Raw genomic sequence first — 115,343 nt, 5'->3', positions numbered from 1 at the left:
GCTGTATCGCGACCGGCGGCGGTTGCTGCTCGCCGCGCTCGACGGCAGCCTGAGCGTGCCGCACCAGGTCGAGGGCGGGCCGTGCGGATTGCATCTCGCGCTGCGGCTGCCGGCGCGCTACCGCGACCGCGCGATCGTCGAAGCGGCGCGCGCGCATGGCATCGGCCCGTTTCCGCTGTCGGGTTTTTCGATTCATGCGGAGTCGGTGGCCAACGGGCTCGTGCTCGGCTTCGGCAATACGTCGGCCGATGCGTTCGAGCCGATGTTGCGGACGTTGTCGGCGATCGCGGAGCGGGCCGGCGGGGATTGAACGGTCGCCGGACTTGTGCGGATTGACGAACCGCATACTTTGTTCGGAACGAACGCCGTCGCGGCTTCGCGGCCGCCGCGTCACCCGGCATGCGGGTTTCGATTCGTATGTTCCAACAGGCCGCTTGGACTATAAATGGATGCGTGTACCGGTGCTTGTCGGGTGCCTGCGCGTCTCGCGCAAGGCGGCGCCGCGACTGCCGGGGGAGGTGCACCGTGGTTCGCCAGACGCTTGCTCGCGCCGTGCTTCGCACCGCGCTGATCGGCTGCGTGTTTGCCGGTTTTTTGCTACCGCCGCCAGCCGCCATTGCGGGGACCGTCGCACCGCCCGTTACACGGCCCGCCATGAAGGAAAGGCCGGCCGCCGCGCCTTACGCGATGCCGGTCGATTTTCCGGCGATCGTCGACCGCTACGGCCCGGCGGTCGTGACCATCATGACCGCCGCGCCCGACCAGCAGGCCGGCGGCCCGTCCTTCGCGATCCTCGATCCCGACGATCCGCTCGCCGCGTTCATCCGGCGCGGCGCGCCGGCGCCCGTGCCCGCGCCCGCGCAGGGCGCGCAGGCGCCGGTGCCCGACACGGCACTGCGCGCGGTGTCGGGCTCTGGCTCGGGATTCATCGTCAGTGCCGACGGCCTGATCCTCACGTCCGCGCACGTGGTCGACGATGCGACCGACGTGACGGTGCGGCTCACCGACCGCCGCGAATTCAAGGCGACGGTGCTGATCGTCGATCCGCAAAGCGACGTCGCCGTGTTGCGTGTCAACGCAACGAAGCTGCCGTTCGTGCGCATCGGCGATTCGGCGAAGGTACGTGCGGGCGAACCGGTGATGACGATCGGCGCACCGGACGGGTCGGGCAACACGGTCACGGCCGGCATCGTCAGCGCGACGTCGCATCGGCTACCCGACGGCAGCACGTTTCCGTTCTTCGAAACCGATATCGCGCCGAATCCCGACAACTCGGGCGGCCCCGTGTTCAATCGCGCGGGCGACGTGATCGGCATCGCGGTGCAGGTTTATACGGGCGCCGACCGCTACGCGAGCATGACGTTTGCGATCCCGATCGCGTTCGCGGCAAAGGTGCGGGCGCAGCTACAGACGCAGATGCAGGCGCAACAGGCTCAGGCGCCGGCGCAGGGTGCGCCGTCAGTCAACGCGTTCGGCGTCGATGTGCAGGATGTCGGCATCGGGCTGGCCGCGGCGTTTGGGCTGCCGCGTCCGGCGGGCGCGCTCGTCAACGGTGTCGCGCCCGGTTCGCCGGCCGCCGCGGCCGGCGTGAGGCCCGGCGACGTGATCGTGAAACTGGGCGACAAGGCGATCGGCCGCTCGGCCGAACTGAACGACCTGGCCGCCGCGCTGTCACCCGGCGAGAAGGCGTCGCTGCGGGTGATTCGCAAGCGTGCGCCGGTGATGCTGACGATCACGGGCGCCGACGACGCGGCCGGCAGCGCGGGCACGACAGTCGGTATGGTTGCGCCGAAGGCCGCTGCACGGCCGGGGGCGACGGGGACGGGCGAAGGCGGCGATCGCCTGGGGCTGACGATGCATGCGCTGAGCGACGACGAGCGCCGCTCGACGGGGCTCGCGGTCGGGATGATGGTGGACGCGGTGCACGGCCCGGCAGCGAGGGCGGGCATCCAGCCGGGCGATGTCGTGCTCGAGATCAACGACGCGCTGCTCGAGACGCCGGACGACGTGCAGTCGCTCGAAGCGAACGGCAGCGTGATCGCGCTGCTGATCCAGCGCAACAACGCGCGGAAGTTCGTGTCGGTGCGCGTGCGTTAGGGCGTTGACGCGGCCGGCGTCGTCCGCCTGCCCTCGTCCGGTATCGCCTGCGGATTCAACCCATCGATGCAATGGATTGAATCCGCGGTTCGCGGTGGACGTCGCATGTTGGCCGAAACCCGGCGCATCTCGTCTGTGGCCGCGTTCAGAATACCTCGAACGAGCACCATTCGGGCACAAACCCCTCGAAGATAAAAAAGTCTTCGATATACGTGAGACCAAGCTTTTCCAAAGATCTCATGCATTCGTCGGCTGCATCGCCTCCGAAGAAAGGACCAAGCGATACCAGATTGTCAGATTCGTCAAAATATCTCGCAAGATTGAATTCGGTCATGACCGTTGACAGGTCGACGTTCTTGGCCGCAAGCGCGGCCCGTCGGACAACAATTCCGAAATCCCGGGATACTTTCATCGATGGGAGCTTGCGTAAATGAGTCGCCACGATTGTCGGCGATCTATGTGCCGAGGTCGAGTGTCCGAAACTGGCTGCGGACGGTCTTTCTCGCGTTCCCCGGAAATCCGCTAAGAACTTTTTTGCATTGCGCGCGGCCTTGCGGCGCGTGCGCGGAGGGCATTCGCTTGCAACCGAACCTGCCGATCGATTCCGCTGCGGCGTCGCCTCGACACGCGACGCTGATCCTGCTGTGCGCGTTCTCGGTGCTGCCGCTGAGCCTGTTCCTGCCGTCGCTGCCGGCAATCGCGCGCGACCTGCGCGCCGACTATGCGCTCGTCGCGCTGTCGCTCGGTGGTTACGCGGCGGTGGCGGCATCGCTCGAGTTCGTGATGGGGCCGCTGTCGGACCGGTTCGGACGAAGGCCGGTCATGCTGACGAGCGTCGGCGTGTTCGCGCTCGGCTCGCTCGGCTGCGCAATGGCGACCGATATCCGCGTGTTTCTCGCGTGCCGGCTGATGCAGGCGGCGATCACGTCGGTCTATCCGGTGTCGATGGCGACGATCCGCGACACCGGCGGCGGCAGCCGCGCGGCGAGCCGGATCGGCTATGCGGCGATGGCGGCCGCGTTCGCGCCGATGCTCGGCCCGACGCTCGGCGGCGTACTCGATCAGACGGTGGGCTGGCGCGCGAGCTTCTGGTTGCTCGGCGCGGCCGGCATCGCGCTGTTCGGCTGGTGCGCATTCGATCTCGTCGAAACGCACACGAACCGGTCGTCGAGTCTCGGGCGGCAGCTTCGCGCGTATCCGGCGCTGCTCCGCGCCCGCCGTTTCTGGGCCTATGCGCTTTGCATGGCGTTTTCGACGGGCTCGTTCTACGCGTTCCTGGCCGGCGCGCCGCTCGCCGCGAAAACGCTGTTCGGCATCTCGCCGGCGGAGATCGGTTTCTACATGGGGACGATCACCGCCGGTTTCGTGTGCGGCAGCTTTCTGGCCGCGCGTTTCGCGCGCCACTACGCGCTGGCGACGACGATCCTGTGCGGTCGTGTCGTCGCGTGCGCGGGACCGTTGATCGGCCTCGCGCTGGTGTTCGGCGGCGCGATGCACGCGCTCGCGTGGTTCGGGCCGTGCGTGCTGGTCGGCATCGGCAATGGGCTGACCAATCCCGGCGCGCATGCCGGTGCCGTGTCGGTGCGGCCGGAGCTGGCGGGCAGCGCGTCGGGGCTGGCCGGTGCGATGACGATCGCCGGCGGCGCCGCGCTGTCGTCGCTGACGGGTGCGGTGCTGACCGCCGGCAACGCGGGCTATGCGCCGTTCGCGATGATGCTGCTATCGGCGGCGATTGCGCTGGCGGCCGCCGTCTGCTTGCGCGTGTTCGACGCGCGTGACGCCGCGCAGTGAACGCGGGTGCGGCCCGCTACCGTGCCGCGCGCGATTGGCGGACAATTCATCGAACGCCGGGAGACGACGAACCATCCGCGAGGCGTATTCCCCGACGCGCGAAGGGCGACTGGGCGAGGATGCGATGATCGACTTTTCTGATTTCCAGCGGGAAATTGCCGACGCCGCGAGGGCGACGTTCAAGGCGCTGCGGGCGTTGCACCCGGACGAGCATTTCTACGCATTCGCGCTTTATACGGACAGCGGCGCGATGACGGTGGTGCCGGCGGCCAATTCGGTCGAAGGGCTGAGCCGGGTCCGCGCGCAACAGGCGGTCGCGGACCCGGATCCGTGGTACGTGTGGGGCTTTTCCGAATGGGCGTACGCGGCGGCGGAAGCGTCGCCGTTCAACGTGATCTGCGGCAAGCTGGCCGACGAAGTGCTGAGCCCGACGTTTGTCCGGTCGAGGTTCGCGGAGTTCTCCCGGCAACTCCACGCCGACATGATCGAGGCGTTGCGGCTGCTCGATCGCGACGGCCTGTTCGGCACGGGCGAAGCAAGGGAAGCCATCACGCTGTTCGTGTCGATCAGCGACGACGACGCAGCCGAGGCACTGGAAAACGAATCGGCGAAAGCGCTGAATCCGCCGGCCGTCGCCGACAAATTCCTGCGCCGCTACGACTGAGCAACCGGAATGCCGTTGCGGCCGGCCAGAGCCGCAGCGCGCAACGCGCAACGCACGGCGGGCGCAGCATCCGCCCGCGTGCGTGCCTCTTTGATCCGTTACGGCTTCGCGCCGACGACGAACTCGAATGCCGCGACGCCGTCGACGCCGCCCGTCACGCGGTCGCCCGGCTGCAGCGCGCCGACGCCGGCCGGCGTGCCGGTGAAGATCAGGTCGCCGGCCTTCAGTTCGACCGAACGCGACACGTACGCGATGACGTCGGGCACGGCCCAGATCATGTCGGCCAGATCGCCTTGCTGGCGCGTTTCGCCGTTGACCGCGAGCCAGATGCGGCCGGCGGCCGGGTGGCCGGTGGCCGTCGCCGCGCGCAGCGCGGTCACGGGGCCCGACGCGTCGAAGCCCTTCGCCCAGTCCCACGGACGGCTCAGCTTCTTCGCTTCGGCCTGCAGGTCGCGGCGTGTGAGGTCGACGCCGACGCCATAGCCCCACACGTGCGACAGCGCGTCGGCCGGGTCGATCGACCGGCCGTCCTTGCCGATCGCGACGACCAGCTCGATTTCGTGATGGAGGTCGCTCGTCAGCGGCGGATACGGGACGGTGCCGCTTGCCGGGACGATCGCGTCGGCCGGCTTCGTGAAGAAGAACGGCGGCTCGCGGTCGGGATCGGCGCCCATTTCGCGTGCGTGGTCGGCGTAGTTGCGGCCGACGCAGAACACGCGGCGCACCGGAAAGCGCGCGGACGACTGTTCGACTTCGACGGAAGGACGCTCGGAAGCGTCGATGACATAGGCGGACATCGGATGGCCTCGTTCGGTGGGTAGACGGATGCCGGCACCCGTGCGGCGCACGGGCCGGCATGCGTGCAACGATACCCGACGCGCGTGCGGCCGGATGCGACGCAACTGCGTTTTACCGGGACAAAACTACGCGTCGTCGGCGGCGGGTGCGTCGTCGCCGTCCGGCAACGCGGCGTTTGCGTCGCGGTACGCCTTCGGCGACACACCGACCCGCGCGCGGAAGCGCCGCGCGAAATACCCTTCGTCGCGGAAGCCGACCGAGCGCGCGATGTCCGCGATGCGCCGGCTCGTGTGGGCCAGCAGCGATTGCGCGAGCGCGATCCGGCGCTCGGTCACGAGATCGGTGAAGGTGCTGCCGGTTTCCTTGCGGACCAGGTGCGCGAGGTAGTTCGGCGACAGGAATGCGGCCTCGGCGGTCGCGGCGAGCGTCAGGTCCTCGCGGGTCAGGTTCGCACGCACGTGCCGCAGCACGCGCGCGAGCGCATCGCGCTGGCCCGCGCGCTGGGCGCCGCGCTGCGCGAGCTTGTCGAGCGCGCCCGCGTACTGCGTGCAGACGAGGCCGATCAGTTGCAGCAGGTAGCCGCGCAGCAGCGTGGTCGAGCCGAAGGTGCGCACGCGATCGGTGTCGAGCATGCACAGCGCGAGGCGGCGCGCTTCGTCGTACGTGTCGCCGGTCAGGATGAAGTCGAGATGCTCCTGGAATCGGAACGGCGTCAGCTCGGGAAAGCGGTGCGCGGGCACGTCCTCGAGATCGAGCGGATCGACGTCGAGGTCGGCGCGCAGGAACGCCTGGCTGAAGTTGATGACGATGAAGTGCGCGCCTTCCGGATGCGGGATCAGGTGCTCGCGATGCGGCAGCACGAACGCGAGCGCGCCGCGCGGAAACGGCCGCGTGACGCCGCCGATCCGCTGCTCGGTGTCGCCGCCGAGGTTGAACTGGATCTGGAAATACGCGTGCCGGTGCGGCTCGGTGATCGCCTGGCGCGACGCCTGGTCGCGGATGTAGAAATCGAGCCGGTCGCTGCGTTCGGGCATCCCGTACAGGCGCGGCGGGGCGGTGGATGGCATGAAGGATTCTGCGGTTCGTGACGCGGTTGAGCCGCGATGGTACAGCGAACCGGGCGCGGCGGGGATGGGCGCGGATGTGCTGGGCCGGGCGATCAACCCGCAACCAGCGGTGCGGCGCGGCGGCGCAGCTCGGGCACGATTTCGGCATCGAACCACGGGTGGTGCTTGAACCACGCCTGGTTGCGCGGAGACGGATGCGGCAGCGGCAGCACGTCGGGGCCGTAGTCGCGCCATGCGTGCACGGTGTCGGTCAGCGTTGCCTTGCGCGACTCGCGCAGGAAATGCCGCTGCGCGTACTGGCCGATCAGCAGCGTCAGCCGGACCGACGGCAACTCGGCAACCAGCCGGTCGATCCACAGTTGCGCGCATTCGGGGCGCGGCGGGTTGTCGCCGCTCGCGCCGCGGCCCGGGTAGCAGAAACCCATCGGCACGATCGCGAAGCGCGTCTCGTCGTAGAAGGTATCGGCATCGACGTCGAGCCAGCTGCGCAGCCGCTTGCCGCTCGCGTCGTCCCACGGGATGCCGCTTGCATGGACACGCGCGCCCGGCGCCTGCCCGACGATCAGGATCCGCGCGTCGCGATGCGCGCGCACGACCGGGCGCGGGCCGAGCGGGAGCTCGGCTTCGCATGCGCGGCACGCGCGGATTTCGGTGAGCAGCACGTCGAGCGGCGCGCGCGTTCGTTTCGGCATCGATTCGGATCGGGGACGGAGTGGCAATGCGGTGTCGTCCGTGCGGCGCATGCCGGAAGCCGCCGGGTGGCCCGGATCGGCGTGGCGCGGCTCCGGCGCGCGCCAACTGCGTCACATGGCGCGCATCACGCGCGCGACTGGCCCGCTGCGCCGCCTTCGGCGACCGCAGCATCATACAACGCGGTCTGCGCGATCGCCGCGGCGATCCCCGCGTCGTCGTGCGAACCGTCGAGCATGCCCCAGCGCCGGTATTGGGCCAGGAACCACCGGCCGTCGAGCGGATCGGGCCGGTTCACGGCGCCGCCGTCGTGGAAGCGGATCGGCAGCGGCGGCTCCGCGAACGGCCCCGCGCCGTAGTCGCCGAGCAGGCGTGGCGCGATCAGCCGGGCCGGCACGCCGATCGCGTCGGGCGACGCGAGCCAGTCGGCCGCCTCGACCCGGTGCGCGGCGCTGTCGAGCCACGCGCAGGCATCGACGAGCGTACGGATCAGCGCGCGTGCGGTGGCCGGATACAGCGAGACGAAGTCGCGCCGGGCCGCGAGCACCTTCTCCGGATGATCGGGCCAGATCTCGCTCGTGACGGCGACGGTGCGGCCGGCCTGGCACGCTTCGGCGACCGCATGCCACGGCTCGCCCGCGCAGAAGCCGTCGAGCTCGCCGTTCGCGAGCGCGGCGACCATCTCGGGCGGCGGGATCACGACGCTGCGCACGTCGCGCAGCGGATCGACGCCGTGCGATGCGAGCCAGTGGTTCAGCCACATCGCGTGCGTGCCGGTCGGGAACGTCTGCGCGAGCAGCGGCTTGCGGCCGAGCGTCGCGAGCGCGTCGCGCACGCTGCCGCTCTCGCGGTACGCGTCGGCGAGGCCGCGCGAGAACGAGATGGCCTGGCCGTTGCGGTTCAGCACCATCAGCGCGGCCATGTCCGCCTGCGGGCCGCCGATGCCGAGCTGCAACCCGCAGACGAGCCCGTACAGCGCATGCGCGGCGTCGAGCTCGCCGCTCAGCAGCTTGTCGCGCACGGCGGCCCACGACGGCTGGCGGTTCAGTTCGAGCGTCAGGCCGTGCGGCGCACCGAGGTTCAGGCGCTGCGCGACGATCAGCGGGGCCGCGTCGCTCAGCGCGACGAACCCGAGGCGAAGATGCGCGCGTTCCGGCGCGGCGGGAGGCGAAGTATTCATGGCGGTCATGGCTGGGGTGACGCGTCGAGCAATTGCCGCGCGACGTCGACGATGCGCAGGCCCTGATCCATCGCGCGCTTGCGCAGCGCCGCATACGCATCGTGCTCGGACAGCCTGCGCTGGTCCATCAGCACGCGTTTCGCGCGGTCGATCAGCTTGCGCTCCGCGAGTTCGCGCTCGACGTCGGCGAGCCGGCGGCGCAGCGCATCGTCGTGCGAGAAGCGCGCGAGCGCGACTTCGAGAATCGGCGCGAGGCGCTCGGCCGACAATCCTTCGACGAGATACGCGCTGACGCCCGCGCCGACCGCCGCGCGGATCAGCGCCTGGTCGCCGTCGTGGCTGAACATCAGCACGGGACGCGGCGCGGTCGCGTTCATCACCGCGAGCTGCTCGAGCGTGTCGCGCGACGGCGAATCGGTATCGATGATCACGACGTCGGGGCGCTGCTCCTCGACGGCCGCCGGCAGGCGCGCGGGCGTCGCGACGTCGTTCAGCATCTCGTAGCCGAGGCGCGCGAGCGCGTCGCCGAGCTCGCCGATCGGCTTGTCGGTGTCGGTGACGAGCAGCACGCGCAGGCGGGTGGGCAGGGCGGACGAACTCATGAGGCGAGCGGCAGCGGCGGAAGGTCGGCGCGACGCGCTAACGGCATGTGACGGCCGAGTCGGGACGCGGTTCCGATACCGCGCGTGCGCGACCGGCGGCCGGCGCGAACGCGGCCAATGGATTCGGAAGAGGTGGGCGGCCGGCGCCGCGCGATGCAGCGCATGCTACGCAGCCCGGGCCAGCGCGGCATCCTCGTGCTGCACGGCCGCCTCGCCGATCGCGCCGCCGACGAGGATCACGGCGGGGCTGCCGAGCCGCGCTTCGTCGATGCCGCGCGCAAGGCCGCCGAGCGTGCCGGTCCAGCGGCGCTCGTCGGGCGTGCCGGCCCATTGCACGGCCGCGGCCGGCGTCGACGCCGGCAACGCGGCGAGCAGGCCCGCCGCAATGCTGTCGACGCGGCTCATCCCCATGTAGATCGCGAGCGTGGTGCCGGTCGCCGCGAGCCGCGACCAGTCGGGTTCGCCGTGATCCTGGCGGTGCGCGGTGACGAACGTGACGCCCTGGCAGTGCTCGCGGTGCGTGAGCGAGATGCCGAGGCTCGCGGCGGCCGCGAATCCCGACGAGATGCCGTTGACGATCTCCACGGGAATCGCGGCGGCGCGCAGCGTCGCGAGTTCTTCGCCGGCGCGCCCGAACAGCAGCGCGTCGCCGCCCTTCACGCGCACCACGTGCGCGCCGCGCAGCGCGTAGCGGCGCATCAGCCGCTCGATGAACGCCTGCGGCGTGGAGCGGCAGCCGCCGCGCTTGCCGACGCGGATCACGCGCGCCTGCGGTGCGAGTTCGGCGATGCCGGGCGCGACGAGATCGTCGAGCAGCAGCACGTCGGCGGCGGCCAGTGCTTTGACGGCCTTCAGCGTGAGGAGATCGAGGTCGCCGGGGCCGGCGCCCAGCAAGGTGACTTTGCCTGTCGTCATGTCGTGTTCCAGTGCCGCGTGCGTGCGGCCGTCGATAGCGCGTTGTCTGCGCGGCGGCGGCGGGCGGTAGAAACATACCGGCATCCGGCCGTGCCGCGCACGGGAGGGACGCCGTTGTCCTGACGGGCCCGCCGTGATCGACGGGCATGGTTTTGCGGGAACTGCCCACCGGCGCCGTTGCCGGTGTGATGCATGAACTTCAGCAATATCCGGGCCAACCGGCGCGATGCGCGGCGGGAGCGCGGCGCGACGGCCGCGTGCATGAATGCGCACGCAGCGCGCGGAGAGACGCGATGCCGCGCCGGCGTGCATCGTGCCCCGTCAGCGCGCACCGCGATGTCGCACGGCGACAGTGCTGCAGTGCACCACATCTGTGCTTTGCTGCTTCACGACGCATCGTGCGCCGCGTGCCGGAGCGCGGCGCACGCTGGCCGGCGAGCCTTGCGCGGCGGGGATGCCGGCGCGATTCGGGCCGACATGGCACGGCGTTTGCGTAAGCTGGTTCGGACGGGTCAATGGCGATTCGTCCGCAGTACCGAATACATACGCGCCCGGCAACGGGCTTCATGGGCAACGGCGTCCTACGCATCGGGTCTCGACGAGACCGGGTGCGCAGGACGCCGTTTTTCGTTTGGCGGATGACATGACCGACAAAGCTACCCGTATCGATCTCTTCAGCCTCCGCACCGCGCCGATGCGCGCGTTCCACCTGACGTGGATGGCGTTTTTCGTATGCTTCTTCGCGTGGTTCGCATGCGCGCCGCTGATGCCGCTCATCGCACGCGAATTTCATCTGACGGCGGCACAGGTCGCCAACATCAACATCGCCGCGGTGGCCGCGACGATCGCCGTGCGCCTGCTCGTCGGCCCGCTGTGCGACCGCTTCGGCCCGCGCCGCGTGTATGCCGGCCTGCTGCTGCTCGGCGCGATTCCCGTGTTCGCCGTGCCGTTCGCGCATGACTACCTGACGTTCCTGATCTGCCGGCTCGGCATCGGCGCGATCGGCGCGGGCTTCGTGATCACGCAGTACCACACGTCGGTGATGTTCGCGCCGAACGTGGTCGGCACCGCGAACGCGACGACGGCCGGCTGGGGCAATGCGGGTGCGGGCGCGACGCAGGCGCTGATGCCGCTGCTGGTCGCCGCCGGCCTGATGCTCGGCTTCGGCGAAAGCTCGTCGTGGCGCATCGCGCTGGTCGTGCCGGGCGTCGCGATGCTCGTGATGGCCTGGGCGTACTGGCGCTTCACGCAGGATTGCCCGCAAGGCGATTTCGTCGCACTGCGCAAGGAAGGCGTGACGATCGACAGCGGCAAGAAGGGCGGCTGGGCGAGCTTCGTCGCCGCGTGCGGCAACTATCGCGTGTGGATGCTGTTCGTCACGTACGGCGCGTGCTTCGGCGTCGAGGTGTTCATCCACAACATCGCCGCGCTGTACTACGTCGATCACTTCAGCCTGTCGCTGAAGGACGCGGGCTTCGCGGTCGGCATGTTCGGGCTGCTCGCGCTGTTCGCCCGCGCGCTCGGCGGGTGGCTGTCCGACAAGATCGCCGCGCGGCGCAGCCTCGACGTCCGCGCGGCGCTGCTGTGCGCGCTGATCGTCGGCGAAGGGCTCGGGCTGATCTGGTTCTCGCATGCGCAAAGCGTCGGCATCGCACTCGTCGCGATGCTGGCCTTCGGCCTGTTCACGCACATGGCCTGCGGCGCGACCTACGCGCTGGTGCCGTTCATCGACCGCAAGGCGCTCGGCGGCGTCGCGGGGATCGTCGGCGCGGGCGGCAACGTCGGCGCGGTCGCCGCGAGCTTCCTGCTGAAGGGCGTCGGCGACGTGCAGCACACGCTGAGCCTGCTGGGCCTGGCCGTCACCGCGACCGCGCTGTGCGCGATGGCCGTGCGCTTCACCGAAGAACACAAGGCACGCGAGGCCGAGCTGCGCGACCGCGCGCTGGCCGCGGGCAGCGCCGCGAACTGATCGACCGAAGGAACCGTCATCATGAAACTCATCGTCATCGGCCACGGCATGGTCGGCCACAAGCTGCTCGAATGCGTCGCGGCGGAAGCGGGCACGACGGACGCGCTGCAGGCCACCGTGCTCGGCGAGGAGCCGCGTCCGGCCTACGATCGCGTGCACCTGTCCGAATTCTTCGCGGGCAAGTCGGCGGACGACCTGTCGCTCGTCGAACCCGGCTTCTTCGAGCGTCATCCTCAATTCGACCTGCGCCTGAATGCGCGCGTCGCATCGATCGACCGCGCCGCGCATACGGTCACGCTCGCGTCGGGCGAAACGCTCGCGTACGACAAGCTGGTGCTCGCGACGGGCTCGCGCCCGTTCGTGCCGCCGATGCCGGGGCATGATCGCGCGGGCTGCTTCGTGTACCGGACGATCGAGGATCTCGAAGCGATGCAGGCGTGCGGCACGCACGCGAAGCGCGGCGTCGTGGTCGGCGGCGGGCTGCTCGGCCTCGAATGCGCGAAGGCGCTGCGTGACATGGGGCTCGACACGCACGTCGTCGAATTCGCGCCGCGCCTGATGGCCGTACAGGTCGACGACGGCGGCGGCCGGATGCTGCGCGCGAAGATCGAGGCGCTCGGCGTGACCGTGCATACGGGCAAGAACACGCTCGAGATCGTCGATGGCGAGGAAGGCACGCACCGGATGGCGTTCGCCGACGGCACGCATCTCGATGCCGACATGATCGTGTTCTCGGCCGGCATCCGCGCGCGCGACGAGCTGGCGCGGGCATGCGGGCTCGACATCGGCCCGCGCGGCGGCGTCGCGATCGACGACGCTTGCCGCACGAGCGACGCCGACATCTACGCGATCGGCGAATGCGCGGCGTGGAACGGCATGGTGTACGGCCTCGTCGCGCCCGGCTACGACATGGCGCGCGTGGTCGCGAAGCAGCTGGGCAGCGACACGAACGAGGCACCCGCGTTCGCGGGCGCCGACATGAGCACGAAGCTGAAGCTGATGGGCGTCGACGTCGCGAGCATCGGCGACGCGCACGGCACGACGGCCGGCAGCCGCACCTACCAGTACGCGGACGAGCGCCGGCAGGTCTACAAGAAGCTCGTGGTGTCCGACTGCGGCAAGTTCCTGCACGGCGCGGTGATGGTCGGCGACGCGGCGGAATACGGCACGCTGCTGCAGATGATGCTGAACCGCATCGAGCTGCCCGAGTCGCCCGAATTCCTGATCCTGCCGTCGTCGGACGGCGCGGCGAAGCCGGCGATCGGCGTCGACGCGCTGCCGGACGGCGCCCAGATCTGCTCGTGCAACAACGTGTCGAAGTCGCAGATCTGCACGGCGGTCGCCGACGGCGCGACCAGCCTCGGCGCGCTGAAGTCGTGCACGGGCGCCGGCACGTCGTGCGGCGGCTGCGTGCCGCTCGTCACGCAGATCATGAAGGCCGAGATGAAGAAGCAGGGCCTCGCGGTCAACAACCATATCTGCGAGCACTTCCCGCATTCGCGCCAGGAGCTGTTCCACCTGGTCCGCGTCGAAGGCATCACGACCTTCGACGAACTGCTCGCGAAGCACGGCCGCGGGCTCGGCTGCGACGTGTGCAAGCCGGCGGTCGCGGGCATTCTCGCGTCATGCTTCAACGAGTTCGTGCTGAAGAAGGAGCATGCGGGGCTGCAGGATTCGAACGACTACTACCTCGCGAACATCCAGCGCGACGGCACGTATTCGGTCGTGCCGCGCATGCCGGGCGGCGAGGTCACGCCGGAAGGGCTGATCGCGGTCGGCCAGGTCGCGCAGAAGTACGGGCTCTATACGAAGATCACCGGCGGCCAGCGCGTCGACCTGTTCGGCGCGCGCGTCGAGCAGTTGCCGTCGATCTGGGAAGAGCTGATCGCGGCCGGCTTCGAATCGGGGCATGCGTACGGCAAGGCGCTGCGCACCGTGAAGTCGTGCGTCGGCTCGACGTGGTGCCGCTATGGCGTCGACGATTCGGTCGGCCTCGCGATCGAACTCGAGAACCGCTACAAGGGCCTGCGCGCGCCGCACAAGATCAAGTTCGGCGTGTCGGGCTGCACGCGCGAGTGCGCGGAAGCGCAGGGCAAGGACGTCGGGATCATCGCGACCGAGAAGGGCTGGAACCTGTACGTGTGCGGCAACGGCGGTATGAAGCCGCGCCACGCGGAACTGCTCGCGTCCGACCTCGATCGCGCCACGCTGATGCGCTACATCGACCGCTTCCTGATGTTCTACGTGCGCACGGCCGACCGCCTGCAACGCACGAGCGTGTGGCGCGACAACCTCGAAGGCGGGCTCGACTACCTGGCCGACGTCGTCGTGCACGACAAGCTCGGGATCGCGGCCGAACTCGAAGCCGACATGCAGCACGTGGTCGACACCTACGAGTGCGAATGGAAGAAGGCCGTCACCGATCCCGACACGCGCAAGCGCTTCCGCCACTTCGTGAACAGCGATGCGCCGGACGCGAACATCGCGTTCGTCGAGACGCGCGGCCAGATTCGCCCCGCGACGCCCGACGAGCGCGTGCGCGGCAAGCCCGTGACGATTCCCGTCGTCGCCGCAAGCGCGACGCAGGCCGTGACCGAATCCGCAACCGTCTGACCCTGACCGACACCAGCGTCTTTTCCAAGGAGCCCATCATGAACGATCGTCTTCCGCTGTCCTGGACCCGCGTGTGCCCGCTCGACGACATCGTGCCGAACACCGGCGTGTGCGCACTCGTCAACGGCGAGCAGGTCGCGGTGTTTCACGTCGCGCACGCCGACGGCGGCGTGTTCGCGATCGACAACGTCGATCCCGTGTCGCAGGCGGCCGTGATGTCGCGCGGGCTGATCGGCAGCCTCGGCGAGCGCGTCGTCGTCGCGTCGCCGCTGTACAAGCAGCATTTCGACCTGCGCACCGGCGAATGCCTCGAAGCGCCCGAGCAGTCGGTGAGCGCGTATCCGTCGCGGGTCGAGGACGGCATCGTGTGGGTCGCGGCCTGACCGCCCCGGAGCGCGCATGACCGCCACCCCCGTCAAGAGCGCGTGCCCATACTGCGGCGTCGGCTGCGGGATGGTGCTGCACGTCGAGGATGGCGAAGTCGTCAAGGTGTCCGGCGACTCCGACCATCCGACCAACTTCGGGCGGCTGTGCACGAAGGGTTCGTCGGCGCACGTCGCGCTGCGCCGCTCCGGGCGGCTCGACCGCGCGTTCGTGCGCCGTGCGCGCGAGGACGACCTCGTGCCGCTGCCGGCGCGCGACGCGATCGCCGAGACCGCGCGCCGCCTGCGCGCGGTGCTCGATACGTACGGCCCCGACGCGCTGTCGTTCTATGTGTCGGGGCAGATGTCGATCGAGGCGCAATACCTCGTCAACAAGCTCGCGAAGGGCTTCGTCGGCACCAACAACATCGAATCGAACTCGCGCCTCTGCATGGCGAGCGCGAGCACCGGCTACAAGCAGTCGCTCGGCGCGGACGGCCCGCCCGGGTCGTACCAGGACTTCGATCGCGCGAACCTGTTCTTCGTGATCGGCGCGAACATGGCCGACTGCCATCCGATCCTGTTCCTGCGGATGATGGATCGCGTGAAGGCTGGCGCGAAGCTGATCGTCGTCGATCCGCGCCGCACCGGCACGGCCGACAAGGCCGACCTGTTCCTGCAGATCCGGCCCGGCACGGATCTCGCGCTGACGAACGGGCTGCTGCACCTGCTGCACGCGAACGGCCGCACCGACGCCGCGTTCATCGACGCATACACCGAAGGCTGGGACGCGATGCCCGCGTTCCTCGCCGACTACACGCCCGAGCGCGTCGCGGAAATCACCGGGCTCGCGGAAGCCGACCTGCGCACGGCCGCGCAATGGATCGGCGATGCGCCGGAGTGGATGAGCTGCTGGACGATGGGGCTCAACCAGAGCACGCACGGCGTGTGGAACACCAACGCGATCTGCAACCTGCATCTCGCGACCGGCCGCATCTGCCGCCCCGGCAGCGGGCCGTTCTCGCTGACGGGGCAGCCGAACGCGATGGGCGGGCGCGAGATGGGCTACATGGGCGCCGGCCTGCCGGGCCAGCGCTCGGTGCTGTCCGACGACGACCGGCGCTACGTCGAGAACCTGTGGCGCGTGCCGGCCGGCACGCTGCGCAAGGAGACGGGGCAAGGGACGGTCGATCTGTTCGCGCGGATGGCGGCCGGCGACATCAAGGCGTGCTGGATCGTCTGCACGAACCCGGTCGCGACCGTGCCGAACCGGCAGAACGTGATCGCCGGGCTGCAGGCCGCGGAGCTCGTGATCGCGCAGGACGCGTTCCTCGACACCGAGACCAACCGCTACGCGGACATCCTGCTGCCCGGCGCGCTGTGGGCCGAGGGCGACGGCGTGATGATCAACTCCGAACGCAACATGACGCTGATGCGCGCCGCGGTCGCGCCGCCCGGCGACGCGCTGCCCGACTGGCGCATCGTCGCGGAAGTCGCGCGCGCGATGGGCTTTGGCGATGCGTTCGACTACGCGTCGGCGGCCGACGTGTTCGACGAGATCGTCCGTTTCTCGAATCCGGCGACGGGCTACGACCTGCGCGGCGCGAGCCACGCGGCGCTGCGCGACGGCCCGGTGCAGTGGCCGGTCGCGCCGGGCACCGCGCGCGAGCGGCACCCGATCCGCTACCTGAACGACGGCGTGAGCCAGACGCTGCGCAAGGCGGCCGACGGGAGCGCTGCGCCACATCTCGCGTTCCCGACGCCGTCGGGCAAGGCGCGCTTTTTCGCGCGGCCGCACGTCGATCCGGCCGAACTGCCCGACGACACGTTCCCGATCGTGCTGAACACCGGGCGGCTGCAGCATCAATGGCACACGATGACGAAGACGGGCAAGGTCGCGATGCTGAACAAGCTGAACCCGCGCCCGTTTGTCGAGCTTCACCCGGACGATGCGAGCGCGCTCGGCATTGCCGCGAAGGACAGCGTCGAGATCCGCTCGGCGCGCGGCCGCGCGGTGCTGCCGGCCATCGTGACCGAGCGCGTGCGGCGCGGCAACTGCTTCGCGCCGATGCACTGGAACGACGTGTACGGCGACGACCTGTGCATCAACGCGGTGACGAACGACGCGATCGATGCCGAATCGCAGCAACCCGAACTGAAATATTGCGCGGTCGCGCTGCGGCGCGTCGAGACCGACGCGTTCGCGTCCGCCGACGACGAGACGGCGCAACCCGATGCGTGTGCCGACGAAGCACGGCCCGCTTCGGAGATGGTGCAGGCCGCTGCTTCACAGGAATCCGACATGGCAGACATCGACACTTTCGCGGCCGCGCTCGGCGTGACCGACCTCGAGCCGCCGCCGCTGACCGACACCGAGCGGCTGTATGTGGCCGGCCTCGTCAGCGGGCTGAAGGCGAGCGCCGGCCGCCGCGAGGGCGGCGTGCCCGTGCTGCCGGCCGGCGCGCCGCTCACGCCACCGGTGCGGTTCTGGCTCGACGGGATGCTCGCGGGCCTGTTCAGCCGTTCGCTGCCCGCGAGTTCTCCGGTTGCAGCGGCACCTGCGCTGCCGGCCGATGCCGCTGCAACCGGCGGCGTGCGGATCGTGCGCACGCGCCCGAAGGTCGTGCTGCTGTGGGCATCGCAGACCGGCAACATCGAATCGCTGACCGAGGATTACGCGACGCAGCTGATGAACGCGGGCTTCGAGATCCGCACCGCGTGCATGTCCGACTATCCGGTCGCGTCGCTCGCGGGCGCGCAATACGTGCTGCTGATGACGAGCACGTTCGGCGACGGCGATGCGCCCGACAACGGCAGCGAATTCTGGGACGCGCTGCAGGCCGGCAGTGCCGCGCGCCTCGACGGCGTGCACTTCGCGGTGCTCGCGTTCGGCGATCGCAACTACGACCAGTTCTGCGGCCACGGCCGCCGGCTCGACGCGCGGCTCGCGGAACTCGGCGCGGCGCGGCTGTGCGCGCGCGTCGATTGCGACGTCGAATTCCAGCACGACGCCGACCAGTGGCTCGAACGCGTCGTCGCGCGGATCAAGGAGGCCGATGCCGCGTTGCACGCGGTGCCGTCCGGCGGGATGAGCCCGTCGGGGCTGCTGCCGTCGAAGGCGCATCCGGCGCCGTCGAAGCTCGTCGCGAACCTGCGGCTCAACCGCCCGGGCGCCGCGAAGGACACGCGCTATGTGTCGCTGTCGACCGAAGGCGCGAACCTCGAATACGAAACCGGCGACGCGCTCGGCGTGTGGCCGACCAACTGCCCGGAGCTGGTCGACGAGTTGCTGTCCGTCACCGCGCTGAAGGCCGACGCGCCCGTGTCGGTGGCGGGCGTCGGCGACGTGCGGCTCGGCGATGCGCTCGCGCGCCACTTCGACATCACGCGCCCGCATCCGGACACGCTCGCGTTCATCGCATCGCGCAGCGCGAACGGCGCGCTGAAATCGCTGCTCGGCGACGACCGCAAGGGCGACCTGAAGCAATGGTTGTGGGGGCAACAGCTTGCGGACGTGCTGCACGAGTTTCCGGTCGAGCTGTCGGGCACGGAGCTGGTCGGGATGCTGAAGCGGCTGCAGCCGCGCCTTTATTCGATCGCGTCGAGCCCGAGCGCGCACCGGGGCGAGATCCACCTGACCGTGTCGGCCGTGCGTTATCACAACGGCCGGCGCGCGCGCAAAGGCGTCGCGTCGACGTTCCTCGCCGATCGCGCGGACGACGGCCGCGTGCCCGTGTTCGTGCAGAAGTCCGCGCATTTCCGGCCGCCGGCGAACGGCGACGTACCGATCGTGATGGTCGGCCCGGGCACCGGCGTCGCGCCGTTCCGCGGCTTCCTGCACGAGCGGCAGGCGCGCGGCGCGCGCGGGCGCAACTGGCTGTTCTTCGGCGAGCAGCACGCGCAGACCGACTTCTACTACGGCGACGAGCTGGGCGCGATGCACGACAGCGGCTTCCTGACGCGGCTCGATCTCGCGTTCTCGCGCGACCAGGCCGACAAGATCTACGTGCAGGACCGGATGCGCGAGCAGGGCGCCGAGCTGTTCGCATGGCTGGAGGAAGGCGCGCACTTCTACGTGTGCGGCGACGCGTCGCGGATGGCGAAGGATGTCGATACGGCGCTGAAGGCGGTCGTGGCCGAGCACGGCGGAATGTCGGACGACGACGCGAACGACTACGTCGCGCGGCTCGCGAAGGCGCGGCGCTATATGCGGGACGTGTATTGAACGCAGGCGGGGGGCTTGACGCGACCGTGCCGGCTGGCTGTCCCGGCACGGTGGCCGGCCAGCCGGCGGCGGTCCGGGCTGCCGGGATGGCGGTCGATGACGGACGCGGTGTGACTCGTCGGCCGCCAACAGCTTGCGTCACTGCTGCCGATCCCACGCGCGCGCCTGTTCGGCGCGCACGAACGCTTCCGACGACTGCGGCAGCAGGTTGCGGAATGCGCCGCCGTCGCTTTCGATCACGTCGACCATCTTCGCGATCATTTCCTCCGGGTCGTGCTGTTCGAGCGGGAACGTCAGGCGCTCGGGCGTCACGGTGTGGACGGCCGGATCGTGCCAGCGCCGTATCGTTTCCATCATCCGGTCGTTGAAGCCGGTGCTGTACGGGCCGGGGTTCACGACCGCGACGCGGATGATTCGCGCGACGGTGCATGATGACGGCTCCACCCACGAAACCACGGAGTCTCGTCATGCCGGCATTCCCGCATTTCCCGATTCGAACCCTTGCGATCGCCGCCGTGCTGGCGGCCGCCGCGACCTGCGGCGCACCAGCCGTCGGCCAAACGTCGACCGTGCCTGCCGACACGGCCACCGCGACGCCCGACAACGCGGTATTGCTGACCGTCTTCCTGAAGCACGACCAGTCGCGCCCGCTCGCCGAGCTGAATGCGCAGCTCGCGAAGCAGGGGTTCTACAAGGCTTTTCCGCCGCCGGGTGTCGAGGTGGTGAGCTGGACCGTGACGATGGGGATCGGGCAGATCGTCGTGCTGCGATTGCCGGCGTCACGGCTGCGCGAGGTCAATCGCGTGCTCGAGGATACGGCGTGGGGTGCATATCGGACGGAGTTCTATCCGACTTACGACTACAAGGCGATCGGGTTGGGGGAGCATGAGCGGGCGAAGTGAGGCACGGCGCGGCGCAGTCGATCCTGTCGTTCTGCTTCCAGGTAACGACACGGCTTCGATGACGCGGATTGGAGAGGGAGCTCGGACCCTTTACGGATACGAACTGCATCCTCCTTGACCCGACCGTCCCCCATTACCAAACACCGCTACGGACGTACCGTTTGTCCTCGACCGTGCGGACCGGTCCGGCAGATTTCTCCCAAATGCATCACAAGTCATTCATCAGATGAAAAAACCGTTCCGGTTCCCGGTATGATGCGCACCTTGTGTTTTTCGGCCGCACGATTTTGATGCGATGTTAACGCGCCCCGCGTGCCACAAAACCGCACAATGCGAGTCTGAAAGATTTTGTAATATAAGCCCCGTATACTTGTAAGTTCTGATTCAGGCGCTCCCTGCCTTCACTTTCGGCCGACCGCCCACGCAGAACAACCAGATATGTCGCCGCCGGGCCATCCCGCGCCGCGACTCGCAATGCACCACCACTGAATAACCTATGTCTTCCCGCCACCCTGGGTCGCCGGGCCGTGCCGCGGCGGCGATCGCCCGTGTCTCGGCGCTGGTTCGCAACGAGCGCGTGCTGTCGCCGCTGCTCGCGTTCGGCATCGGCCTGCTGCTGATCGTCGTGTTCCAGCACCTGTCGGAATCCGTCGACTACCGGTCGGTGATCCGCCAGTTGCGCCACATGTCCGCCGCGGAATGGGGCGCGTCGCTGGCCGCGACGGCGCTCAGCTATCTCGCGCTCGTCGCCCGCGACGCGGTCGGCCTGCGTTATGTCGCCGCGAAGGTGCCGCGCGTCGCGCTGTGGATCGGCGCGATCGCCGGTTCCGCGCTCGGCAACGCGACCGGCTTCGGCGCGCTGACGGGTGGCGCGGTCCGCGCGCGCGTGTACGGCGTGTCGGGCGTCACGCCCGCGCAGATCGGCCGGATGACGGTGTTTACCAGCGGCACGCTGGCGCTCGCGATGGTGCTGATGACGGCGGTCGGCATGGTCTGCGTGCCGGAGGCGCTCGCCGCGATGCTGCACGTCGCGCCCGGCGTGCTCACGTGGAGCGGCGCGGCGCTGCTCGTGGTGCTGGCCGCGCTGGTCGCGATGTGCGGCAACACCGCGCGCCCGGTCGTCACGCGCTTCAAATGGCTGTCGTTCGACGTGCCGGCGCGGCGCGATCTCGTCATGCAGGTCGTCTACGCGGTGCTCGACGTCGTCGCGGCGGGCCTGACGCTGTGGGTGCTGCTGCCGGCGGCGCCGGTCGGCTTCCCGACCTTCATCACCGTCTACGCGGCCGCGCTGCTGCTCGGGATGATCGGCCATACGCCGGGCGGGATCGGCGTGTTCGAAGCCGCGATGGTCTTCACGCTCGGCCGCGAAGTGCCCGCGCATGCGATGGTCGCCGCGCTGATCGCGTATCGCGCGATCTATTTCGGCGTGCCGCTCGTGCTGTCGGCCGGCCTGCTGGCCGGTTTCGAGGGCCGCGCGCTGCGGCGCCGGCTCGTGACGCGGCAGGCCGCGCGCGTGTCGCAGCTCGCGCCGCTGTTCCTGAGCCTCGTGACGTTCGCGGTCGGCAGCATGCTGGTGATCTCGAGCGCGACGCCCGCGTTCTGGCACCGGATCGCGATCCTGCGCCACCTCGTGCCGCTGTGGGTGCTCGAAGGCTCGCAGGTGATCTGCAGCGTGCTCGGCGTCGCGCTGCTGTTCGTCGCGCGCGGGCTGCTGCGCCGCCTCGACGGCGCATGGTGGATGACCTTCGCATTGACGCTCGCGAGCCTCGCGCTGTCGCTGGCGAAGGGCCTCGCCTTCGTCGAGGCCGGCGTGCTCGGCACGCTGCTCGTGCTGCTGCTCGTCAGCCGCCGCCGCTTCAACCGCCATTCGTCGCTGCTCGCCGAGCGCTTCACCGTGAGCTGGTTCGTGTCGGTGACGATGGTGCTGATGCTGGCCGTGTGGGTGCTGTTCTTCGCGTTCCGCGACGTGCCGTACACGCGCGAGCTGTGGTCGCATTTCTCGTTCGACGCGCGCGCGCCGCGTGCGCTGCGCGCGACGCTCGCAGCAGGCGTGTTCGTCGCGCTGTTCGCGCTGTGGCAACTGCTGCGCCCGGCGCCAGGCCGTTTCGTGAAGCCCGCGCCGCAGGACCTGTTCGACGCCGAACGGATCATCCGCGCGCAGGAATGCAGCGATGCGGGCCTCGCGCTGATGGGCGACAAGTCGTTCCTGTTCTCGGAATCGCGCCAGGCGTTCCTGATGTACGCGAAGTACGGCCGTACGTGGGCCGCGCTGCACGACCCGGTCGGGCCGCGCGAGGAATGGCCGGCGCTGATCGGCAAGTTCATCGCGCTCGCGCACGCGCACAGCGGCCGCGCGGCGTTCTATCAGGTGCGCGCGAACGCGCTGCCGCTGTATCTCGACGCGGGTCTCACGCTGATGAAGCTCGGCGAGGAAGCGCATATCGCGCTCGACCAGTTCGACCTGAAGGGCTCGAACCGCTCGCACCTGCGCTACGCGCTGCGCCGCGGCGACAAGGACGCGCTGACGGTCGAGGTGATCGCGCCGGGCGACGTGCCGGTCGCGCTGCCGGCGCTGCGCGACATCTCCGACGGCTGGCTCGACAGCCGCGACGCGCGCGAGAAGAGTTTCTCGGTTGCCGCGTTCCACGACGGTTATCTCGCGACGCAGTCGGTGATGCTGGTGCGGCAGGCCGACAAGCCGATCGCGTTCGTCACGTTCATGACGACCGACCTCAACACCGAGGCGACGGTCGGCGTGATGCGCCATCTGCCGGACGCGTCGCCGTACGCGATGGAATATCTGTTTACGCAGCTCGCGCTGCATCTGAAGGAAGCGGGCTTCCGCAAGCTGAGCCTGGGCATCGCGCCGTTCTCGGGGATGGGGGCGGCGAAGATGCCGTCGCCGTGGCACCGGCTCGGACTGATGGTCTGGCGCTTCGGCGGCCGCTTCTACAACTTCCGCGGCTTGCGCGCATTCAAGAGCAAGTTCGAACCGCACTGGGAGCCGCGTTACCTCGCGGCCTCGGGCTCGGTCGGCGTGTTCGTCACGCTTGCGGATCTGTCATTGCTGGCTGGAGGTCGGCGTTCATGATGTCGAAGAAGGGAATCGCGCGGGCGGCAGCCGCCTGCGCGGGAATGATGCTGGCCGGCGCCGCGTGCGCCGCGCAACCGGCCGCCGTGAAGGCCGAAACCGTGTCGGGCGGCCGCTACGGGCCCGTTACCGTGACCAAGCCGAGCGGGCCGCTGCGCGGTTTCGTCGTGCTGTTCTCGCGTGAGGCCGGCTGGAATGCCGCCGATCAGCAGGCCGCCGACGCGCTCGCGAAGGCCGGTGCGATGACGGTCGGCGTCGATTCCGAGCGTTATGCGACGAACCTCGCCGCGAAGCAGGAGACCTGCCACCACCTCGACGGCGACGCCGAGGCGGTCAGCCACCAGCTCGAACGTCTGGCGCAGTCGTCGCGCTATTTCACGCCGATCGTCGCGGGCGTGGGCCGGGGCGGCGCGATCGCGAAGCAGATCCTGGCGATGGCGCCGGAGAACACGATCGCCGGCGTCGTATCGGTCAACCCGGCACCGAAGCTCGATCCGCGCTTCAAGCCGTGCCCGCCCGATCCGACGATCGTGCGCCGTGCGATGCCGGGTTTCGTCGAAACGGCTGCCGCGGGCGACACCACGAAGCTCGTGTCGCTCGTTACGTCGCACCTGCGTGACAGCGGCGGCAGCGGCGACGAACTCGACGTGTCGGACCTGCCGCTCGTCGAGCTGCCGGCCAAGGGCGGCAGCGGCCGGCTCGCGATCGTGATCTCGGGCGACGGCGGCTGGCGCGATCTCGACAAGACGATCGCCGAGGCGCTGCAGCGCGACGGCGTGTCGGTGGTCGGCATCGACAGCCTGCGCTACTTCTGGAGCGAGAAGCCGCCCGCGCAGGTGAGCCGCGATCTCGCGCGCGTGATGCGCACCTACATGACGCGCTGGCATGCGAACCGCGTGGCGCTGGTCGGCTATTCGTTCGGCGCCGACGTGATGCCGTTCGCGTACAACCGGCTGCCGGCCGACCTGCGCGACAAGGTCGCGGTGATGTCGCTGCTCGGCTTCGCGCCGTCCGCCGATTTCCAGATCCGCGTGACAGGCTGGCTAGGCATGCCCGCGAGCGACAACGCGCTGAAGGTCGCGCCGGAAATCGCGAAGGTGCCGCCGCAGCTCGTGCAGTGCTTCTACGGCGCGGAAGAGACGGACACGATGTGCCCGGCGCTCGTGAACACCGGTGCCGACGTGATCAAGACGCAGGGCGATCACCACTTCGGCCGCGACTACATCGCGCTCGAGAAGAAGATCCTCGGCGGGTTCGGCAAGCCGGTGGCGGCGCGCTGAACGCCGGTGCCCGCTTCGCGGTGGGCGCCGGCCGGTTTGCTTCCGGTTCATCGTACGGGCGGCCAGCGTGCCGCCCGTTTCATTTTCCGGCCTGCGTCGCCGTGCCGTGCGGCGGCGTTGCCGTTCTCGCATCGCGCTGATAGAAGCCCGGAAACCGGTCGAGCTGCCGGCGCGCGGCCGCGATGTCCGTGTCGTCGCCGAGCACCGCGCTCGAAAACCCCGTGCGCTCCATCAGCAGCAGCTGGTCGACCAGCACGTCGCCGGTCGCGCGCAGGTCGCCGGCGAAGCCGAAGCGCTTGCGCAGCAGGTACGCCTGGCTGTACGCGCGACCGTCGGTGAACGACGGGAACTGCAGGTCGATGCGTGCGGCCTGCGCGATCCGTGCGGCAAGCGGCGGCAGTTCCTCGTCGTTGCCGATCGTCAGCGTCGAATCGTCGTGTTCCTGCGTATCGCCCGCGTGTTCGGCCGGCGTCAGCAGCCGGATGCGTGCGTTCGTGCTTGCGTTGTCGCTGGCTGGATTCATGCGTGCTCCGCGTGGTGGCGCGCGTCGTTCGCGGCGGCCTTGAACGGTTCCGCGCCGATGCGGCGCACCGTGTCGATGAATCGTTCGCTGCGGCCGTTCGCATCGATCCGCGCGTCGAGATACGCGTTGACGATCGCGTCGACGACATCGACGATCTCGTCCGCCGAGAACGACGGGCCGATCACCTTGCCCGGCCGCGCGGGGCCGCTCGCGGTCGAACCGTCCGACCCGCCGAGCGTCACCTGGTACCACTCCGCGCCGTCCTTGTCGACGCCGAGGATGCCGAGGTGGCCGCTGTGATGGTGGCCGCACGAGTTGATGCAGCCGCTGATGTGCAGGTCGATGTCGCCGACGTCGTGCAGCAGGTCGAGATCCTGGAAGCGCTCGGCGATCGCATCGGCGATCGGGATCGAGCGCGCGTTCGCGAGCGCGCAGAAGTCGCCGCCCGGGCACGCGATCATGTCGGTCAGCAGCCCGACGTTCGCGCTGGCGAGCCCGATCACGCGCGCGTTCTCCCACAGCAGGAACAGGTCGTCGACGTGTACCCACGGCAGCACGACGTTCTGCGTGTGCGTGACGCGTGCCTCGCCGGCCGAGTAGCGGTCGGCGAGATCGGCGAGCGCGTCGAGCTGGTCCGGCGACGCGTCGCCGGGTGCCTGCAGGCGGCGCTTGAACGACAGCGTGACGATGCGCAGCGCCGGATCGCGATGATCGGCGACATTGCGCGCGAGCCAGCGCGCGAATGCGGGATGGCGGCTGGCCTGCGCGGACATGCGCGCATTCGCGTCGGGCAGGTCGAGCGTGCGCGGCTTGAGCCGCGGCGGCACGAACGATGCGGCGACGCGATCGAATTCGGCCTGCGCAATCGTGTGCGGGCCGCCGTCGTGGTCGACGATCTGGCGGAACTCCTCCTCGACGTCGTCGATGTAGCGCTGCCCCTCGGTCTTGACGAGGATCTTGATCCGCGCCTTGTACTTGTTGTCGCGCCGCCCGTAGCGGTTGTACACGCGGACGATCGCCTCGATGTAGTTCATCACGTGCCGCCACGGCAGGAACGCGCGCAGCAGCGTCGCGATCATCGGCGTGCGGCCCATCCCGCCGCCGACGCTCACGCGAAAGCCGAGCTCGCCCGCATCGTCGCGCACGAGCTTCAGTCCGACGTCGTGCCAGTCGGTCGCCGCGCGGTCCTCGGCGGCGCCGGTGATCGCGATCTTGAACTTGCGCGGCAGGAACGCGAATTCCGGGTGCAGCGTCGTCCACTGGCGCATCACTTCGGCGAACGGGCGCGGATCGGCGATCTCGTCAGGCGCGACGCCCGCGCGCTCGTCGCACGAAATATTGCGGATGCAGTTGCCGCTCGTCTGGATGCCGTGCATGTCGACGGTCGCGAGCAGGTCCATCACGTCGGCCGCCTTCGAAAGCGGAATCCAGTTGAACTGCACGTTGGTGCGCGTCGTGAAGTGCGCGCTGCGGGTCGGCAGGCGCAGCGTGCCGAGCAACGCCTGCGCGTCGCATGCGGCGCGGTAGGTGGCGTCGTCGGGCACATCGTAGTCGCGCGCTATCCGCGCGAGCATGCGAAGCTGCGCGCTCGACAGCTCGCCGTACGGCACCGCGACGCGCAGCATCGGCGCGTGGCGCTGCACATACCAGCCGTTCTGCAGGCGCAGCGGCCGGAACGCGTCTTCGCTCAGCGTGCCGTGCTGCCAGCGTTCGAGCTGGTCGCGAAACTGGGCGGCGCGGCTCAGCACGAGCGCCCGGTCGAAATCGGTATATCGATACATGACGTGATACGCGAGAGGAGCCGCGGCGCGGCATGCGCACGGCTCGGAGGGGCGTTGCGACGGATGTCGGGCAACGGAAGACAGCGTAGGGAACGCGGTGCGGCGGGACAAGCAGCAGATCGGGACGAAAAGGGCGCAGCAGATGGCGGGCGCGGCGGGCCGGACATGCGTCGTGCATACCCGTGGCCGGTTGATGTGTCTTATGCGTTGGCGTCGACGACGAGCGCCGGATCGAGCGCACGGATGCGCTGGTCGATGAAGTAGCCGCCGCCTTCCTGATAGCGCAGGAACAGGCGGCCGCACGAGCGGCAGCGGCTGACGTTGCAGCGGTTGTACGGGAAATGGCGCAGCGCGATCGGCGCATCGTCCGACGCGTAGCGCGTACCGGCCGGATGATATTCCGCATAGGTCGGCTCCGCATCGCCGGGCGGCGCGAGCGTGGCTACTTCGGTCAGCTGCGTGTCCTGCAGCGACAGCGGCAGGCTCGTCCATTCGGCGAGCGAGGTTTTCGTGCACGTGCACGGCTGCGTGACGTGTGCCGCTTCGGCCGTCAGTTTCAACAGCGCGTCGTGATCGAGGTAGGGCAGTTGGCTCATGGGAAATCGTGAAAAAGCGGCGAGACCGGCAAGGTAACCCGCGCGCGGATCGGCTGCATGGCCGCGGCCCGTGCGGCGGCAGCACGCATGATACGCATCGCGCGCTTTAACCGCCCTTGCGAACCGAAGGCTGCGCGACCAGCTCGCCGAGCACGCGGATCGCGCGCTCGATGTCGCGGCTCCACGGATGGCCGAAGTTCACGCGCACGCAGCGCTCGAAGCCGTGCGCGGCCGAAAACAGCGGCCCCGGCGCGAAGCTGATCCCGCGCGCGACCGCCTGGCGATGCAGTTCCATCGCGTCGATCGCGTCGGGGAACGCGAGCCACAGGAAATACCCGCCTTCGGGCCGCACCCACTCGACGCCGGTCGGCAGCCAGCGCCGCAGCGCGTCGTCCATCCGGTCGAGCTGCGTGTGCAGCGCGCCGCGCAGCTTGCGCAGATGGCGGTCGTAGCCGCCGTGCTCGAGATAGTTCGCGATGCCGGCCTGCGCGGGAATGCTCGCCGACAGCGTCGTCATCAGCTTGAGCCGCTGCACCTTCTCCGCGAACCGGCCGGCGGCGGCCCAGCCGATCCGGTAGCCGGGTGCGAGTGTCTTCGAGAACGAACTGCAGTGCATCACGAGGCCGTGTTGGTCATACGCGCGCGCGGGCAGCGGATAGTCGGGGCCAAAATGCAGCTCGCCGTAGACGTCGTCCTCGATCAGCGGCACTTCGCGCGCCGCCAGCATGTCGACGAGCGCGCGCTTTTTTTCGGCGGACAGCGTGACGCCGGTCGGATTCTGGAAATTGGTCATGAACCAGCACGCGCGGATGTCGTGCCGCTCGAGCGCGTTCGCGAGCGCATCGAGATCGAGGCCCGTGCGCGGATCGACGGGAATCTCGACCGCGCGCAGGTCGAGCCGCTCGATCGCCTGCAGCGCCGCATAGAAGCCGGGCGCCTCGACGGCGACGACGTCGCCGGGCCGCGTGACGGCCATCAGGCACAGGTTCAGTGCTTCGAGCGCGCCGTTCGTGACGACGATCTCGTCGATCGGCTGCGACACGCCGGTCGCGAGATAGCGCCGCGCGATCTGCTGGCGCAGCGCCTCGTTGCCGGGCGGCAGGTCGACGACCGTGCTCCACGGGCTGACGAGCCGCGTGGCCTGCGCGAGCGACTTCGCGAGGCGCGGCAGCGGAAACAGTTGCGGCGCCGGGAACGCGGAACCGAGCGGCACGATGCCGGGCTGCGTGGCGGCATCGAGTACCGAGAACACGAGGTCGCTGATGTCGACCTTGCGCGATGCGCCGGCACGACTCGCGCGGCGCTTCGCGGCTGGGCCTGCTCCGGGCATGGCGCCCGGCGCGACGTAGTAGCCCGAGCGTTCGCGCGCGCGGATCAGCCCCCACTGTTCGAGCTGGTAGTACGCGCGAAACACCGTCGACTGGCTCACGCCGTGCTGCGCGATGATCTGCCGCAGCGACGGCAGGCGCGTGCCGGCCGCGAGGTTGCCGTTGCGGATATCGTCGGCGATCGTGTGTGCAAGGGTTTCGTAGCGTTTCATCGGCGTGGACGGGGGGCGCCGTCGCCGCGCGCGGGCCGGATTGGCGCCGCGCCGGCGGGCGCGGGTCATTGTCCGATGCGCGGCCCGAAAAGAAAAGCGAGGGTGGCATGCCCCACGTGCCGAGCGACGCGAGCGAGAAGCCGCACGACGGCAGCAGGTAGCTCGGAAGCCATGTGATGAAGAAGCGGATCGCGAAGTTCAGGCCGGTATCGTGCTGACGGTCATTTCCGCGAATGGGGCTGACCGACGCAATCGGCGTCGACGGCCGCGGGCAAGTATGTAACGCATGCAATGCGTCGTCATCGAAATGCGAACCGGTTAGCGTCCGGCAACGCGCTTTCTTCTGATCATTCGTCGCCCGGCTTGCCGCGTTCGTGCGCCCGCAACGATTCCGGATCGACACTGCGCCGGGCATGTCGCATGTCTGCATGCGCAACACCTGCCGTGTGCGGCTATTTCCAATTGCGCGCCCATATTTTTTATGGTCTTGTTGCGGGATATCGCATCGACTCGAAAAAGGATGGTCGAATGCAGCCGAGCGATTCATACGGGGTCCGCTTGATCAGGGGAATCGGCGCGCGTACGCGCGCCCGCGGTGCCGTGCGCGCGCTGTTCATCATCCTGACACTGGGCTTGCTTGCGCCTGGCCCGTCGGCTTTCGCCGACTCTCCTGAAACCGTCAACGACAACGTGCTGCGCGTGCTGGCATGGCCCGGCTATGCGGACCGCGACGTCGTCAGCGCATTCGAGGCGCAGTTTCATGTGCGTGTCGAAGTGACGTTCGTCGATTCCGACGAAGCGCTGTGGGCGCGGATGCACGGCGCGGCGCCGCCGCCATACGACGTGCTGGCTGCGAACACGGCCGAAATCCAGCGCTACGCGCACGAACGTCTGCTCGCGCCGATCGACCTGGCGCGCATCCCGAACCGGCGGCGGCAGTTGCCGAACTTCCGGCAGCTCGCGACGATCGGCGGGCTCGTGCAGGACGGTGCGACCTACGCGATTCCGTTCACGTATTCGTCGATGGGGCTGATCTACGACCGCACGCAGGTTTCGGCCGCGCCGCGCTCGATGCGCGAGCTGTGGAATCCGCGCTACCGCGGCAAGGTGCTCGACTTCAACAGCGCGCAGCACAATTTCTCGTTCGCGGCGCTGGCGCTCGGCTATCCCGATCCGTTCCGCCTGTCGCCCGCGCAGACGCTCGCGGTTGCGCGCAAGCTGATCGACCTGCGCCGCAACCTGCTGACGTACTACACGCTTCCCGAAGAGGCGACCGCGCTGTTCATCCAGCATCGAGCGGCGCTGATGTTCGGCAACTACGGCACGCAGCAGGTCGAGCTGTTGCGGCGCGCCGGCGCGGACGTCGGCTACGTGATCCCGGACGAAGGCGCGCTTGCATGGCTCGACTGCTGGGCCGTCACGCGCGGCGCGCAACATGCCGAGCTCGCGTTCGCGTGGATCAACTACATGCTCGAACCGGCGATCGGCGCGCTGCTGACCGAGCGCCAGGGGCTCGCGAACACGCTCGAGCCGCCACCGGGCCTCGACACCGGGCACCAGCATCTCGTGTGGCTCCAGCCCGTCGAAGACATCGCGCGGCGCGAATCGCTGTGGAGCCGCATCGTGTCGGGCGACCGGCCGGAGCGGTTCGACAAATGATCCGGCTCGGGCTCACGTCGAAGCTGTCGGTGCTGCTCGCGTGCATCGGCGTGATCGCGTCCGGCACGACCGGCTATTACGCGTATCGCGCGAACCGCACGATGCTCGTGCAGGAAGCGCAGCACAGCCTGCTGATGTCGACCCAACTGCTCGGGCAGCGCTTCACGACCGCGCTGTCCGACGTTGCCGCCGATGCGCTCGTGCTCGCGCAGTTGCCGTCGTCCGCGCTCGTCGCGGGCAGCGACAATCCGGACAGCGCGCGACGCACGCGGCTCGAGCAGGTGTATTGCAGCTTCATGAGAAATCATCCGGAATACCTGCAGATTCGCCTGATCGCGGGCGGGAATTTCGGGCTCGAACACATCCGCGTCGTTCGCGACGCGCGCGGCGTCGTCGTGCTGCCGGAAAGCGCGTTCCAGGAGAAAGGACAGTTTTCCTACGTATTCGATACGCTCGCGACGGCGCCCGGCCATATCTACCTGTCGCCGATCGTGATCAACCACGAGACGGGTTCGCACGAGGCCGAAGGGCTGCCGATCCTGCGCGTGGGCACGCCGGTTGTCGACACGTCGGGCCAGACGGTCGGCGCGCTGGTCGTCGACGTCGAGCTGTCGCGCGTGGTCGACCGGCTCGAACGCGATCTGCCGGAAGACTATGCGGTGTATCTCGCGAACGAGTGGGGCGATTTCCTCGTGCATCCCGATCCGACGCAGACGTTCGGCTTCGATCGCGGCCTGCGGGTGCTGATGCAGGACCGCTTTGCCGTCACGCGCGCGCTGTTCGACAGCACGCGCACGAGCGTGACGCTCAACGGCCTCGAGCAGCCCGACGACGCGCCGGGGCAGATGTTCGCGTTCGCGCGCACGCCGTTCGGGCACGACGAGGGCAACCGCTTCGTCGTGCTCGGGATGGCGCGTCCGCTTGCCGACGTGCTGGCGCCGGCCGGCATGCTCGGCGGACGGATTGTCCGGATGGTGCTCGTATCGAGCCTGATGGCGGTGATTCTCGCGATCCTGTTCGCGCGCGCGATCACGCGGCCGCTGCAGGCGCTCGCGCGCGCAGCGACACACGTGTTCGACGATCCGGCCGCCGAACAGCTTCCGGTCCGGCGCGCCGACGAGATCGGCGTGCTCGCGCGCTGTTTCGACAGCATGCGTGTCGAGATCCGCACGCAGGTCGCGATGCTGCGCGCGAAGCAGCAGGAGCTCACGCACCTCGCCGGCCACGATCCGTTGACCGAGCTGCCGAACCGCCTGTTGTTCATGGAGCATCTCGATGCCGCGATCCGGCATGCGGCCGCGGTGCACGAAGGGCTGGCCGTGATGTTCGTCGATCTCGACCGCTTCAAGCAGATCAACGACCAGCACGGGCATTCGGCCGGCGACCGTACGCTCGTCGCGGTCGCGAAGCGGTTGAGCCTCGTGCTGCGCAACGGCGACATGGTCGCGCGGCTCGGCGGCGACGAATTCATCGTGCTGATTGCGGACGTGCGTTCACCGGCGGTGATCGGCGATGTCGCGTCGCGGATCCAGATCGTGATGGCGGAGGAGCTGGAGTTCGGCGACCGGCGCGTGGCCGTCGGTGCGAGCATCGGCGTCAGCGAGTTTCCGGCCGACGGCGCATCGGCCGAGGAACTGCTCGTCAAGGCCGACGCGGCGATGTATGCGGCGAAGGCGTCCGCGCAGTGCGCGTACGTGCGCTATCAGGACCTGGTCGGCGGCGGCGCTGCGCCGGACGAAGCCGGGGCCGGCCGCGTCGCATCGGGCGCCGGCCGGTAAAACACGCGATGCAAGCGCAACGAGCCCGTCACGGACGGGCTCGTTGCATGTGCGGACTGCGCGCGGGGCGCGCAGCGGCAGGCTTAGTGGCCGAAGTAGACCGAGTCGCGCGGGCTTTGCGCCTTGGCGGCCGGTGCGCCGCCCTGGACGGTCGCGGCCGGTTGCGCACCGTAGCCGGTATTGTCGGCGGCGCGCACGCGGGCTTGCGCGGCCTGGATGTCGGCCGGGTAGTGCGGGCTCGACAGGCCCGGCTTGTAGCCGGCTTTTTCGAGCTGGACCAGCTCGTTGCGCAACTGGGCGCGGGTCACGGTGCTTTGGGCGAATGCGCCGAACGAAGCGGACAGGGCGACAGCGGCAACGACTGCGGAAACGAGCGATTTCATGATGACCTCCGATGTTTGTCTTGGCTTTCCGCGTTCGACACCATGTCGTAAGCGGTTGATTACATCGTAGGCGTCGGTCGATTCAGGGTAAACGTGGATTTCAGCGAAAGATCGTTGTCGCGGAGGCAATAATCCCGGGGCAAATGTCTTCTGTCCCCATTCAGTATTGCCGAATTTGCAAGGGCGCGGTGATACGGGCGGACGCCCGGTGGCGGGGGAGGACGGCGGAGGTGGAGATGACGCGGGCGGGCCGCGGTGCGGCCGGATCAGACGCCGTCGTCGTCGATTTCCTTGCGCTCCCGGCGTTCCTCGTTGCCGCGGCGCGCGCGTAGGCGCTGACGCGACAGGACGGCGATCACCTGCTGGGTCGGCGCGCCGGACGGCAGTTCGTTGCGGATGCGATCGGGCACCATCGGCAGGCCCGCGCGCTGCCGGCGCAGCGCCTTTGCGATTGCCCGGCGGCATTCGTCCCCGTGGCAATCCCATTCATCGCGGATTCTCTGGCAATAACGGCATTGTTCCATCGAAACAGTCTAACGCGTCTTGGGGAACCGGGCAGCGCGCGGGGCCGAACGGGTCACGCATGGCGCTACCGTCGCGGACGTATCGACGATGTGAAGTTGAATTGGACTGCGAAGCAATCGGGTGAAATGGGTTGCCTGAAACTACAATTCCCCATCCGTCTTCATACGGATTCCTTTCGGAAGAACGGAGCCTGAACGGCTTACCGGAGAGACCAGATTCCCCAGACGGCGATCAACAGGCCAAGGCCGAGTCCGCAGCCCAGCAACACATAGGTTTCCATCTCGTGCCTTTGAAAACGGGGCAGCGCTGACGTCGGCGTCAGCGTGCGGGCAGCAAAGCCGGTCACGTATCGTCGCGCCGTCGGGCGGAGCGATACGCCGGGTCCGCGAATACTGCGCTTTGCAGCTTTCATAACGCATGCGCGATCGATGGCGGTGGGCCGCCGCCATTTCTTGCCCGCGTGCCGGCTATTCGTGTGCGGCCGGCGGGCGCGCGGCCCCGATTCAGGCCGGCAGGTCGTATCGGCAAGCATGAGCAATGCGGCGGTGTGCTTCAACATGGATTCTCGAGCGCCGGCCGGTGCGCATGCAATCGACGCGGCGGATCGAACGTGCATCCTGCCTGCGCGCTGCCGTGGATGTTCGATTCGACCGCGGCGCAGCGCGGGGCATGGCGCACTGCCGTTTGAGATACTGTCGGGGCGGTTCAATATAATTCATGATGCTTCACTGCCTCATGTGAAATTCACATACACCGGAACAAGGAGACCCGATGACGCTTGCCCAGTTGCAGGCACTGGCCGCCGTAGTCGAACTCGGTTCGCTCACGGCCGCGGCCGACCGGCTCAGCCGCAGTCAATCCGCGATCAGCCATGCATTGACCGAGCTGGAGGACATCACGCAGGTCAAGCTGCTCTGGCGGGACCGGCAGCCGGTGGTGTTGACGGCGGCGGGCGAACGCCTGTGGCCGTACGTCCAGAGCGTGGTGCGGGAGGCGCAGCTGCTGCGCCAGCAATTCAGCCTGTCGCGCGGCAAGCTCGAAGGCAAGCTGGTGGTTGCGTCGCTGCCGAGCGTCTCGCTGGCGTTCGTCGTTCCCGCGCTCGAGGCGTTGAAGGAGATGCACCAGGGCGTGTCGGCGGTGCTGCTCGAAGGCACGGACGGCGAAGTCGAAGGGTGGATCGACGACGGTACGGCCGACATCGGCGTGGTGGCCGGCACGAAGACGTTCGCACACACTCTGCCGCTGCTCGACGAGGATTTTGTCGCGGTGGCGCCGGACGGCATGTTCGGCGGCCGCAAGAGCGTGTCTGCAAAACAGTTGTCCGCGGCACCGTTCATTTTCTCGAAGGCAGGGTGCGGGCCGGTGATCGCGGATTACTTCGCACGCGGCGGCGCGCCGCTCCGGGCGGCGTTCAACGTAGTGGAGATGCGCACCATTCTTTCGATGGCGGAGGCCGGCATGGGCGTATCGATCGTGCCGCGCATCACGCTTACGTACACGCCATTCGGCGGCCGCGTGCTGGAACTGTCGCCGAGGTTGCATCGTTCCGTGCGGTTGTCGTGGAACGTGGCCGGCAACGCGGTCACCGACGAGTTCGTGAGGCTCGTCGACGCACAACGCGCCAAAGCCGCGAAAGCGATCCACGCGCGTGCGAAAAAGGGCAGGTAGCTCGGCCGGCTAGATGAACGACGCTCATGGGCGGCTTGCAGTTTATTCATGCCGAGGATGATCGAGATGCAATACAGTGTTCGAACCTCGTCACCCTGACTGCCCTGCCGCGAAGGAGCCTGCCGTGCCGGCTTTGCCCACCCTTTTTGCGTTCGGACTCGTGTCGCTCGGCATGGTGCTGACGCCCGGACCGAACATGATCTACCTGGTTTCGCGCTCGATCTGCCAGGGCCGCCGCGCAGGGCTCGTGTCGCTCGGCGGCGTCGCGCTGGGGTTCGTTTTCTACATGGTTTGCGCGGCGCTGGGCATCACCGCGCTGGTGATGACCGTGCCGTATGCGTACGACGCGCTGCGCTTTTCCGGTGCGCTGTATCTGTCGTATCTGGCGTGGCAGGCGCTGAAGCCGGGCGGCCGCTCCGCGTTCCAGGTCAGGCAGTTGCCGCGCGACAGCCGCGTCAGGCTCTTCACGATGGGTTTCGTCACGAACCTCGCGAATCCGAAGATCGCGGTGATGTATCTGTCGCTGCTGCCGCAGTTCATTTCACCGGGGCACGGCAGTGTGCTCGCGCAATCGCTGGCGCTCGGCTGCGTGCAGATCGCGGTGAGTGTCAGCGTCAACGCGCTGATCGCCTGCATGGCCGGTTCCATCGCGGGTTTTCTGGCGGGGCGACCGGTTTGGGCGTCGGTTCAGCGCTGGTTGATGGGCTCCGTGCTGGCCGGATTGGCGGTGCGTATCGCGCTGGAATCGCGAAGCTAGAGCGGGCAACCCTGCCTCCCGTCGGAAGCATCCCGCATCGTCACCCGGGGCAATTGCCTTCGGCATCCTTCCCGACCCGCACGGGCGCTGCCTTTTCACTGCGTCGGCTGCGCGTCGAGAGCCAGCACAGGATCGATCCGCCGCACACCATCAATGCGCCTTGCCAGAACTCGACCGACAGCGGCGCGCGCAGCAGCGTCGCGGCGAACGCGGCGGCGAGTACCGGCGTCAGGTACGACGCGCCGACGATGATCGTCACGTTGCCGTGCATGATGCCGGTGTTCCACGCCGCGTAGCCGAACCCCAGCGCCGACGCCGCCAGCACGAGATAGATGACCGCGTGAAGGCTGAACGTCATGCCGCCGCCGCCCTCGATCGCGAACTTGATCCAGAGCGCCGCGGCGACCAGCATGAAGAACGGCGTCACGCCGTTCTTGCCGTCGGCAATGCGCGCCGTCACCGTGCAATAGCCGGTCCAGATCAGCGCGCCGAAGAAGGCAAGGCCGTAGCTCAGCGGATTGTCCGCGACGTTGCGCAGCATGCCGGCCGGATCGAGGCCCTGGTCGCCGCCGAGCACCCGGCAGATGCCGAGCATCGACAGCAGGACGCCGGGCACGACCAGCAGGTTGGCGCGCTGCTTGTTGAACACGATGGCCGCGACCAGCGTCAGGCTCGGCCACAGGTAGTTGACCATCGCGACTTCGATCGCCTGCCGGCCGTTGCTCGCATACCCGATCGACAGCGCCAGGCACAGCTCGTACGAGACGAACAGCAGCCCGCCCCACAGCAGGTAGTTTTTCGGGAACTTGCTCAGGTCGGGGAAGCCGATCGAAAACAGCAGAAGCACGGACGCCACCGTGTAGATCATCGCGGCGCCGCCGGTCGCACCGAGGCTTTCGCTGACCCCGCGGACGAGGGCGACCACCGAGGCCCACAACAGCACCGCGCCGAGCCCGGCGAGCGTTGCCTTGTTCTTGTTGTTGCGCTTCATGCTTCCTGCCTGTTTCAACATTCAAATTCGATTTCGGATGATTCGGTTCCGCTCGCGTGTGCCGTCATCGCGAACGGAAAAATCCGGTTGCGGCCGCCACGCGGAGCGGCAGCCGCAACCGGCGATGCAATGCAGCTATTACGCCGGATACGCATAGTTTAAAGGGGCGGAGCCGGGGAGCGGCCGAGCGGCGGACGTTGGCGGGGGAGCGGCCGGGTGCGTGCGGTCGATTCAGGCGCGTGTGCGGAACGCGGTAGCCGGTCACACGTCGTCGACGCGCCACGTCGCACCGATTGCCGACAATGCGCGTCCGATCGCGTCGAGCATCGCGTCCCGCGTCGGCCCGAGCGTCGTGACGAGGAAGAACCCGTGTTCGTCGGTCAACAGGCCGATCAGCGGCCAGTTGCCGGTTTCATCGCGAATTTCAAGCCGTCGTCTGCCGGGATCGACGTCGATGTCGCCATGCGTTTGCCGCAGTGCATCCGCGATTGCATCGAATGCGTCGGCCGACGGGGTCGTGTGGATGCGGTATTCGAAACTCATCTTCATGGGCCGGTGTGCGAGGCACGCAGTCTAACCCGCGTCATGGCACGCCCATTCCTCGATGGCGATGCAACCGGCGCCCGCCGCAGCGGGCGCCGGCCCGATCACCGCTCGTGCCGCTTCTTGCTCAACTCGATCGTCTCGAACAGCTCGTACTGCGCGGTCGGGTGCTGATCGGCGCCCGGCGCGTGGTAGTAGCGCATCGTGATCGTCGTGTGGCCGCCCGGCTTGCCCGGGTCGTGATCGAACACGGCGATCCCGTAACCGGTGCCCGTATCGCGGCGCGCGGACCAGATCGCATCCTCGAGCGCATCGGCCGGCTGGCGCACGAACGTGTTCGGCGCGGTGCCCGGCACCGGCCGGTTCGGCTTCGTGAACACCTTCGCCCGCGCAAAGCCGGTCGACGGGTTCTCGCCGTACACGTCGAGCGGTGCGCTGGTGCCGCCGCCGCCGAGGATCAGGTGGATCGTGCCGTGGCTCGTGTCGAACTTCGTGCGATCCGGGTCGTTCGAGCCGACCGGACGCGGCTGCAGCGTTTCGACCACTTCGCCGGTCGACGCATCGACGCCCGCGCGGTGATTGCAGCCGCGCACCGGGTAGCTGCGCTCGTAGTCGTGATCGTGGCCGCACAGCACGAGGTCGACGCCGTAACGATCGAACAGCGGCAGCCATGCCTCGCGAATGCCTTTGTCGGAACCGTTGCCCGTCTTCGACGAACTGAGCGCGTCCTGGTGCATCTGCACGACGATCCAGTCGATGTCGTCGTCATGCGCCGCATGGCGCAGCGTGTGTTCGAGCCAGCGCGTCTGCTCGCCGTTGCTGTAGCCGCGCACGTAAAACGACGTGCCGGGCTCGATCGGCGGGCGGCCCGTGCTCGCGGCCGGCACGAGCGGCGCGGGGCCGCCAACGAACGCGGCGGCGTCCTGGTACACGACGTCGTCGGCGTCGAGCGATACGAACAGCACCGAGCTCACGCGGAAGCTGTACCAGCGGCCCGGGAAGCGCGTGCCGTTCTCCGGTAGCGTATAGCGCGCGAGATACGAGTCGAGCCCTTGCGGACCGTTGTTGAACTCGATCTCGTGATTGCCGGGGCAGGGCATCCACGGGCGATTCGCGGCCGACGTCTGGTTGTTGTTGCCGAAGTCGCGCCACACCTCGGGCTGGTGCGCGGGGTTCAGGTTCGCGTAGCAGAGGTCGCCGTTCAGCAGGTGGAACAGCGGCTGGAACTGCTCGACGGCCTGCACCGCGAAGCGGCTCTGCGGCGACGACAGCACCCATGCGCCGTTCGGCGTCGCGAGATCGCCGTAGCTCGTGAAGCGGAACGGCGCGCGCCCGCGCGGCGCGGTCGAAAAATTCGCGGCGAACGGCTGCGCGGCGTTGCTGTCGTTGTCGGCCGTGATCTCGTAGCGGTAGCGCGTATCCGGCTTCAGCCCGTGCACGCGCGCGTGGTACGCGAACACGGTTTCGCCGTTCAGGCCGTCGGTGTACAGGCGCTGGACGCCGTGCACCGTGCGCGGCGGCTCGCCGTCGGCGACGATGCGCGCGCGCGGATTGACGGCCGGTGCGAGCGACGCCCACGAGATCACGACTTCGGACGTCGGGTCGTTGCCCCACGTCAGGTGGACCTGTTCGGGCGTGCCGTCCGGATTCGACGCGGCGGCCCGGGCGGCCGCGAGCCCGCCGGCAGCGGTCGCAAGGCCGGATACGCCGGCGAGTTTCAGGAAGCCGCGACGCGACACCGACGCGGCCGGCTCGTTCGGCTGATCAGGGAGATTGTCCTGGTTCGACATGGTCGTAGTTTTCGTTGATGGGGACGCGAAAGGTGGAGCCGCGCGGCCATGCGCGAGCGCGGCCGGGGCGTGGGCCGGAAACGAGCGGGATCCCGGTGACACGCATTGTCGAGGGGCAGTTTTGCCGCGTTGTGACAGCACGGCAAGCTCGTGTATGGCGGCCGATACGCTGGCCCGCGCATCGCGCGGCAGCCGGCCCGCGCCAAAGCGCGTTCGATCCGCCCGAAATTTATTCGCCGATACCGCGACGGATTTCTGTCGCCCGCTCCGTTTAACGCATGAATGGCCGCTTCCGGTCGATGCCCGTTACTTCGGAGTCTTTCATGAAACTTTCTGTTCCATTGCGGTTTGCCGCCGGATGCGTGGCCGCGCTGGCGGCGGCGGCGGCATTCGCGCAGGCCGTGATCGTCGCACCTTACGCACCGCCGGCGCCGCGCGTCGAAGTGATGCCGGCGCCGCGCGCGGGCTACGTGTGGGACCAGGGCCACTGGCACTGGCGGCAGGGCCGCTACGTCTGGATTCCGGGCCACTGGCAAGTGGTGCGCGTCGGTTACCACTGGGTGCCCGGGCACTGGGCCGCGCGCGGCCCGGCCTGGCGCTGGGTGCCGGGCCACTGGGCCTGATGCGCGCGCCGCCGCGCGGAACATCGTGCCGGTGCGGCGGATCCTTCACGCAATGTCATGAGTCGAAGCCATGCCTTTTCGAACCATCGTGATACTGGCGGCCGCGGCCATCGTGCTGGCCGGCTGCGTCGTGGTGCCGGCGCGTCCGGTGTATTACCGGCCCGCGCCGGTCGTCGTATATTGAGCACGCCGGCCGACGGTCGCGTAACCGGCCGACAGGATCGATATGCTGCGCGACACGGATGTCGATGAAACGGACATGGCCGATGCCGTGTGCGACGCCGCGCGCGATGCGCACGGCACCGCCGAACCGTCGGCGTGGCGCCACGCGGCGATGGCCCGACGCATGCAAGGAGAGCACGACGATGAGCTTCAGCCGGGCGGCAGGGCGGCGCAATCGCGCTGCGCGACGGAGCAGGCGGCGTTGAACGATCGCGGCGACCGCGATCCGGACGCGGAACTCGTCGCGCGCGTCGGCGCGCGCGATTCGTCGGCGGTGCGCGTGCTCGTCGCGCGCAAGCTGCCGCGGCTGCTCGCATTGGCGACGCGCATGCTCGGCGACCGGAACGAAGCCGAGGACGTCGCGCAGGAGACGTTCTTGCGAATCTGGAACCAGGCGCCGCGCTGGCGCGAAGGCGAGGCGCGCTTCGACACGTGGCTGCATCGCGTCGTGCTGAACCTGTGCTACGACCGGTTGCGCGGCCGACGCGACGAGCCCGTCGATACGTTGCCCGACGTGCCGGATCCGCAACCGGAGCCGGCCCTGCATGCGGAACTGCGCTCGCGCGACGCGCGCGTGCGGCAGGCGCTTGCCGCGTTGCCGCCGCGGCAGCGGGAAGCACTCGTGCTCCAGTACTATCAGGAAATGTCGAATGTGGAAGCGGCCAACCTGATGGGCATCACCGTCGATGCGCTGGAAAGCCTGCTCGCCCGCGCGAGGCGCAACCTGCGCGCGCAACTGGCCGGCGACCCACCTAGCGAGGACAAGCGATGACACCCGAACGATTTCGCACCATCGTCGCCGCGTACGGCTCGGACGCGCGGCGCTGGCCGGACGGCGAGCGCGCGGCCGCCGAGGCGTGGGCGCGCGCGAACCCGCGCGACGCGCTGCTGGCACTGGACGATGCCGCCGACCTCGATGCATGGCTTTCGTACGACACGGTCATGCCGCCTGCACCGGCGCTCGTCGAGCGCATCGTCGCGTCGGCACCCGCGCCGCAACGCGCGCGACGGCGCGGCACCGTGTGGTGGTCGGGCGCGGCGTTCGCGGGCGTCGGCCTGGCCGGCGCGCTGGCGGGCGCGGTGGCCGTGTCGATGCTGATGCTCGGCAGCGTGCCGACGTCGCCGCACGAGCCGGACTATCTGACGACGACGTTCGGCGGCCCGAGCGTGGATTGGGGTGGTGAATGAGCGAACGTGGCTGGAAATTCATCCTCGTCGGCTCGGTCGTGCTGAACGTGTTCATGCTCGGCGCGATCGGCGGCGGCGTGTATCAGTGGTTCTCGACGCATCGCGACCAGCTTGCGGCAGGCGCGCCCGCGCAACGCACCGCGTTGCGTTTCGCGGCGGACGAATTGCCCGATGCGCGGCAGCGCGAGTTTGCCGCCGCGCTGAAGGCCGCGCGCAAGAACGGCCGCGATTTCGCGCGGGAAGGGCGCGACGGCCGGATCACCGTGCTGGATCTGCTCGCCGCGCCGCAGCTCGATCGCGCGGCGATCGACGCCGCACTCGACCGCACGCGCGCGGCCGATACCGCGATGCGCGTGCAGGTCGAACGCAGCGTCGTCGATTTCGCGGCGACGCTGACGCCCGAAGAGCGCGTGAAGTTCGTCGACGGGTTGCAGCGCAGCGGCAACTGGCGTCTGCCGCCGAGACTGCAGAAAAAGCCGGACGCGCCGGCGAGCCAGTAAGCATCAGGCAGCGCGACACGCGGTATGCGTGTCGCCGATATTCGCGTTCGCTCATGCGCAATGCGTGCACGAGATGAATCGCACGCGCCGTTGCGTGTCGATGACTTGCGCCGTTGCCGTGCATCACCTCCGCCGACTCTCTCGTTCCTCGTTTCTCCGATCCAAAAAATATTTGCCATCCCCGCGACGGATTTCCCTGCATGCCCGCGTTAAACGTGGGTACGCACCGCAAGAGAGCCCGTCATGGACCACCCGAACGACACCACGCCGGCCGCGATCGCGCTGAACCGCTTCGGTCTCGGCGCGCGGGCCGACGAAGCGCCGCCTGCCGACCCGAAGGCGGCGCTGGTCGCGCAATTCGACCGTTACGACGCGCGGCCCGCCGCGTGGGCCGGCGAACCGGACGCGGTCGCGCTCGCGACGCGCTTCGCGAACGCACGCAACGCGATGACGGGCGACGACGCGGCCGCGAAGCGCGCGATCGCGCAATCGATCCGGCGCGACGGCTACGATGCGTATCGCAGCGCCGTCGCCGCCCGGTTGAACAGCGCGCTGAACACGCCCGCGCCGTTCGTCGAACGTCTCGTGCATTTCTGGGCGAACCATTTCGCGGTGTCGGTCGACAAGGGGCAGGTTGCCGCGTATGCGGGCGCGTTCGAACGCGACGCGATCCGCCCGCACGTGCTCGGCCGCTTCGAGGACATGCTCGTCGCCGTCGAACAGCATCCCGCGATGCAGGTCTTTCTCGACCAGGCGCGCTCGGTCGGCCCGGACAGCCCGGCCGCATTGCGCGCGGAAGCGCGCAATCCGTCGGCGAAGCGCGGGCTCAACGAGAACCTCGCACGCGAAATCATGGAACTGCACACGCTCGGCGTGCGAACCGGCTACACGCAAGCCGACGTGACGGAATTCGCGCGCGCATTGACGGGCTGGAGCATCGCGGGCGGACGAGGGCCGCGGCCGGGCGACGCCGCGCCCGGCGCGTTCGTGTTTCGTCCGAAGCTGCACGAGCCGGGCACGCGCACGGTGATGGGGCGCACCTACGACCAGCCGGGCGAAGCGCAGGCGCGCGCGATCCTGCACGACCTCGCGCGGTCGGATGCAACGGGTCGGCACATCGCGTTCCAGCTTGCCCGTCATTTCGTCGCCGACAATCCGCCACCCGCGCTGACCGACCGGCTGGCGCGCGCGTTCGATGCGAGCGGCGGCGATCTGCCGACCGTCTATCGCGCGCTCGTCGATTCGCCCGATGCGTGGTCGCCGGTCAACCGCAAGTTCAAGACGCCGTGGGAGTGGGCCGTGTCGTCGCTGCGCGGGCTCGGCTGGCGCGAGATGGACGATCGGGGCGATCTGAAGGCCGCGCCGCTGCTCGCGCAGCTCGGCCAGCCGGTGTGGCGGCCGGGCTCGCCGGCAGGCTTCGACGATGTCGCCGCGAGCTGGGCCGCGCCCGACGCGCTCGTGCGCCGCGTCGAGATCGCGCAGCGCCTGGCCGCGCGCACCGGCGACTGGCTCGACCCGCGCACGCTCGGCAACACGCTGCTCGCCGGTTCGATGAGCGCGCCGACCGCGGCCGCGCTGTCGCGCGCGGAAAGCGCGACCACGTCGCTCGCGCTGCTGCTCGTATCGCCCGACTTCCAACGGAGGTGAACATGGCACTGTCCCGCCGACAATTCCTGAGCGTTGCCGCCGCCGGCGCAGGCGCGATCCTCGTCGCGCCGCGGATCGTGTTCGCGAACGTCGAGACCGACCGGCGCTTTGTGTTCGTGATCCAGCGCGGCGCGGCCGACGGCCTGAACATCGTCGTCCCGTATGCCGAACCCGCGTATGCGTCGCTGCGCGGCGCGCTCGCGATCGATACGACGGCCGCAATGCGGCTCGACGGCACGTTCGCGCTGCATCCGTCGCTCGTGCAGACCGCGCAGCTATACCGCGACGGACAGGCGCTGTTCGTCCACGCGATCGCGTCGCCGTATCGCGACCGCTCGCATTTCGACGGGCAGAATGTGCTCGAAACAGGCGGCCGCGCGCCGTATCAGGTGAAGGACGGCTGGCTGAACCGGCTCGCCGCGCTGCTGCCGGCGACGCGCGAAAGCGCGATCGCGTTCGCACCGACCGTGCCGCTCGCGTTGCGCGGCACCGTGCAGGCCGCGTCGTATGCGCCGTCCGGTTTGCCGGCCGCGCCGGACGACCTGCTCGCGCGCGTGTCGGCGCTTTACGAGGCCGACGCGCAGCTCGGCCCGCTATGGCAGTCGGCGATGCAAGCGCGCGGCCTCGCCGGCGACGCGCATGCGCGGCAGGATCCGGCGGGCGTCGGCAAACTTGCCGCGACGTTCCTCGCGCGCGACGACGGCCCGCGGATCGCGATGATCGAAACGGGCGGCTGGGACACGCACAGCGCGCAGAACGCGCGGCTCGCGAATCAGCTGAAAGCGCTCGACACGATGCTCGCCGCGCTGCGCGACGGCCTCGGGCCCGCATGGCAGCAGACCACGGTGCTGGTCGCGACCGAGTTCGGCCGCACGGCCACGGCGAACGGCACGGGCGGCACCGATCACGGGCAGGCGTCGGTTGCGATGCTGGCGGGCGGCGCGGTCGCGGGCGGCCGCGTGATCGCCGACTGGCCGGGGCTGCGGCCGGGCGACCTGTACGAAGGCCGCGACGTGAAGCCGACCGCGTCGCTCGATGCGCTGATCTCGGGCGCGGCCGCCGAAAGCCTGCGGCTCGATTCCCGCCGCACCGCGTCCGCGCTGTTCGCGGAAAGCGGCGCGACGCGGCCGATGACCGGCCTGATTCGCGGCGCCGCGTGACGCGGGGCGTTTACGCGCTCGACCCCGCCAACCGATTACACAAAAAGGGAGAATCGAATATGAAGATCCGATCCGTTTCGCTTGCAGTGCTGGTGAGCGCGAGTGCCGCGCTGATGTCCGCGTGCGTGGTCGAACCCGTGCGGCCGCCGCAGCCGGCGCCGCTAGTCGAAGTGATGCCGCCGCCGCCGGCAACCGGCTATCGCTGGGCGAAGGGGCATTACCGGTGGGCCGGCAATCATTGGGCGTGGGTGCCCGGGCACTGGGTGGCCGTGTACTGATCGGGCGGGGCGTTCCGCGCGGTGCGCGGCGCGGGTGCCGGGAAGCGGGCTCGAATCCGCTCGCTGAACGCCGGTGCGAAACGCAAGCCGACATCGACATCGACGGCACGCCATCTCGCGCAGCGCGCGGAACGCCTACCACCCGATCCGGTGTTTCTCCTCCGTCTCGCGATGCCGCCAGTCGTCGTCCGCGTGCAGGTACTGGCTCGTCGTCGTGAGCGACACGTGACCGAGGTTGTCGCGCACGAGTCGCAGGTCGACGCGGCCGTCGGCCATATGCGAGCCGGCGCTGTGGCGCAGCCAGTGCGCGGACGCCTGTTCGAGCACGCGCGCCTGTTCGTCGCCGGCCGCGCCGTTCGCGCGCAGCCGGTCGGCCGCGTGCCGGAACACCTGCTTCACGATCCGGTGCAGCGCCGCGCGCGTGAGCGGCTTGCGCGCCTGGCCGAGCGGCAGCACGAGCGGCGTGGGCTCGCCGTCGGACGGCAGCGCGGGCAGCCCGTGCGCGCGCCGGTAGCGCGACAGCTCGGCCATCATCTCGTCGGTGGCCGGCACGAGCCGCTGCCGGCCGCCTTTGCCCGTCACGTCGAGCCACCAGCGGTCGTGCCCGTTCGCGTCGCGCCGGCAGAAGAACTGGCCCATCGTCGTGTCGGCCGCTTCGGTGATGCGCAACCCGCCGAGATACAGCAGCGTGAACAGCCAGCGCGCGCGATCCGCATGGAAGCACGCGCGCGCATCGTCGCGCGGCATCGCGACGATCGCGTCCTTGACGGACTGCCACAGCGGTTGCCCGAGATGGCGCGTGACGCGCGGTGCGGGACGACGCTGCCGCTGCCGCGACAACGCGAGCGGATTGCCTGCGAGGTAGCCGGCCTGCACGAGCCACGAGAACATCACGTTCAGGATCACCAGCGCCTGCCGCTGGCTGGCCGCCGACAGCGGCCCGTAGAACGGCCGCCAGCGCGGGTCGTCGCGCGGATGCTTGCGGCCGCCGTTCGCGCACCACACGTCGGCCGGCGCGGGCGCGAGCAGGAACTGCCGGTAGACGACGAGATCCTCGTGCGTGAGCGACGACAGCGGCTTGCCGCACGCGATCACGGCCCACAGCAGCAGGCGCTCGGCTTCCTTGCGGTAGTTCTGGAACGTGGTCGGCGTATCGACGAAGCGCGCGAGCCATGCGCGCACGGCGTCGAGATCGTTGGTCGCGGCGATCTGCGGATGCGCGCTGCCCGAGCGGTTGGTGCCCGCGCGTCCGTCGAGCGCGGCCGGCACGGTCAGCGTATCGATCGGCAGCGGGCGCAGCGCGGCGCCGGACGGAACGGGTGAGGTCATGCGAAGCGGGGGGCGCTGTGCGGGCCGCGCGGGCGTGGCGGGCGCGCACGTGGCCGGGCGGACGAACGCAGCGCGACAAAGCGTATCGGGAGGCGCCGATGGTACACGATCGTCATGCGGTGAATCCGCTGTCGACGGCAATTGCCTGACCGGTGCCGGTTGACGCACCGGTCACGACAGCGACTTTTCCCGCGAAGCTTTCCGTTCTTGTCGCCTGCCGCGCCGGGAAGCTCGGCAGGTCGGGCGGCATGCGCCGGCGCTTCGACGTTGAAGCGGACCAGACTGATCCGGTGGCGGGCCATCGTAACGAACGCATGGCTCCACCGACAGCACGCTGTTGCCTCAGCGGCCAGCCTGCTTGTCCAGCAACCGGAACTTGCCATTCTCGAACAGGTAGCGATATCTGCCGCGCGGTTGCCCGTCGGGCTTGCCGTTCACGACGAGCAGCCGGCTGTCCGAGCGGAAATCCGTCGGCGTGTTGTCGTCCACGATCGCCAGTTCGCGCACGATGTACGGAAACCAGTACACGTTGCCTGTTTTCGCGTCGAGCGCGAATACCCGCATGCAATTGTCGTTGTGTCCGCAATCAAAGGTCCACAGGATGTAATGGCTCGCGAAGGTCACTTCATTGACGGCGGCGCCGTCCTGGATATTCCTGGCGAACTCGCGGTCCTGCGCCGTGCGCAGTTTCGGTTCGGCGATCGGCCCGTCATACATCGGCCCGGCGATGTATTTCATGAAATCGTTGTGTTCTTCCGCCTGCGCGCACCAGCTTGCGGTCAACGCCGCGGCGCAGACGAGCAGGCCTGTCATCGTGGTGGAAAGGCGGTGCTTGCGTTTCGGAATCCCGGATCGTTTATCGGCCATTTTCGAGGGTCCTGTTGTTATGGGTATCGATATCGTAATGTAACCGGCACAAGCCTTACGCAATTGCTGCATTTGCCGCGACTTCAAGCATGCCGTGACGAACGCGGCAAGTGACGATCCCGACAGATCCACCCCGCGTCGCGCACCTCAGCCCAACGACAGCACGCTGTTCGGCAATGTCCGCACCAGTGTTGCCTACCGCGTGACGCCGGTCTGTCGGAAATATTTACGCGCGGATCGCGCCACGGGAATATGCGTGCGACGGTTGCTCGTCCTTACGAAAGCCGTGTATTCTCCCTACAAATTCATGAATTCAAATCCGAGACACAGCCAGGGTTCCAGCGCCGGAACGGCAATGAGAGAACTCGTTTCGTAATTGACGCACGCTACCAATAACCTTAAAAAAGGACGGTTCCCGTGACACCAATTAGAAACGCAGCAACCATTTGCACCGTCGTGGGTGCGCTCCTGGCGACCGCTGCACTTGCCGATACCGCGTCGGCGCAGGCGCCTGCTAGGTCTTCCTCCGCTACGCCGCTGGCTGTCGGGCTCGTTTCGAGTGGCGTAGCCGAAGCGCAGGCAATCGAGGCGATCCGCGAAGGCGATATCCTGACGATCAAGCTGCGGTTCAGGCCGCTCGTCGCGAACAAGGTGGAAGTGCTCTATAGCTCGATCAGCAAGAGCGACTACGAGAACGGCATCTACGTGCTCGCAGGCAACAAGAAGCACTTGCTGCTGACTGACAGCAACAACCAGCCGCTGGCCAGTCCTCGCGTGGTTCTTAGCACATCGAAGGATTCGCCGAGCGCGGGCACGTGGTACGGGAGATTTCCCGCTCCGCCGAAGAGCGTCACCAAGGTGTCGTTGTCGATTCCGGGTGTGGAGGCGCTCGACGGCATCAAGATTACCGATCGCTGACCATGGCCGGAGCGATCACATCAATCCTGGCGCTGATCCTGTCGGCGTCCGCCGTCGGCAGTGCCTTCGCGCAAGCGCCGCCGGCGCATCGCGATATTCGGGATCTCAAGACAACCGTCCTGGACGTGAAGGGATTCTCGTCCGATCTGAACAGCACCGTATCGGATCTGTCGGCCAAGGCATCGGGGCTCGCGGCACGGCACGACGGCCTGTCCGTGCGCGAGGACAAGGCGACGGTACGGGTGTCGATGCTGGGCGACATCCTGTTCGACTTCGACAAGGCCAGCATCCGGTCGTCCGCCGAACCGACACTCGACGACATTCTGCGGCTCGCCGCGTCCGTTCCGTCCGGGGCGATCGTGATCGAGGGGCATACCGATTCGAAAGGGTCCGCCGCGTATAACAAGACGCTGTCTATCCGTCGTGCGAATGCCGTGGCCGACTGGCTCACGTCGCACGGGATGAAGAAGGCGCGTTTGTCGGTCAAGGGGCTGGGGGACAGCCGGCCGGTCGCGCCCAATACGCTCAGGAATGGCGCGGACAATCCGGACGGCCGTGCATTGAATCGCCGAGTCGAGTTCGTGTTGCCGAACGACGCGAAACGCGCGAAGTAGGCGTCCGGCGTGCACGTGCGGGCCGCCGGCGGCGATGCGCGCGGCTGCACCGGAGCACGGTAACGTGTCGGCGCGCGCACGACATCGCACGAATGAGGGGGGCGAATCGCCGGGCGTAAGGTATTTGTGAACTTTGCCGCCGTGCCGGTCGTCTAACCGCCCCCTTCAACGCTTCCAGAGGAACATCAGATGCTTGGCCATTCCAGAACGCTGCTCGGCGCGGCCGTCATTGCCGGCAGCACGCTCGTCGCCGGATGCCAGACCGACGCGGCCGTCACGGCCCAGAACGCGGCCCGCCCGGCCGACGGCCGGCCGGTGACGAAGACCATCTACGTCGCGCCGCAATCCGCGCGCTGCACGGGCGTCGCGCCGATGGAATGCCTGCAGGTGCGCAGCAGCCCGAGCGAGCCGTGGAGCCTGTGGTACGCGGGCATCGAGGGCTTCGCGTACCAGCCCGGTTACCTGTACACGCTCGAAGTCGACGAATACCGCGTCGCGCAGCCGCCGGCCGACGGGTCGTCGATCCGCTGGGTGCTCAAGCGGGTCGTCGAGCGCCGCCAGGCGAACTGACGTCCGCGGCGCTCACGCGGACGATCGCGCTGCCGCACCGGCCGGCGGCGTTGCCGTATCGATCCGCCGGAACACGACGGACGACAGCAGCGTGACGGCGCCCATGCACGCGAACGACAGCATGAACCCGCGCCCCATCGAGCCCCACCAGGCAGCGAACAGGTTCACGAGCCCCCCGCCGATCGATACGCCGAGCCCCATCGCCAGCATCTGCATCATCGTGAACAGGCTGTTGCCGCTGCCGGCGTCGGCATGCGACAGCCCCTTCAGCGTCACGCCGTTCATCGCCGCGAACTGCATCGAGTTCGCGGCGCCGAACACGACCAGCAGCACGATCTCCAGCACCGGCGCGGGCTGCGCCGACACCAGCGCAAACCCCGCGATTGCGCAGCCGACGATCCCCGTATTCACGACCAGAAACGTCGCGTAGCCGAAGCGCTTCACGAGCGGCGCGATCCAGCGTTTCGCGATGACGCCCGCGATCGCGGCCGGCAGCATCATCAGCCCCGACTGCAGCGGCGTATAGCCGAGCTGCACCTGCATCAGCAGCGGCAGCATGAACGGCACCGCGCTCGTGCCGATCCGGCACAGCAGGTTGCCGAGCAGCCCCGAACCGAAGTTCGGCTCGCGGAACAGCCCCAGCCGGAACAGCGGCTGCGCGCGCCGCCGCGCATGCGGCAGGTACGCGAGCGCGCTCGCCAGGCCGAGCACGGCGAGCCCGGCCGACCAGGCGGCGCGATGCGCGGGCATCGGCGGGTCGATCGCGAGCGACAGCGCGATCATCGCGACCGACAGCAGCGCACAGCCGACGAAGTCGAACGGCGGCGGCTGTTTCGCCTGATCGTGCGGCAGGTAGCGCTGCACGGCGATGAAGCCGACCACGCCGACCGGCACGTTGACGATGAACACCCAGTGCCATGAAATCGCCTGCGTGAGCCAGCCGCCGAGCGTCGGCCCGACGATCGGGCCGAGCTGGCCGGCGATCGACACGAACGCGATCGCCGCGACGTACTGTTCGCCCGGCACGCGGCGCAGCACGGCGAGCCGCCCGATCGGCAGCAGCATCGAGCCGCCGATGCCCTGCACGGCGCGCGCGACGACGAGCTGGCCGAGCGTATGCGACGCCGCGCAGCCGATCGATGCGAGCACGAACACGAGAATGGCGACCGAGAACACGCGGCGCGTGCCGAACCGGTCGGCGAGCCAGCCGGACGCCGGCGTGAGCATCGCCATCATCAGCGTGTAGGCGACCACGACGGGCTGCATCGCGAGCGGCGACGCGTGCAGGCTTTGCGCGATCGAAGGCAGGGCAGTGTTGACGATCGTCGTGTCGAGCGACTGCATGAAGAACGCAGCGGCGACGATCCAGAGCAGTACGGAGTGTGTGGGTTCCCGGGACATGGCGAAATGGCGGTGCGAAGGCCGGGCGCGGGCGGCGCCGTTGCACGGTCGCGCGGCGCGTGCCGGTCTTCAAGCGCTCGATGGTACCGATTCCGGCGGCCATCGGGAAGCTGCCTGGAGACATTGATTGTCATCGGCGAAGCCAATGACGGTGCGCGATGCTCGATCCCGCCTGCGTAGCGCACCTGCCACGCGCGATGCGCCGGCATCCCGCATGCGCACCGCGCATCGTCATGCTGCCCGTTTCTGCGAAATCACGAGCAGCGCGTCGTTCTTGTCCTCCAGCACCGCGCGGTATTCGTGCGGCCCGGCCTGCACCGGCACGCGCTCGCCGAGCAGGTCGGCTTCGACACGATCTGGTGCGTGGAGCACACGTCGCCGACCAACTATGCGCACATGCGCGCGCCGGAAACCTTCCTTGCGTACCTGGCCGGCCGCATGACGCGCATCGGCCTCGGCCACGGCGTCGTGTGCCTGCCGCCGGCGATGAATCACCCGATCAAGGTCGCCGAGCGCGTCGCGCTGCTCGACATCCTGTCGGGCGGCCGCGTGCATTCCGGCGTGGTCCGCCGAATACGGATACGTTCCTGAAACATTCCCTCCGATTGCGATCCGCGTAACCATCCGTGCCTGACGGTGACGCTTCTCCCGCCTCGTTTCGCGCCGCATGGCACGCGCTTTGCGGGTGACCCGGTGCCGCTGGCGCAATCGAGTTTCGCCAGAACGACGGGCGCATCGGCGGCATGCAACGACATCGAAACAAACGGGAAATCGGATCGGGTCGCGGGCGCCGCGTGTTGCGGCGCATACGCCGCGCATGTCGTATCGGTCATGCGCACGGCAACGCGTTCCCGGTCCGGCGAACAGCAAGCTTGCTTGCACGGTGCCGTGCCGGGGTTCGTACCGCGCATCGTGACGGCGGCCGCATGTGCCGGGGAGGCGGTGAATGAAGCCGCTCCGTGCGGCGCTACGCGTGCCTGCGCAGGTCCTCCATCGGCGAATAGCCATTCGGCCGTCTTTTCCGTCGTTCCGATCTGCCTTACCTTGCGGACAGCAGTTCGACGTGTCGGGCGAGCGGCGGGAGTTGGCATGGATTCATGCCGGCCGCGGCCGTTCGCCGACGCCAACCACCGTCTTCCGTCCAGCCATGACGATGATAGCAATGCTTGCAATTCACCGTCACGGCGCTATCATTGATAGCAACCTGGATGGAGTGACCTATGGCAAATCTTCTGGTGCGTAACGTGGATGACAGTATCGTTCAGAGCCTGCGAGAGCAGGCTGCGGCAAATGGCAGGAGTGCCGAGGCCGAACATCGAGCCATTCTGGCCGATGCGCTCGGCCGGCCGAAGCGAAGGACATTTGCGCAAGTGCTGATGAGCATGCCCGATGTTGGCGAAGACACGGATTTCCAACGTGTGCAGGATTCCGGCGAGGTCAGGCGTGTTTTTGATTGATACGAACGTCATCAGCGAAATCAGGAAGGGAAAGCGCGCGAACAGCGGGGTGCGCGCGTTCTTCCGTGAAGCCGGAAACGACGGCAGCAGTCTCTACCTGTCCGTCGTGACGGTTTCCGAACTGCGCCGCGGCGTCGAGATGATCCGCCGCCGCGGCGATTCGCAGCAGGCGTCGACACTCGATGTCTGGCTGGCCGCGCTCATGTCCGACTATGCGTCTAACATCCTGCCGATCGACATCGATGTCGGCCAGTTGTGGGGCCACCTGCGTGTCCCGCATCCGGAGCACGCGCTGGACAAGCTGATTGCCGCAACGGCGCTCATCAACGACCTGACGGTCGTCACCCGAAACGTCGGTGATTTCGCGAAGACGGGGGTCCGGCTGGTGAATCCGTTCGACTAGCGTCGCGCGTTCGATCGGAGCGCGGGTTGGCCCTGGGCAGCGCAGAGGATGCGTCGCGTGAGGCGTCGACCAGCGGTGCCGAATCGGCACGACGAGCGCAATGCCACGCGCGACGCGTTACGTCAGGCTGCCTTCAACACGCTGCCGGCGTGCTGCCGCATACGGTATTCACGAGCGTCACGATGTTGCTGCTCGTGAACGGCGACGCGCCTTGCTGCTTCACCGCAGAGTTCGTATAACCCCAACTCGTCACGCCGACCACGGTATTGTGCGAGGCTGCGTTGCCGAAGGCCGTGCCGTTGAGTGTCGGCGGCATGCCAAGATTGACGAGCCACGGGCCGCCGCTCGACCCCCCGGTCATCAGCGATCCGATGATCGTGTTGTTCGAGTTGCTGGCGGACACGAAACCTTGCGATTCGTTACGCTCCATGTAGACGCCGCTATCCAAAGCCACCGGGTAGCCGAGCTGGTCGATCAGCGCGAGTCCTGACGGGGTGTAGCTATAGCCGTTCCAACCATAGCCATACCATCCGGCGCGATTGCCCGCATACGATCCGGCTTGCGGCGACAGCACGATCACGGCCACGTCGTCCTGGCAGATGACACCGGCGACAGCGCATGGATCGGTACCGTCGTAATAGGAAGTCATGACGGTCGCGGATGCTCCGTTCCACGTGCCATAGGGCGCGGTTCCGTTACTGTAGGCCGGAACGAATACCCAGTTCGAGTAGAACTGCCGCTGACCGAAATTCGCGACGCAGTGCGCGGCCGTGACGACCACTCCCGGTTTGATCAGAGAGGCAGAGCACAGATAGGTCGCCGAGCCGATGTTGAAGAACAGCTTGCCGGCTGCGCGGAACGGATAGTAATACTGCGTATTGTCGCCGCTTGCATTCACCTGGCTAGTGGTATACGGCTGATTCGACGATCCGTATTCCTGCGGTTGGACCCCGGACTGACTCAAATCGACTGGCGCGACCAGTTGCACCGGCCTTTGCCTGCCGTCTCCAACGCCGCCTTGCGCATAGCCCGGCACGCCCAGCGCCGGCCTGGCGTTGTACATCAGTGAATCCAGCATGGTAGGCGGCGCAACGAGTGGTCTTGGCAGCGGCATCGGCAGAGCGTGCTTGAAATCGACTGCGGCCACCTGGAGACCGCGCTCGGGTAACGTGATCTGCGTCACGCCTCCCTGCGTTCTGATCTGCTGGGCCAGCGCGCTGGTTGCGATCAACGAACCGAACGCAACAACAGCGATTTTACTGATCAGTTTGCTCATTTGAATCTCCTTTCGAACTTATGAGTTGTTTTTCTGAGATTCGAAATATCTGTCGAACATTGAGGCGCCCCTCAGATAGCACGAAATTATGCCGGGCGAATTAAATAAACTGCGAGGACATTGCGTGAAAATGTTTCCAATGAACTCTCTTTGTTGTTGCTGAGCATTCGATCCGGTGGAATGGGGCTTTGTTTTAATTGATTGGTTAATGTTTTTTGCCGGTCGGAGTGTAACTCGTGCGCCAATTTAATTTCTCGGGGCCATCTTCGGTGTGGTCGGTAAAAATAAACAAAAATGCAGTGGATGTAATGCGATTTTTGTTTGGGTGAAACAAAGGGCAAGTCAAATTTACACCTTATAAATCGACTCAATAATATAACATTATATAATAAGCTTTATTATTTTTTATAATTTAATGCAATCCGGCTGTTTTAAGGGTGATTGTCGGGGGGGTAAATCCGGAGGCATTAATGGAATTAAAACTTGCATCGTTTCAAATCCACACCGCGAGATTCAATCGAGGGAATCGGTTCGAAAACCGCATACGAGTTCAACCGGAACGGTGGCGCTAAGCCGATGTGTCCGGACCGGGCGGCCGCCTTTTTGCCGCTGTCGGTCGCGCGTCCAGTCGATGCCAGCGTGCCGGCGCACCAACCTACCGAACGAACCCCCGGCTGACCCAACCCGCCGCACCGACTCCACGGCCCGTCCCGTCCGTTTCCTCTCCGCCTCTCGTCCCAACAGACGATGTAACGCCACCCCGGTGCGGAAGTCGCGATGCTGCTGTCGATCTTCGGTGCGATCGCGCTGCTGTGTGCTGTCACGTTCCGCTCGTGGCGCGCGGTGCTGTGCATCGTCGTGCCGCTCACGCTCGTGTCGATCCTGTGCAATGCGGTGATGGCGCGTCTCGGGATCGGGCTGAAGGTCGCGACGAACCTGTTCGAGGATCACAAGGCGACGCAACTGATGGTCGGCCGCAGCGAGAAGCTCGGCGGCGACAGCTTGACCGCGCTGTCGACCTATTTCGGCCCGGCCGTGCACATCACGCAGATGACAGGGCAGAGCAACGGGCAGCCGATCCATCCGGTGCTGTTGGACTGCCACGTGCCGATCGACATGAACAGCTTCGAGCTGCGTTACGGCGTGATCGTGAAGAAGGTGGCTGGGCTGACCGACGAACAGAACCTGGAGATTGCGAACGCGTACGTGAAGGAAGCGCAGCGCGTGTTCTACGAGGACGTTGACATCTGGCACAGCAAGACGCGGATCGACAACCCGATGCTGTGCGAAGGCGACGACCCGCTGTACCAGATGCGTGACTGCTATTCGTGGTTCTACCTGGACGTGGTCGACGTGCGGCGCGACGTGCATCGCGCGCGAGACATTCGAAATGCGGATTCGCGAAGGCGACGCGCCGCCGGCGCTGCATCACGTGTTCGAGCCGCGGTAAAAACCGGCGGGCCGACCGAAAATAGGGGGTGCATCGAAACAGGTCCCGTCGGCCGGCAACACCCGCCACATAAGGCGCGCGCGTCGCCCGTGCGTATGCGTCGCACCGAAAGAGCTTGACGGAACGGCCGCTACCGCGTAGTGTCCGTGACCGAAGTCTTCAAGAAGTTCGATTGCTCATCATTGGCCGCACTCCGTGTGCGGCAGTCGTTGGTCTCTCCCTCTTTGATTCTTTCTGTGCCCGTCGCGGGCGCATGTTCAATTATTCGTATTAAGGAAGTATTTGTGGATACCGGTACCGTCAAGTGGTTCAACGAAACCAAGGGCTTTGGTTTCATTTCCCCGGACAACGGCGGCGACGATCTGTTCGCCCATTTCTCGGAAATTCGCGGCACGGGCTTCAAGACCCTGGCCGAAGGCCAGAAGGTTAGCTTCGAAGTGAAGCGCGGCCCGAAGGGTCTGCAAGCGTCGAACATCACGCCGCAGTAAGCCGCATCGGCATCGGCCGCCGATCGGCGGCGGGTGCCGGATGGAGTTTCGCGCGGGGCGCCGCTGTTCCGGTGGCCTGCGCGTTCCGATGCGCACGACCGATGCATCGCGACATTCACGATGCATCGGCCGTGACGCCTCCCCATCGCATGCGTGACCCGCGTGCGACACAACGCCCTCGCGAAGCGAGCGCCGCTTCGCCAGCGCATCACCGCTTTAACGCATCAACCCGAGCAGACCGACGCCATGCCGTAGCAGCCGGCGCGGTCCCGACTACTTGCGCGGCGCTCATCGCGCCGCCGCCACCGACCGCCCGAACGCCGCAACGCGCCGGGCTCCGATCGCAAGACAGGCCCGTGGCCCGTCTGAACGAACCGATACCCGGCAGCCTGCCGGCCGTCGTCCCGTTGCGGGAAACGGCGCCGGGCAGATCGCCGCGGCCGCGGTCAATCACCTTGTCTGGAGGAATTGGTTTGGCAAAAGAAGAACTGCTGGAACTGGACGGAATCGTCGACGAAGTGCTGCCGGACAGCAAATACCGTGTCACGCTGGAAAACGGCGTGGTGGTGGGCGCGTATGCGTCGGGCCGCATGCGCAAGAACCACATCCGCATTCTCGCGGGTGACCGCGTGACGCTGGAACTGTCGATGTACGACCTTACCAAGGGCCGCATCAACTTCCGTCACAAGGACGCGAATTCTCCGCGTCCGCAACGCAACAGCGGGCCGCGCCGCTAAGCGGCCAGGATCGCGCGCGCAGCACCGCGCCGATCGACTCCCGTCCGGCCGTGCGGCCGGACGGCCGGACGAACCGGATGGACGGCACGGGTCGTGCCGTTCGTCGGTCGCCGGCGGCGTCGTCACGCCGCGGCGGCCCAGGTCGCATCCCCGATCGAACCGCCCGGTTCGGATCGTCGTTTCTCCTCCGTACTCGTTGATACGCTGCGCATTGCGCCGGCCGGCCACATCGGCAGCTGGTTGAGCACGCATGCCGCGCACGCACTGTACGTCGCTTTACGCGGATGCCGGCACGGTCGTACACTCGTCGGCAATTCGCGGCCCGCGCACGCTGTATCACCTCTCGTTTGCTTTCAATCGCCTTCAGCGCTCCCGCGACCGTGCCAGCCGGACATTCGTCGCGCGACGCCAGGAGGCGCCATGAGTGCAGACGCAGCCCCCGCATCCCCACCCGTTCAGGACCGCATTCAGCACGTGTTCGTGCTGATGCTCGAGAACCGCTCGTTCGATCACCTGTTCGCGCTGTCGGGCATCGCCGACATCGTCGCCGCGTCGCCGGGCGACAGCAATGCGTACGGCGGCGCCGTCTATCCGTTCGGCGGCGGCGCGCCCGACCGGATGCCGACCGACCCGTGCCACGAATTCACCGACGTGCTCGAACAGCTCTGCGGCGCGGGCGTGCCGTTCGTGAAAGGGCAGGCTTATCCGGGCGTCAATAATTCGGGATTCGTGTCGAACTACGCGACGTCGCATTCCGAAGGCACGCCGCCTCAGCCGGCCGACGCGGGCAAGATCATGCAGGGCGCCGACGTGCGGACGCACGCGCCGTCGCTGTACGCACTCGCGAATGCGTTCGTGCTGTGCGACGCGTGGCATGCGTCGATGCCGGGGCCGACCTGGCCGAACCGCTTCTTCCTGCACGGCGCGTCGACGGCCGGGCTCGATCATTCGCCGACCAGGGAAGAAATGGGAGGGTGGGAGGCGTTCGACGGCTTCCGTTATCCGAAGGGCTCGATCTTCGGCGCGCTCGGCGACGACAACTGGCGCATCTACCAGGATCAGTCGGGCGATCCGCTCGGCCACGTGCCGCAGGTCGCGTCGCTGAAGGGCGTGAGCTTCGTCGACGTCGACGATCTCGCGCACTTCGAGGCCGATCTCGCGGCCGGCTACACGGCACGCTATACGTTCATCGAGCCCGGCTACGGCGACATCGTGCACGGCACCTACCGGAACGGCAGCTCGCAACACCCGATGGACGGGCTGGCCGGCGGCGACCAGCTCGCCGCACGCGTGTACAACGCGATCCGCAATTCGCCGGTGTGGAACAGCAGCCTGTTTGTGATCGTCTACGACGAGCACGGCGGCTTCTACGATTCGGTCAGGCCGGGCGCCGCGCCGCCGCCGAACGACGGCGCGGCCGCGACGCTGAATGCGAGCGGCTTCGGCTTCGACGTGTATGGCGTGCGCGTGCCGGCGATCGTGATTTCGCCGTGGGTCGCGGCCGGGAAGGTCGACCACACGCCGTACGATCATGCTTCGGTCGCCGCGACGCTCGAGCGGCTGTTCGGCCTCGCGCCGCTGACCGATCGCGACCGCCTCGCCAACGACCTGCTGGCGCTCGTGACGACCACCTGCCGCACCGACTGCCCGCAAAGGATTGGATCATGAGCACGACCCCGGACCCGCGTGACGCGCTGCCCGTGCGCGACGGCACGAGCCTGATCGCCTATCTGCACATCCTGAAGAAAGCGCATGCGGCGCTGGTCGGTCACGACAATGCCCATCTGCGCTTCAGCGAGATCGTGACGCGCGGGCAGGCGCGGCAATACATCGAGGAGCTGATGCCGACGCTGCTGCAGGCGCGTGCGGAACACCGGCGGCGCCGGCATGGCGGGAAGCATCGCTGACGGGTATGGCGGCGCACGGTTGGCGCACGCAGTGTGAAGCCGGTGCGTGCGTGAGACAGGCCGCGCGCGTCACGCCGCCTGCCGCGCGCGCTGCACGCTGACTGCGGCTACCGCCGCACCCGTCAACTGAACGGCCGCGCCGGCAAACATCGCGGCGCGCAAGCCACGATGATCGGGCCGATACCGGATCGATTGCGTCACACGTCGCCGTTGGCTTAAGATCGGCAGCAGTTCATCCCACGCCTTCAGCGCCAATGAAAACGAGCATACGCCTGCGGGTCGCCGTCATTACCTCCGCCTTTGCGGTGTTCAACGTCTACATGCACATTCAGCAGTTCATCAGCGGTTGCATGTGGGTCAGGGGCCATCAGCGCTGCAGCTTCGAAAACAGCGCGAATTTCGAAGGCTGGATGGATCTCGACCTGCTGGTCACGTGTTGCTGGGTCGCCGGCGCCGTGATGGGCTGGGTGGCTGTCGCAGAGGCGGCGAGAAAGCCGGATTAACGGGCGACACCCGTGTTCGTGTTCGACGAATCGGCTGCAACATGGCGCTCGATCGAATCGACTCTGTCAATTCGTGACTACGCGTATTCGCTGGCCAGCGGCGAAGCCGCTCTTGATTCAATCGAACCGGAAATGAACTCGCGAGCTGCTGCCGGCGGAAGAGATCACGGCGATCCTCGGCGAGTGTTTCCGTGCGGCGCGAGTGCCGCGTGGTGTGCGATTGTCGCGTCGCTGTTCGTGTGAGATCCGGGGTGCGACGACGGTGGCCGGAACCGCCTTCGTCGAGTAGTTCGGAACGTCATGCGTGAGGCCGGAACGCACGGGTTTCACGCGTCGAACCGGGCTTCCATTCCGGCTTTGATTTCCCCAGTGCCGTGCACTAGATTCGAAGCGTTCATATGTCACCGAGCGCGAGGTGGAGTCATGACTCCGTGGGAGATTCAGGGCACCGAATTGATCAGTTGCAATTGCTCATACGGTTGTCCTTGCCAGTTCAGTGCGTTGCCGACCAACGGAAATTGCGAAGCGATGGGCGCGATTTCGATCGACAGCGGCCACTACGGCGACGTGGTGCTCGACGGCGTCAGGATCGCTGTCGTGTTTCAGTGGCCGGGGGCGGTCCACGAAGGCAAGGGGAAGTGCCAGCCGATCGTCGACGAGCGCGCCAGCCCGGCACAGCGCGAAGCGGTGCTGAAGATCATGACCGGTCAGGATACCGATCCGTTTGCGACGATGTTCTCGGTGTATGCGTCGACGCTCGAGCACGCGTTCGAGCCGATCTTCACGAAGATCGATTTCGACGTCGATGTCGATGCGCGGCGCGGCCGGATTCATGTCGACGGCGTGTTCGACGTTGCGGGCGATCCGATTCTTAACCCGGTGACGGGCGCCGAGCATCGCGCGCGAATCGACCTGCCGAACGGCTTCGAATACGAACTTGCCGAGATCGGTTCGGGCACGGGGCGCTCGCAAGGCAACATCGCGTTGACGCTCGACGGAACCTACGCGCAGTTCGCGCGGCTGCACATGAACAACCACGGGCTGATCCGGCATCGCGTCGCGGCATGACTCCGTTCGACACCTGGCTCGGGCGCGAGCGCGTCGTCACGCTGCTCGGCATGGCCGCGCTCGTCGGCGCGTGCTGGTTCTATCTGTGGACGGGCGCGGGAACCGGCATGTCGGCGCTGGAGATGACGACGGTCGCGCTCTTTCCGCATCGACTGGCGGCCGGCATGGGCAGCATGGATCCGTCGCTGCCGACCGTGATCGCGATGTGGTGGGTGATGATGATCGCGATGATGACGCCCAGCGCGGCGCCGCTCGTGATGCTGTACCGGCGCGTGCTGCGGCATCGCGGCGCGGACGGCCCGGGTGCCGCGTTCACGTCGGTGTCGCTGCTGGCCGGTTATCTGGCCGCATGGCTCGCGTTCTCGATCGGCGCGGCGTTGCTTCAGGCGCTGCTGCAGCCGGCCGGGCTGATCTCCGCAATGATGCTGTGGTCGAAGAGCGCTGTTCTTTCCGCAGTCGTTCTCGCGCTGGCCGGGCTCTATCAATTCTCGCCGCTGAAACGAGCGTGCCTTCGGCAATGCCGCGCGCCGGCCGGTTTTCTTGTCTCACACTGGCGTCCGGGCGTCGTCGGCAGTTTCCTGCTCGGCGCGCGCCACGGCATGTATTGCGTGGGCTGCTGCTGGTTGCTGATGGCGCTGCTGTTCGTCGGCGGCGTGATGAATGTCGTCTGGATTGCCGCGCTGTCGCTGTTCGTGTTCGCGGAAAAAATCCTGCCAGGTGGAGATTTGGTCGGGCGCGTGCTGGGCGTCGTGCTGATCGCCTGGGCCGGCGTGACGTTGATCGTTTGAACGGGGCATCCGAGTTCGCAAGTCATTCGCGATGCGCGACTTCCACACGCAGCGGAAGCGTCTTCGAGGTAACGGGAGATTTTCGATGAAGCGGTGGCATGCGCGAGGTGCCGGGGCGGGAGCAAGCGAGGTGCGGTCGCGGCCGGTTTTTCACCGCTCGTGCTACGTAACGCAGTGCCGGTGTTACGTCGGCGTCGCGGGGACGCGAGGGCGGATCGAACCGCAGGGCTAGACTCGCATGCGATGCGTCGTACCGGAAAGTGCCGTCAGGAAAGCCGCCACGGCGCGGTTGAGGAATTGTTAACGAATCCGACGAAGATGGCACGGTAGATGCTTGCTGGAACGTTCGCGCTGAATGGCTGACGGGGATTTCCATGCAAAATCATTTCATCAAGGCGAACGTTGCGCTTGCCGCTATTGCCGCGGCGTGTGCGCTGGCAGCGTGTGGCGGCAGCGACGTTACGGCGCCGAAACTGGCCGGTAACAACGTCGGGACGAGTACGAGTGGGAGCAGTGGGACGAGCGGGACCAGTGGCACGAGCGGCACGAGCGGCACAAGCGGCACAAGCGGCACAAGCGGCACAAGCGGAACAAGCGGAACAAGCGGAACAAGCGGAACAAGCGGAACAAGCGGAACCAGCGGCACCCCCGGCACGAACGGTATCGTCAGCTCCGTCGGCTCCGTCGTCACGGACGTGGGCGTCACGATAGGCGGCGCGAGCCTGCCCGGCGGCGTCAGCAAGGGCGTGACCGCCGGGCCGGCCGACACGCTCATGGGCGTCGGCACGCTCGTCCGCGATACCTCGGACGCCGTGAGCAGCGGCATAGGCCAGATCGGCTTCACGGCGAACCCGGTCGGCACGACGGTCGCCGGCCTCGGCACCATCGTCGGCTCGACCAGCAACCCGGTTAATGGTCTCAGCGAAACGGTGAAGGCGCTCGGCACCGGCCCGTTGTCGCCGCTGGCGCCGATCACGACGCCGGTCGGTGGCCTGCTCGACACGGCGGCCGGCGGTCTGAAGTCGGGCGGCACCATGCTCGGCTCGGCCCTGTCGTCGGGCCCGGTCCAGCAGGCGACGCAGGCGCTCAGCACCGCGATCACCCCGCTCGTGACGACAGCAGGCCAACTCACGCAACAGGTCGGCACGGCAACCGGCCTCGGCCAGCCGGTCGCCGGCCTGCTCGGGCAGGTCGGCGGGGCCATCACGTCGGCCGGATGGAAGGTGACGTCCGCGTCGCCGCAGCCGGTCGTTAGCGGTGTCGGCGAACTCGTCCGAGCGGTCGGCAACACGGTGAGCAATGTGGGTGGGCTCGTGAACCCGAGCGGCGCGAACGGCGCGGTGCCGATCGCCGGTCTGGTGACGAGCGTGGTCGGCGGCATGCCGTGGATCGTGCATGACGGTTCCGCTACCGGCACCGGCGGCGGCACGCCGTCGGGCAGTCTCGCCAATCCGCTCGCGCCGGTCACGTCGCTGGTGGGCGGCCTGCTCGGCGGCGCGGTCGGCAAATAGCCGATCGGCGCCGAACGTCACGGAGGCAAACGGCCGAATGACCGAATGGCGGCCGTCACCGGCCGCCAAAGGTTCAGGCCGGGATCTGTCGGTCGGCCATGAAAACCCGGCCAGCTACTTGCGGCCGTCGTCGAACTTCGACGGCGGCCGCGCCAGCCCGCGCACCGGTAGCGGCGTCGACATCACGATCGATGTGCGCGTTTCACCGTACAGGTTGATGCGTTCGATCAGCTGTTCGAGGTGGGTCATGCTGGTGGCGACGAACCGCATGACATACGAGTCGGCGCCCGTCACATGATGGCATTCGACGACTTCGGGAATCGTCTCCAGCAACTTGAGGAATTTCGCTTTCGCCGGCTGCGGTACCGTGATGCCGATAAGCGCGCTCACCGGATAGCCGGCCGCGGCCGGATTGATCCGGGCCGTGTAGCCCTCTATGATGCCGGCCGTTTCAAGGCGCTTCACGCGTTCCGTCACCGCCGGCACCGACAGATGAACCTGGCGGGCCAGCTCCGTATAGCTGATGCGGCCGTTGGCCTGCAACAGCGCGAGTATCTTCCAGTCCAGATCGTCCATCGCGGTGGTTTTTTTAAGGCGGAACGGCTATTTTTCCTTAAAAACCGCATTCAGCGGCGACCGGACTTTCCCTACGATGCCTGTTCAACCCGTTGCATGTCGCGAGGAGCAGGCGATGCTGTTCATCAAGTCCGTCGTAATGGGGCTGTCGATCGCGGTACCCGTCGGCCCGATCGGCATGCTGTGCATTCAGCGCAGCCTGAGCCGCGGCTTTCAGGCAGGGTTCGCGACGGGTGTCGGTGCCGCGTGCGCCGACGCGATCTACGGCCTGCTCGGCGCGCTGGGCATCGCGGGCATCGTCACCGCATTCCCGATGCTGACCGTCGGCCTGAAGATCGGCGGCGGCGCGTTCCTCGTGTGGCTCGCGTGGACCATCGCGCGCCAGGCGCCGGCCGTGTCGGCGCTGCAACGCGACCTGCCGCGCACGACCGTCCTGCGCGATTTCCTGACGACGTTCGGCCTGACGCTGTCGAATCCGATGACGATCCTGTCGTTCGTCGGGATTTTCGCGGCACTCGGCCCGTTGTCGGGCGCGCGGGAAGGCGCGATGTGGCCTGCCGTGTCGCTGATGGTCGCCGGCGTGTTCATCGGTTCCGCAACCTGGTGGCTGTGCCTGAGCGGCGCGACCGCCGCGCTGCGCACGAAGATGTCGTTCGCGTTCATGCACGGGCTGTCGCGCGTGTCGGCCGCCGTCGTCGCGGCATTCGGCGCGATCCAGGTGGTCGCGGGCGTGCGCGGCCTTGTCTAGTCCTGAAGCGGGGCATCGCCTTTCGACCGGATGTCGTCGACAGCCGTCCGCAGATGTGCGAGCAGTTCGAGCATCACGGCCGCCCGAAAGACAATCGAAATAAACCGACCTCGACGTCGTAAGGGTGAGGAGGGCCTGATGGTCTTCCTCGCGCCGGATGCAGCTCAGCCCACGTCTGGTTTGTCGTTCTCAAGGAAAGATCACTCTGGGTGATCTTTTTTCTTTCTGATCAAACCCGTTAATGACTTGGCGAAAGATCGGTTTCGATGCGGCGGGTGTCGTCGAAGCGGTCGGTGGCGCCGAGCGGCGACACGCTCGTATCGATTGCCGAACGGCTCGGCCGGCGCGCATTGCGCGTGCCGAGTTTCGACAGTCGGAATCACTGTACGGAGAACTGAATATGCTCGGCGCACCGACGACATCCTCGCTGCGCGCAATCCGTCGCTGCCGTCGTTCCGACAATGACGACCGCGCGCGGCAGCGCCGGCCGGCACGCGTCGTTACATGCGGGTGCCGGTGTGCGTGCGGCCGCTCGGGTCGCCGCCGCGGTCGGGCGGCGTATTGTTCTGATCGATCTTCGCGAGCACGAAGCCGGCGGCCGGCAACGCGCCGGGCGAACGATGGGGCGCCTGCGCGACTGCGTCGTGCGGCGATGAGGCGGGAAAACCGGCTGACGTAACGCCCGGTTGAGCGAACGCCGAAAGGGAAACGGCCGCCAGGGCGGCGGCGACGATCGCGTGCGTGTTCATGATGGCTCCTTCACGACTGACTTCAGGACAACGTAATCAGTCTAGGGCGCGAAACTTAACGCGACGTGAAGGAGCGGCGGCGCGCAGATGACAGGATGTTCATGCGCGCCGCGACGTTCATGCCGATGTCGATACCAGCGCGCAGAAGTTCTCGAGATCGACGTTGCCGCCGCTGATCACCACGCCGACACGCTTGCCTTGCAGCTGGTCCTTCATCCGTCGCACGGCGGCGAACGACAGGCAGCCGGTCGGCTCGACGACAATCTTCATACGCGTCGCGAAAAAACGCATGCAGTCGACGAGTTCGGCGTCCGTCGCGGTGAGGATGTCGTCGACGTCGCGGCGGATGATCGGGAACGTCAGGTTGCCGAGGTGCTGCGTTTGCGCGCCGTCGGCGATCGTGCGCGGCGTGTCGATATGCACGATCGCGCCCGACCGGAACGATTGCTGGCCGTCGTTGCCGGCTTCCGGCTCGACGCCGTACAACGTCGCGTGCGGCGACAGCGCACGCGTGGCCAGCGCGGTGCCCGACAGCAGCCCGCCGCCGCCGAGCGGCGTGAATACCGCGTCGAGCGGCCCGACTTCGTCGAACAGCTCCTTCCCCGCCGTGCCCTGGCCGGCGATCACGTCCGGATGGTCGTAGGGCGGGATCAGCGTGAGCCCGTGCTTCTCCGCGAGATCGCGCCCGATTTGCTCGCGATCCTCGGTGTAGCGGTCGTAGGTCACGACGTTGCCGCCATAGCCGCGCGTCGCGGCCATCTTCGCGGCCGGCGCATCCTGCGGCATCACGATCGTCGCCGGGATACCGAGGATGCGCGCCGACAGCGCGATCGCCTGCGCATGGTTGCCGGACGAGAATGCGACGACGCCATTGCGGCGCTGCTCGGCGTCGAAGCGCGCCAGCGCGTTGAATGCGCCGCGGAACTTGAATGCGCCCATGCGCTGCAGGTTCTCGCACTTGAAGAACACCTGCGCGCCGAGCGCCTCGTCGATCGTCCGCGACGTCATCACCGGCGTGCGGTGCGCATGGCCTTCGAGCCGGGCCGCGGCGGCGGCAACGTCGTCGTACGTGGGGAGAGTCGGAGAGTTCATGGTCGTTCGAGGGTCGGAAAGTTTAGTCAACATGAAAGCAGCGCGGTTGTTTCATTTCGCATCGTTGTACACGGTCGCGCGCGATACGCCGAGGTGCTGCGATACGATCTCCATCGCGCGGCGCACTTCGAGAAAGCCGTCGGCCTTCAGCGTCTGCATCAACTCGCGGCGCTGGTCGGTCTTCAGTTCGCGCGGCGTCGTCGCGAGGCGCGTCGCGAACGCGTCGATGCGTTGCCGGATCGCGTCCGCGCCGGCCGGGTCGAGCGTTTCGGCGACGGTGTCGCCATCCGTGCTGCAGAACTGGTTCAGCATGCCCTGGAAGCCGCGGAACAGCGTGACGTCGGCATTCAGGCACAGCGCGGCCACGTAGCGCCCGGTCGAATCCTTGATGCCGATCGACGTGCTTTTCGCGGTGCGACCGTCGGCGAAGCGGTTCGGGTAGTTCGCGAGCACCTGCGGGAAATCGTCGTCCTCGATGCGGGCGAGGCCGAGCTCGGTCGCGGGGTCTCCGACCGCGCGTCCGGACAGGTTGTTGTGGATCGCGAGGATCGCGTGCTTCGGCGTGCGCAGGTCGTGGACCACGACCTCGGTGAACGGCGCGAACATCTCGCCGAGCCCTTCGGCGATGCGCTGCACCTGTTCGATCAGCGATGCCTGCTCCGACTGTGCTTTGTTTCGGGTGGTGGTCATGGTGGGCTCGCGTTCAGGTTTCGGATCGATGCGACGGTTTCGGGAAACGGTCAACCGGCGTGTTCCTGGTCGGCTGTCGTTTCCGGCCGCGTGATGTCGGCCAGCAACGGGCGCGCGATCCGCACGTAGTCGGCCGCATCGAGCACGACCGAGCGGTCGAGGCGGCCCGCGTTGAACGCGATCTCGTCGTTGCGTTCGACCAGCGCGGGATCGACGACGAGCGCCACGTTTCCATCGAACACGAATGGCGGCACGGCGCCCATCACGCAGCGGGTAACGGCGGCCGCGACATCGGGCGACGCGAGCGTCGCCTTGCGGCGGCCGACGGCATCGGCGACCTTGCGGAAATCGATCTTCAGGTGGCCGGGGATCACGGCGAGCGCGGTCGTGTCGCCGCCGTCCTTGAACGTGCACAGCATCGCCTTCGCGCCCTGTTCGGGGCGCGTGCCGCGGATTGCGGCGATTACGTCGGATTTACCTTCCGCCGGGTGCTCCAGCACGCGGAAACGGGCGCCGGACGTGGTCAGCAGGTCGCAAAGCGTGTCGAAAACGGGGTAGTCGTTCATGTCGCTCATGTCGTTCCGGGCGGATTGGTCGATGGATTGTCCAATTATAGACGTTTTGTCATGATGGCAAGCGTTTATCGCTGAACTGGTCCTTTGGCGCATGCCGGATGACCTTTGGCGTAACTGCGATCACGGAGGACGACGAATCTCGACGGCAGATCAATTCGACTGCCGGGGTTGCATACGGAATCGTGGAAGCTAGACTGGAAGTTCCCCATGCAAACCATGGAGGGAGGCATGACGACCATGACGACCATCTATGTCGTGAAGACCGGTGAGCAGTTCCTCTGCACCGGTGAGGATGGCGACATCGGCATGGCACCGGTGATTGAAGACGCCATGTCCTTTCTGTCGTATGAGGAAGCGAAAAAAGCGGCGAACGAGAACGCCGACCCAGGATACGAAATCGTGACCGTCGACATCACCGTCCGCTGACGCGGAGTTCGTTTCGCCAGCGACCTAGCCGGGTGCATCGGCAATCGGAAACTCCTTCGACTCGCTTGACTCGTGTCAAGAGCGCCAGCCCGCCGTGCAGCATGATATGCATGTGAAGAAAAAAGTTGGCGGCTTCAAACACTGCGATTGAAAGAATACGCACGATGCGAAAGGAAGACCCGGCAGAGCATGCTGGCTCCCGCTCACGATACTTTTGCCGCGGTTGGCGCCCGGCACTGTATGGCAGGATGTGGACCCGAATCCATGCGTGGTTGACTGGACTTGGCGTGCTGCCGCGCATCCGTGTGTGTCTGGACACGCAGACTGTAGAAGTGGCCGGCCAGCTGCACATGTCCTTGTACCCGTTGCAGTTGAAGGTGAACGATATCTTGTATCGCCTTCGCCTACGGTTCGCAATTGGTCCCCAAGCGTGAATTGACTTCGGAAAACTTGCAAGTTGGAAGCACAACTCACGATGAACTCTTTTCATCGCCATGATTTTGCGGACTCGCGAGTTCTCGCGGCGCTGCCCCTTGTAACTTTGGCGCTACGCGAGTGCATTCAACGAAGCGGGCTGCCTGCATCAAGGCAGCCCGCAACTACGTTCTCGTGAACCGGCGGGGTTTCATCGTCGGCGCCAGCGGCGGCGCCCTGATGATGGCGAGCGGCGCCGTCGCGTGGATGTCGACTGTGGGTTCAATGGTCGACTACGAGGCCTATGCAAACGGCCTGCGCACCGGTCTGACGATGCCGGCGGACATACGCGGCCTCCTCCGCTATGCAACGCTCGCCGCCAACAGTCACAATACGCAGCCTTGGCGTTTTCGCGTCGGCGAAGGGACCATCGACGTTCTGCCGGACTTCTCGCGAAGGACACCGGCTGTCGATCCAGAAGACCATCATTTGTTCGTGAGCCTGGGATGCGCGGCGGAAAACCTCGCCATCGCGGCTGCAGCGACAGGGCGGCCCGGCGAGCTCCAGATGAATCCGGACGGCGACTGGGCACGTTATGCATTCGTGAGCGGATCAATGAGGACGAGTCCGCTTTATGCCGCGATTACCAAGCGACAATCGACCCGCACCGAATATGACCGGCGTCCTGTTCCTGTCGCCGAGCTTGCATTGCTCGAACAGGCCGCGGCCATGCCCGGCGTCCACTTGATAGTCCTCACCGACCGGACGCGGGTCAACAAGGTCAAGGATCTGGTCGTGGCCGCCAACGGCGTTCAAATGGAAGATTTGGCCTTCCTGGCCGAACTGGAGCAGTGGATCCGCTTCAACCCGCGCAGCGCCATGATGTCGGGCGATGGGCTGTTCTCCGCTACGAGCGGGAATCCCGTGCTGCCGAGCGCTTTCGGCCGCTTCGCGTTCGAACGTTTTTTCACCGCCCGCACCGAGAACGACAAATACGCCCGCCAGATCGATTCGTCAGCCGGCATCGCCGTGTTCGTCGGCGATCGGGCAGACAGGGCGCATTGGTTCAAGGTCGGCCAGGCTTGCCAGCGCTTCGCGCTCACAGCGACGAACCTTGGGATCAAGGTCGCCTTCGTCAATCAACCCGTTGAAGTCGCGCGCTTTCGCTCTGAACTGGCAGCCCTTGTCGGCCAGGCCGGTCGGCGGCCGGATATTGTCCTGCGCTTCGGCTACGGGGCGACGCTGCCTTTCTCACCCCGTCGTCCCGTAGAGGCGGTGCTGGCATGATGTCATCGATCTCGCCGAGCGGTTGACGTCGGGCAAGCACGCGTAAAGGGATGACGGATGACTGACTGTTTGCGAACGTGCCGCTGCGGCGCGTCGTCCTGCCCGACGAGATCGCACGCGCGACGTTGTTCCTCGCGAGCGACGAAGCGTCGTATTACCCCGGATTGCCGGGCGCGCCGTTTTGAGCAGGGGCGTACATCACGCGTTGAGCACGATGTTTGTGTACGCAACCTAATTCAGGGTTTGCCTGAGTAGCGAAAACGAGAATTCGCCGGGCGCGCATGTGCAATTTTCATGCGCGCAGCCGGCGGGCCGAACTTGCCGCTTTCGCCAAACGCTTGTCCGACGGACGTTCCCCGCGTTTCGTCCCCGACAGCGATCGCATCGACGCAGTTGAAATGACTTTCCTGCAACACATGTGCCTGCATGTCGTGACAGTTGTTTCTTGTTGCAACGCAACGCCCGCTCGATAACGGCGATGGTATGCTGGCCGGCATGGAAGTTGTAAGGCAGGTTGCTGGCATGGCGAAACTCGCGTTCGCATCTTCTAACGAGACATCACATCCTCTCGCCCGCATCGCGGCATCGACACGCGCACAGCTCGCGTGCCCCGCGTTGCGCGTTGCTGCGTCCTGCATTCCGATCGCATTCCCCATCTGGCGGGTTCACCCCGCGTCCCCCATTCCCGTCCAATAATCTGGAGACATCCCCATGTCGCAAAACAATCTGGCCGAAGCAACGCACGGCCCGCTGATCGCTCCGCCGGCTTTCGTCAAGCATCGCAAGCTGATCGACTGGGTGTCGTGCATCGCGGCGCTCACGGAGCCCGATCGCGTCGTGTGGTGTGACGGTTCGCAGGAGGAATACGACGCGCTGTGCCAGGCCATGGTCGACCAGGGCACGCTTACGCGCCTGAACCCGGCGAAGCGCCCGAACTCGTATCTCGCGCAATCCGATCCGTCCGACGTTGCACGCGTCGAAGATCGCACATTCATCTGCGCGGAATCGCGCGACGACGTCGGCCCGACCAACAACTGGGTAGCACCCGCCGAAATGCGCGAGACGCTCAACGAGCTGTTCCGCGGCTCGATGCGCGGCCGCACGCTGTACGTGGTGCCGTTTTCGATGGGCCCGCTCGGCTCGCCGATCGCGCACGTCGGCGTCGAACTGTCCGACAGCCCGTACGTCGTGGCGAACATGCGGATCATGACGCGCATGGGCCGCGACGTGTACGACGTGCTGGGCGAGGACGGCGAGTTCGTGCCGTGCGTGCACAGCGTCGGCCATCCGCTCGAAGCAGGCGAGCAAGACGTGCGGTGGCCGTGCAACCCGGTCAAGTACATCGTGCATTTCCCCGAGACGCGCGAGATCTGGAGCTTCGGTTCGGGCTACGGCGGCAACGCGCTGCTCGGCAAGAAGTGCTTCGCGCTGCGCATCGCGTCGACGATGGGCCGCGACCAGGGCTGGCTCGCCGAGCACATGCTGATCCTCGGCGTGACGTCGCCGGCCGGCAAGAAGTATCACGTCGCGGCCGCGTTCCCGTCCGCGTGCGGCAAGACCAACTTCGCGATGCTGATTCCGCCGCAGGGCTTCGACGGCTGGAAGGTCACGACGATCGGCGACGACATCGCGTGGCTGAAACCGGGCCGCGACGGCCGCCTGTATGCGATCAACCCGGAAGCCGGCTTCTTCGGCGTCGCGCCGGGCACCGGTGTGAAGACCAACCCGAACGCGATCTCGACGCTGAAGGAAAACGTGATCTTCACGAACGTCGCGCTGACGGAAGACGGCGACGTGTGGTGGGAAGGGCTGACCGACACGCCGCCCGCGAAGCTGACCGACTGGCAGGGCAACCCTTGGACGCCGGAAATCGGCAAGGAAACGGGCCGCAAGGCCGCGCATCCGAATTCGCGCTTCACGGCGCCGGCCGCGCAGTGCCCGTCGATCGACGCGGACTGGGAGAACCCGGCCGGCGTGCCGATCGATGCGTTCATCTTCGGCGGCCGCCGCTCGACGACGGTACCGCTCGTGACCGAGGCGCGCGACTGGGTCGAAGGCGTGTACATGGCCGCGACGATGGGCTCGGAGACGACCGCCGCGGCAGTCGGCCAGCAGGGCATCGTGCGCCGCGACCCGTTCGCGATGCTGCCGTTCTGCGGCTATAACGTCAGCGATTATTTCGCGCACTGGCTGAAGCTCGGCAAGCAGCTCGAAGGCGCGGGCGCGACGTTGCCGAAGATCTACTGCGTGAACTGGTTCCGCAAGGACGCGAACGGCAAGTTCGTATGGCCTGGCTTCGGCGAGAACATGCGCGTGCTGAAGTGGATGCTCGACCGTCTCGAAGGCACCGGTGGCGGCGGCGAACATGCGTTCGGCGTGTCCCCCGCTTATGAAGACCTGCACTGGGACGGGCTCGATTTCACGCGCGAGCAGTTCGCCGCGGTGACGTCGATGAACGCCGACGAATGGCGCGAGGAGCTGAAGCTGCACGCGGCGCTGTTCGACATGCTGAAGCTGCGCTTGCCGGCTGAAATGACCGACACGATGAAGAAGATCGAGCAGCGCCTCGGCGGCTGACGATCCGCAACGATGCATTGACCCTGACGTCCCGCCGCCGGCTTCCATCGCCGGCGGCGGGACGTTTTTGCATCGATGCCGTTTCTCCATCCGCATCTGGCGAAATGCGACGCGGCGGGCCTGTCCACGACGGACATACGCCGCGCACGCGGTGCGCGACGCATTGCGCCGCGCCGCGTAGCGTGGCCGCAAATGCACGACGCCCCGGGCAATCGATCGCATTGCCCGGGGCGTCGTCGTTTCAAGCGGTGAACCGGTGAACCGGTTAGGCGGCCAACCCGCCGTCAGCCGAGATCGAGCGCGTTCGTGAGATCGCCGGGCGGCGTCTCGCCGCGCGCGGCGAACGCGTTGTTGCGCGCGGCCACGCCGTCGAGCGGCGCGAGCCCGTGCACGCGGCTGATGAAGCGCAGGATCGAGTTCGTGTCGTACAGCGTGTGATCGACGAAGCCCTTCTTCGCGAACGGCGAGATCACGAGCGCCGGAATCCGCGAGCCCGGCCCCCAGCGGTCGCCGACCGGCGGCGCGACGTGATCCCACCAGCCGCCGTTCTCGTCGTGCGTCATCACGATCACGGTGTTGTCCCATTGCGGCCCGCGCCGGATATGGTCGATCACGGTCGCGATGTGGCGGTCGCCCGATTCGATGTCCGCGTAACCCGCGTGCATGTTCAGGTTGCCCTGCGGCTTGTAGAACGTGACGGCCGGCAGGCGCCCCGCATCGATGTCGGCGATGAAGCGGTTCGTCGACGGCTCGTCGCCGAGCCCTGCATCACGAAGGTGCCGTTGGCGCGCGGCGGTGCCCGGCGCGTAGTTGCGGAAGTAGTTGAACGGCTGGTGGTGGTACTGGAAATCGGGCACGGTGCCCGTGTCGCGATGCTCGAGCGCGTATTGCCACGCGCCGCTGTACCACGCCCAGTCGATGTTCTTCTCCGACAGGCGATCGCCGATCGTCGCGTAGCCCTGCGGCGGCAGTACGCGATGGTCGGCCGGATCCGCATACGCGGCGTTGCCCGGGTCGGGCGGCGGCACGTAGCTCGGCTGGTACGGCGGCGCCATCGTGTTCACGCCGTAGCCGTCGGGTGTCAGCGGGCCGTCGCCCGCGAACTTCGGCGGGCCGTCGAGCGCGGATGCCGGCGAATCGGCGGCGAGCGCGAGGCGCGTGCCGGCCGGATCGTCGCCTTCGACCTTCGACAACAGCTTCGCCGCATGCGGATGCTTGTGCGCGTCCGGATACAGCGGCGCCTGCGCGGAAATCAGGAACATGTGGTTCAGCCACGAACCGCCGAAGGCTGCCATGAAGAAGTTGTCGCACAGCGTGTATTGCCGCGCGAGATTCCACAGCCGCAGCGTGTCGGCCGAATTGCGGTAATGGCCCATCACGAGGCCGCCCGAATCGGCCCACGCGGCGAACTGGTTGTTGCGGCCGGCCGCGATCTGCATCTGGTTCTGATAGAAGCGGTGCCACAGGTCGCGCGTGATCACGCCGTTCGGCAGCGGCTTGCCCTGTGCGTCGGCGATCCGGAACGGCGCGTTCGGCAGCTTGTCGATGTCGCGCTCGGCGATCGCGTAGCGCTTGCCGTCCACTTCCTGCGCCTGCGGCACGAGCCCGCCCCAGATCTTCGGCAGCACGGGCAGCGGCGTCTTGCCGTCGCGGTCGAGCTGCCGCGCGTGCTCGGGCCGCACCTCGCTCAGCGGATGGCGCACGCCCGGGAAATCGCCGTACAGGTTCGCGAAGCTGCGGTTTTCCGCATAGATCACGACGATGTGGCGCACGCGCTGGCGCAACGCTTCGTCGATGCGCTGGTCGGCGGCGGAGCGCGGCGCACTGCCCGGCGTGGTTTCACAGCCGCCGAGCGCGACACCGGCACCGAGCGCGGCGAGGCCGCCGAGTACGCGGCGGCGGTCGGGATCGGCGGGAAGGTCGTCGGGGCGATCGGGGGTGTCGGTCACGTCGTGGGCTCCTCGAATGGGCAGGTTGGCGGTGTGGATCGATACACGGCCGCGTCGCTCGGGCTGCCGCGATGCGAAACGGACAGCAACGGCCGGCGTCGCGCAAAAGCAGGTGCGATGCAACTGTCACACAAATGTCATGAACGCGACTATAACGCGGCGGGTGCCGCCGACGAAAGGTGTTTGTCGGACGATTCGACTTGCGCGGCGGGCGATGCGCGACGCCCGCGCGCGAGCTAGACTGAATTCAGGGGCGGCGCGTCGCGGCGTGTCGCCCGGGCGACGATCGCCCGACGGTGCCGGCCGACGGCGCCGCCGCGGCGTCATCGATGCGACGAACCGAGGCGACACAGCGAGACGACGATGACGCGGATGAATGCCGCTTCCGCATGGCTGCCGATGCCGCGCGCCGGTCGCGTGCGGTTGTCGGAGTGAGTGCGCGCCGCACCGTGCGTGCGGCTGGTCCGATGCCATGGACAGGAAATTCGACTACCCGGGATTGCTGATCGCGGCGGGCTTCTTCGTGCTGTTCGCCGCGCAGTTGCTGATGCTGCACCCGGCGTCGGCGTCGATCGCGTACAGCGATTTCCACCGCCTCGTCGCCGCGCGGCTCGTCGACGATCTCGAGGTCGGCCCCGCGTCGATCACGGGCACGCTGAAGATGCCGCAGGCCGGCACGATGCTGCCGGCGTCCGAAGCCGCGGCCGTGCAGCAGGCCGGCGCGCCGTGGCGCTTCACGACCAACCGCGTGACCGACGAGCATCTGACCGACACGCTGACCGCCGCCGGCATCCGCTATCACGGCACGCCCGACACGGGCTGGATCGCGTCGCTTGCGTCGTGGCTGCTGCCGCTCGTGCTGTTCGTGTTCGTGTGGAACATGATGCTGCGCAGGCGCGGCGGGCTGCAGGATTTCACCGGGATGGGCAAGAGCCGCGCGCGCGTGTACGTGCAGCAGGAAACCGGCATCACGTTCGACGACATCGCGGGCATCGACGAGGCGAAGGCCGAGCTGCAGCAGCTCGTCTCGTTCCTGCGCAACCCCGACCGCTACCAGCGGCTCGGCGGCAAGATCCCGAAGGGCGTGCTCGTCGTCGGCGCGCCGGGCACCGGCAAGACGCTGCTCGCGCGCGCGGTGGCCGGCGAGGCGGCCGTGCCGTTCTTCTCGATCAGCGGCTCGGCGTTCGTCGAGATGTTCGTCGGCGTCGGCGCCGCACGTGTGCGCGACCTGTTCGAGCAGGCGCAGCAGAAGGCGCCGTGCATCGTGTTCGTCGACGAGCTCGATGCGCTCGGCAAGGTGCGCGGCGTCGGCCCGATGTCGGGCAACGACGAACGCGAGCAGACGCTCAATCAGCTGCTCGTCGAGATGGACGGCTTCCAGGCCGGCTCCGGCGTGATCATCATGGCCGCGACGAACCGGCCGGAGATTCTCGATCCCGCGCTGCTGCGGCCCGGCCGCTTCGATCGCCACATCGCGATCGACCGGCCCGACGTGAACGGCCGCCGGCAGATCCTCGGCGTGCACGTGAAGCGCGTGAAGCTCGCAGCCGAGGTCGACCTCGGCGAACTCGCGTCGCGCACGCCGGGCTTCGTCGGCGCCGATCTCGCGAACGTCGTCAACGAGGCCGCGCTGCATGCGGCCGAGCTCGGCAAGCCGGCGATCGGCATGGCCGACTTCGACGAGGCGATCGACCGCGCGTTGACGGGCCTCGAGCGCAAGAGCCGTGTGATGAACGCGCAGGAGAAGCTGACCATCGCGTATCACGAGGCCGGCCATGCGCTCGTCGCGGAAAGCCGTGCGCATTGCGATCCGGTGAAGAAGGTGTCGATCATTCCGCGCGGCGTCGCCGCGCTCGGCTATACGCAGCAGGTGCCGACCGAGGATCGCTACGTGCTGCGCAGGAGCGAGCTGCTCGACCGGATCGACGCGCTGCTCGGCGGGCGCGTCGCCGAAGAACTCGTGTTCGGCGACGTGTCGACGGGCGCGCAGAACGATCTCGAACGCGCGACCGCGATGGCGCGCCACATGGTCATGCAGTACGGGATGAGCGAGAAGATCGGGCTCGCGACGTTCGACGACGGCGATACGCGCCAGGGCATGCCCGGCGCATGGCATGCGGGCGCCGGACGCTGCAGCGAGCACACGGCCCGGATGATCGACGACGAGGTGCACGCGCTGCTGGCCGACGCGCATGCGCGGGTCGCGGCGACGCTCGGCGAACGTCGCGATGCGCTCGAACGTATCGCGCGACGGCTGCTGCAATGCGAAGTGCTCGAACGCGACGCGCTGCAGGCGCTTATCGGCGGGCGCATCGAACCGTCGTCCGCGGCGGCGGCAGCCGACGGCGATGTCGGTCCGCGCGGCGACGCGCTCGCGCCGGAGCAGGCGTCGGCGGTCGAGCGCGATTTCGTCGCGTACGGGCCGCCGCGCGAACCCGAACGCTGAACGCGCCGCAATCCTGCGGCCGGCGCGTGTCGATGCGGCGATGCGCCGGAATTCCTTTCCCTCTTTCCAGCTACGGAGTCGCCATGAGCGAGGCGCACGTATCGGTCGAAGTCGCGCAGCAGGCGCGATTCGGCTTCGAAGTCAGATTTGCCGGCACGACGCTGTCGCCGGTGCTCATCGATGAACCGCCGCCGCTCGGCGACGGGCGCGGGCCGAACCCGATCCGGCTGCTTGCCGCGTCGGTCGCGAGCTGTCTCGCGGCGAGCCTGCTGTTCGCGCTGAACCGGCAGCATGTCGATCCGGAGCCGGTCACCGCGCGGATCGACGTCGACATGGCGCAGAACGAAGCGGGCAGGGTGCGCGTGAGCGCGATGGCCGTGCGGCTGTCGATCGGCAAGACGTGGGCCGATCTCGCGGCGGCGACGCGCGTGCTCGATCAGTTCGATGCGTATTGCGTGGTGACCGAGAGCATACGTGCGGGCATCCCGATCTCGGTCGATGTGTGCGACGTGAATGGCGCGGCGCTCGAATACGCGGCGACGGACATGTGAGTGCGGTCAGTGCTCGGTGGCCGCCGCGACTTCGGCCGCTTCGGCAAGCGCTTCGAGAAAACGCGCGCGCCACCAGTGCACGTCGGTCTTGCGCACGATCGCCATCAACGCGGAGTGGCGCTGGCGGCGTTCTTCGAGGGGCATCGTCAGCGCGCGCTGGATCGCCTGCGCGGTGCCTTGCGTGTCGTACGGATTGACGAGCAGCGCCGGCTTCAATTGCTCGGCCGCACCCGCGAAACGCGACAGCACGAGCACGCCCGGGTCGGCCGCGTCCTGCGCGGCGAGGAACTCCTTCGCAACGAGATTCATCCCGTCGCGCAGCGGCGTGACGAGCGCGACGCGGCTTGCGCGATACAGGCCCGGCAAGCGCTTGCGCGCGACGGTGCGGTGAATGTAGCGCATCGGCATCCATTCGAGTTCGCCGTAGTCGCCGTTGATCGCGCCGCACAGGCTGTCCATCTCGCGCCGCAGGTCGTCGTACGCGCCGAGATCCTCGCGGCTCGGCGCGGCGATCTGGATCAGCGTCGCGCGGTTGCGGTTCTCCGGATACTGCTCGAGCAACTGGCGGAACGCATGCACGCGCTGCGGCAGCCCCTTCGTGTAGTCGAGCCGGTCGACGCCGACCAGCAACTGGCGGCGCGAATATTCATCGCGCATCCGGTCGAACATGTCGATGCCGTCGCGATCGCGGGCGAGCGACTCGAACTCGTCGACGTTGATGCCGATCGGAAACGCGCCGGCCGACAGCGTGCGGCCGAACGCGCGCAGGCGACCGTCCGGCAGCCGCGCGGCGCCGGCTTCCGCTTCGACGTAATGCTCGAAGTGGAGCAGATCCGATTCGGTCTGGAAGCCGACGAGGTCGTACGCGAACAGCGAGCGCATCAGCCATTCGTGTTCGGGGATCGCGGCCATGATCGGCGGCGGCGGCATCGGGATGTGCAGGAAGAAGCCGATCGGATTCGTGCAGCCCATCGCGCGCAGTTCGGCGGCGAGCGGAATCAGCTGGTAGTCGTGCACCCAGACGATGTCGTCGGGGCGCAGCAGCGTGCGCAGCTTGCGCGCGAACAGCTGGTTCACGCGCCGGTAGCCGTCGGCGAAGCGCCGGTCGAACTGCGCGAGATCGAGCCGGTAGTGGAACACCGGCCACAGCACGTTGTTCGAATAGCCGAGGTAGTAAGCGTCGTAGTCCTGCGGGTCGAGGTCGATCGTCGCGAGCTGGATCCCGCCGACGTTCTGGATCTGCACCTCTTCGCCCTGCGAGGGCTGATCGTCGGCGCCGCGCAGCCTGCCGCTCCAGCCGAACCAGACGCCGCCGGTTTCCTGCAGGCTGTCCTTCACGGCGACGGCGAGGCCGCCGGCCGCGGCTTTACGGGGATCTGCGATGCGATTGGATACGACGACGAGACGGCTCACCAGCTCTCCTGACGATTGTTGGGGGAAGGTTCGTGCGGCCGGGGCGCGAAGCGGACGCCGCCATCGGCGCGCTGCGCGCGATGCGATGGGGCCGCAATGCGATCGGACGGGAATCAGGGCACGCGATTCGCCGTCCGAACGGGGAGTGCTTTTTTTAGGATACTCGTCATTCGCCAGTTTTAAAAGTCTGCATCGGCGCATGGGAAAACGGCGAGATGCGCACGATGTGCGTCGCATCTCGCGACGGGCGGGGCCGGAACTTGCGCGGGCGAGCGCCGCGTGCGCAAGGGGCGGCGGGCCGCACGGGACTCAGAACGTAGTGCGCAACCCGGCCATCACGCTGCGACCGCCTGCGGGCGCGAAGCCGCGCACGACCGACGTCGAATAGCGGATTTCCTGGTTCGTCAGGTTGTCGCCGCGCAGGTACGCGAGCCAGTGCGTCGCGCCGACGCGGAACTTGTAGGTCAGCATCACGCCCAGCGACGTATAGCCGTCCGTCGAGAAGTCGTTGTCGGGCACGCGATGCTGCGACCACGCGTGCGTGACCTGCGCGCGCGCGCCGAACGGGCCGTAGCCGTAGTCGGCCGCAAGCGTCGCGCGCAGCGGCGCGATGCGCGGCAGCGGCTGGCCCGTGTCGACGTTGCGCGCGTGCGTGTAGTCGGCCGTCAGTTCCAGGTCGACCGTATGGCCGCGCCGCGAGAAGGCGCGCCATTTGCCGTCCAGCTCGATGCCGTAGAACTCGGCGCGCACGCCGCGATAGATCGCCTCGTTCAGCGAGCCGTCGGCGCCGGGCGCGACGGGCTCGCCGTCGTCGTTCACGACGCGGCCGGTGTTGTACTCGGTCAGGTAGTTCGAGAAGCGGTTGTAGAACACGCCGACGCTGCCGCGGTTCGGGCCGTTCGCATAGCGCAGCGACAGGTCGGTCGACACGGCCTTTTCCTTCGACGCGTTCGGGTTGCCGATCAGGAACTGGCCGGTCGCATCGTGCGGGCCGTTCGAATACAGCTCGTAGAAGGTCGGCGCGCGTTCGGTGTACGCGACGTTCGCCGCGACCGACCACACGGGCGTCAGCGAGAACAGCGCGCCGGCCGACAGGCTGCCCGCGTTGAAATCGCGCGGCTGCGCACCCGCGAATTTCTCGACGCCGGCCGGATCGGGGTCGACCTTCACGTGCTCGAAGCGGCCGCCGAGAGACAGCTTCAGCGCCGGGACGACCTGCCATTCCTCGAGGCCGAACAGCGCGACGCTGTTGGTGCGGGTGGACGGCACGAGCGTCTCGTCGCCGAGCGCGGAAAACGTGTTCTGGCCGAACTGCACGCCGATCGCGCCTTCGAACGGGCCGATCCTGCGATGCCGCGCCTCGATGCGCGCCTCGTAGCCGCGGTTGCGGAAGGTGGTCGCCGTCTCGCCGTTGTCGACTTCCTTGTGGCGGTAGTCGGTGTACGCGAAGTCGAATTTCAGCTTCGTGAACGGCCCGCTCAGGTTGCGCACCTCGGACGCGAGCGCGAGGCGTTCCTGGCGCATCCGCAGCCGCACGTCGCTTTCCGCGACGGACCCGTAGTTCGATTCGTAGCCGCTGTACGACAGGCCCGCGAAGCCGTCCGCCCACGTGTACGACGCGCCGACCGAGCCGCCGTGCACGCGGCCGTCGCTGTTCGGCACGCTGCCTTCCGGCTGCGGCGTGTCGGGGCCGTCGAGCGCGCGTTGCGCGCTGCTGCGTGCGTAGCCGGGAATCCGCAGCTTGCTCGTTTCGCGGTCGAACGCGTCGACGTGGAACGCGAAGCGGCCGTTGCCGCCTTCGACCTGCACGGCGCCCGCGCGCACGGAATTCGCGCCGCCGTAGCGCGCGTCGAGCGCACCCGTCACGCCTTCGATCGCTTCGCGCGGAATCCGGTTGTCGATCGTGTTGACGACGCCGCCCACTGCGTTGCCGCCGTACAGCAGCGCGGCCGGGCCGCGCACGATCTCGACGCGTTCGATCGACAGCGGATCCTGCGGCACCGCATGGTCGTACGACAGCGACGACGCGTCGTAGGACGCGACGCCGTTCTGCAGCAGCCGGATCCGGTCGCCGTCCATCCCGCGGATGATCGGGCGGCCGACCATCGGCCCGTAGGTGGTGGTCGACACGCCGGGCAGCCCGTTGAGCGTTTCGCCGAGCGAATCGGCCTGGCGGCGCGTCAGTGCGTCGCCGGAAAGCTGGACGGTCGGCGAGATCAGTTCGGTATCGCCGAGCGGGTTCGCGGTCACGAAGATCGGCGCGAGCGCGGTAGCCGAAGGCGTGCCCGACACGGCGGGTGCATTGGTCTGCGCGTGCGCGGCGGCGGCGAGCAGCATCAGCGAAAGGGGCGAAAGCGGGCGAAGCGGTAGACGAGGGAGGTCGCGCATGGTCGGTGAATCGGTTGGAATCGGATCGGATAACGAGCGATGCGGGTCACGGCTGGATACGATATATTGTTGCGTCAACGACGCGCGATGACCCGTTGGAACATGGCTCGGCGACGCTCGGCCACCCACAGTGGAACGGAGTCAGGCGGACGAGCACGCGAAATGATATGTTATATCATCTCAAATTCCAAGCCGGATGTCGGCGGTGCGTACGGCTTCCGTCGGATCGGTGAAACGTCGGCTGTAGTGGAAGGCGCGCTGGCCGATGATCGTTCGCTAGTGCGACCGGTATGGCGTGCCGCGAAGCGGCGTGCGCCCGACCGCGCCGCGCCGCCGTGCGATGAGACGATGCAGCCGCGATCGCCGGATAGCGCGCATCGCGTTGATACGCATCAACGTTCTCCGATGCCGAAACCGGATACTGGGTCGCTCAATGACCAGACAGGAGCGACGCATGACGCAAACCATGAAAGCGGCCGTGGTGCACGCATTCGGCGAACCGTTGCGTATCGAGGAAGTGCCCGTGCCGACGCCGGGCCCAGGCCAGATCCTCGTCAACATCAAGGCGTCGGGCGTCTGCCACACCGACCTGCACGCGGCCGACGGCGACTGGCCCGTGAAGCCGTCGCTGCCGTTCATTCCGGGGCATGAAGGCGTCGGCATCGTCGCGGCGGTCGGCGCGGGCGTCACGCACGTGCGCGAGGGCGACCGCGTCGGCGTGCCGTGGCTCTACAAGGCCTGCGGACATTGCGAGTACTGCTACACGGGCTGGGAAACGCTGTGCCACGACCAGCAGAACACCGGCTATTCGGTGAACGGCAGCTACGCGGAATACGTGCTGGCCGATCCCGACTACGTCGGCCATTTGCCGGCACAGGTTGAATTCGACGAGATCGCGCCGATCCTGTGCGCGGGCGTGACCGTCTACAAGGGCATTCGCGTCACCGATACGCGCCCCGGCCAGTGGCTCGCGATCTCCGGCATCGGCGGGCTCGGGCACGTGGCGGTGCAATACGCACGCGCGATGGGCCTGCACGTCGCGGCGATCGACATTTCGCCCGACAAGCTCGCGCTAGCGCGGCAGCTCGGCGCGCAACTGACGATCGACGCATCGGTCGACGATCCGGCGAAGGTGATCCAGAAGGAGATCGGCGGCGCGCACGGCGTGCTCGTCACGGCGGTGTCGCGCAGCGCGTTCGCGCAGGCGCTCGGGATGGTGCGGCGCGGCGGCACGGTCGCGCTCAACGGGCTGCCGCCCGGCGATTTCCCGTTGCCGATCTTCTCGACGGTGCTGAACGGCATCACCGTGCGCGGGTCGATCGTCGGCACGCGCCGCGACCTGCAGGAATCGCTCGACTTCGCGGCCGACGGCCTGGTGCGCGCGCATATCCATCGCGACCGGCTCGGCAACATCAACGACGTGTTCGCGAAGCTGCGCGAAGGCAAGGTCGACGGGCGCATCGTGCTGACCGAGATGCAGTGACGCGGGCGCCCGCCGCGCGACGGATCACGTCGCGACGGCGGCCGTGCTGCCGGTTCGCGTCATGGGGCGAAGAACACGTCCGTGCGGTTCGTCAGGTTGCCCGCGCTGGTCTGGACGAAGAACGGATGGAACGACGACGACGGGCCGACGTCGAGGCCCTGGTAGTCGCCGATGAAGAAGCCTTCCGCGTTCGGCGCGAGCTTCATGTCGAACGGTCCGCCGACGCGCCGCTCGTCGCTGAACGTGGCGCCGCCGTCGTGCGAGATCTTGCGCCAGAAGCCCGTCGGCAGCGTCGTCGTGTTCCCGGCCAGCAGGTCGCGGAAGTCGTAGTGGGTGACCATCACGGCGCCCGCGTTGTCGACGCGCACCGACGGATTGAAGGCAGGCCGACCGGTCGGCGTGTTGATCTGCAGCGGCGCGCTCCAGGACGCGCCGCCGTCCTTCGACGTCGATAGCGCGATCTCGTCGTACTTGCCGCCGTTGAAGCGGCTGTCCTGCCACACGACGTAAAGCTGGCCCGACGCGGGATCGATCGCGGGCTCGGGAATGATGTCGCCGGTGCGCACGGGTTCACCGGTGTTCGGGTCGGTCACGCCGACCGTCTGCAGCCCCGCGATTACTTGCGGCTTCGTCCAGGTCGCGCCGTCGTCGGTCGACTTGATGAACGCGACCTTGCCGGCGGCCTTGCTGAACGGCGGCTGGATCAGGTTGAAGAAATCGTACAGCGTGCCGCTCTTCGGATCGACGACGATCTGGTTGCCGATCGTCTGCTGGCGCGACGGCACGTGGACGATGACCTTCGCTTTGCTCCAGGTCTTGCCGCCGTCGGTCGTCTTCGAGAACAGCGTCGGCCCGCGGAACGCCTGCGTATGCAGGTTCGCGTACGGGTTGCCGTTCGGCAGTTCGAGGCGGTCCCATACCGCGTATGCAGTGCCGGCCTTCACCGGGTTCGCCGTCACCGATTCCTTGTCGTTGAAGAACTGCGTGGTCGGTTCGTTGTCCGCGATCAGCAATGCGGGGCTGCTCCAGGTCTGCCCGCCGTCGGTCGATACCGATGAGGCGACCGCGTTGCTGTTGTTCGACTGGTTGAACGAGATCGATACCGAATACGCGGTGCCGTCCGGGCCGAAGGACACCCATGGGTCGGACGCGCGCTCGTACTTGAGCCCGCCCGGCGCGCATGCGCTGAACGGCTGCGTCGTCCGCGCCCAGGTCGCGCCGCCGTCGAACGTATAACCGGCGACAAGCCCGTGCGCGCCGCCGTTCGACCAGCGGTCCTGCTGCCATACGCCGATCATGTTCGTCGGGTTTGCCGGATTGACCGAAAGCCAGGGTTCGACCTCGGCATTCACATAGACGGTGCCGGGCCCGCCTATGGTGCAGGCGGCGTATGGACTGGGGCCGGACACGAGCACGGGATCGGCGTGCGCGGCGGCACAGGCCAGCGCCATCACGGCGGGCAGGCAGGTGAAAAGCGGGTGGGACACGATAGTGCGTCGCATGAACTGCTCCTCGTTGACGTGCGGCCGCGATGGTGCGGCGGAACGAGGCAGCGCGAGCCGATGTGCGGCGGCACAGGCCGCCGGATCGGGGCGCCGCGGCGATGCGCACGATGCGTGCCGCCGGGACGTGTCGTTCAGGATACCGCTTCAGCCATCGCGATCCGCGTGCGCTGGATACCGCCAGCACTTCGGTCAAGACTCCTATTCGTTTTTATTGCTTGTGACGGATGTGTCGTTGATGCCACCCGGCTGGGAGGCCGGTTCGGGCAGGCGAAGAATGCGTAGAAGTGGATTGCAATGTAGATGATCCGGATGCGGCGCGGCAGGCAATTTTTTGTAACAGAGCGTAGCCGGAAAGCGTTGCCGGAGCGGCGCGGCGCGAACGCAAAATTTGCCGTCGCGAGTGCGCGGAAATCGAATCGAAAAGGCGAATCGCAATCGCTTTCGATTGCAGCCGGCGCGAGCCGGTTTGTCGAATCGATTCGCTGCCGGCAGGCGATGCGGCGTCCGCGTTGCCGCTGCTCAGCGCTCCGCCGGAAACCGGTCCTGCAACGCGTGCAGCCAGCGCGCGACGATATCGAGTTCCGCGTCGGAAAACCCGTCGCACAGCTTGCCGTTCAGCTCGCGCAGCAGCACGCGCGCGTGCTTGAGCGCCGTGTGGCCTTCGTCGGTCAGGTACAGGCGCGTCGCGCGGCCGTCGTCCGAATCGGCGTGGCGCGCGAGCAGGCCGGCTTTCGCCATCCGGTCGGCGAGCCCCGTCATCGCGGACGGCGCGAGCTGCAGCGCGGCGCCGACTTCGCCGATCAGCGCGCCGTCCTGCTTCGCGAGACAGAACAGCACGCCGGCCTGCGCGGCGCTCGCGCGCGTATCGGTTTCAGCCTTGCGGTCGACCCAGCGCTGCACGCGCCGCTGGCCGATGTTCAACAGGAAAAACAGTCGTCGGTTTTCGCTCAAGCTGGGTTCCCGGCTGCAATGGAAAGGGATGGACGGCCCGCGGCGCGTCGAGTGTCTGCGCGAGCCAGTCGGCTAGGTCGGGCCACAGCACGGCGCCGGGCCGGCTGCGGAAGAAGCCCATGTGCCCGACCGGGCCGCTGCCCGCCGTGTGCGGATCGATCTGGCGGCGCTCGACCGCCGCGCCGGTCAGATAGCTTACCAGCAGGTCGATCGCGGCCGGGTTCGCCCACGGATCGTCGTCGAAGCCGAGCGCGAGGATCGGCAGCCGCTGTTTCGAGAAACGATCGGCCGCGCCGAGTGTCGGATCGTCGAAGAAATAGTGCGGCAGCGTCGTCCAGTGGCTCCATTCGCGGAACACGCCGGCCGGCAGATCCTCGCCGAGCCCGAGCCGCTTGCCGGGCACGTAGCCGAGCAGCGCGGACATCAGCGGGCCCAGCACGCGCAGGATCAGCCGCACCTTCAGGCGTTCGGCCGCCTGCGCGATCAGTCGCGTGCTGCCCGCATGCGCGGCGACGAGCACGGCCGCGCGCAGGTGCGTCGTGCTCGCGGACAACCCGATCGCATGCCCGCCGACGCTATGCCCGACCGCCAGCAGCGGCAACCCTTCGTACGCGTGCCGTGCCCATGCGGTCGCGGCGCCGACGTCGAGCTCCATCCAGTCGCGCATGCGGGCTCGCAGCGCGCCCAGGCGCGCGGGCCGCGACGCGCCGATGCCGCGGTAGTTGTAGGTCAATGCCGCGAAGCCGCGTCCGGTCAGGAAGCGCGCGAAGCCCGCATACAGCCGCTCCGGCACGGCCGTCGCCGGATGGATCAGCACCAGCGCGCGCGGTTCGGCATCGGGCGTCCATAGCGTACCGCGCAGCGGATAGCCGTCGATGGCGGAAAACTCGATCGGTTGGGAGGTCATGGCCGTCCTCGTTCCAGGTAGTTATTTCGTATGCGAAATATAGTCCGGGATTTATTTCGTGCACGAAATACATGTCGAGGAATCATTCGAACGATGTGTGGCGGAGGGCGGCGTCCGGTGTCGCGTGACGCTGCTCGTTCCATAAAATATTTGCATCTTTGAATAGCAGAATATTGCGTTTGTCTCATGAGGAAGATCACCGTATCTTCATCGGATCCATTCGTTCCGCCGGCCGTCGTGCAAGGCGGACAACGAGGCGCCGCCGTCGTGCGGCAGCCCGCCAACCATCCGGGAGATTACGTTGCTGAGCCGAATCGCCACGGTGCTCTTGCTGGCGCTTGCCGCGCAGCCGGGCATCGCGAAAGACACCGTCACGCTGCGCGTCGGTGAACAGAACTACTTCAACATCCAGGCGTCGATGGAGGCGTCCGGCGTGCTGAAGGACCTGCCTTACACGATCGAGTGGAAACATTTCCAGGCCGCCGCGCCCGTCGCCGAGAGCCTGAACGGCAACGCGATCGACATCGGCTTTCTCGGCGATTCCGCGCTGCTCACGCTGGCCGCGCGCGGCGCGCCGGTGAAGGTCGTCGCGGTGTCGCGGCAGAGCCTCGACGGCGTCGCGATCCTCGTGCCGAAGAATTCGCCGGTGCGCACCGTGGCCGACCTGCAGGGCAAGACCGTCGCCGTGTGGCGCGGCGCCTGGAGCCAGCAGCTCGTGCTGCGCGCGCTCGAACACGCGGGCCTGCGCGCGGATTCGGTCAAGTACGCGTACCTGATGCCGATCGACGCGACCAACGCGCTTGCGAACGGGTCGGTCGATGCCGTGTCGCTGTGGGAGCCGTTCGTCAGCACGCTGGCGCTGCGGCAGGGCGCGCGGCCCGTCACCACCGCGCAGGGGCTGATGCCCGCACTGAGCTTCGTCGCCGCGAACGAGCAGGCCGCGTCGGGCAAGCGTGCGGAGATCACCGATTTCCTGAAGCGCGTCGTCGCCGCGCGCCAGTGGGTCGACAGCCATCCGCGCGAGTATGCGGACCTGTGGTCGAAGCGCGCGAAGCTCGAGCCCGACGTCGCGTACCGCTGGCTCGACAATGCGAAGCAGCGCGTGGGCCCGGTCGACGATACGGCCGCGAAGGACGCGCAGAACACGGCCGACTTCCTGCACAAGGCCGGCGTGATTCCGGCCGCGTACGACACGTCGAAGCTGCTCGACCGCTCGTATGCGGGCGCGTTCGCGGCGCCTGCGCAAAAGACGGCCGCCGCGCAGTAATCGCGCCGCCGCATCCACGATTCCCGATCGAAAACCAGAAGGACATCCCGACATGCCAGTCGACATCATCGGCATGATCACCGCGACACCCGGCGCGGAGGTCGACGTACCGGGCGGCGCGGCCGTCCAGCCCGACTACGTGCGCCGTTTCGCGCAGGCGCACGAGGCGGCGGGCTTCGACCAGATCCTGGTCGGCCATTTCAGCAACGCCGCGGACGGCTTCATCGTCGCCTCGTTCGCGGCCGCCGCGACCGAACGCATCCGCATCCTGCTCGCGCATCGGCCGGGCGTGATCGTGCCGTCGGCCGCCGCGCGGCAGATCGCGACGCTCGACGTGTTCAGCGGCGGCCGGCTCGCGCTGAACGTCGTGTCGGGCGGCGACGATACGGACTTGCAGCGCGACGGCGATTTCGTGCCGCACGATGCGCGCTACCGCCGCACCGGCGAATATCTCGACGTGCTGAAGCGGATCTGGCAGGCCGATGCGCCGGTCGACCACGACGGCGAGTTCTACCGGCTGCGCGGCGCGTCGCCTGTCGTGAAGGGCGCGCAGCGGCCGCACGTGCCGATCTATTTCGGCGGCTCGTCGCCGGCCGCGCTCGCGGTCGCGGGCGAGCACGCGGATGTCTACATGACGTGGGGCGAGCCGCTCGCATCGGTGCGCGAGCAGATCGCGCGCGTGCGGGCCGCCGCCGCGCCGTTCGGGCGCGCGCCGCGCATCAGCGTGTCGTTCCGGCCGATCGTCGCCGATACCGAGGCCGCCGCGTGGGAGAAGGCCGAGGCGATCCGCGAGCGCGTGCGTGCGGCGCGGGTCGCGAACGGCCAGCCGATCGCCGGCCACGCGCCGCAGAATGCCGGTTCACAACGGCTGATGGCGGCCGCCGCGCAGGGCGACGTGCTCGATGAGCGCTTGTGGATGGGTGTCGCGAACCTGACCGGCGCGCGCTGGAATTCGACCGCGCTGGTCGGCACGCCCGAACAGGTCGCGCGGGCGCTCGGCGCGTACTACCGGCTCGGCGTGTCGACGTTCCTGATTCGCGGGTTCGATCCGCTCGACGATGCGCTGGCCTACGGGCGCGACCTGATTCCGGCGATTCATGCGCAGGTCGCGGAGCTCGACCGGTATCAAGCGGCGGTGACGGCGTAGGCGCGACTCGGCGACGAACGGCACTGCTTCGACTCGCCCCGGTATTTCCATCGTGGAATGCCGGGGCGATGTCACTCAGGCATCGACGCGTCGACGCCTTCAGAACGACGGCAACCCCGGCGGATTGGTTTCCGCGCGCGCGATCGCTTCGCTCTGCAATCCCCATCGCGCGAGCGCCTGCCCGTAGAGGCCGCTGCCGATCAGCGCATTCGTCGCGAGCGTCAGCGCAGGCGCGAGGCCGCTGCCGCGACGCGTCGCGATCGCGACATCTGCATTGTTCGGCCAGCCCGCATTGACGACGCCGACGCGGCGGATCTTGCCGCTGCGCGCGGCCTCGTACGCGAGCGACGCGTTCGGGTTCAGCTCCGCATCGGCGCGGCCCGACAGCAGCGCGACGCGCGCGGTCGCATCGTCGTCGAAATAGAGCAACCCGGTCGCCTTCAACCCTTGAGCGACGTTGCGCCGGCTCCATTCGAGCAGGATGCGCTCCTGGCTCGTGCCGGCACCGGTGATGATCCGCAGGCCCGCGATGTCCTTCGGCTCGGCGATCTTCGCGATCGGGCTGCCGGTGCGCACATAGAAACCGTGCAGCCCGAGCCGGTAGGTCGTGAAATCGTATTTCTCCTTGCGCTTCTCGGTCACGCCGACGTTCGAGATCACCGCGTCATACTTGCCGGACGTCAGCCCGAGCGGCCAGTCGGCCCACGCGATCGGCACCAGCACGAGCGTACGGCCGAGCGCATCGGCGACGAGCTGCGCGTAGTCGGGATCGGCGCCGACCACGGTGCGCGCGTCGGTCGCGTAGGTCGATACGGGCGGCGCGTGCGGTGAAATCGCAACCGTGAATGCGCCGTCGCGCACCCAGCGGTAGCCGCTTGCCTCGCGGATGGCCGCGTCGTCACGCGACGCGCGAATCCGGCCGGCCTGACGCGGGTCGAGGTCGGCGGTTGCGGCCGCCGCGTGCGCGATGCGCGACGGCAGGCTGCCGGATGCCGCGACCAGCGCGGCGGTCATGAATTGACGTCGATCGATCATCGTGTGGCGCCCCGGTTATCGGCAGGGATGCGCATCACAGCACCCGCGACAGGAACGCGCGCGTGCGCGGATGCGACGGCGCGTCGAGCACGACGGCCGGCGGGCCGGCTTCGACGATGCGCCCGCGCTCCATGAACAGCACGTTGTCCGCGACTTCGCGCGCGAAGCCGATCTCGTGCGTGACGATCACGAGCGTCGTGCCCGAGCGCGCGAGCTCCTTGATCACGTCGAGCACCTCGTTGACGAGTTCCGGGTCGAGCGCGGACGTCGGCTCGTCGAACAGCAGCACCTTCGGACGCAACGCAAGCGCCCGCGCGATCGCGACGCGCTGCTGCTGGCCGCCGGACAACTGGCGCGGGTACGCATCGGCTTTATCCGCGAGACCGACGCGCGCGAGCAGCGTGCGTGCGGTGCGCTCGGCCGCATCGCGCGTGACGCCGGCGACGGCGATCGGCGCCTCGATCAGGTTCTCGAGCACCGTCAGGTGCGGGAACAGGTTGAAGTTCTGGAACACCATCCCGACGGCCGTGCGCCGCTTGAGCACGTCGCGCTCCTTCAGCTCGTGGAGCACGTCGCCATCGCGCCGATAGCCGATCAGTTCGCCGTCGATGTCGATGAAGCCGTCGTCGACGCGTTCCAGATGATTGATCGTGCGCAGCAGCGTCGACTTGCCCGAGCCCGACGGCCCGACGATCGCGGTCACGCTGCCGCGCGGCGCGACGAACGACACGTTGTCGAGCACGCGCTGCATGCCGAACTGTTTCGACACGCCATGCACGGCCACTTCGCCGCCCGCACGCGGCACGGCGGCGGCCACGGTATCGGTATCGCCTGCGGCCCGCACGATCGACGCCGAATGGCGCGACGCGGCACGCCGCCACAGCACGCCGATGCGCGCGAGCGCGAACGTGAGCACCGACGGCGGCGGATTGCGCAGCGCGCCGCGCGCATAGTGCCGTTCGACCTGCACCTGGATCGCCGACAGCACCGTCAGGATGATCAGGTACCAGACGGTCGCGACCATCAGCAGCGGAATCACTTCGAGGTTGCGGCGATAGATCACCTGCACCGTGTAGAACAGCTCCGGCATCGCGAGCACGTACACCATCGATGTGCCTTTCGCGAGCGTGATCAGGTCGTTGAACGCGGTCGGCAGGATCGCGCGCATCGCCTGCGGCAACACGATCCGCGCGGTCTGGCGGCTGCGCGGCAGCCCGAGCGCGGCGGCCGCTTCGAGCTGGCCCTGGTCGACCGCGAGAATGCCGCCGCGGATCACTTCCGCGGAAAACGCCGCGTGGTTCAGCGTGAGGCCGAGCACGGCCGCGAGGAACGGGCTGATCAGGTCGGTCGTCGGCGCTTCGAACCACACGATATCGGTGAACGGCACGCCGAGCCGCACATGCTCGTACAGGTAGCCGAGGTTGTTCAGGATCAGAAGCAGCACGATCAGCGGAATCGAGCGGAACAGCCACACGAAGGTCCATGCGCTCGCGGACAGCAGGCGCGAACGCGACAGCCGGGCCAGCGCGACGAACGCGCCGAGCACGAAGCCGAACACCGCGCCGAGCAGCGTCAGCACCAGCGTGCGCGCGAGCCCCGACAGCACCGGCGGCGACAGGAACCATTCGGCGAACACCGGCCAGCCCCATTGCGGGTTGCCGAGGATCGAATGCAGCGCGATCGCGATCAGCACGACGGCGAGCACGGTGCCGGCCGTGCGCGCCCGGTGGCGCGCGGGCACGATCCGGAACCGCGTGCCGGGCTCGCGCGCGCCGGGGGAGGAGAGCGGCGGCAGTGCGCCGCCGAGGTGGGTCGTGTCGCTCATGTCGTTGGAAGTCCTCGAATCGGTCGGAAGCGCCGCACCCGGGCGGCGCGGCACGTCAGCCCGTGGCCGGGCCGCGGTGGGTCAGGCGTGCGCTTCGGCCGCCGCTTCCTGCGACGCGCCGGGCACCGCGTGGCGGCTCGCCTTGCGCGGCAGGCCGAGGTGGTCGCGCAGCGTCGCGCCGGGCAGGTCGCGGCTGTAGCGGCCGCGCGCCTCGAGCACCGGAATCACCAGCTCGACGAAATCGTCGACGCCTTGCGCCTGCACCGGAAAGCCGAGGATGAAGCCGTCGCCGGCGCCCGCGTCGTGCCAGCGGATCAGCTCGTCGGCGACATGCTCGGCCGTGCCGATGAAGTTCGGGCGCGGCGTCGCGACCGCGAGCGCCGTCTCGCGCAGCGACAGGCCCTTGTTCTTCGCGTCGGCCTTGATCCGGTCGGTGGTCGAGCGGAAGCTGTTGCGGCCGAGCTCGCCGAGTTCCGGGAACGGCGCGTCGAGCGCGTATTGCGTGAAATCGTGGTGATCGAAATAGCGGCCGAGATACGCGAGCGCCTCGTCGATCGTCAGCAGGTCGCGGATCGCCTGGTATTTGTCTTCGGCCTCGGCGGCCGTGCGGCCGACGATCGGCCCGACGCCGGGGAAGATCTTCACGTCGTCGGCTTGCCGCCCGTGCTCGACCGCGCTTTGCTTCACGCGCCGCGTGAACGCGGCTGTCTCGTCGAGCGACGGCGAATGCGTGAACACCGCGTCCGCATACTTGCCCGCGAGCCCGATGCCGGTGTCGGACGAGCCGGCCTGGAAGATCACCGGCTGCCCTTGCGGCGAGCGCTGGATGTTCAGCGGGCCCGCGACCTGGAAGAAGCGGCCGTGGTGATCGAGCGTATGCAGCTTGGCGCGATCGAAGAAGCGGCCGGTCGCGCGGTCGCGCACGAACGCGTCGTCGTCCCAGCTATCCCACAGGCCCTGCACGACGTCGAGGTATTCGTCGGCGATCTCGTAACGCAGTTCGTGATCGGGATGCGCCTTGCCGAAATTTTTCGCGGTGCCTTCGAGCGGTGTCGTCACGACGTTCCAGCCCGCGCGCCCGCCGCTGATCGCGTCGAGCGACGCGAGCTGGCGCGCGACCGTGAACGGCTCGCTGTACGACGTCGAGATCGTGCCGGCGAGCCCGATCTTCTTCGTCGCGACCGCGAGCGCCGACAGCACCGTCAGCGGCTCGAAGCGGTTCAGGAAATGCGGGATCGACTTCTCGTTGATGTAGAGGCCGTCCGCGACGAACGCGAACGCGATGCCGGCGGCTTCCGCCTTGCGCGCGATGCCGATCGCGAAGTCGAGGTTGATGCTCGCGTCCGGCGGATTGCTCGGATGCCGCCATGCGTTCATGTGGCTGCCTGCGCCTTGCAGCATCAGGCCGAAGGGGATCGATCGTCGGGTCGTCATGGGAGCGTCACGCGTTCTGGTCAGGGGAAAGGGAGCGGTCGGCCGCGAGGGCCGCTTGCAGCGGTGTTGCCGACAGCGCGCCGCCGAGCCATTCGGCCGACGCGAGCCGCGCCGCGTAGTCGGTCACCGGCGAATCGATCACGAATGCATCGACGTCGAGCCGCCGGCTCAGCGCATCGAGCGCGCGGTGCACGCGCTCGGGCGTATCGGCCAGCACGGTCGGGCGCAGCTCGTCGATCCGGTAGTCGGACGCGCCGCTTTGCCGCGCGAATTCGGCGGCCGCCTGCGCGCTCGCCAGGTTGAAACTCTGCCCGCCCGCGAACTGCAGCTTGAAGATCTTCAGCGGCCCGATCAGCTGCTCGGCCTCGTCGCGCGTCGGTGCTGCCACCGCGTACAGCGCGACGAGCGGCCGCGTGCCGCCCGCGCTGCGGTACGCGTCGAGCGAGCGTTCGAGATTCGCGTCGTCGCCGTTGAAATGCCCCGCGTAGCAGAAGCGCCAGCCGTTGCGCGCGGCGAGCGCGCCGCTGTCCGGCGAGCCGCCGAGCAGGATGCGTTCGGGCGGCTGCGGCGGCACCGGCATCGCGACCGCGCCGGCGAGCGGATGATCTTCGGCGACGCCCCAGCCGAGAAACGCGTCGAGTTCCGCGAGCTGGCCCGCGAAGTCCGGCTTGCGCGCCTTGTCGTGGAACCACTGCAGCGCGCGCGTGGTCAGCGGCAGCCCGCCGGGCGCCTTGCCGATGCCGAGATCGACGCGGCCCGGCGCGAGCGCGGCCAGCAGCTTGAACGATTCGGCGACCTTGAACGGGCTGTAGTGCTGCAGCATCACGCCGCCCGAGCCGACGCGGATGCGCGACGTCCGCGCGAGCAGGTGCGCGACGACGATCTCCGGCGCCGAGCTCGCGAAGCCCGGCGTGCCGTGATGCTCGGCGACCCAGAAGCGCTCGTAGCCGAGCTGTTCGGCGCGCTGCGCGAGCGTCGTGGTGAAGCGCAGTGCGTCGGCGGCGCTCGCGCCGTCGGCGATCGGACTCTTGTCCAGCAACGAAAGCGAATAAGACATGGTGAGCGGCATTCCTGCGTGAGGCGTGGATGGACGGGGGCGCGCGCGACGCTCAGCTCTTCGGCAGCCCCGGCGGATTCGTGCGCGACTGGTCGATTGCTTCGGACGCGAGGTTCCAGCGGTCGAGCACCTGCTGGTAGCGGCCGTTCTTGATCAGCCCGTTCAGCGCGACGGTCAGCGGCTCGGCGAGCCCGCTGCCGCGGCGCGTCGCGATCGCGATGTCGGCCGTGCGCGGCCAGCCGCCGCTGATCGCGCCGACGAGCCGCGTCTTGCCTTGCTGCGCGCTTTGATACGCGAGCACCGAGTTCACGCTGAACACGGCATCGGCGCGGCCCGACTGCACGGCGACGATGCGCATCGCCTGGTCGTCGTAGTACTGGATCTGCACGGGTTTCAGCCCGTGCACGACGTTCTCGCGATCCCACGCGAGCAGGATCTTTTCCTGGTTGGTGCCGGCGTCGGTCACGACACGCAGCCCCGCGACATCCTTCGGCTCGCGGATCGCCTGGATCTTGCTGTCGTTGCGCACGTAGAAGCCGACCAGATCGTGGCGGTACGACGAGAAATCGAATTTCTGCTTGCGCTCCTCGGTGACGGTCACGTTCGAGATCACCGCGTCGACTTTCCCGGATTCGAGCGCGAGCGGCCAGTCGGCCCATGCGAGCGCGACGATCTTCAGCTTGCGGCCGAGGCTGTCGGACACGAGCTGGCCGACGTCGGCGTCGAAGCCGACCACCGTGCGCGCGTCGGTCGCATACGAGCTGATCGGCGGCAGGCTCGGCGCGATGCCGATCGTCAGCGTGCCGGGCTCGGCGAACTTGAACGACGCGGGCACCGCGCGTTCGACCGCCGCATCGGCTGCGCCGCGCGGGCGGCCGCGCTGCTCGGGGCTCAGGTCGAACGTCGCGGCGGCCGCGGCGAATGCGGTCAGGCCGATCAGCGCGGCGGCCAGCGTACGGATGGCACGGGAAGAAAGCGGTACGGCTCGTTGCATGAAAACGTCCTGTTGTTGTGTCGTAGGGAGCGGAGTCGGGTGGAGCAGTGGGCTCAGCGCGGCAGCGCCGGCTCGGGCAACGGCGCCCACAGGTCGGCGAGCGACGCCGTGCGCGACGGGTCGGCGAGATCCTTGCCGAACCGCAGGTGGAAATACGCTTCGGGGTCGATCGACGAATCGAACAGCCGCGTATAGCCGGTGCGGTCGTACAGCGCCCACGCTTCGGGCTGGCGAAAACCGGTGGTCAGGTACAGGCGTCGATAGCCCTGCTGCGCGGCGCGCAGCTCGAGCGCTTCGACGATGAGCCGCGCGAGGCCCTGACGGCGCAGGTCCGTGCGCGTCCAGATGCGCTTGAGCTCGGCGGTCTGCGCGTCGTAGCGCTTGAACGCGCCGCCGCCGATCGTTTCGCCGTCGCGCAGCAGCAGCACGAAGGCGCCTTCGGGCGGCGCGAACAGTTCGGCCGGGTAGCGCGCGAGTTCGTCGCGCGCGGATGCGCGGCTGTCGGGGCGGTACGCGTCGTAACGGGTCGAATACTCGTCGATCAGCGCGTCGATCAGAGGCTGCGCGCGGACGTCGAGCGGCGTCGTGTCGATGAGGCGGTCGTTCGTGGCCATGGGCATCGCGAAGGGCGCGCGATGCGGACGTTCCGTTCGGGGTGCGGGCACATGGCCCGTCCGGTCTGTTCCGTTATCGCGGCGCGGTTGTCGTGATGACGGCGGCCGATGCGCATCCTGCGATGCATGCGGCCGGCCGCCGCCGTTTTGAACACGTTAGCGGCGCGGCCGGCAAAGGCGAACGAAGCAATTTCGATAAGGATTTCGCGGCAGGCGTCAGAAGGCTTGCAGCGGGAGTGGGGTAGGGGCAAGCCGAATGGGGCGCTCCGTGCTGGCGCGCCCGTTTGATGAATGCGGGGCGACGGATGACGCGCGGCTACGTCGCCTGACCTCGTATCTGTGTTGCGAACCGTGTCACCGCTTCGCCGAGGCGGCTTGCATTTTCGATGTCCAGCACGGATTCCTCGCATGCAGGGCAGAAGTCGCGGGTGATGCGCGGTATGACGGTGGAGTGACCTTGGCAGGTGTACGGAATGTCACGCGTGTCACGGATCAGTTGCGCGCCACCGCAGGCAGGACATTTCATGTTCGTGATTTCCTGAACGATAGGATCTGACTCATTGGCCGACGCTCGGCGCAGCCGACAACTCCGCCAGCTGAAACAGGCAATCGCCGCGCCGCACCTGCGCGGGCACGCGCTTGCACACCACTTCGCCGTCGCCGTTGAACCGGTGCAGCATGGGTTCGCGCAGCGGCGTATCGGGGAAATGCACCCACGCGGCAGGCTGTCCAGCCTTCACCTGGTCGCCGAGTTCGACGAGCGGCTCGTACAGCCCGCGCTCGTATGCATAGACGAAGTGGCGGTCGCCATCGACGCGCATGAAGCGCGTGACGGTCGGCGGTGCATCGGGCACGAGCGCGCCGCGCAGCAGGCCGATATAACCGAGGTAGTGCAGCAGCCCGTGGCGGCCGAGCCTGATCAGCGACGGATCGGCCATGCCCGCGCCGCCCAGTTCGGTCACGATCGAGATCGCGCCCTGCCGGCGCGCGGCCGATGCCGAATGCACGGGGTTCGGCGCGTGCAGCAGCGCATTCGGCAAGCCGAACGCGACCAGCAGCCCGTTGAGCTTCGCGGCTTCGTCCGCGTCGAGCGGATCGATCGCGAGCATGTTGCCGCCCTGGTACAGCAGCGAGCTGCCGCCCGAATGCAGGTCGACCAGGTACTGCGCACGCGACAGCAGCGCGTGCTCGATGTAGTGGGCGATCATCTGCGTCGGTGTGCCGGTTGGATCGCCGGGGAAACTGCGGTTCAGGTTGCCTTCGTCGAGCGGCGATACGCGCAGGCCCGCGTCTGCCGCGGGGAAATTCGCCATCGGCAGCAGGATCAACTGCCCGCTGACCATCTCGGGTTCGATCTCGCGCATCAACTGCGACACGATGATCTGGCCTTCGTATTCGTCGCCGTGGTTGCCCGCCATCACGAGCGCGACCGGGCCGTCGCCGTTGCGGATCGACGCGATCGGGATCGGCAGCCAGCCATACGCCGAGCGGTGCACGGAATGCGGCAGCCGCAGGTAGCCCGCGTGCTTGCCTTGCGCGTCGAGATCGATTTCGCAGTGGATGGGGTTTCGCTGTGAGGAAGGGGCGGTCATGGCGGCATCGTTCGATGAACGGAATCTGCCATCTTATCGGGAAACGACCGCCACGCGGCGCGTGGGGAGCGCGCAACGCCGACCGCCCTCAACCGGCATGAGCGCGGATGCGCATGGCGAGCCGAATTTCCGATACGCGAAACCGCGCGCGATGTTGCATCGGTGAACGCATGCCGCCGCGCGGCCGGCCGCATTCATGCGTCAAATTTCGCGCCGATCCCTTGCCGCAGCAGGGCCGGCGCGCGCGGCCGGCTCAGCGGCCCGATGTTTCAGCTTCGAGACGTCCTTCTTCCCACAATGCCCAGAAACGGCTGCCGGCGCGATACGGATTCGCGCGCCGCGCGCCGTAATCGGTGACGCCCTGGCGAAACGCGCCGTACAGCGTCAGCGGCGGATTGTCGACGCACGCGGCTTCACGGGCGTGCGTGCGGCGCTCGAAAACGAGCCGCCGGATCAGGGACGCGCCGTCGATCACGGTTTGTTCGTCGATCGTTTCGGTTCTGGCGAGGACTTCGACGGTATTCATGTTGGGCTCCCTGAAACGTTCTTTCCCCATCAAGGAGCAATAAGAATGCCAACCACGAAATGTCGGCCGCTGCATCGATCGTGCAGGCTTCTGCGGTCAACGTAACGGGTGGCGAGCGGCGATGTTACGGAACACGTCACGTGACACGCGAGCGCGGCGCGACGTGCGAACACGCAACGCGTTTCGGAATTGAATCGCCGGGAGGATGCGGCCGGTAGTGGAAACGACGATGAACGGGCTACGCGTGCTGTCGGATCAGCTGGCGGTGACCGGCGCCACGCGGCGGCTGCCGTTCGAATAGAAGCGGTAGATGCCCTTGCCGGCCGACTTCGCGTCGTACAGCGCGCTGTCGGCCTGACGGATCAGTTCGTCGGGGGAGCCGTGCCCGTCGTCGAGCGCGATGCCGATGCTGATCCCGAGGCTGACGATCTTGCCGATCGACAGCGTATACGGTGCCGAGATCTGCCGGATGATGCGCGCGGCGAGGATCGAGCACGCGTGCATCGTCGTATCGTCGATCGCGACCACGAATTCGTCGCCGCCGATGCGCGCCGCAAGCTCGCCGGGCGGCAGCGTCTTGCCGAGCCGCTCGGCGACCTGCGTCAGCACCTCGTCGCCGGCCTGGTGGCCGAAGCGGTCGTTGATCGCCTTGAAGCCGTCGAGGTCGAGATACATGACGGCGAGCGACGGGCCCGGCATGCGCGGCCGGTGCGACAGCATCCGCTTGAGCCGGGCATGCAGTTCGTGGCGGTTCGGCAAACCCGTCAGCGCGTCGTGCCGCGCGAGATGCCGGATGTGCTGCTCGGTCTGGCGGCGCGCGGTGACGTCCTCGACGATGATCACTGCATTGCCGTCCGGCACGCGGTGGCGCGTCAGTTCGAGTTGGCGGCCGTCGGCGAGCACGATGTCGAACGGCTCGGGTTCGTCGCGGGTCAGCCAGACGTCGCACTGAGCGGCGAGACCGGCGCCGCCGGGATCGCATATGGCGTTCGCGCCGAGCGCCGCGACGACGTCGGCCAGCCGCGTTTCGAGCATGATCTCGCGCGGCGAGCCGAACAGCTGCGCGGTGCGGCGGTTCGCGACGATCACGCGGGTCTCGCTGTCGATCATGCACAGGCCGTGCGGCATGTAGGTGAGTGCGGCGTCGAAGTGCGCGACGAGTTCGGCGTTGCGCTGGCGCGCGGCGATCAGCGCGACGAGCACGCGGTAATGGCGCTGGACGACCGTGCGCATGGCCGCGAGATAGATCGCGAGCGGCGGCAGCAGCAGCCACGCGCCGGGCCGGTCGGCCAGCAACGCGCCGAGGCCGATCGGCAGCACGCCGAGCGTGACCTGCGTTATCGCGAGCCGCGGCAGCGCCGAATTGCGCGACGCGATCCCGCCGAACACGCCGCCCGCGACCATCACCGACAGCGTGCCGAGCTCGACGTCGACGGCGTCCACGCAGCCCATCACGCCGAGGCCGAGCACGTAGCATGCGGCGAGCGACACGGGCGCATAGCGCCTCGCCCAGTATTCGGCGCGATCGTCGCCGGCGTCGCGGTGCACCGTGTACGCACGCGCGATCGCGAGCCGGGCGGCGAGCAGGCCGACGTCGACGATCAGCCACACGAGACACCAGAGCTGCTGCAGCCGGATCAGCGCGACGGCCGCGACGAAGCCGCTCGCGAGCCCGGACATCGCCATCGGGCGAATATCTTCGAACAGCGTGACCAGCATCGACGGGCGCAACGCCGCCGTGACACGGTGGTTGCCGGAGGAGGGTGTGGCGAGAACGGAGTTCAGGATTGATGCCCTGACTGCCATGGTTTTTGACCTCGACACGAGTCGCGATGGCTGGCGGCGCCCGCACGGCACGTGGCGGAGGCGCCGGCAAGCCGGATACGCGCGACATTACCATGAAACACGGGCGGCGCGGGGTGCCCGGACGCATGGCAGGCGCAGTTCATCGACACTGAACATCGCGCCGGCCGCAAGTCGTCAACCACGCCTGCGAAATTGTTGCGCATTCGAAGGGGGCAGGCAGGATCGTTGCGAACGGAACAATGTACGGCGGCCGATCGGAGACCGGCCGCGATGCGTGGCGCGTTTGCCCGTCGGGTGCTGTCGATGCCGGCCGAAGCCGGTGCGACGGGGGGCAAACGCACGCAAATCGCCGACGCATTGCGCACCCCGCGACCACGCGCCGCACCTCGGCTGAATCCCGTTATAAGAAATTCAATAAGTATTTCATGCGGGAAATACTATAGGCGATATATCTAAAACAATGCCAGAATGCGCGCCGCTCCGAACGCCGCGACACCCGATCGCCGATCGAGCCGCATCAGGAGGTTCCCCCCAAATGAAAAACCACGGCCTGTCACGGCGGGGTTTTCTGAAAGCCAGCGTGCTGGCGGGCGTCGCGGTGTATGTCGCGCCGCTGGGCAGTCGCGCATTCGCGGCGCTCTTCGAAGAAAAACTCCTCACCCCCGTCAAATGGGATAGCGTCACCGGCATCCCCCAATTCCGCATCGACGGCATCGCGAAGGTCACGGGCTCGAAAGTGTTCGCCCGCGACGTCCGCGCGGCCGACATGCCGCACTGGCCGCAGCAGCAGTCGCATGCGCTGATCCTGCGCGTCACGCAGGCCGACCGCACCTACGAAGGCTTCGACCTGTCGCAGCTCGGCGACGACCTGAAGCCGGACCGCGTGGTCACGGCCGACGATCTGGTGCGCGACGGCGTCGCGTTCCCGGCGTTCTACGGCGACGACATGCTGTTGCCGGCCGGCAAGACGCCCGCGTATCTCGGCCATGCGGTCGCGATCCTCATCTATCACGACTTCGCGCGCTTCCGCTTCGCGAAGAACGCGCTCAAGTTCCGTGACGACGTGATCCGCTACGGCGCGGTCACGGGCCCGCTCGAGCGCGATCCGTGGGGCACCTTCCGCTACGTGCGCGTAGGCGGCAAGACGGCCTACGACGACGACGTCTATTCGAGCCTGAAGGATGCGCCGATCTTCCCGAGCATGATGCGCAAGCATCTGCCGGTATGGCCGGACGGCAAGGAGCACGGCAAGCTCGACGAGCAGGGCATGTTCCTCGCGGGGCAGATCGCCGCCGAGCTCGACCATCCGACGGCCGACTGGCTCGTGTTCGATCGCGAGTACAACACGCAGTCGGTCGATACGGCCGCGCTCGAACCCGACAACGCGAACTGCTGGTACGACGCCGCGACGCAGTCGCTGCATCTCGTCGTGCCGACGCAATCGCCGCTCGAAGTGGCGGAGAACGCGGCCGCGATGGTCGCGAAAACCCGCTTCCCGGTGAAGAAGCTGTTCGTGCATCCGTGCTATACGGTCGGCTACGGCTCCAAGGATCACTTCAACGTGCCGTTCTACGGGCTCGTCTGCGCGCTGTACGCGGACGGCCGCCCGGTGCGTTTCGCGAACGATCGCTACGAGCAGTTCCAGACGTCGCTGAAGCGTCACGCGTTCAGGATGCGCTACCGGATCGCGGTCGACCGCAACACCGGCCTGCTGCAGTCGTTCAAGGGCGACTTCGAGGCGAACGGCGGCGGGCGCTCGAACTTCTCGCCGTCGGTGGCGATGGTCGGCGCGACGGCCGCGCAATCGATCTACTACTTCCCGAAGAGCGACCTCGCGGCGGTGGCGATCGCGTCGCGCGCGATCGACGCCGGTTCCGCGCGCGGCTACGGCACGCTGCAGAGCATGGCCGCGACCGAGATGGCGATCGACGAGATCGCCGCGCAACTGAACCTCGACCCGATCGATTTCCGGCTGCGCAACGCGCTGCGTTCGGGGATGAAGAACACGCAGGGTGCGATTCCGGCCGGCGCGCTGCGCGTCGACGAAGTGCTGGAGCGAGCGAAGCAGCATCCGCTGTGGACGCGCCGCGCCGCGCGCAAGGCGGAATTCGAGGCCGCGAACCCGGGCAAGCGCTACGGCGTCGGCTTCGCCTGCGTGCAGAAGGATTTCGGCACGGGCGCGGAAGCGTCGTTCGCGAAGGTCGAGTTCGACGAGCACGGCAAGGTGTCGCTGCAGCACACGGCTGCCGAGATCGGCACGGGCATGTCGACGTCGCAGGCCGTCGCGGTCGCGAAATGGCTCGGCCGTCCGGCGACCGAAGTACGGGTTGCCGTGACCGAATGGCCGGACCTGCCGGTCGAGACGAGCGGCGATCCGTACATCATGTCGCAGGCCGACCAGGATCGGCTGAGCGCGAACCCGCGCTGGTCGCCGAACTATGCGTCGCCGTCGAGCGCGACGAATTCGGCGTACTACTTCACGCACAGCACGCGCGAAGCCGCGCGCGCGGTGTTCCGCTACGGGCTGTGGCCGGCCGCGATGTCGATCTGGACGCGCGGCCTCGGCGGCGGCCAGGCCGCGCCATACACGATCCGCATCGAGGACGCACGCTGGGTCGACGGCAAGCTGACCGCCGACGGCCTCGAGCCGCTGACGTTCGAACAGCTCGCGAAGCAGGCGCATGCGCTCGGCCTGCCGACCGGCGCCGTCGTGCACGTGTTCAACCGCTGGCAATGGACCGAGGCCGAGTTCGAAGTGGGCGGCACGGTCGAACGCCTGCCGATCGACGGGCTGTCGCTGCGCGTCGGCGCGCCGAAGACGGGCGACAAGACGGGCGATAGCAGCGGCCCGGTGCCGGGCACCGCCGCACCGGCCGGCGCGACCGCGATGCGCGGCACGCTGCCGCCGACCGCGAACGGCTACCGCGTGCTGGACCGCAAGCGCGTGTTCATCCCGCCGACGAGCCGCAACAACGCGGCCGTCACGTACTACACGGCTGTCGGCACGCTCGTCGAGCTGGCCGTGCACGAAGCGACCGGCAAAGTCGAACTGCTCACGCACCACTCGATCATGGAATGCGGCAACCAGATTTCGCCGCAGCTCGTGTCGGGCCAGTTGCAGGGCGGCCTCGCGATGGGCATCGGCCATGCGCTGCATGAATATCTGCCGCTCTACGAGGACGGCCCCGGCAACGGCACGTGGAACTTCAACCGCTACCCGTTGCCGCGCGCATCCGACGTCGCCGTATGGTCGCAGACGGGCGACATCCTGCCGCCGCTGTCCGAGACGGATCCGCCGAAGGGCGTCGCCGAAGTGGTGATGATCCCCGTCGTCGGCGCGATCGTGAACGGCATCGCGCACGCGATCGGCCATCGTTTCACCGACCTGCCGGTGACCCCGCAAAAGATTCAGGAGGTGCTCGCATGACGACCACCCAAACCGCGGCTTCGGCCGCGAGTGCCAGCGCGGCTGCGACCGGCGCTTCCGCGCCGAACGCGGCTTCGGCCGCGCCGGCATCCGCTCCGGCTGCTGCGCCCGTCGCCGTAGAGCGTCCGCTCGTCCGGTTCCAGCAGAAGCCGCTGTCGGTCAACATCAACGGCAAGGCCGTCGGCCCGATGCAGGTGCCCGAAGGGCTGATGATGATCGAGTTCCTGCACGAATACGCAGGCCTCACCGGTTCGCGGCTCGGTTGCGGGCAGGGCATCTGCCACGCATGCGTCGTGATCGTCGACAAGCCGGACGGCACGAGCGAGGAAATGCGCACCTGCATCACCGGCGCGCACTTCTTCCACGGCCGCTCGATCCGCACGATCGAAGGCCACGCGAAGCGCAACGACGCGGGCGAAGTGGTCGAGCTGTCGCCGATCCAGCAGAAGTTCCTCGAGCACTTCAGCTTCCAGTGCGGCTACTGCACGCCGGGCTTCGTCAACGCGGCGACCGTGCTGATCGAGCGCCTGAAGCGCGAGCCGATCGCGAAGGCCGACGTCGAACGCACGATCACCGACGCGCTCGACGCGCACATCTGCCGCTGCACGGGCTACGTCCGCTACTACGAAGCCGTGAAGGACGTGGTGCTGACGACGCCGGGACTCGTGAAGGACGCCGCATGAAACGCACATTCGCCCATCGTGTCGCGCGTGCCGCGGGCCTGCCCGCGCTCGCGGCGGCCTGCGCGCTGCTGCTCGCCGCCTGCGGCGGCCATGACGCGCCGGCCTCGAACGTCGCATCCGGCGCGCCCGGCGCCGATCAGGTCGCGCGCGGCCGCTATCTCGTCAAGGCCGCCGACTGCGCGGCGTGCCATACCGCGAAGGACGGCGCGCCGTTCGCCGGCGGCGCGAAGCTCGATTCGCCGTACGGCACGTTCTATGGCTCGAACATCACGCCCGACAAGGATCACGGGATCGGCAGCTGGAGCGCGGACGATTTCTACGCCGCGCTGCACGACGGCAAGGCGCCGTCCAAGCGGCTGTATCCGTCGATGCCGTACACGTCGTACCGGCAGCTCACGCGTGCCGATACCGACGCGATGTACGCGTACCTGATGAAGATCAGGCCGGTCGCGCAGGAAAACCGCGCGCACGAGCTGAAGTTCCCGTACAACCTGCGCTTCGGCATGGCCGTGTGGGATCTGTTGTTCCTGAAGGACAGCCTGCCGGACGCGTCGGCCGGGCAATCCGCCGACTGGCAGCGCGGCCGCTATCTGGCGAACCCGCTCGGTCACTGCGCGGAATGCCACACGCCGCGCACGTTCACGGGCCAACTGGACAGCGCGAAGCCGCTTGCCGGCGCCGCGCTCGGCCGCGTGGCCGCGCCTGACATCACGCCGGCCGGCCTCGCCGCGCGCGGCTGGACGGGCACCGACCTGCAGGCGTTCTTCGGCGTCGGCATCGCGCCGCAAGGCTCGGCGTTCGGCGAGATGTATCCGGTCGTGCACCTGAGCACGCAGATCCTGACGAAGGACGACCTGCGCGCGCTGTCCGTGTACCTGCTCGGCGATACGCCGCCCGCGCCGCAGCCCGTGAAGCCGGTGTCGGCCGACGCCGCGCAGCTCGCGGCCGGCCGCTCGGTATATCTCGCGGTGTGCGCGGGCTGTCACGGCTTCAACGGCGAAGGCAAGCCGCACGTTGCGGTGCCGATGAACGGCAACTCGACGGTGCGTCAGGGCGATCCGCGCAACCTGCTGGTCGCGATGCTCGACGGCATCGACGAGCAGAAATTTGCCGGCTTCGAAAACCTGCAGCCGATGCCGGGTTTCGCACGCACGCTGAGCGATGACGAACTCGCACAGCTCGCGAACTACCTGCGCGCGACGTGGGGCGGCCAGCCCGCGAGCGTCACGCCGGCCGACGTGAAGGCGATGCGTTAAGTCCAGGTCACGCCGCAGGGCGGGGCGTCGCGCGCGATGCGGCCGGTTTCCGGTGCTCGCGCGCGATGCGTCGCCCGACTTTTCGAGGCGGTTCTTCAGTAGCCGCCGCCACCTCCGCCACCGCCTCCGCCGCCTCCCGAGCCGCCGCCGCCGTACCGGCTCATGCCCGGTCCTTGCGAAGTGCCGCTGCCCGGCTGCGTACATCCCGCCGACAGCACAAGCATCAGCGCCGCGATCAACGCCGCGGCCAACGTTGTCGATTTCATTGCAATCTCCTTGCAGCGCGCAGGCCGCAGGACAGGCCGGTTCGCGTGAACCGCGCGTCTACGCGATGACGAAACGTCTCGGGCGGGCCGTTTATTCCATGCTTTTTGCGTATCGTCGTGCGCGATGGTGCCGGATCGGATCCGCTGCGCGGTGCCTTGGTACACTCCGGCACGCCGCCATTCCGATTCCGACTACAAAATACAAAAACCATGAGTGCAACCCTCGAGAGCCCTTCGCGCAAACCGTTGCGTGCGTCCGGCCGTGCAGTGTTCGGCTGCCTGTCATTTGCCGTCGGCGGCCCGCTGGTCGCGGCGCTCGTCTGGCCGGGCGTGATGCTGATCGCGTGGTCGTTGATCGACGGCCCGTCATGGGACGTCCTGAAAACCAGCGCGAGCATGGTGCCGCTGATCTTCTTTGCATCGTTCCTGTTCGGCTATTTCCTGCCCGCGATGGTGACCGGCGGCATCATGGGGGCGCTCGGCACGCGCATCCGGCGGCGCTGGTTCGTGTTGCTGGGCGTGATCGTGGGCGCCGGCACGATGGTCGGTTATGTGCTGCTCCAGACCTGGCTGATCAAGGCGGACAAGGTCGGCGACATCAACGCGATCGCGACGCTCGATGCGATCGTCACGTCGGCCGTGATGTCGCACTGGCTGCATCGGCGGCTCGAACGCCGGCGTTGAGCGCGCCGCGCCGCGTATCGGGCGCGTGAACGGTGACGCGCATGAACCCGGCGAGCCGAACGGCACCGCTCGGCCGCGCTCGCGGCCGGCGGCCTGCCTCGCGTTCCTTTACGCGGATGCCGCCGTCGCGGCGGCGTCCGGTCAACGATAGACGAGATCGGCGCGGCGGTTCTGCGCCCACGAATCCTCGTCGTGGCCGAGCGCGACCGGCTTTTCCTTGCCGAGGCTGACGGCCTCGAGTTGCGTGCCCGGCACGCCGAGCGTTTCCAGCGCGCTCAACACGGCTTGCGAACGGCGTTGGCCGAGCGCGAGGTTGTATTCGGACGTCCCGCGTTCGTCGGTGTTGCCCTGGATCAGCACGCGCCGGGCCGGATGGCCGCGCAGGTAGTCGGCGTGCGCCTGCAGCAGCGATTGGAATTCGGGCTTCACGGAGTACGCGTCGAAATCGAAATAGATGCTGCGCTTCGCGAGCGGGCTGTTCGGATTGTCGAGATCGTCGGCCGTCACCGTTGCGACGGCTTCGCTCGATGGTGTCGGCGCCATGCCGGCATTCTCGGGTGTTTTCGCCGCGTGGTGGCAACCGGCCAGCAGCGCGACGGCGGCCAGGATCGCAAATCGGTTCGTTTTGCTCATCGTTCGTCTCCAGCGGTTGACTGCGTTGAAAGCGTGGTGCGTGTCATCGGCACGTAGGTATCCGGCTGCAACGGCGCGAAAGGTTCGGCTCCGTCGACGCGATGCATGTCCGTAAGCCGGTGGTGCGCCATGTGAAAGAGTGTTGCGACCGGAACACCGAATCACGGCGTCGCTGCAAACAGAGTAGGAAAAATGTCGCAACGCGACCAGTTTCTCCGCATTTTTTGCGCGGACGCGACAGTCGGGGACGCATTCTTGCTCCCGCCGGCGCCGCGCGGTACGCAATGCCGCAGCGAAAGGGCCGCGCACGGGCGCGGCCCTTTCTGCACAGGTCACCACGATCGAGCGGGGCTCGAAACGCGTGCCGTACGCGATCGACGGGCAGTGAAGCGGCGAAGCGCCGCGTCGTCAGAACTTGTGCCGCAGCCCCAGTGCGACGACGACCTGGTTGCTGTTCGCCGAAGGCGTCAGCGTCCAGACGGTCGCGTTGAATGCGGGATTGCCGTTGCCGCCGCTCACGCTCTGGTACACGCCTTCGAGATACGCGTCCGTGCGCTTGGACAGCGCATAGTCGGCCTGCGCGACGACCTGGTTCCACTTCGGGCGCGTCTGGCCCGTGCGCGTGTCGAAGCGGCCCATCGTGTACGTGTACGCGGCGGCGAGGCTCAACGCGCGCGTGACGAAGAAGCGCCCGTCGACCGTGAAGTTGTCGAACACGAGCGATTCGCCTTTCAGCGGCGCGATATTGCTGCCCTGGAGCACGCCCGTCACGCCGTCGGTGGTCGAGTGCGACCACGCGGCGCCGACCGAATGCGGCCCGAACGCATAACGGCCGGCCGCGGCCCAGATCTGCTGGTTGCCGCCCGTGATCGTCGCCGACCCGTCGACCGTGCTCAGCGCACCGTCCGGGTTCGGCGCATTGCGGTCGCGGCTGATCTTCAGGTAGCCGGCGCCGAGCTTCAGCGGCCCGTTCGCATACGACAGCCCCGCGCTCCATGCCGCGTTGTTGGCGAACTGGCCGGCCGTGTTCGAGAAACCGAACATCGCGCCGAACGTCAGCCCGCGATACGTCGGGCTCGTGTATTTCACCGCGTTGTTGATGCGAAGGTTGCGGTTCGAATCGTCGTTGTCGTACGGATGGACCGCGAGGTTGCCGCCCCAGCCGGGGCCGGACGCACCGAGCGGCGTCACGAAGTCGAGGATCAGGTCGTACTGGCGGCCGAACGTCAGCGTGCCGGCCGTCTTCGAGCTCACGCCGAGCCATGCCTGGCGGCCAAACATGTCGACGCCCTTCTGCGACAGCTTGCCGGTGGTGCCCGAGAAGCCGTTTTCGAGCGTGAAGACCGCGGCCATGCCGCCACCGAGATCCTCGCGGCCGCGCAGCCCCCAGCGCGACGCGTTCAGTGCGCCGCTCGTCATCGCGACGCTGCCGCTGCCGGGCGAGCCGGCGCCCTGCGTGCGCTGGTTGGTCGAGTAGGTGATCGACGTGTCGATCAGGCCGTACAGCGTCACGCTGCTCTGTGCGTGCGCGATGGCCGGCGCGAAGCCGGTCAGGCATGCGGCGATCACGGTCCCCGCGACGCGCGCGCCGGCATGCTTGTTCATTCAGAACATATCGATGAGCCCCGCCGAGACCGCCTTGACGACCGCCTGCACCTTGTTGGTCGCGCCAAGCTTCACGAGGACGTTGTTGACGTGAAAAGTCACCGTCCGCTCCGCGATGCCGAGGATCTGACCGATCTCGCATGCCGTCTTGCCTTCGGCGGTCCAGCACAGCACTTCGCGTTCCCGCGCCGTCAGCACGACGCTTGCCGCTGGCGCGAGCTTCGGCACCATGAAGCCGCTCATCAGCGAATGTGACAGGTTCGCGAGCCAGTGGGTCTGCAGCGTGAGCATGTCGATTTCGGCAGGCGTGAGGCGATCCGCATGGCGCGCGATGCTCAGCAGGCCGAACGCGCCGCGCGCGGCCCAGCTCGACTGCGCGATGCCGACCGACAACCCGGCCTCGCGCGCATCTTCCCACAACGGGCATGGCGCGACCTCGTCGACGTCCGGCCAGACGATCATGTTGGTGGTGAGCGCACCGTCGCGGACCGTCGAATCGATCTTGATGTAGTCCTGCGCCTGATAGTGCGCCATCCAGCCGTCCGGATAGGTGTCGAAGATCGCGACGGCCGATTTCGACACGGGCAGCGGCACCCGGATTCCGTAACAGCAGTATTCGAAGCCCAGGCGCTTCGAATACGCGGCGATCCGCTGGAAGAGCTGCTGCTCGTTCTCCGCGGCGCTGAATTGATGGTAGGCGTCCTGCCAGCGCAGCTCCATCTGGTAGGAATGCATAGGAGTTTTTATCGTTGGCCCGGCGCGGTCGCCGGCGGGTCGCGCCGCCATGCTGGCCGGCGGATCGAGCGGCCATTATTGGAGATCGTGCGACGGTCGATTAAGGCGTTGCACAGGAAAGGTCCTCTGCGGAATCGAGCAGAATCGCGGCGCGTCGGCGCAGGGGATCCAGTCGGGAGCGGGGCGCGTGTGGCGCAGGAGGGCGTGCGTCGCGGCGTCGGCGACGCGTTTCGGTTTCAGTGCGGCCGCTGCCGCGGCTTTCGCCAGGCCAATGAGTATTGGATGGACGACACGGACGGAGGCAACGGAAAAATTTACCGTTCGTGCTGCGCCGAACCGGTATCGGCAAGCAACGGCCGTTGCCCCCACCACATTCGTAGCGCACGTTTCCCGATGCCGGCGTAACCGGGCCGGCGACTACGTAATTCGCGACTTTTTGCGCGTTGTCGGTTCGGCACAATGGACCATTGCGCGTGGCGGCCTGCCGCTTGCCCGGTACGTCACGCATGCCGCGGGAGAACGGACATGGTGTTGATGGCAGTGGGAGGGGGCGGGGGCGGACCGGTCGACGTGCCGCAGCCGCAGAGCGACAACAACCCGACGAACAACAACGGGACGAACACCAACGGCGCCGCCGGCGCCCCTCCGGCCCAGACACCCGAACAGAAGGCCCTTGCCGCGGCGCAGGCCGAGACGCAGCGCCTGCTCCAGCTGGCGCAGGCGGAGATGGCGACGCTCAAGCGCCTGAACGACCAGGGCGCGTCGCAAGCCGACCTCGACAACCAGGTCAAGAAGGCCGAGAGCGCGTGGGGCGCCGTGCAGGCAGCCGTCGAGAACCAGATGCGCGTCGCCGCGGACGGCGGCGGCGACACGAACAAGGCGATCGCGGGCGTCGCGGCGGACCTGCGCAACGCGACGCCGAACGATCCCGTGCTCGGCGAGGTGCTCGACGATGCGCAGAAGGCGGTCTCGGCGGAATCGGCACCCCAGCGGGCGACCAACGAGAAGGCATTCCAGCTTGCGCAGGTCGCGCAGCAGGATCAGGCCGCGAATGCCGACTTGCAGCGGTACAACGCGTTGCCGGGCGGCGTCCGCCGCGACGACCCCGATACCGGTGCGCAGTTGCGTCAGGCGGCCAGCACGGCCGACGCGAACAGCGACACCGCCTACACGGCGCTGACGACCGCACTGCGCCACGAATACAGCGTGTCGGCCGCGACGCTGCGCCTGAACGACGCGAAGGCTGACTACGCGGCGTGGCAGAAGGAACCGGGCGGATTGCGCCGTGCCGACGAGGCCGACATCACGCGGGAGATGTCGCAGGCACAGAGCCAGTACGACAAGGTGGTGACGGGCGGCGACGACACCGCGCTGACCTACGTGACGCCCGACGAGCAGAAACAGACCGTCGCGTCCGTGAAGCAGAACCACGACGGCATGTGGTACACCGGCCTCGTCGACGTATTCGGCGAGCAAAGCCAGCTCAAGCGCACGATCGCGACGATCAATCCCGACGATCCGTCGCTGACGCCGCAGATGAAGCAGCTCGCGCAGTCCGATCCGGTCACCTTTGCGCTGCTGCAGGACACGGGCCAGACCGTCGACCCGAACGACCCGAAGCTGTCGACGCAGGAACAGGCGCTGGCCAAGCAGAACCCGCTCGCGGAGGCGTTCGTCAAGCTGACGGGCGTCGAAGTGAATCCGGCCAACGTGACGGACCCGGCCGCGGCCAAGACGCTGAAGGATCAGATCGACCAGCAGGGCGTGTTCCAGTATGCAATGGGGAAGGTCGACCCGAAGTCGCCCGGGCCCGGGTACCAGAAGATCCAGCTGCTGCTCGCGGCGGCGCCCGACGTGCGGCTGCAGTACACGAAGCAGCAGGTCTCGCAGCTGATGCAGAACCCGGGCAGCAACCCCGGCGCCGCGCTCCAGGTGCTGAAGACCAACATGGACGCATCGTTCTCGCTGGACGAGCGTCAGACGCTGTGGACGCAGGCCGGCCAGCCGCATTTCGACGCGAACTTCATCCATTCGCAGATCGATCCGCTGATGCAGAAGCCCGATTCGAGGGCGACGGACCAGGCGAGCATGCAGGCGCGTTACGACGGCAGGATGAACGCCGACAAGGCAGGCAAATGGATGCAGGACATCCTCGCCAATGCGCCGCCCGAATTCGCGGGCGTCGTGCTCGACACCGTCAAGAAGGATTTCGGCAACAAGTGGACGCAGTCGAACACGGGCACGCCGCAGCCTTACGGGGACGGCACCGAGTTCTACAAGGGGCTCAGCAAGGCGGTCGGGCTGGCCGACCAGCAGCCGACCGCGAACGGCGAGCCCGTGCATCGCGAGGACGACGTCGCGAGCTGGCTGCTCGACGCCAACGGCAACGCGAAGACGATGATCTACACGCTGCGCGGCAGCGACACGGGATACGGGTTCGACGGCGTGCGCCAGGCGCTTTCGTCCGGCGTCGATCCTTCGCTGTCGAAGGCGCTGCTGTCGAAGATGCAGAACGACGACCGGTTCCGCTCGGGCTTCGCGAACGACTTCCAGCTGCGTTACCAGCAAGGCACCGAGCACGCGCAGAGCAACCAGAACAAGCAGGCCGCGACGGCCAGCTACAACCTGTTCAAGTCCGATCCGGACAAGCAGCTGAAGGCGTACTTCAACGACTTCCAGAAGAACTTCGACGGCCAGTCCCGGACGTTCACGGTCGGTTCCGACCAGCTCACGAACTTCGTCGGCGCGGGGCTCGGGATACAGCCCGACGACCCGGGCGCGGTGCCGACCGACGCGAACGACGTGCCGTCGATGGCGCTGCTCGAGCAGATGATCGTCGGCAACGGGCAGTTGCTGAACGGCACGGCGGTGAACAGCCAGTCGCTGTACGCAAAGAATTCCGCCGCAACACAGATGATCCAGACCGTCGTCGACCAGATCCGGAAAGTCGGCGGCGATCACGCGGTCGTGTCGCTGGTGCCGATCTACTACGTGTCGAAGAGCACGGGCACCGCGCCGAGTGCGCTGTTCAAGGTGCAGGTCGACGGGCATCCGGACCAGTACAAGCTGATCGACGATCGCGGCTGGAAGTACGACACCGTCGACGACTACCAGCACAACAATGCGCTGTCCGACGACGGCCAGTTGTACGTGCCGAAGAACCTGAAGCTCGATGGGTCGCCCGTCGATCTCGGGCAATACGAACCGATCGACGCGCACAAGACGGAGTGGTACCAGCACGCCGAACACATTCTCGAGATCGGCACCGGCATACTCGCGGCGGCCGGCGGTGTCGTGCTGGTCGCGAGCGGGATCGGGGCGATCGGCGGCGGCCCGCTGATCGGTTATGCGATGGCGGCCGTCGGTGCGGGGATGGCGGTCGGCGTGCCGACCGCCATCGCCGACCTGAAGAACCTGAGCGATCACGGCCAGTCGACCGGCTTCGGCAATGCGCAGGCGCGCGGCGACTGGATCAGCCTGATCGGCAGCGGCGCCGGCTTCGCGGGCGGCGGGCTCGGCGTCGCGGCGAAGTCGTTCGCCGAAGCGTCGTCGCTGTTGCGCACGACCGGGCAGGTCTCGGACATGCTCACGCTGGCATCGCGCGGCGAGGGCGTCACGGCCGAGGCGGCCGGGGTCGGCAGTCTGACGCAGGGGGCCGACGCGTTCCAGACGCTCGCGCAGATGACCGGCCGCACGGCCGGGGTGTTCAACGTCACCGGCGGCGTGATCGGCGGTTACCAGATGGCCGACCAGGGCGTGTCGCTGGTGAAGAACTGGGATGCGATGTCCGATTCCGATCGCGCGCAGCAGTTGCTGAACCTCGGGATCGGCGTCGCGCAGATGGGCCTCGGTTCGCACACGCTGATGGAGCGGCCGATCCGCGCGATCACGAAGACGCCCGCGCCGCCGGCAATGCCGCGGCCGGTCGCGGTCGACGTCGTGAACTCGATGCTCGCCAACGGGCTGGCGAACCAGCGTCTCGCGGTGGGCGAGATCGGCAACCCGTGGCAACACGCGGAGGAACAGGCGAACAGTTTCGGCGAATCGGCCGACGACGGCGAACCGGTGTCGCCGGCCGGCACGGGGCTGCGGGCGAGATTCTCCGCGTGGCTGCGGGCGCACCGCACACTGGGCATGCCGGAAGACGGCGGCGCGATCCCGTTGAGATTGGCGCCCGACGCCGAAGCAATCGACGGCGAACCCACGCCGGCGATCGCGCACGCGCTGGCCGCCGACGAAGCGCCGCCGACCGAGGCCGGCACGCCTGCAACGACGGGACGTGCCGCGTCGTGGGAAATTCCCGCGCGCGCGGCGGCCGATCCGGACGTGCTGCGCAGCGTGGTCGGATCGGTTCTCGCCGGCGGCAACCGTCTCGAAGACATCGAATACTACGTGTACGCGCTGGAGGATACCGAAGGCAACGTGCGCAACCCGGAGGAGGACGGATTGCCCGCGACCGACCGCGGCAACCTGCCGGACGACATCCGCGCGGCGAACGCGGACGAACGGCGCGCGGCCGCGGGCGACGATGCGGCGGCACGCGCGGCCGCGGCATCCGACGCGGACGGCACGATCGGCGTGACGCGGTATGCGTCGTACCACGACGCGATGATGGTCGCGCTCGGCGGGGCGGTGGCGGGCCGCTACCAGGTCGCGCTGGTCGACACCACGAGGCTCGCCGCGGACGGCACGGTGCCGCCCGAAGCGATGGTCGGCCATGTCGGGCTCGACGATGCCGGCAAGGCGCTGACCCTGTCGATGAACGATACGTACGATCGCACGCTGCGCGTGGTGTATCCGCGCGGATTCGATCCGGCCAAGCCGCTGATCCGCTTCGAGGACGGCAAGCGCATCGACGTGGTCAACGCGCTGGTCGGCATGCACGAAACGCAGTGGGGCGCGTATCCGCGCCGCGAAGCCGACCTCGCGATCTATTCGAACCACCCGTCGCAACCCGAGAACCGGCTGCCAGCGGGCGAGCGACCGTTGATGCCGGTGCCGCCCGGCTACTTCGCGGTGTACGCGCACGCGTGGTCCGATGCGTTCGCGAGCGCGACCGGCAAGCCGATGAGCGCCGACGACGTGGCCGAGATGGTGCGCCAGAGCGGCTGGGACGGTAAATCGCCGGTGATCCTTTATGCATGCGGCGCGGGCACGCGCGTGACGTCGTTCGCTCAACTGCTGGCGAACGTGCTGGGGGTGGACGTGTACGGCTCGAGCGGCTTCGTCGTATGGCGTTCGCCGCGCTATCGCAGCGACGGCCCCGACTCCGGTTACACGGCCGGCATCGAGCTGGAACCCGGCGCGCCCAGTTACGCGGGGAAGCCCGACCACTCGGTGCAGTATGCGCCGCGTACCTACCGATTCTCGCCGGCCTTGGCGGTCATCGATCAGGGCGCGCATGCGGTCGACTGGAGCACCGTGGCGCCGCGCCCGGTTTCGAACCGCTGGGGCGGCCGCGACGCGTCGGGGCAGTCACGCGTGCCGCTCGGCGTGTACGTGTGGCGCGTGCTGACGAATCGCGGGGCGATCGTCAATCCGCGCAGCGGCCGTTCGGCGAGCGCGCTCGAGATGACGTACGCGCTGGAGGATCTGGCGTGGAAGGGCTACACGCCGGGCGTGCCGGTCGCACTGGAGGGGCCGCACAGCGGCGCCGATCCCGAGTTGCTGCAGGAATTCGCGGACCTGATCCAGGCGCCGGTATTCGGCCGGCTCGGCGACGACGACGCGGCCGGGTGGCGCCGAGCGATTCCCGATCCGGGCCGCCGGCTCGCGCGCTTCCAGATCGAACCCGACGTGAACGGGAAGTTCTCGCCTGGCCGCGCACAGCCGGTTCGCGTCAATCCGCTGGAACTGCGGCCCGTGCCGGGTTCGAGCGTCGTGAATCTGCTCGGCCACGCGACCGCGCGGCAATTCCTGAAGGTGTCGGGCTTCGACATCGCCGAATCGCACGGCACGAAGCCGCGCGACGTGAGCTGGGAGAGCTCGGCCGCCGTCACGCAAGGCGGCAGCACGATGTCGCCGAGGGAATTCGCCCGCAAGCTGCTCGAGGATCCCGCCTATACGGAGGGCAACGGCGTGCTGCTGACGGGCTGCTATCTCGGCTCCGGCAGCTATCCGTTCGCGCAGGAGCTTGCGTACGAGCTGCAGGTGCCCGTGATCGCGTCGATCGCATCCAACTCGGTGCGCGGTACCGGGGCGCTGTTCCTGCATCCGAACAGCGACGACATCGTCGTGCCGGCGCACGATCCCGACGTGTCGACGCGGCTCTATCTGCATATCCCCGAGGCGCCCGATGCGAGCGATCCGCCGATGGTGTTCGCGCGTCGGGGCGAACCCGTGCCGACCGCGCACGGCGACGCGCCGGTCGAACCGGTGCGCCCGATCGAGTCACAGATCGATCCGGAAGCGGGCAGCGGGCGGCGCGGCAACGCGGGCACGCCGGGAGATGCCGGGCGGCCGGCATCGACGCCGCGCGGGCCCGCGCATCCGCGTCTCGCGCCCGAACCGGACGCGGGCGAGCCGCCCGTTTATGTGCCGACCCCGCTCGTCGAGGTCGGGCCCGGGCAGATCTTCACGGCGGACGAATGGGCCGCGCGCACCGAGCAGGCCGTCGCGGACGAGGCCGACGACGGCCTGTCGGGCATCCCGCAGAAGATTTATCCGAAGAACAGCCGCGTCTATACGGATCGCAGGATCGTCGACGGCGGCGTTATCACGACGACGATCCACGGCCAGTCGATCCTGCAGACGGGATTCGACGACGTGACCGGCGTCGACGCGACGCAGCACCCCGAATTCCTGCGCCCGGCCGACACGCTGCTGATGCCGCCGAGCGATCCGCTGCATGCGATCGGCGCGCGCGCGCTGATGTCGCCGCCCGGTCATCACGTGGTGTTCGGACACGGGATGTCGGCCGATGCGATGCTGGGCCCCGAAGGCCGGCCGCTGACGCCGGACGAGGTGGCCGAGCGCGTCGCGCCGCATCTCGAACCGGGACAGGACGTGACGCTGTATTCGTGCTTCGGCGGTTCGAACAAGCACGATCCGTTGCGCGTTGCGCCCGGTCAGGTGCGGGCCGCGAGCACGACGTTCGCCGCCGCGCTCGCGCAGCGCCTGTCCGAGATCACGGGGCGGCCGATTTCGGTCTGGGCGCCGCCGGACATCCTGCTCGTCGAGCACGACGGTTCGACCGCCGTGCGCGGGACGCGACTGACCGGCCAGGTCGACAAGGATCGCCTGCCGATGCAGAGCTTCCGCGGCGATCCGGCGCGCGCCGGACGCGCGGCGCTTCCCGTCGGGTCGGGCGTGGAGTCGGGCGCCGAACCTTCGCCGGCCACCGCGTACACGGCGGCCCGGCCGATGCGCGAGGCACCGGTGCGGCCGACCGTGCCGCGCGTGGCCGATCCGACCTTTGCCGATCCCGGCTACGACTTCACCGCGATTCCGGACGACACGTTCGAATCGGTCACGCTCGACCATTCGTTCCGCAGCGCGCTGACCGATCGGCCGGGCGTGATCGGCGACGCCGCGCGCGTCACGCGTGCCGGCGGCACCGTGAGCCAGCGCTGGCCCAGCTATTTCCTCGACGACCCCCAGCCGACCCGCGTGATCGACGGCGTGATGCAGGCGTTCGACGAAGCCGGCCTGACGAACCTGCGCGTCGAATTCGTCACGCGCGACGGCAGCATCGTGCTCGGCAGCGGCACCGATTTCGGCGCGCTCGATCCCGAGGAAGGCTGGTTCCGCTTCAGCGGCACGGTGCCCGACGCCACGGCCGCGGCAACGCATGCGCAGGGCCACACGATGCCCGATGGACAGCGCGCGCTGCCGGAGGGCACGCGGGTGGTCGCGCACGACGATCTCGGCCCGGCGCTCGATGCGGCGCATACCGGGCCGCGCCATCACGCGTACGTGCCGGCCGATGCGCTACCGGACGCAATCGCCTTCGCGCAGGGCGACCTGACGGCGCAGGAACGCGTCGCGGCCCACGCGGTGGCGAACCTGGCCGCCGTCGAGGCCGCCGCGCCGGCCGATGCCGTGCTGTTGTCGGCGCTCGGCCACGATCCGGCACGCGCGCTGCGCATCACGACGCCCGGCGGCGAGCTGTTCAAGCCGGCCGGCGTCGACATGTATGTCGTGCGAACCCGTGATGCGGCTACCGGCGACGTGTCGTACCGGCTCGCCGGCGTCGATCGTTCCGGATTGCCGGAAGGATATGCGGCCGTGCATGCGTCCGGATTGCGCGCGGTCGGCTCGGTCGCCGGCCGCCCGGTCTGGCCGATGCTCGGCGGTGCGGACCCGGCCGCCGGCCGCCTCGCGGGCACCGCCGGCGACCCGTCCGG

At 67.9% G+C, this 115,343-nt stretch carries 97 protein-coding genes and 6 pseudogenes (1 of these 103 running past the window's edge); 53 read left to right on the top strand and 50 right to left on the bottom strand.

Features of this window, described 5'->3' with window-relative positions:
• Positions 1-310, top strand: partial view of a PLP-dependent aminotransferase family protein gene (locus ACNQQL_RS11120; RefSeq protein ID WP_347064144.1) — the 3' end only. The gene continues 1,163 nt to the left of window position 1, outside the view; 310 of the gene's 1,473 nt are visible here — the last part of the coding sequence; its start codon lies beyond the left edge, outside the window; the stop codon is at positions 308-310.
• Between the two features lie 215 nt (positions 311-525).
• The gene (locus ACNQQL_RS11115) at positions 526-2,097 is read left to right on the top strand and encodes a trypsin-like peptidase domain-containing protein (protein ID WP_347064143.1); all 1,572 of its coding nucleotides are present in this window, start codon (positions 526-528) and stop codon (positions 2,095-2,097) included.
• Positions 2,098-2,242: 145 nt separating this feature from the next.
• Here the strand turns inward: ACNQQL_RS11115 and ACNQQL_RS11110 are convergent, their stop codons facing one another.
• Positions 2,243-2,509, bottom strand: coding sequence for a hypothetical protein (locus tag ACNQQL_RS11110; protein ID WP_347064142.1), 267 nt, complete (start codon positions 2,507-2,509; stop codon positions 2,243-2,245).
• Between the two features lie 167 nt (positions 2,510-2,676).
• Between ACNQQL_RS11110 and ACNQQL_RS11105 the strand changes: the two genes are divergently transcribed.
• Complete coding sequence (locus ACNQQL_RS11105; protein WP_347064141.1) at positions 2,677-3,888, top strand: MFS transporter; 1,212 nt, start codon at positions 2,677-2,679, stop codon at positions 3,886-3,888.
• Positions 3,889-4,012: 124 nt separating this feature from the next.
• Positions 4,013-4,552 carry a DUF4303 domain-containing protein gene (locus ACNQQL_RS11100; RefSeq protein WP_072439079.1) on the top strand — a complete coding sequence of 180 codons (540 nt, stop codon included), beginning with the start codon at positions 4,013-4,015 and terminating at the stop codon, positions 4,550-4,552.
• Between the two features lie 98 nt (positions 4,553-4,650).
• Here the strand turns inward: ACNQQL_RS11100 and ACNQQL_RS11095 are convergent, their stop codons facing one another.
• From ACNQQL_RS11095 to cobA, 6 genes are all read right to left on the bottom strand, one after another.
• Positions 4,651-5,349 (bottom strand): fumarylacetoacetate hydrolase family protein, encoded by a 699-nt coding sequence (locus ACNQQL_RS11095; protein ID WP_072438717.1) that lies wholly within the window; start codon positions 5,347-5,349, stop codon positions 4,651-4,653.
• A gap of 126 nt (positions 5,350-5,475) precedes the next feature.
• A complete protein-coding gene (locus ACNQQL_RS11090) occupies positions 5,476-6,417 on the bottom strand; it encodes a helix-turn-helix transcriptional regulator (protein WP_347064140.1) in 942 nt (313 codons plus the stop codon).
• A 92-nt stretch (positions 6,418-6,509) separates the two neighbouring features.
• Positions 6,510-7,109 carry a uracil-DNA glycosylase family protein gene (locus tag ACNQQL_RS11085; RefSeq protein WP_347064139.1) on the bottom strand — a complete coding sequence of 200 codons (600 nt, stop codon included), beginning with the start codon at positions 7,107-7,109 and terminating at the stop codon, positions 6,510-6,512.
• Positions 7,110-7,234: 125 nt separating this feature from the next.
• Entirely contained in the window at positions 7,235-8,287 is a 1,053-nt protein-coding gene (locus tag ACNQQL_RS11080) for a CmpA/NrtA family ABC transporter substrate-binding protein (RefSeq protein WP_347064138.1), read from the bottom strand.
• A gap of 5 nt (positions 8,288-8,292) precedes the next feature.
• Positions 8,293-8,889: an ANTAR domain-containing response regulator gene (locus ACNQQL_RS11075; protein WP_034180215.1), complete on the bottom strand. Its 597-nt coding sequence runs from the start codon at positions 8,887-8,889 to the stop codon at positions 8,293-8,295.
• A 165-nt stretch (positions 8,890-9,054) separates the two neighbouring features.
• The gene (gene cobA, locus ACNQQL_RS11070; protein ID WP_347064137.1) at positions 9,055-9,804 is read right to left on the bottom strand and encodes a uroporphyrinogen-III C-methyltransferase; all 750 of its coding nucleotides are present in this window, start codon (positions 9,802-9,804) and stop codon (positions 9,055-9,057) included.
• A 643-nt stretch (positions 9,805-10,447) separates the two neighbouring features.
• Between cobA and ACNQQL_RS11065 the strand changes: the two genes are divergently transcribed.
• Genes ACNQQL_RS11065 through ACNQQL_RS11050 form a run of 4 tightly spaced genes read left to right on the top strand, consistent with a single transcriptional unit; the run spans position 10,448 to position 18,973 of the window.
• Complete coding sequence (locus tag ACNQQL_RS11065; protein ID WP_347064136.1) at positions 10,448-11,773, top strand: MFS transporter; 1,326 nt, start codon at positions 10,448-10,450, stop codon at positions 11,771-11,773.
• Positions 11,774-11,794: 21 nt separating this feature from the next.
• Positions 11,795-14,386, top strand: coding sequence for a nitrite reductase large subunit NirB (gene nirB, locus ACNQQL_RS11060; RefSeq protein WP_347064135.1), 2,592 nt, complete (start codon positions 11,795-11,797; stop codon positions 14,384-14,386).
• Between the two features lie 38 nt (positions 14,387-14,424).
• Positions 14,425-14,769: a nitrite reductase small subunit NirD gene (gene nirD / locus ACNQQL_RS11055; protein WP_347064134.1), complete on the top strand. Its 345-nt coding sequence runs from the start codon at positions 14,425-14,427 to the stop codon at positions 14,767-14,769.
• Between the two features lie 16 nt (positions 14,770-14,785).
• A complete protein-coding gene (locus tag ACNQQL_RS11050) occupies positions 14,786-18,973 on the top strand; it encodes a bifunctional nitrate reductase/sulfite reductase flavoprotein subunit alpha (protein WP_347064133.1) in 4,188 nt (1,395 codons plus the stop codon).
• A 138-nt stretch (positions 18,974-19,111) separates the two neighbouring features.
• Here ACNQQL_RS11050 and ACNQQL_RS11045 read toward each other — a convergent pair.
• Positions 19,112-19,384: pseudogene (locus ACNQQL_RS11045) on the bottom strand (short-chain dehydrogenase); the annotation flags it as partial.
• A 56-nt stretch (positions 19,385-19,440) separates the two neighbouring features.
• Here ACNQQL_RS11045 and ACNQQL_RS11040 point away from each other — a divergent pair.
• The 3 genes from ACNQQL_RS11040 (at position 19,441) to ACNQQL_RS11030 (ending at position 24,246) form a co-directional block, all read left to right on the top strand.
• Positions 19,441-19,875 (top strand): hypothetical protein, encoded by a 435-nt coding sequence (locus ACNQQL_RS11040; protein ID WP_347064132.1) that lies wholly within the window; start codon positions 19,441-19,443, stop codon positions 19,873-19,875.
• Positions 19,876-20,371: 496 nt separating this feature from the next.
• Complete coding sequence (gene mprF, locus ACNQQL_RS11035) at positions 20,372-22,966, top strand: bifunctional lysylphosphatidylglycerol flippase/synthetase MprF (protein WP_347064131.1); 2,595 nt, start codon at positions 20,372-20,374, stop codon at positions 22,964-22,966.
• The gene (locus ACNQQL_RS11030; protein ID WP_347064130.1) at positions 22,963-24,246 is read left to right on the top strand and encodes a virulence factor family protein; all 1,284 of its coding nucleotides are present in this window, start codon (positions 22,963-22,965) and stop codon (positions 24,244-24,246) included. The genes mprF and ACNQQL_RS11030 overlap by 4 nt, the downstream gene beginning before the upstream one ends.
• A gap of 79 nt (positions 24,247-24,325) precedes the next feature.
• Here ACNQQL_RS11030 and ACNQQL_RS11025 read toward each other — a convergent pair whose 3' ends face one another.
• From ACNQQL_RS11025 to ACNQQL_RS11010, 4 genes are all read right to left on the bottom strand, one after another.
• Positions 24,326-24,769, bottom strand: a complete 444-nt coding sequence (locus tag ACNQQL_RS11025) for a DUF934 domain-containing protein (RefSeq protein ID WP_347064129.1) — start codon at positions 24,767-24,769, stop codon at positions 24,326-24,328.
• Positions 24,766-26,550, bottom strand: coding sequence for a nitrite/sulfite reductase (locus tag ACNQQL_RS11020; RefSeq protein WP_347064128.1), 1,785 nt, complete (start codon positions 26,548-26,550; stop codon positions 24,766-24,768). Before ACNQQL_RS11020 ends, ACNQQL_RS11025 begins: the two co-directional genes overlap by 4 nt.
• A 200-nt stretch (positions 26,551-26,750) precedes the next feature.
• Complete coding sequence (locus tag ACNQQL_RS11015) at positions 26,751-27,146, bottom strand: hypothetical protein (RefSeq protein WP_347064127.1); 396 nt, start codon at positions 27,144-27,146, stop codon at positions 26,751-26,753.
• A gap of 106 nt (positions 27,147-27,252) precedes the next feature.
• On the bottom strand, positions 27,253-28,686 hold the full coding sequence (locus ACNQQL_RS11010) for a PLP-dependent aminotransferase family protein (RefSeq protein ID WP_347064126.1): 1,434 nt from the start codon (positions 28,684-28,686) through the stop codon (positions 27,253-27,255).
• 528 nt (positions 28,687-29,214) lie between these two features.
• Between ACNQQL_RS11010 and ACNQQL_RS11005 the strand changes: the two genes are divergently transcribed.
• Together ACNQQL_RS11005 and ACNQQL_RS11000 are read left to right on the top strand one after the other, a co-directional pair.
• Positions 29,215-30,345 (top strand): extracellular solute-binding protein, encoded by a 1,131-nt coding sequence (locus ACNQQL_RS11005; RefSeq protein WP_347064125.1) that lies wholly within the window; start codon positions 29,215-29,217, stop codon positions 30,343-30,345.
• Positions 30,342-32,123: a diguanylate cyclase domain-containing protein gene (locus tag ACNQQL_RS11000; RefSeq protein WP_347064124.1), complete on the top strand. Its 1,782-nt coding sequence runs from the start codon at positions 30,342-30,344 to the stop codon at positions 32,121-32,123. The genes ACNQQL_RS11005 and ACNQQL_RS11000 overlap by 4 nt, the downstream gene beginning before the upstream one ends.
• Positions 32,124-32,206: 83 nt before the next feature.
• Here the strand turns inward: ACNQQL_RS11000 and ACNQQL_RS10995 are convergent, their stop codons facing one another.
• From ACNQQL_RS10995 to ACNQQL_RS10985, 3 genes are all read right to left on the bottom strand, one after another.
• Entirely contained in the window at positions 32,207-32,506 is a 300-nt protein-coding gene (locus ACNQQL_RS10995; protein WP_072438676.1) for a DUF4148 domain-containing protein, read from the bottom strand.
• A 266-nt stretch (positions 32,507-32,772) separates the two neighbouring features.
• Positions 32,773-33,030, bottom strand: a complete 258-nt coding sequence (locus ACNQQL_RS10990; protein WP_006478949.1) for a hypothetical protein — start codon at positions 33,028-33,030, stop codon at positions 32,773-32,775.
• 200 nt (positions 33,031-33,230) lie between these two features.
• Entirely contained in the window at positions 33,231-33,590 is a 360-nt protein-coding gene (locus ACNQQL_RS10985) for a hypothetical protein (protein ID WP_347064123.1), read from the bottom strand.
• A gap of 212 nt (positions 33,591-33,802) precedes the next feature.
• Here ACNQQL_RS10985 and ACNQQL_RS10980 point away from each other — a divergent pair, with 212 nt between their 5' ends.
• Entirely contained in the window at positions 33,803-34,699 is an 897-nt protein-coding gene (locus ACNQQL_RS10980) for a LysR family transcriptional regulator (protein WP_072438672.1), read from the top strand.
• A 124-nt stretch (positions 34,700-34,823) separates the two neighbouring features.
• Positions 34,824-35,456, top strand: coding sequence for a LysE family translocator (locus ACNQQL_RS10975; RefSeq protein WP_072438670.1), 633 nt, complete (start codon positions 34,824-34,826; stop codon positions 35,454-35,456).
• Positions 35,457-35,496: 40 nt separating this feature from the next.
• Here ACNQQL_RS10975 and yddG read toward each other — a convergent pair whose 3' ends face one another.
• The 3 genes from yddG to ACNQQL_RS10960 all read right to left on the bottom strand — a co-directional run bounded on the left by yddG (position 35,497) and on the right by ACNQQL_RS10960 (position 38,780).
• On the bottom strand, positions 35,497-36,447 hold the full coding sequence (gene yddG, locus ACNQQL_RS10970) for an aromatic amino acid DMT transporter YddG (protein WP_347064122.1): 951 nt from the start codon (positions 36,445-36,447) through the stop codon (positions 35,497-35,499).
• A 261-nt stretch (positions 36,448-36,708) separates the two neighbouring features.
• Positions 36,709-36,996 (bottom strand): hypothetical protein, encoded by a 288-nt coding sequence (locus ACNQQL_RS10965; RefSeq protein WP_347064121.1) that lies wholly within the window; start codon positions 36,994-36,996, stop codon positions 36,709-36,711.
• Positions 36,997-37,094: 98 nt separating this feature from the next.
• The gene (locus ACNQQL_RS10960; RefSeq protein WP_347064120.1) at positions 37,095-38,780 is read right to left on the bottom strand and encodes a metallophosphoesterase family protein; all 1,686 of its coding nucleotides are present in this window, start codon (positions 38,778-38,780) and stop codon (positions 37,095-37,097) included.
• Positions 38,781-39,103: 323 nt separating this feature from the next.
• Here ACNQQL_RS10960 and ACNQQL_RS10955 point away from each other — a divergent pair, with 323 nt between their 5' ends.
• From ACNQQL_RS10955 to ACNQQL_RS10925, 7 genes are all read left to right on the top strand, one after another.
• Positions 39,104-39,403: a YXWGXW repeat-containing protein gene (locus ACNQQL_RS10955; protein WP_347064119.1), complete on the top strand. Its 300-nt coding sequence runs from the start codon at positions 39,104-39,106 to the stop codon at positions 39,401-39,403.
• Between the two features lie 226 nt (positions 39,404-39,629).
• Positions 39,630-40,397, top strand: coding sequence for an RNA polymerase sigma factor (locus tag ACNQQL_RS10950; protein WP_347064118.1), 768 nt, complete (start codon positions 39,630-39,632; stop codon positions 40,395-40,397).
• A complete protein-coding gene (locus ACNQQL_RS10945) occupies positions 40,394-40,813 on the top strand; it encodes a hypothetical protein (protein ID WP_072438661.1) in 420 nt (139 codons plus the stop codon). Before ACNQQL_RS10950 ends, ACNQQL_RS10945 begins: the two co-directional genes overlap by 4 nt.
• Positions 40,810-41,313 carry a periplasmic heavy metal sensor gene (locus tag ACNQQL_RS10940; RefSeq protein WP_347064117.1) on the top strand — a complete coding sequence of 168 codons (504 nt, stop codon included), beginning with the start codon at positions 40,810-40,812 and terminating at the stop codon, positions 41,311-41,313. The genes ACNQQL_RS10945 and ACNQQL_RS10940 overlap by 4 nt, the downstream gene beginning before the upstream one ends.
• A 243-nt stretch (positions 41,314-41,556) precedes the next feature.
• Positions 41,557-42,960, top strand: coding sequence for a DUF1800 domain-containing protein (locus ACNQQL_RS10935; protein WP_347064116.1), 1,404 nt, complete (start codon positions 41,557-41,559; stop codon positions 42,958-42,960).
• Positions 42,961-42,962: 2 nt separating this feature from the next.
• Positions 42,963-44,120: a DUF1501 domain-containing protein gene (locus ACNQQL_RS10930; RefSeq protein ID WP_347064115.1), complete on the top strand. Its 1,158-nt coding sequence runs from the start codon at positions 42,963-42,965 to the stop codon at positions 44,118-44,120.
• 59 nt (positions 44,121-44,179) lie between these two features.
• The gene (locus tag ACNQQL_RS10925; RefSeq protein ID WP_347064114.1) at positions 44,180-44,398 is read left to right on the top strand and encodes a YXWGXW repeat-containing protein; all 219 of its coding nucleotides are present in this window, start codon (positions 44,180-44,182) and stop codon (positions 44,396-44,398) included.
• A 135-nt stretch (positions 44,399-44,533) separates the two neighbouring features.
• On the opposite strand, the gene ACNQQL_RS10920 is transcribed toward ACNQQL_RS10925, so the two are convergent.
• The 3 genes from ACNQQL_RS10920 to ACNQQL_RS10910 form a co-directional block, all read right to left on the bottom strand.
• Entirely contained in the window at positions 44,534-45,727 is a 1,194-nt protein-coding gene (locus tag ACNQQL_RS10920; RefSeq protein ID WP_175963528.1) for a tyrosine-type recombinase/integrase, read from the bottom strand.
• Positions 45,728-45,839: 112 nt separating this feature from the next.
• On the bottom strand, positions 45,840-45,977 hold the full coding sequence (locus ACNQQL_RS10915) for a hypothetical protein (RefSeq protein WP_177318373.1): 138 nt from the start codon (positions 45,975-45,977) through the stop codon (positions 45,840-45,842).
• A gap of 92 nt (positions 45,978-46,069) precedes the next feature.
• A complete protein-coding gene (locus tag ACNQQL_RS10910; protein WP_143155719.1) occupies positions 46,070-46,666 on the bottom strand; it encodes a hypothetical protein in 597 nt (198 codons plus the stop codon).
• 384 nt (positions 46,667-47,050) lie between these two features.
• Here ACNQQL_RS10910 and ACNQQL_RS10905 point away from each other — a divergent pair, with 384 nt between their 5' ends.
• The 3 genes from ACNQQL_RS10905 to ACNQQL_RS10895 all read left to right on the top strand — a co-directional run bounded on the left by ACNQQL_RS10905 (position 47,051) and on the right by ACNQQL_RS10895 (position 48,696).
• Complete coding sequence (locus tag ACNQQL_RS10905; RefSeq protein ID WP_347064113.1) at positions 47,051-47,512, top strand: hypothetical protein; 462 nt, start codon at positions 47,051-47,053, stop codon at positions 47,510-47,512.
• On the top strand, positions 47,410-48,126 hold the full coding sequence (locus ACNQQL_RS10900) for an OmpA family protein (RefSeq protein ID WP_347064112.1): 717 nt from the start codon (positions 47,410-47,412) through the stop codon (positions 48,124-48,126). The genes ACNQQL_RS10905 and ACNQQL_RS10900 overlap by 103 nt, the downstream gene beginning before the upstream one ends.
• A gap of 189 nt (positions 48,127-48,315) precedes the next feature.
• Positions 48,316-48,696, top strand: a complete 381-nt coding sequence (locus ACNQQL_RS10895) for a DUF4377 domain-containing protein (protein ID WP_347064111.1) — start codon at positions 48,316-48,318, stop codon at positions 48,694-48,696.
• Positions 48,697-48,708: 12 nt separating this feature from the next.
• Here the strand turns inward: ACNQQL_RS10895 and ACNQQL_RS10890 are convergent, their stop codons facing one another.
• Both ACNQQL_RS10890 and ACNQQL_RS10885 read right to left on the bottom strand, forming a co-directional pair.
• Entirely contained in the window at positions 48,709-50,097 is a 1,389-nt protein-coding gene (locus tag ACNQQL_RS10890) for a DHA2 family efflux MFS transporter permease subunit (RefSeq protein ID WP_347064110.1), read from the bottom strand.
• Between the two features lie 231 nt (positions 50,098-50,328).
• Positions 50,329-50,469, bottom strand: a complete 141-nt coding sequence (locus ACNQQL_RS10885; RefSeq protein ID WP_347064222.1) for a hypothetical protein — start codon at positions 50,467-50,469, stop codon at positions 50,329-50,331.
• On the opposite strand from ACNQQL_RS10885, the pseudogene ACNQQL_RS10880 reads away from it, so the two are divergent.
• From ACNQQL_RS10880 to ACNQQL_RS10870, 3 genes and pseudogenes are all read left to right on the top strand, one after another.
• A pseudogene (locus tag ACNQQL_RS10880) lies at positions 50,425-50,661 on the top strand (LLM class flavin-dependent oxidoreductase); the annotation flags it as partial. The gene ACNQQL_RS10885 and the pseudogene ACNQQL_RS10880 sit on opposite strands and share 45 nt — an antisense overlap.
• A 656-nt stretch (positions 50,662-51,317) precedes the next feature.
• Positions 51,318-51,554 (top strand): FitA-like ribbon-helix-helix domain-containing protein, encoded by a 237-nt coding sequence (locus tag ACNQQL_RS10875; protein ID WP_114181524.1) that lies wholly within the window; start codon positions 51,318-51,320, stop codon positions 51,552-51,554.
• On the top strand, positions 51,541-51,957 hold the full coding sequence (locus tag ACNQQL_RS10870; RefSeq protein ID WP_347064217.1) for a type II toxin-antitoxin system VapC family toxin: 417 nt from the start codon (positions 51,541-51,543) through the stop codon (positions 51,955-51,957). Before ACNQQL_RS10875 ends, ACNQQL_RS10870 begins: the two co-directional genes overlap by 14 nt.
• 133 nt (positions 51,958-52,090) lie before the next feature.
• Here ACNQQL_RS10870 and ACNQQL_RS10865 read toward each other — a convergent pair.
• Positions 52,091-53,315 (bottom strand): annotated as a pseudogene (locus ACNQQL_RS10865) (trypsin-like serine peptidase).
• Positions 53,316-54,166: 851 nt separating this feature from the next.
• Between ACNQQL_RS10865 and ACNQQL_RS10860 the strand changes: the two are divergent.
• From ACNQQL_RS10860 to ACNQQL_RS10815, 10 genes and pseudogenes are all read left to right on the top strand, one after another.
• A pseudogene (locus ACNQQL_RS10860) lies at positions 54,167-54,683 on the top strand (3-ketosteroid-9-alpha-hydroxylase); the annotation flags it as partial.
• A gap of 284 nt (positions 54,684-54,967) precedes the next feature.
• On the top strand, positions 54,968-55,171 hold the full coding sequence (locus ACNQQL_RS10855; protein ID WP_006483056.1) for a cold-shock protein: 204 nt from the start codon (positions 54,968-54,970) through the stop codon (positions 55,169-55,171).
• 473 nt (positions 55,172-55,644) lie between these two features.
• On the top strand, positions 55,645-55,908 hold the full coding sequence (gene infA, locus ACNQQL_RS10850) for a translation initiation factor IF-1 (RefSeq protein WP_034180178.1): 264 nt from the start codon (positions 55,645-55,647) through the stop codon (positions 55,906-55,908).
• Between the two features lie 420 nt (positions 55,909-56,328).
• The gene (locus ACNQQL_RS10845; protein WP_347064109.1) at positions 56,329-57,576 is read left to right on the top strand and encodes an alkaline phosphatase family protein; all 1,248 of its coding nucleotides are present in this window, start codon (positions 56,329-56,331) and stop codon (positions 57,574-57,576) included.
• Positions 57,573-57,815, top strand: a complete 243-nt coding sequence (locus tag ACNQQL_RS10840) for a hypothetical protein (protein ID WP_072438633.1) — start codon at positions 57,573-57,575, stop codon at positions 57,813-57,815. Before ACNQQL_RS10845 ends, ACNQQL_RS10840 begins: the two co-directional genes overlap by 4 nt.
• A gap of 254 nt (positions 57,816-58,069) precedes the next feature.
• Entirely contained in the window at positions 58,070-58,318 is a 249-nt protein-coding gene (locus ACNQQL_RS10835; protein ID WP_072438631.1) for a hypothetical protein, read from the top strand.
• A 12-nt stretch (positions 58,319-58,330) separates the two neighbouring features.
• Entirely contained in the window at positions 58,331-58,561 is a 231-nt protein-coding gene (locus ACNQQL_RS10830; RefSeq protein ID WP_347064108.1) for a hypothetical protein, read from the top strand.
• 180 nt (positions 58,562-58,741) lie between these two features.
• Positions 58,742-59,386, top strand: coding sequence for a DUF1326 domain-containing protein (locus ACNQQL_RS10825; RefSeq protein ID WP_034180174.1), 645 nt, complete (start codon positions 58,742-58,744; stop codon positions 59,384-59,386).
• Positions 59,383-60,174, top strand: a complete 792-nt coding sequence (locus tag ACNQQL_RS10820; protein WP_072438629.1) for a DUF2182 domain-containing protein — start codon at positions 59,383-59,385, stop codon at positions 60,172-60,174. Before ACNQQL_RS10825 ends, ACNQQL_RS10820 begins: the two co-directional genes overlap by 4 nt.
• A 374-nt stretch (positions 60,175-60,548) precedes the next feature.
• Positions 60,549-61,685 carry a collagen-like triple helix repeat-containing protein gene (locus tag ACNQQL_RS10815; protein WP_347064107.1) on the top strand — a complete coding sequence of 379 codons (1,137 nt, stop codon included), beginning with the start codon at positions 60,549-60,551 and terminating at the stop codon, positions 61,683-61,685.
• A gap of 114 nt (positions 61,686-61,799) precedes the next feature.
• On the opposite strand, the gene ACNQQL_RS10810 is transcribed toward ACNQQL_RS10815, so the two are convergent.
• Positions 61,800-62,261 (bottom strand): Lrp/AsnC family transcriptional regulator, encoded by a 462-nt coding sequence (locus tag ACNQQL_RS10810; protein WP_072438626.1) that lies wholly within the window; start codon positions 62,259-62,261, stop codon positions 61,800-61,802.
• Positions 62,262-62,376: 115 nt separating this feature from the next.
• On the opposite strand from ACNQQL_RS10810, the gene ACNQQL_RS10805 reads away from it, so the two are divergent.
• Positions 62,377-63,009: a LysE family translocator gene (locus ACNQQL_RS10805; RefSeq protein WP_347064106.1), complete on the top strand. Its 633-nt coding sequence runs from the start codon at positions 62,377-62,379 to the stop codon at positions 63,007-63,009.
• A 500-nt stretch (positions 63,010-63,509) separates the two neighbouring features.
• Here the strand turns inward: ACNQQL_RS10805 and ACNQQL_RS10800 are convergent, their stop codons facing one another.
• From ACNQQL_RS10800 to ACNQQL_RS10785, 4 genes are all read right to left on the bottom strand, one after another.
• Positions 63,510-63,758 carry a hypothetical protein gene (locus ACNQQL_RS10800; RefSeq protein WP_347064105.1) on the bottom strand — a complete coding sequence of 83 codons (249 nt, stop codon included), beginning with the start codon at positions 63,756-63,758 and terminating at the stop codon, positions 63,510-63,512.
• Positions 63,759-63,875: 117 nt separating this feature from the next.
• Entirely contained in the window at positions 63,876-64,850 is a 975-nt protein-coding gene (locus tag ACNQQL_RS10795) for a threo-3-hydroxy-L-aspartate ammonia-lyase (protein ID WP_347064104.1), read from the bottom strand.
• A 51-nt stretch (positions 64,851-64,901) separates the two neighbouring features.
• Positions 64,902-65,540: a helix-turn-helix transcriptional regulator gene (locus tag ACNQQL_RS10790; RefSeq protein WP_072438622.1), complete on the bottom strand. Its 639-nt coding sequence runs from the start codon at positions 65,538-65,540 to the stop codon at positions 64,902-64,904.
• A gap of 50 nt (positions 65,541-65,590) precedes the next feature.
• A complete protein-coding gene (locus ACNQQL_RS10785) occupies positions 65,591-66,106 on the bottom strand; it encodes a YbaK/prolyl-tRNA synthetase associated domain-containing protein (RefSeq protein WP_175963586.1) in 516 nt (171 codons plus the stop codon).
• Between the two features lie 246 nt (positions 66,107-66,352).
• Between ACNQQL_RS10785 and ACNQQL_RS10780 the strand changes: the two genes are divergently transcribed.
• From ACNQQL_RS10780 to ACNQQL_RS10770, 3 genes and pseudogenes are all read left to right on the top strand, one after another.
• On the top strand, positions 66,353-66,541 hold the full coding sequence (locus ACNQQL_RS10780) for a hypothetical protein (protein ID WP_034180926.1): 189 nt from the start codon (positions 66,353-66,355) through the stop codon (positions 66,539-66,541).
• Positions 66,542-67,096: 555 nt separating this feature from the next.
• Positions 67,097-68,242: an Acg family FMN-binding oxidoreductase gene (locus tag ACNQQL_RS10775; RefSeq protein WP_347064103.1), complete on the top strand. Its 1,146-nt coding sequence runs from the start codon at positions 67,097-67,099 to the stop codon at positions 68,240-68,242.
• A 68-nt stretch (positions 68,243-68,310) separates the two neighbouring features.
• Positions 68,311-68,427: pseudogene (locus tag ACNQQL_RS10770) on the top strand (3-alpha-hydroxysteroid dehydrogenase); the annotation flags it as partial.
• Positions 68,428-68,478: 51 nt separating this feature from the next.
• On the opposite strand, the gene ACNQQL_RS10765 reads toward ACNQQL_RS10770, so the two are convergent.
• A complete protein-coding gene (locus ACNQQL_RS10765; protein ID WP_347064102.1) occupies positions 68,479-68,880 on the bottom strand; it encodes a hypothetical protein in 402 nt (133 codons plus the stop codon).
• 73 nt (positions 68,881-68,953) lie between these two features.
• Here ACNQQL_RS10765 and ACNQQL_RS10760 point away from each other — a divergent pair, with 73 nt between their 5' ends.
• Entirely contained in the window at positions 68,954-70,819 is a 1,866-nt protein-coding gene (locus ACNQQL_RS10760; protein ID WP_347064101.1) for a phosphoenolpyruvate carboxykinase (GTP), read from the top strand.
• 284 nt (positions 70,820-71,103) lie between these two features.
• Here ACNQQL_RS10760 and ACNQQL_RS10755 read toward each other — a convergent pair whose 3' ends face one another.
• The gene (locus tag ACNQQL_RS10755; protein ID WP_347064100.1) at positions 71,104-72,768 is read right to left on the bottom strand and encodes an acid phosphatase; all 1,665 of its coding nucleotides are present in this window, start codon (positions 72,766-72,768) and stop codon (positions 71,104-71,106) included.
• Positions 72,769-73,240: 472 nt separating this feature from the next.
• Between ACNQQL_RS10755 and ftsH the strand changes: the two genes are divergently transcribed.
• Both ftsH and ACNQQL_RS10745 read left to right on the top strand, forming a co-directional pair.
• Complete coding sequence (gene ftsH / locus ACNQQL_RS10750) at positions 73,241-75,214, top strand: ATP-dependent zinc metalloprotease FtsH (RefSeq protein WP_347064099.1); 1,974 nt, start codon at positions 73,241-73,243, stop codon at positions 75,212-75,214.
• Between the two features lie 83 nt (positions 75,215-75,297).
• The gene (locus tag ACNQQL_RS10745; protein ID WP_072438613.1) at positions 75,298-75,765 is read left to right on the top strand and encodes an OsmC family protein; all 468 of its coding nucleotides are present in this window, start codon (positions 75,298-75,300) and stop codon (positions 75,763-75,765) included.
• A gap of 6 nt (positions 75,766-75,771) precedes the next feature.
• Here the strand turns inward: ACNQQL_RS10745 and otsA are convergent, their stop codons facing one another.
• Both otsA and ACNQQL_RS10735 read right to left on the bottom strand, forming a co-directional pair.
• Positions 75,772-77,178, bottom strand: a complete 1,407-nt coding sequence (gene otsA, locus ACNQQL_RS10740) for an alpha,alpha-trehalose-phosphate synthase (UDP-forming) (RefSeq protein WP_347064098.1) — start codon at positions 77,176-77,178, stop codon at positions 75,772-75,774.
• 309 nt (positions 77,179-77,487) lie between these two features.
• Positions 77,488-79,566, bottom strand: coding sequence for a TonB-dependent receptor (locus ACNQQL_RS10735; protein ID WP_347064097.1), 2,079 nt, complete (start codon positions 79,564-79,566; stop codon positions 77,488-77,490).
• A gap of 454 nt (positions 79,567-80,020) precedes the next feature.
• Here ACNQQL_RS10735 and adhP point away from each other — a divergent pair, with 454 nt between their 5' ends.
• On the top strand, positions 80,021-81,049 hold the full coding sequence (gene adhP, locus ACNQQL_RS10730) for an alcohol dehydrogenase AdhP (RefSeq protein ID WP_072438607.1): 1,029 nt from the start codon (positions 80,021-80,023) through the stop codon (positions 81,047-81,049).
• A 59-nt stretch (positions 81,050-81,108) separates the two neighbouring features.
• Here adhP and ACNQQL_RS10725 read toward each other — a convergent pair whose 3' ends face one another.
• The 3 genes and pseudogenes from ACNQQL_RS10725 to ACNQQL_RS10715 form a co-directional block, all read right to left on the bottom strand.
• Positions 81,109-82,551, bottom strand: a complete 1,443-nt coding sequence (locus ACNQQL_RS10725; RefSeq protein WP_347064096.1) for a sialidase family protein — start codon at positions 82,549-82,551, stop codon at positions 81,109-81,111.
• Positions 82,552-83,073: 522 nt separating this feature from the next.
• The gene (locus ACNQQL_RS10720; protein ID WP_310137807.1) at positions 83,074-83,505 is read right to left on the bottom strand and encodes a MarR family winged helix-turn-helix transcriptional regulator; all 432 of its coding nucleotides are present in this window, start codon (positions 83,503-83,505) and stop codon (positions 83,074-83,076) included.
• Positions 83,502-84,412: pseudogene (locus ACNQQL_RS10715) on the bottom strand (serine aminopeptidase domain-containing protein). The gene ACNQQL_RS10720 and the pseudogene ACNQQL_RS10715 overlap by 4 nt, the downstream one beginning before the upstream one ends.
• 301 nt (positions 84,413-84,713) lie before the next feature.
• Here ACNQQL_RS10715 and ACNQQL_RS10710 point away from each other — a divergent pair.
• Complete coding sequence (locus ACNQQL_RS10710; RefSeq protein ID WP_347064095.1) at positions 84,714-85,679, top strand: ABC transporter substrate-binding protein; 966 nt, start codon at positions 84,714-84,716, stop codon at positions 85,677-85,679.
• Between the two features lie 52 nt (positions 85,680-85,731).
• Complete coding sequence (locus tag ACNQQL_RS10705) at positions 85,732-86,826, top strand: LLM class flavin-dependent oxidoreductase (protein WP_347064094.1); 1,095 nt, start codon at positions 85,732-85,734, stop codon at positions 86,824-86,826.
• A 99-nt stretch (positions 86,827-86,925) separates the two neighbouring features.
• Here the strand turns inward: ACNQQL_RS10705 and ACNQQL_RS10700 are convergent, their stop codons facing one another.
• From ACNQQL_RS10700 to ACNQQL_RS10655, 10 genes are all read right to left on the bottom strand, one after another.
• Positions 86,926-87,861: an ABC transporter substrate-binding protein gene (locus tag ACNQQL_RS10700; protein ID WP_347064093.1), complete on the bottom strand. Its 936-nt coding sequence runs from the start codon at positions 87,859-87,861 to the stop codon at positions 86,926-86,928.
• A gap of 34 nt (positions 87,862-87,895) precedes the next feature.
• A complete protein-coding gene (locus tag ACNQQL_RS10695; protein ID WP_347064092.1) occupies positions 87,896-89,686 on the bottom strand; it encodes an amino acid ABC transporter permease/ATP-binding protein in 1,791 nt (596 codons plus the stop codon).
• An 81-nt stretch (positions 89,687-89,767) separates the two neighbouring features.
• On the bottom strand, positions 89,768-91,120 hold the full coding sequence (locus tag ACNQQL_RS10690; RefSeq protein ID WP_072438591.1) for an LLM class flavin-dependent oxidoreductase: 1,353 nt from the start codon (positions 91,118-91,120) through the stop codon (positions 89,768-89,770).
• 7 nt (positions 91,121-91,127) lie between these two features.
• On the bottom strand, positions 91,128-92,177 hold the full coding sequence (locus ACNQQL_RS10685) for an LLM class flavin-dependent oxidoreductase (RefSeq protein WP_347064091.1): 1,050 nt from the start codon (positions 92,175-92,177) through the stop codon (positions 91,128-91,130).
• 52 nt (positions 92,178-92,229) lie between these two features.
• Positions 92,230-93,171 (bottom strand): ABC transporter substrate-binding protein, encoded by a 942-nt coding sequence (locus ACNQQL_RS10680; protein ID WP_347064090.1) that lies wholly within the window; start codon positions 93,169-93,171, stop codon positions 92,230-92,232.
• A 53-nt stretch (positions 93,172-93,224) separates the two neighbouring features.
• On the bottom strand, positions 93,225-93,785 hold the full coding sequence (locus tag ACNQQL_RS10675; protein WP_204423005.1) for a GNAT family N-acetyltransferase: 561 nt from the start codon (positions 93,783-93,785) through the stop codon (positions 93,225-93,227).
• Between the two features lie 316 nt (positions 93,786-94,101).
• On the bottom strand, positions 94,102-94,311 hold the full coding sequence (locus ACNQQL_RS10670; RefSeq protein ID WP_416392592.1) for a type II toxin-antitoxin system MqsA family antitoxin: 210 nt from the start codon (positions 94,309-94,311) through the stop codon (positions 94,102-94,104).
• A 31-nt stretch (positions 94,312-94,342) separates the two neighbouring features.
• Positions 94,343-95,377, bottom strand: coding sequence for a succinylglutamate desuccinylase/aspartoacylase family protein (locus ACNQQL_RS10665; RefSeq protein ID WP_347064089.1), 1,035 nt, complete (start codon positions 95,375-95,377; stop codon positions 94,343-94,345).
• A gap of 253 nt (positions 95,378-95,630) precedes the next feature.
• Positions 95,631-95,903, bottom strand: coding sequence for a hypothetical protein (locus ACNQQL_RS10660; protein WP_347064216.1), 273 nt, complete (start codon positions 95,901-95,903; stop codon positions 95,631-95,633).
• Positions 95,904-96,158: 255 nt separating this feature from the next.
• On the bottom strand, positions 96,159-97,709 hold the full coding sequence (locus ACNQQL_RS10655; RefSeq protein ID WP_347064088.1) for a diguanylate cyclase domain-containing protein: 1,551 nt from the start codon (positions 97,707-97,709) through the stop codon (positions 96,159-96,161).
• Between the two features lie 535 nt (positions 97,710-98,244).
• On the opposite strand from ACNQQL_RS10655, the gene ACNQQL_RS10650 reads away from it, so the two are divergent.
• The 3 genes from ACNQQL_RS10650 to ACNQQL_RS10640 are packed head-to-tail and all read left to right on the top strand — an operon-like array spanning position 98,245 to position 103,075.
• Positions 98,245-101,136, top strand: coding sequence for a xanthine dehydrogenase family protein molybdopterin-binding subunit (locus ACNQQL_RS10650; RefSeq protein WP_347064087.1), 2,892 nt, complete (start codon positions 98,245-98,247; stop codon positions 101,134-101,136).
• Positions 101,133-101,819 (top strand): (2Fe-2S)-binding protein, encoded by a 687-nt coding sequence (locus ACNQQL_RS10645; protein WP_347064086.1) that lies wholly within the window; start codon positions 101,133-101,135, stop codon positions 101,817-101,819. Before ACNQQL_RS10650 ends, ACNQQL_RS10645 begins: the two co-directional genes overlap by 4 nt.
• Entirely contained in the window at positions 101,816-103,075 is a 1,260-nt protein-coding gene (locus ACNQQL_RS10640; protein WP_347064085.1) for a cytochrome c, read from the top strand. Before ACNQQL_RS10645 ends, ACNQQL_RS10640 begins: the two co-directional genes overlap by 4 nt.
• Positions 103,076-103,170: 95 nt before the next feature.
• On the opposite strand, the gene ACNQQL_RS10635 is transcribed toward ACNQQL_RS10640, so the two are convergent.
• Complete coding sequence (locus ACNQQL_RS10635) at positions 103,171-103,341, bottom strand: hypothetical protein (RefSeq protein WP_177318371.1); 171 nt, start codon at positions 103,339-103,341, stop codon at positions 103,171-103,173.
• 210 nt (positions 103,342-103,551) lie between these two features.
• Between ACNQQL_RS10635 and ACNQQL_RS10630 the strand changes: the two genes are divergently transcribed.
• The gene (locus tag ACNQQL_RS10630) at positions 103,552-104,025 is read left to right on the top strand and encodes a hypothetical protein (protein ID WP_204422995.1); all 474 of its coding nucleotides are present in this window, start codon (positions 103,552-103,554) and stop codon (positions 104,023-104,025) included.
• A 141-nt stretch (positions 104,026-104,166) separates the two neighbouring features.
• Here ACNQQL_RS10630 and pal read toward each other — a convergent pair whose 3' ends face one another.
• The 3 genes from pal to ACNQQL_RS10615 form a co-directional block, all read right to left on the bottom strand.
• On the bottom strand, positions 104,167-104,658 hold the full coding sequence (pal, locus tag ACNQQL_RS10625; RefSeq protein WP_072438571.1) for a peptidoglycan-associated lipoprotein Pal: 492 nt from the start codon (positions 104,656-104,658) through the stop codon (positions 104,167-104,169).
• 408 nt (positions 104,659-105,066) lie between these two features.
• Positions 105,067-106,263: a porin gene (locus ACNQQL_RS10620; RefSeq protein WP_110281301.1), complete on the bottom strand. Its 1,197-nt coding sequence runs from the start codon at positions 106,261-106,263 to the stop codon at positions 105,067-105,069.
• Positions 106,264-106,983 (bottom strand): autoinducer binding domain-containing protein, encoded by a 720-nt coding sequence (locus ACNQQL_RS10615; RefSeq protein WP_243567400.1) that lies wholly within the window; start codon positions 106,981-106,983, stop codon positions 106,264-106,266.
• A 540-nt stretch (positions 106,984-107,523) separates the two neighbouring features.
• Between ACNQQL_RS10615 and ACNQQL_RS10610 the strand changes: the two genes are divergently transcribed.
• On the top strand, positions 107,524-115,343 hold a 7,820-nt coding region (locus tag ACNQQL_RS10610), incomplete at its 3' end, for a DUF4781 domain-containing protein (protein WP_347064084.1).

Source organism: Burkholderia sp. LFS061 (assembly GCF_047978125.1).
Classification (GTDB): Bacteria; Pseudomonadota; Gammaproteobacteria; order Burkholderiales; family Burkholderiaceae; genus Burkholderia; species Burkholderia pyrrocinia_C.
This window is presented reverse-complemented; position numbering and strand designations above follow the sequence as displayed.

Coding starts and splice junctions, on each gene's coding strand:
- ACNQQL_RS11110 (WP_347064142.1), bottom strand. CDS start 2,509: ATGAAAGTATCCCGGGATTTCGGAATTGTTGTCCGACGGGCCGCGCTT.
- ACNQQL_RS11100 (WP_072439079.1), top strand. CDS start 4,013: ATGATCGACTTTTCTGATTTCCAGCGGGAAATTGCCGACGCCGCGAGG.
- ACNQQL_RS11095 (WP_072438717.1), bottom strand. CDS start 5,349: ATGTCCGCCTATGTCATCGACGCTTCCGAGCGTCCTTCCGTCGAAGTC.
- ACNQQL_RS11090 (WP_347064140.1), bottom strand. CDS start 6,417: ATGCCATCCACCGCCCCGCCGCGCCTGTACGGGATGCCCGAACGCAGC.
- ACNQQL_RS11085 (WP_347064139.1), bottom strand. CDS start 7,109: ATGCCGAAACGAACGCGCGCGCCGCTCGACGTGCTGCTCACCGAAATC.
- ACNQQL_RS11080 (WP_347064138.1), bottom strand. CDS start 8,287: ATGAATACTTCGCCTCCCGCCGCGCCGGAACGCGCGCATCTTCGCCTC.
- ACNQQL_RS11075 (WP_034180215.1), bottom strand. CDS start 8,889: ATGAGTTCGTCCGCCCTGCCCACCCGCCTGCGCGTGCTGCTCGTCACC.
- cobA (WP_347064137.1), bottom strand. CDS start 9,804: ATGACGACAGGCAAAGTCACCTTGCTGGGCGCCGGCCCCGGCGACCTC.
- ACNQQL_RS11065 (WP_347064136.1), top strand. CDS start 10,448: ATGACCGACAAAGCTACCCGTATCGATCTCTTCAGCCTCCGCACCGCG.
- nirB (WP_347064135.1), top strand. CDS start 11,795: ATGAAACTCATCGTCATCGGCCACGGCATGGTCGGCCACAAGCTGCTC.
- nirD (WP_347064134.1), top strand. CDS start 14,425: ATGAACGATCGTCTTCCGCTGTCCTGGACCCGCGTGTGCCCGCTCGAC.
- ACNQQL_RS11050 (WP_347064133.1), top strand. CDS start 14,786: ATGACCGCCACCCCCGTCAAGAGCGCGTGCCCATACTGCGGCGTCGGC.
- ACNQQL_RS11040 (WP_347064132.1), top strand. CDS start 19,441: ATGCCGGCATTCCCGCATTTCCCGATTCGAACCCTTGCGATCGCCGCC.
- mprF (WP_347064131.1), top strand. CDS start 20,372: ATGTCTTCCCGCCACCCTGGGTCGCCGGGCCGTGCCGCGGCGGCGATC.
- ACNQQL_RS11030 (WP_347064130.1), top strand. CDS start 22,963: ATGATGTCGAAGAAGGGAATCGCGCGGGCGGCAGCCGCCTGCGCGGGA.
- ACNQQL_RS11025 (WP_347064129.1), bottom strand. CDS start 24,769: ATGAATCCAGCCAGCGACAACGCAAGCACGAACGCACGCATCCGGCTG.
- ACNQQL_RS11020 (WP_347064128.1), bottom strand. CDS start 26,550: ATGTATCGATATACCGATTTCGACCGGGCGCTCGTGCTGAGCCGCGCC.
- ACNQQL_RS11015 (WP_347064127.1), bottom strand. CDS start 27,146: ATGAGCCAACTGCCCTACCTCGATCACGACGCGCTGTTGAAACTGACG.
- ACNQQL_RS11010 (WP_347064126.1), bottom strand. CDS start 28,686: ATGAAACGCTACGAAACCCTTGCACACACGATCGCCGACGATATCCGC.
- ACNQQL_RS11005 (WP_347064125.1), top strand. CDS start 29,215: ATGCAGCCGAGCGATTCATACGGGGTCCGCTTGATCAGGGGAATCGGC.
- ACNQQL_RS11000 (WP_347064124.1), top strand. CDS start 30,342: ATGATCCGGCTCGGGCTCACGTCGAAGCTGTCGGTGCTGCTCGCGTGC.
- ACNQQL_RS10995 (WP_072438676.1), bottom strand. CDS start 32,506: ATGAAATCGCTCGTTTCCGCAGTCGTTGCCGCTGTCGCCCTGTCCGCT.
- ACNQQL_RS10990 (WP_006478949.1), bottom strand. CDS start 33,030: ATGGAACAATGCCGTTATTGCCAGAGAATCCGCGATGAATGGGATTGC.
- ACNQQL_RS10985 (WP_347064123.1), bottom strand. CDS start 33,590: ATGTTGAAGCACACCGCCGCATTGCTCATGCTTGCCGATACGACCTGC.
- ACNQQL_RS10980 (WP_072438672.1), top strand. CDS start 33,803: ATGACGCTTGCCCAGTTGCAGGCACTGGCCGCCGTAGTCGAACTCGGT.
- yddG (WP_347064122.1), bottom strand. CDS start 36,447: ATGAAGCGCAACAACAAGAACAAGGCAACGCTCGCCGGGCTCGGCGCG.
- ACNQQL_RS10965 (WP_347064121.1), bottom strand. CDS start 36,996: ATGAAGATGAGTTTCGAATACCGCATCCACACGACCCCGTCGGCCGAC.
- ACNQQL_RS10960 (WP_347064120.1), bottom strand. CDS start 38,780: ATGTCGAACCAGGACAATCTCCCTGATCAGCCGAACGAGCCGGCCGCG.
- ACNQQL_RS10955 (WP_347064119.1), top strand. CDS start 39,104: ATGAAACTTTCTGTTCCATTGCGGTTTGCCGCCGGATGCGTGGCCGCG.
- ACNQQL_RS10950 (WP_347064118.1), top strand. CDS start 39,630: ATGCTGCGCGACACGGATGTCGATGAAACGGACATGGCCGATGCCGTG.
- ACNQQL_RS10945 (WP_072438661.1), top strand. CDS start 40,394: ATGACACCCGAACGATTTCGCACCATCGTCGCCGCGTACGGCTCGGAC.
- ACNQQL_RS10940 (WP_347064117.1), top strand. CDS start 40,810: ATGAGCGAACGTGGCTGGAAATTCATCCTCGTCGGCTCGGTCGTGCTG.
- ACNQQL_RS10935 (WP_347064116.1), top strand. CDS start 41,557: ATGGACCACCCGAACGACACCACGCCGGCCGCGATCGCGCTGAACCGC.
- ACNQQL_RS10930 (WP_347064115.1), top strand. CDS start 42,963: ATGGCACTGTCCCGCCGACAATTCCTGAGCGTTGCCGCCGCCGGCGCA.
- ACNQQL_RS10925 (WP_347064114.1), top strand. CDS start 44,180: ATGAAGATCCGATCCGTTTCGCTTGCAGTGCTGGTGAGCGCGAGTGCC.
- ACNQQL_RS10920 (WP_175963528.1), bottom strand. CDS start 45,727: ATGACCTCACCCGTTCCGTCCGGCGCCGCGCTGCGCCCGCTGCCGATC.
- ACNQQL_RS10915 (WP_177318373.1), bottom strand. CDS start 45,977: ATGCCGCCCGACCTGCCGAGCTTCCCGGCGCGGCAGGCGACAAGAACG.
- ACNQQL_RS10910 (WP_143155719.1), bottom strand. CDS start 46,666: ATGCAGCAATTGCGTAAGGCTTGTGCCGGTTACATTACGATATCGATA.
- ACNQQL_RS10895 (WP_347064111.1), top strand. CDS start 48,316: ATGCTTGGCCATTCCAGAACGCTGCTCGGCGCGGCCGTCATTGCCGGC.
- ACNQQL_RS10890 (WP_347064110.1), bottom strand. CDS start 50,097: ATGTCCCGGGAACCCACACACTCCGTACTGCTCTGGATCGTCGCCGCT.
- ACNQQL_RS10875 (WP_114181524.1), top strand. CDS start 51,318: ATGGCAAATCTTCTGGTGCGTAACGTGGATGACAGTATCGTTCAGAGC.
- ACNQQL_RS10845 (WP_347064109.1), top strand. CDS start 56,329: ATGAGTGCAGACGCAGCCCCCGCATCCCCACCCGTTCAGGACCGCATT.
- ACNQQL_RS10840 (WP_072438633.1), top strand. CDS start 57,573: ATGAGCACGACCCCGGACCCGCGTGACGCGCTGCCCGTGCGCGACGGC.
- ACNQQL_RS10835 (WP_072438631.1), top strand. CDS start 58,070: ATGAAAACGAGCATACGCCTGCGGGTCGCCGTCATTACCTCCGCCTTT.
- ACNQQL_RS10825 (WP_034180174.1), top strand. CDS start 58,742: ATGACTCCGTGGGAGATTCAGGGCACCGAATTGATCAGTTGCAATTGC.
- ACNQQL_RS10820 (WP_072438629.1), top strand. CDS start 59,383: ATGACTCCGTTCGACACCTGGCTCGGGCGCGAGCGCGTCGTCACGCTG.
- ACNQQL_RS10815 (WP_347064107.1), top strand. CDS start 60,549: ATGCAAAATCATTTCATCAAGGCGAACGTTGCGCTTGCCGCTATTGCC.
- ACNQQL_RS10810 (WP_072438626.1), bottom strand. CDS start 62,261: ATGGACGATCTGGACTGGAAGATACTCGCGCTGTTGCAGGCCAACGGC.
- ACNQQL_RS10805 (WP_347064106.1), top strand. CDS start 62,377: ATGCTGTTCATCAAGTCCGTCGTAATGGGGCTGTCGATCGCGGTACCC.
- ACNQQL_RS10800 (WP_347064105.1), bottom strand. CDS start 63,758: ATGAACACGCACGCGATCGTCGCCGCCGCCCTGGCGGCCGTTTCCCTT.
- ACNQQL_RS10795 (WP_347064104.1), bottom strand. CDS start 64,850: ATGAACTCTCCGACTCTCCCCACGTACGACGACGTTGCCGCCGCCGCG.
- ACNQQL_RS10790 (WP_072438622.1), bottom strand. CDS start 65,540: ATGACCACCACCCGAAACAAAGCACAGTCGGAGCAGGCATCGCTGATC.
- ACNQQL_RS10785 (WP_175963586.1), bottom strand. CDS start 66,106: ATGAACGACTACCCCGTTTTCGACACGCTTTGCGACCTGCTGACCACG.
- ACNQQL_RS10780 (WP_034180926.1), top strand. CDS start 66,353: ATGACGACCATCTATGTCGTGAAGACCGGTGAGCAGTTCCTCTGCACC.
- ACNQQL_RS10765 (WP_347064102.1), bottom strand. CDS start 68,880: ATGCAGGACGCAGCAACGCGCAACGCGGGGCACGCGAGCTGTGCGCGT.
- ACNQQL_RS10760 (WP_347064101.1), top strand. CDS start 68,954: ATGTCGCAAAACAATCTGGCCGAAGCAACGCACGGCCCGCTGATCGCT.
- ftsH (WP_347064099.1), top strand. CDS start 73,241: ATGGACAGGAAATTCGACTACCCGGGATTGCTGATCGCGGCGGGCTTC.
- ACNQQL_RS10745 (WP_072438613.1), top strand. CDS start 75,298: ATGAGCGAGGCGCACGTATCGGTCGAAGTCGCGCAGCAGGCGCGATTC.
- ACNQQL_RS10735 (WP_347064097.1), bottom strand. CDS start 79,566: ATGCGCGACCTCCCTCGTCTACCGCTTCGCCCGCTTTCGCCCCTTTCG.
- adhP (WP_072438607.1), top strand. CDS start 80,021: ATGACGCAAACCATGAAAGCGGCCGTGGTGCACGCATTCGGCGAACCG.
- ACNQQL_RS10725 (WP_347064096.1), bottom strand. CDS start 82,551: ATGCGACGCACTATCGTGTCCCACCCGCTTTTCACCTGCCTGCCCGCC.
- ACNQQL_RS10705 (WP_347064094.1), top strand. CDS start 85,732: ATGCCAGTCGACATCATCGGCATGATCACCGCGACACCCGGCGCGGAG.
- ACNQQL_RS10700 (WP_347064093.1), bottom strand. CDS start 87,861: ATGATCGATCGACGTCAATTCATGACCGCCGCGCTGGTCGCGGCATCC.
- ACNQQL_RS10695 (WP_347064092.1), bottom strand. CDS start 89,686: ATGAGCGACACGACCCACCTCGGCGGCGCACTGCCGCCGCTCTCCTCC.
- ACNQQL_RS10690 (WP_072438591.1), bottom strand. CDS start 91,120: ATGACGACCCGACGATCGATCCCCTTCGGCCTGATGCTGCAAGGCGCA.
- ACNQQL_RS10685 (WP_347064091.1), bottom strand. CDS start 92,177: ATGTCTTATTCGCTTTCGTTGCTGGACAAGAGTCCGATCGCCGACGGC.
- ACNQQL_RS10680 (WP_347064090.1), bottom strand. CDS start 93,171: ATGCAACGAGCCGTACCGCTTTCTTCCCGTGCCATCCGTACGCTGGCC.
- ACNQQL_RS10675 (WP_204423005.1), bottom strand. CDS start 93,785: ATGGCCACGAACGACCGCCTCATCGACACGACGCCGCTCGACGTCCGC.
- ACNQQL_RS10670 (WP_416392592.1), bottom strand. CDS start 94,311: ATGAAATGTCCTGCCTGCGGTGGCGCGCAACTGATCCGTGACACGCGT.
- ACNQQL_RS10665 (WP_347064089.1), bottom strand. CDS start 95,377: ATGACCGCCCCTTCCTCACAGCGAAACCCCATCCACTGCGAAATCGAT.
- ACNQQL_RS10660 (WP_347064216.1), bottom strand. CDS start 95,903: ATGAATACCGTCGAAGTCCTCGCCAGAACCGAAACGATCGACGAACAA.
- ACNQQL_RS10655 (WP_347064088.1), bottom strand. CDS start 97,709: ATGGCAGTCAGGGCATCAATCCTGAACTCCGTTCTCGCCACACCCTCC.
- ACNQQL_RS10650 (WP_347064087.1), top strand. CDS start 98,245: ATGAAAAACCACGGCCTGTCACGGCGGGGTTTTCTGAAAGCCAGCGTG.
- ACNQQL_RS10645 (WP_347064086.1), top strand. CDS start 101,133: ATGACGACCACCCAAACCGCGGCTTCGGCCGCGAGTGCCAGCGCGGCT.
- ACNQQL_RS10640 (WP_347064085.1), top strand. CDS start 101,816: ATGAAACGCACATTCGCCCATCGTGTCGCGCGTGCCGCGGGCCTGCCC.
- ACNQQL_RS10635 (WP_177318371.1), bottom strand. CDS start 103,341: ATGAAATCGACAACGTTGGCCGCGGCGTTGATCGCGGCGCTGATGCTT.
- ACNQQL_RS10630 (WP_204422995.1), top strand. CDS start 103,552: ATGAGTGCAACCCTCGAGAGCCCTTCGCGCAAACCGTTGCGTGCGTCC.
- pal (WP_072438571.1), bottom strand. CDS start 104,658: ATGAGCAAAACGAACCGATTTGCGATCCTGGCCGCCGTCGCGCTGCTG.
- ACNQQL_RS10620 (WP_110281301.1), bottom strand. CDS start 106,263: ATGAACAAGCATGCCGGCGCGCGCGTCGCGGGGACCGTGATCGCCGCA.
- ACNQQL_RS10615 (WP_243567400.1), bottom strand. CDS start 106,983: ATGGAGCTGCGCTGGCAGGACGCCTACCATCAATTCAGCGCCGCGGAG.